The organism is Polynucleobacter sp. UB-Tiil-W10 (assembly GCF_018881605.1).
Classification (GTDB): Bacteria; Pseudomonadota; Gammaproteobacteria; order Burkholderiales; family Burkholderiaceae; genus Polynucleobacter.
On the sequence record NZ_JACVPZ010000001.1, the window covers coordinates 343578 to 457162 of the forward strand.

The window sequence follows — 113585 nt, forward strand, 5'->3', positions numbered from 1 at the left end:
AAAAAATCTTGGGCTCCAGCTCACCAAATAAAGATACGGTAGAGCGGAAAACCTCATATTCTAGACGAAAACCCCTACTTCTTCCACCTATTTAAGTAGCCAAGCCAGTAGAATAGAGCAGGTACTTTATTAAATATTACATTAAAATCAATAACTTAGGTAAATATGGCCCTTAAATTCTGCCTTTCAGACTCCATCAGATTGCCTCTAAATAGACTCTTTCTGACGTTTTCCTGCCTAGGTCTTGGATTTTTAGTCGGCTGTGCCAACGTGATTCCTCCTTGTGGCGCCAAAATCAGCCCCCCAAGCAGCGAACTCAAAAATACGAAATGGGAACTCACCCGCTGGAATTTACCTCCCAATAGCAATGGAGAGGTGCGCACACGCCAGATTCCTCAAGGCGATGCCAGCAACCCCATACAAATCATTTTTGACGCTAATGGCCAACGCCTCAGCGGCTCCACCGGATGCAATCGCTTTACGGCATCGCTGGATGAAGACTCTCGCGGCTTTTCTCTTAAGCAAATCGCTAGCACCAAGATGGCCTGCAGCCCACAGCGCATGGAATTAGAAAATGATTTCCTCTACGAATTAAATGACTATCGCAGTATTGTGCGCAATGGTGATCAATTACTGATGATTGGCACAGACCGTGAAGTATTGAGCTTTACCCAAAAGCCAATTACGAATAAATAAAAAATTAGCGTTTAATCATTCAATTGCAACACCACTGAAAGACTCATGAAAAAATCCAAATTTCTATTTTGCGCACTTGGACTAATCCTCCCCGGCAGCGGACTCAACTGCTTTTATCTGCAAGGACTTAAATCTTTTTGGGGATGGGTTCAGTTATTTGCCATCATTGGGGGCGCAGCGGGTTGGTTCATTCTCAAAGATGCTCACTTTCATTCAGCGCCAGGATGGGTACTCATCACCTTCGGCTTCATCGCTATTGAAGCAAGTTGGCTTACCACCATTGCCTTCGGTCTTCGCCTAGATGAGAAATGGGATGCGCAATTTAATCCTGGCATTGAAGAGCATCGACGCAGTCGCTCTGGATGGCCAGTTATCTTAACGGTGATTTTTTCCCTAGTCTTTGGTGCCGGCGTGATGATGACTTTTTTAGCCGTCTCTTTTGAGCAATTCTTTATTTCTCAAATTCATGAAGCAAAAAAGCTATCCCAGTAATTGCGGATAGCTTTGCTTTTGCTTGAACCGCTCTTTGAAGCGGTTTTTTATTGCCCTTAAAACTGCTCCACTTCAAGAGCGTTGGTAGAGTAGCCACTTTCCACAATCGAAGTAGCAAGGGCCTGAGTCTGAGGCATAAGATTCTCAGCAAAGAAACGCGCTGTCGCAATCTTTGCATCATAGAATTTTGGATCACCATCACGCAAACGTTCCGAAGCTAAAAGTGCTCTAGCCATTTGCCAGCCACCCAGCACTAAGCCAGATAAGCGTAAGTAGGCAAAGCTACCAGCATAGACAGCCTTGATGTCAGTCTTTGCATTCGCCACAATGTAAGCAACTGCTTGTTCAAATGCAGTACGTGCCAAAGTAAGTTGTTTAAGCACTGCTTTAGCATCATCACTTCCACTTGCGGCCAAGTCTTTTTCTGTAGCGGCGATTCTTTGGGAAAGCTCTTTTGCAATTGCTCCACCATCACGTACTGTTTTTCTGCCAACCAAGTCATTCGCCTGTATTGCGGTGGTACCTTCATAAATCGTCAAGATGCGGGCATCACGGTAGTGTTGTGCTGCGCCAGTTTCTTCAATAAAACCCATGCCGCCGTGAACTTGAACGCCTAAGCTAGCCACTTCAATCGACATTTCGGTAGAGAAGCCTTTGACGATGGGGACTAAAAATTCATATATCGCTTGATTCGTTTTGCGAACAGCTTCATCAGGAGCAGCATGCTGCGCGTCGTATGCAGAAGCGGCATAGTAAGCTAATGCGCGAGATGCTTCTGTGTAGGCGCGCATTGTCATGAGCATGCGCTTCACATCAGGTTGATGAATAATCGCTACTGGCCCAGGTGAACCCGCTAAGTCACGACTTTGTACGCGATCTTTAGCGTACTGAACCGCCTTTTGATAGGCACGTTCTGCTACAGCAATACCTTGCATGCCTACCGCAAAACGAGCGGCATTCATCATCACGAACATGTATTCAAGACCGCGGTTTTCTTCACCAACTAAGTAGCCAATTGCACCGCCATGATCACCAAATTGCAGAACGGCTGTTGGACTCGCTTTAATACCCAGCTTATGTTCAATCGAAACACAATGAACATCATTACGCTCACCCAATGAACCATCGGCATTCACCAAGAACTTAGGCACTACAAACAAGGAAATTCCTTTTACACCCTCTGGCGCATCAGGCGTTCTTGCCAGCACTAAATGGATAATATTCTTAGCCATATCGTGCTCACCATAGGTGATGTAAATTTTGGTGCCAAAGATCTTGTAGGTTCCATCGCCCTCAGGAACAGCACGTGAGCGAACCATCGATAAGTCGGAGCCAGCTTGTGGCTCAGTCAAACACATAGAGCCAGTCCACTCTCCTGAAATCATCTTCGGAACATATTGTGTCTGTAGTTCTGGGCTCGCAGCAGTGAGAAGTGCTTCGATAGCACCATCCGTTAGCATTGGGCATAAAGCAAATGACAGGCTAGCTGAGTGAACCATTTCAAAGCAAGCAGTAGCAATCAGCTTTGGTAGGCCTTGACCACCGAATTCAGAGGGATGTACGACGCCTTGCCAACCAGCTGCTGCAAATTGTTCAAACGCCTCCTTAAAACCTGGCGTAGTTGTAACTACCCCATCTTTTAAGGAGCTAGGTTTTTGATCGCCAACCCAGTTGAGAGGCGCAACTACATCTTGATTAAATTTAGCCGACTCTTCCAAAATTGCAGGCGCTAAATCTACATCTGCACCAGCTTCAGCGTATGAAGGATAGGCAACGACATCTGAGAGCCCAGCTAATTCATTCATTACAAACAGCATATCTTTCACTGGGGCTACGTATGGCATTCCAACTCCTCTTTATTCAGCTTGATACTTCATTAATCAACTAAGTGCTTTTGTTAATTCGGGTACGGCAGTATTCAGATCAGCCACAAGACCATAATCAGCAACACTAAAGATAGGCGCTTCCGGGTCTTTATTAATTGCAACAATGACTTTGGAATCTTTCATGCCTGCCAAATGCTGGATAGCACCAGAGATACCAACAGCAATGTAGAGTTGTGGGGCCACAATCTTGCCAGTTTGTCCTACTTGATAGTCGTTTGGCACGTAGCCTGCATCTACTGCAGCACGCGAGGCACCTAAAGCAGCGCCTAACTTATCAGCCAATGGCGCAATGAGCTCCTGATACTTTTCACCAGAGCCCAAGCCACGTCCACCAGAAACAATAATCTTGGCAGCAGTCAGCTCTGGACGATCAGATTTAGTGAGCTCACGACCAACAAAAGATGACTGTGCTTTGCTATCAGCGGCAGCTGCTTTTTCTACAGCAGCTGAACCACCAGTAGCAGCCACTGGATCAAAACCAGTGGTGCGTACGGTAATCACCTTGATTGGATCGCCACTTTGCACAGTCGCAATAGCATTACCCGCATAGATCGGACGCTCAAAAGTATCAGCAGAGATCACTTTGGTAATGTCAGATAACTGAGCCACATCTAACTTAGCAGCAACGCGTGGCAATACGTTCTTCCCATTAGCGGTTGCAGGGGCAAGGATATGGCTGTAGTTGCTTGCAATAGAGAGAATTTGCGCAGCCAAAGGTTCAGCCAATTGATCAGCTAGATTAGCCGCATCAATTTGAATCACCTTACGTACGCCTGCAATTTGAGCTGCTGCAGCTGCGGCAGCATCAGAACCGCTACCAGCAACGAACACATCCACCTCTGGAGAGCATTGCAAAGCAGCTGCTACAGCATTTAGTGTTGCTGCCTTTAAAGATTGATTGTCGTGTTCAGCAATAACAAGTGCGGCCATTTAGATCACCTTCGCTTCATTTTTGAGTTTTTCTACAAGGGCTGCTACATCAGCAACCATTACGCCAGCAGAGCGCTTAGGGGGCTCTTCGACTTTGAGTGTTTTGAGACGTGGGGCAATATCTACGCCCAAGTCCTCTGGTTTAACAATATCAATGGTTTTTTTCTTGGCCTTCATGATGTTAGGCAAAGTCACATAACGCGGCTCATTCAAACGCAAGTCAGTAGTAATCACCGCCGGCAAAGACAGGGCAATCGTTTCTAGACCACCGTCGACTTCGCGAGTAACGGTTGCCTTACCATCCGCAATAACAACCTTCGACGCAAACGTCGCCTGCGGAACATCCATTAGGCTTGCTAACATTTGACCAGTTTGGTTGCTATCGTCGTCAATCGCTTGCTTTCCTAGGATGATGATTTGCGCTTGCTCTTTATCAGAGAGCGCTTTGAGAATCTTCGCAACTGCTAAAGGCTGTAAGTCCGCATCGGATTCCACAAGGATTGCACGGTCTGCGCCAATTGCTAATGCAGTACGCAGAGTTTCTTGACACTGTGTTGCGCCAGCAGTCACTACAACTATCTCAGTTGCCACACCCGCCTCTTTTAAGCGCACCGCTTCTTCTACTGCAATCTCATCAAAAGGGTTCATGCTCATTTTGACATTTGCCAAATCAACGCCAGAGTTATCCGATTTCACCCGAATTTTGACGTTGTAATCGACTACGCGCTTTACAGCTACTAAGATTTTCATTTGCAATTCTCAATAATGGTTAACGATCTATTTTATCCGCCCTCAAGACCTAGCTCTAGACATCAATAGCGGTGGCAGATCCAGCCTGCTTACGCAACTCAAACTTCTGAATTTTGCCAGTCGAGGTCTTTGGTAGCTCACAGAACACAATGGCTTTGGGAACCTTAAAGCCAGCCAAATGCTGCTTGCAGTGGGCAATAATTTCCTCGGCCGTCACTTCTGAGCCCGGTTTAATTTCCAGGAAAGCGCAAGGCGTTTCACCCCACTTGGGATCGGGCTTGGCAACAACTGCAGCAGCATTAATTGCTGGGTGGCGATAGAGTACATCTTCAACTTCTACAGAGGAGATATTTTCCCCTCCAGAAATAATGATGTCTTTACTGCGATCCTTCATCTTCACATAACCATCTGGGTTCATCACAGCCAAGTCGCCCGAGTGGAACCAGCCACCCTCAAAAGACTCTTTGGTTGCTTTGTCATTCTTTAAGTAACCCTTCATGGCAATGTTGCCCTTGAACATAATTTCGCCCATGGTTTCACCATCAGCTGGAACTGGCTGCATTGTTTCTGGATCTAAAACGGCAATCGCTTGTTGCAGGTGATAACGCACACCTTGGCGAGCATTTAAACGAGCACGCTCACCGATATCTACATCATTCCATTCATCTTGTTTGACGCACACAGCTGCCGGACCATAGGTTTCAGTTAAACCATAGACATGAGTTAAATCAAATCCTAACTTTTCCATACCTTCAATAATGGAGGCGGGGGGAGCAGCGCCTGCAATCAAACCTTTGACGCCGGTGGGGACACCTAGCTTCATCTCATCTGGCGCATTGACCAATAAGTTATGCACAATAGGCGCTGCGCAGTAATGAGTCACGCCATGCTCTTTGATAGCAGCAAAAATATGTTGCGCATCTACCCGACGTAAACACACATTGACGCCAGCGCGAGCAGCGATCGTCCACGGGAAACACCAGCCATTGCAATGGAACATTGGCAGTGTCCAGAGATAGATGGGATGCTTATTAATATCCCAGTCCAGCACATTTGAAACGGCATTGATTGCAGCGCCTCGATGGTGATACACCACGCCCTTGGGGTTACCAGTAGTGCCAGAGGTGTAGTTCAAGCAAATTGCTTGCCACTCGTCCACAGGTACCTGCCATGCATAATTGGGATCGCCTTCAGAAAGCAATTTCTCATAAGTGAGAGTTCCCAACTTCTCACCCGGCACATCAAATTCTTTTTCCTCAACATCAATTACTACAAAATCACGGCCAGAATCTTTCTTAGCAATCTCGAGGGCTTTTTTCATCACCCCTGAAAACTCAGGATCAACAATGACTACTTTTGCTTCGCCATGATTCAGCATAAAAGCAACTGACTCTGCATCCAAACGCGTATTGAGTGCATTTAACACTGCGCCCGCCATGGGGATACCAAAGTGCGCCTCTACCATTGGAGGGGTATTGGGCAACATCACTGCAACCGTATCACCCAAACCAATGCCATGCTTTTGCAAAGCGCTGGCCAAGCGACGGCAACGCTCATAAGTTTGCCTCCAAGACTGACGCAACTTCCCATGAATAATGGCAGTTTTATTGGGATAGACTTCTGCCGAGCGCTCTAAAAATAAGAGCGGCGTAATTGGGGTGTAGTTGGCTGGATTACGATCCAAACCTTGTTCATAAATATTTGCCATCTTCAGCTTTCGATTTCAGTTTTACTAAACGTGATTTATTAAATATCTGCCAATGCCTTAATGTGGGCCACAACGCTGCGACCAAGCGCAGAAAGGTTATAACCCCCTTCCAAGCAACTCACAATGCGCCCTTGCGCATAATCATTAGCAATCACTTTTAGGCGATTGGTGATCCAAGCGTAGTCGTCCTCCACTAAACCCATCTGACCTAAATCGTCTTCTCGGTGAGCGTCAAAGCCCGCTGAAATAATAAGCAATTCAGGCTCAAAATTACGCAAGGCAGGCAACCATCGCTCTTCTACGATCGAGCGCACTACATCACCACGAGTAGCCGCAGGTAATGGCACATTCACCATATTGGTCGCGTGATCAAGTCCGCTATATGGGTAGAAAGGATGTTGAAAGAAGCTACACATCAAGACATTAGGGTCGTTGAAAAAAGCGGCTTCCGTACCGTTGCCATGATGTACATCAAAATCAATAATAGCGACGCGCTCAATGCCATAGGTTTCCATGGCATATCTTGCCGCAATAGCTACGTTATCAAATACGCAAAAACCCATAGAGCGAGTTGGCTCTGCATGATGTCCCGGGGGTCTTACTGCACAAAAAACATTCTCAACCTCGCCTTTCATGACGGCATCTACACCTGCAATTGCGGCACCAGCAGCCCTGAGTGAAGCTCTATAGGTATGGGGATTCATGATGGTGTCGCCATCGAGCATGAAATACCCGCTCTCAGGAGCACGATCCCGCACGAAAGAAACATGGTCAGGACTATGCACCAACTCAAGTTGATCCTCAGTTGCTAATGGCGCATCCAAATGATGTAAAAAACGATCGACGCCACTGCGTATCAGTTGGTCATTAATCGCCTGAATTCGTTCTGGACACTCTGGATGATGGCTTCCCATCTCATGTTTCAGAAAGTCTGGATGAGTTATGTATCCTGTTGTCATAAGCCAAAATCCTCAATAGCAAATTTATAATTTTTATAATCTGATAAAACGTGCTCAACATTCGAAAATCCAATACCCGCTGCATGAACTTTCGCATCTCCTTCCTACTCTTTGCTCTTGCTCTGGCAGGGTGCTCTAGCGCCCCAACACAACCAAGCCAATCGCAACAGCCCATCGTAAACCAGACTGATGATGCACTCACAGAGGCTCGCTTTAGCCAAAATCTCAATGACCTACTAGGGCAAGTCTCCCAGACCCAAGAAATCCCGCTCCCAGCGCTAGAAATGGGCTTCCTAGATGCTAAAACGGTTCCTTCAATTCGCAAATTGGTATTACCCCCATCGGGGACTTTTAAGAAAAATTGGCTGGTTTATCGTAAACGCTTTATAGAGCCCGTCCGCCTGAAGGCTGGCAAGGCCTTTTGGGATCAAAACCAGGCCTTTTTAAGCCAAGTTGAGCAGGAATCAGGGGTACCCGCTGAGATTATTGTGGCCATTATTGGCATCGAAACAATATATGGACGCCAAACCGGCAACTTCAGGGTTAAGGATGTTCTGTCTACCCTGGCCTTTAGCTACCCCGATACCCCCAATAAACCAGCTCGAGAGCAACTCTTCAAGGATCAACTCAAAGAACTGATTCTCATGTGCTGGACTGAAGCAGGCGGCAAATTGCCTTCTCAAAATAGTAGCCAAGGTGTTAATGGCGCACGCTTTAGTGCCTGCCTGAATCAGAACAGCTCATATGCGGGCGCTATAGGCCTGCCACAGTTTATGCCCAGCAGTATTCGAAGCTTTGCGGTTGATGGCGATGGGGACGGACGCATCGATCTCAAACAAAGCCCAAAAGACGCCATTGCCAGTGTTGCTAACTTCATGAAAAAACATGGTTGGCAACCCGGTATGCCGATTTCTTTTCCAGTGCAAGCTAACGCAATTAGTGAGGCAAAATTATTAGCAGATGGCGAGCCGCAACTGAAATACACAGTTCAGGAACTGATTGAAAAAGGCATCCTCACTAAGCAACAGGGCGACCTTCAAACTGGTGGTGTTGAACCTCAAAGCAAAGCTTTTATTGTTGACTTACCCTATCCCGATAAAGATGGCTCAGACCAAGTGCAATATTTTGTAGGCTTGAATAACTTTCTGACGATTGTGCAATACAACCGGAGTTACTTTTATGCCCAAAGTGTTGCTGAGTTTGCGGAGGCCTTGGGTTATAGGAACCAAAGCGTAGTGCCAGTAGAAACTTCGAACAAAATCAATAGACCTACAGCAACCACTGAAAAATCTAAATCTAAGAAATCAAGCCCAAAGAAAAAGGCAAAGACCTCTTAAGCCGGAAATACTCCAGTAGATAGGTAGCGGTCACCACGATCGCAAACAATAAAGACGATCGTAGCGTTTTCAACTTGACGTGCAATCCGAAGGGCCACCACCAAAGCACCGCCGGCGGAGATGCCGCAGAAGATACCCTCTTCAGCCGCCAAGCGACGAGCCATTTCTTCTGCATCCGCTTGTGAAACGTACTCGATTAAATCAACTTTATCGCCCTGATAAATCTTAGGCAGATACTCAGGCGCCCACTTCCGAATACCTGGTATCTGAGAGCCATCTTCTGGTTGTGCGCCAACAATCTGAATCGCGGGATTCATTGATTTGAGATAGGTAGACACCCCAGTGATGGTGCCGGTAGTACCCATAGCAGAAACGAAATGCGTAATCTGTCCATCGGTATCACGCCAAATCTCAGGGCCAGTCGTTTCAATATGTGCCCTGGGATTATCTGGATTAGCAAATTGATCAAGCAATCTGCCGCGACCTTCTCTTTGCAATTGCAATGCGTAATCTCGCGCAAATTCCATACCACCAGATGCTGCAGTCAAAATGAGTTCAGCGCCGTAAGCCGCCATACTTTGACGACGCTCAATGCTTTGATTTTCTGGCATCACCAAAATCATCTTATAGCCAAGCATAGCCGCAGTCATTGCTAAGGCAATGCCCGTATTACCGCTAGTCGCCTCGATTAAAGTGTCACCAGGTTTAATTTCACCGCGCTCTTGTGCGCGTGAGATCATCGACAGCGCAGGTCGGTCCTTTACCGACCCGGCTGGATTATTTCCTTCCAACTTACCTAAAATCACATTGTTACGATTCTCGTTTTCCAAACCAGGGATACGCTGTAAGCGCACCAAAGGCGTATTGCCCACTGTTTGCGAAATAGTAAGGTAGGAAGGTTTGCTCATGAAGCCATTTTAGCCATAAGCAAGCCTATACACGAAAGGGTCTAATTTCTGCGCCCTGCTCCCGCACGTTCCTGCTGATTGCGAGGACTAGCTTGATTACGCGAATGGCGTCGACCAGATGCCCCGCCCTCTTTCTTTGTACGGCCATTCGGCTCCCGAAAAGAGCTTGGAGCCTCGATCGTTAAACCGTTGTCCACCATTTTTTCTACTGATTTCATGCCAATACCACGTACTCTCTTTTGCAGATCATTAGCATCCTGAAAATGCCCACCATCTAAACGCTCAGCAATAATGGTTTTTGCTTTAGATGGGCCAATCCCTTTGATGCTCTCAAGCTCGGTTTGAGTGGCAGTATTGACGTTAATGGGTGAAGCATATGCCGCCCCAGCACTTGAAGCTAATACAGCGAATGTTAGAGCTGCAGCCCTAACTAGACTCCAGCATCTACCTAAATTTAAATTCCTCGTCATGCTCTCTCCTGTAGTGAATAAAAAATCCACGGGCACAAAGTGCGCGTGGATCGTTTACAACGAAGAGAGGCTAATTCTGTTGACTGGCTTACAAGGGGTTGGCCAAGAAACCAGCATTGACCTCCAGCCACTCAATATATCTTCCTACGCCTTGCTCAACATTGAGGAAGGGCTCTGTATAGCCTGCAGCCCTAAGCTTAGTGAGATCCGCCTGAGTAAAACATTGATACTTCCCTTTGAGGGCATCTGGAAACGGAATGTACTCAATGGCTTTTTCTTTGACTAATTCTTGCAGGCTTGCAGGTGCTGCTTTATCAAGCTTGCGCATCGCATTAGCCACCGCATGCGCCACATCATTGAAAGGTTGCGCACGACCACTACCTAAATTGAATATGCCGCTAATTTCTGGATGGTCTAAAAAGAATAGATTTACCTTGACTACATCCTCAACCGAAACAAAGTCACGACTTTGCTCACCAGGACCATAGCCACCGTACTCACCAAAGAGTTTTACGTGGCCATTGGCTTTGTATTGGTGATATTGGTGAAAGGCTACGGACGCCATGCGACCCTTATGAGACTCGCGAGGACCATACACATTAAAGTAGCGGAAACCAACCACTTGAGCTGTGTTTGCTTTTTCTGCAAAACGCTTACGCATGACTTGATCAAACAAGAACTTAGAGTAACCATAAATATTGAGCGGCTTCTCGTGTTCGCGGCTTTCTACAAAAACTTCTGATCCGCCATAAGTAGCGGCTGATGAAGCGTAAAGCAACTGAACCTTTTGCTCTGTACAGATATCCAACAGATCCATGGTGTAACGATAGTTATTGGCCATCATGAAAATACCATCAGTTTCCATGGTGTCGGAACAAGCCCCCTCATGGAAGACTGCCCGGACTTTACCAAAGCGACCACTTCTAAACGCCTCTAGAAACTCATCTTTATCAAGATAATCAATGATGTCTAAATCTGCGAGGTTCCGATACTTATCGGCAGGACGAAGATCATCTACAGCAATGATATTTTTTTCACCACGCGCATTGAGCGCCTGAACAATATTTGCGCCAATAAATCCTGCTGCGCCGGTTACGATAATAGTCACTGTAATTCCTCTGAAGTAACGGTTGCAGTTCCTAGCTTACCAACTACGATGCCACCCGCACGATTTGCAAGTGCCATGGCTTTTTCTAAAGGCCACTTCGCAGCCAAAGCCACAGCCAAAGTAGCGATAACGGTATCGCCAGCACCAGAGACATCAAATACCTCGCGTGCTTGCGCCTTTACATGACTCACACCTGCATCGGTATACAGACTCATTCCATCCTCAGAGCGCGTTAAGAGCAACGCCTGCAAATCAAGAGACTTTCTCAGATCTTGGGCCTTCTTCGTTAAATCTTCTTCGCTAGTCCACTTGCCAACTACTTGGAGTAGTTCGCTACGATTAGGCGTTAATACAGTAGCGCCACGATACTTCTCGTAATCTTCGCCCTTAGGGTCGACAAGAATCATTTTGTTTTGTGCTCTGGCTTGGGCAATCATATGGGCTACTTGCCCTAAAGCGCCCTTGCCATAATCCGAAAGAATCACCACATCAGCATCGCCAACCAGTTTTTCGAAACGCTCTAACTTGTGAGCAAGCGCTTTAGCACTTGGCGTTTCTTCAAAGTCCAAACGAATCAACTGTTGCTGGCGAGCAATAACGCGCAATTTAACAATAGTCGGAACGTCCGCATCAATTTCTAACTGGCTATCGACACCACCCGCTTTTAACAATTCAACCACACGTTTACCAGGCTCATCATTACCAACAATACCCAGAATGGTTGCATTAGCATCAAGTGCTGCAACGTTACGGGCTACGTTAGCAGCGCCACCAAGACGCTCATCAATCTTAGAAACCTGCACCACTGGTACAGGCGCTTCTGGAGAAATGCGATTGGTATCACCAAACCAATAGCGATCCAGCATGACATCACCCACCACTAGTAGGCGGGCCTTGGAGAACTGTTCGCGATTTGCTTTTTCCATATGAATCTTTATATTTTCTAATTATTCGCTTTGTCTTGGTACTGCTTAATTATGTCGCCCAATACCATGGTACTCAATACCTAATTCTTGCATAGAAGCTGGCTCATATAAATTGCGGCCATCAAAGATGATGGCGCGCTTGAGTTTTTGCATCACTTGCTCAAAATCCGGACTTCTAAAGGCTTTCCACTCAGTCACAATGATTAAGGCATCTGCATCATCCAATGCAGTCATAGGATCATCGGTCATTGATACTTGCTTACGGCCTTCAGGGCTATCTTTAAAGTCTAAATCTAGGCAGTGTTTAGCTTCTGGCATTGCGACTGGGTCATAAGCAACTACTTGAGCGCCGCGTTTAACAAGTTCTGCAATGATGACTCGGCTTGGAGCTTCGCGCATATCGTCGGTATTAGGCTTGAAGGCTAATCCCCAAAGCGCAAACTTCATTCCTTTGAGATCTTTACCAAAACGCTTCTCGATCTTTTCAACCAAGATGTACTTTTGCAACTCATTTACCGCCTCTACCGCATCAAGAATCTTCAAATCCCTGCCGTGCTCTTTAGCAGTTTTGGATAGGGCTGAGACATCCTTAGGAAAGCATGAACCACCATAACCCGTTCCTGGATATAAAAAGCCAAAACCAATTCGTGAGTCTGAACCAATGCCTTGTCGAACAGCCTCAATATCCGCACCTACTAAGTCAGCTAAGTTAGCCAGCTCATTCATGAAAGAGATACGGGTAGCTAGCATCGCATTAGCAGCATATTTTGTCAGCTCAGCACTTTTCACATCCATGTAATAGGTACGCTCATGGTGGCGATTAAAAGGAGCATAGAGCTTGCGCATTTGCTCTTTGGCTTTTTGGCCTGCTGGAGTACTTTGCGTTCCAATCACAATCCGGTCTGGGCGCATAAAGTCTTCTACTGCAGCACCCTCTTTTAGGAACTCAGGATTAGAGACCACAGAGCATAACTCTGGTGAGAGGCCTCGCTTTTCTAGCTCTTCTGTAATGGCTGCAGACACTTTATCTGCAGTACCTACTGGAACAGTTGATTTATCAACAATGACCTTAGCATTCGTCATATGGCGCCCAATATTACGAGCAGCAGCCACCACATATTGAAGATCTGCTGAACCATCTTCATCTGGTGGGGTGCCAACAGCAATAAATTGAATCTCGCCATGAGCTACAGACGCAGCAATATCGGTAGAGAATTGCAGACGGCCAGCAGCTCTATTACGCTCAATCATCTCTTTAAGGCCTGGCTCATAAATAGGTACGCCGCCAGAATTGAGTATCTCAATCTTTTTAGGATCTACGTCAACACAAAAGACATTGTTGCCCTGCTCAGCTAAGCAGGCGCCTGTAACGAGTCCTACGTAACCGCTTCCAATGATGGTGACTTTCAAATGAGCTCCAAAAATTTTATAGTGATATACATTATTACAACGTCAAATCATGACCATTTAATTAAACTGCTTACATCGAAGGGCCGCTAGGCGCGACTCCCTCACTTCGCCTTGGGGAGTATGCCTCCCAATGATTACAGCCGGGACATTGCCAATAAAATCTTCTCGCTCTAAAACCGCAATTGCCACAGGTATAGCGAGCTAAGCTAGTTGTACGTTGGCGCAACAAATTGAGAATCGATTGCAACTCCAGAAGTCTCTCTGGATTAGCGCTACCCTCCTCTAATGCAAGACGAGTTTCAGCCAGCTTAGATAAGGCAATCAAGGTTGGTGAATGCTGCATCACATCAGACAACATGACATTAGCCGCTTGAGGGCCGCGTATTTTCATGAGATGTTTATGCACAATGTCGAGCAACTCACCTGTGGCTTGGGTTTTCAGTAACTCGCAGAGACGATCTAAGCCCTCATCCGCTTTATTAATTGCGGTATGAGCCAGCATCCAACGGTCTGCCAATAAATGCATATATGCAGGATGAGCACTGGCAATCAAACTCCAAGCCTCAATCGCCTGAGAGGGACGATCCATTGCCATTAAATAATCACCCTGCAAAATCAGAGCGCGGGCATGATTGGGTTCTGCCTGCAAAGCGCGTTGTATCGATTGCTCTGCTTCTACTAAATCTTTACGGCGCAATGCTTCTTGACCAAGCTCGCAGTGAAATTGCGCGATTTCCGTATGATGCGATTTACCTTGTATACCCTCTAGCTCACTTGCGGCGATGATGGCTTTTTTCCAATCATGCTCAATTTGATACATCTCCAATAGACTCTCTTTTGCGGGCTCTGCATATTTGCCATTGCCCACACGATTTAATGAGGCCTCTGCTCTATCAAGCAAACCCGCACGCAGAAAGTCACGGCCCAATTCATAGGCTGCGTGATCTCGATCACGTGGTTTTAAGTCATCGCGATTTGCTAAGTGCTGATGCACCCGAATAGCCCGCTCAGTCTCGCCACGACGACGGAACAAGTTACCCAATGAAAAATGAAGCTCGATTGTCTCTGGATCTAACTGTGCAATTTTGACCAAAGTTTCAATAGCTTGATCGGGCTGCTCATTCAGCAAAAGACTTAAGCCCTTAAATGTTGAGCGCTGCTGACGCATACGCTCACGCTCATCCATGCGATTTTCAAGGCGCAAATCCCAGCGTGCCGCCAACCAACCGATGCCAAACATCACCGGCAGCAGCAATAACCAAGCGGTAGCTATCTGAATCATAGTATGCAGAATTTAAATAAAAAAATGGCCCGAATGGACCACTGAGGTTGAGCCTGAATCTTAGGCACCAGAACCCTCTTTGGGGCCCGCCTGTTTCAAAGGCTTGTAATCAACTCGCTCGCGTAACTCTTTGCCAGGCTTAAAGTGCGGAACGCGTTTTTCTGGAATCAATACTTTCTCACCAGACTTTGGATTGCGACCAGTACGAGCAGGACGATGGTGAAGCACGAAGCTACCTACGCCGCGCAGCTCAATGCGCTTACCCTCAGCCAAAGCATGAGTCATTGTGTCCAGCAAAGTCTTTACCGCCAACTCCACGTCTCTAGGCAAAAGCTGCGGAAACTGTTCCGCAAGGCTCTCCACTAGTTCGGAGCGGGTAATTGCTTGTTGCTCTTGATCTGTCATGATCTATCAATAAAAAATCGCCGCCTCCCCAATGGAAAGCGGCGATATTGATTTAGCCTTGATTATCCAATTTTGCTTTTAACAAAGCGCCCAAATTGGTTGTGCCGGACTGCGCATCACCTTGGAGCTTGCTCATAGCATCTTGTTGATCAGAGCTGTCTTTTGCTTTGATTGAAAGATTGATAACGCGTGACTTACGATCAATATTAATGATCATGGCAGTTACGCTGTCGCCTTCTTTCAATACATTACGTGCATCTTCAACGCGATCTGTTGAGATCTCAGAAGCACGCAAGTAAGCCTCAACTTCATCAGCCAAGTGAATCGTTGCACCCTTAGCATCAACAGCCTTCACAGTACCAGTAACGAGGCTACCCTTGTCGCTGACAGATGTGTAGTTATTGAATGGGTCACCAGACAATTGTTTGATACCAAGAGAGATACGCTCTTTCTCAACATCAATTGCCAAAACAGTGGCTTCAACTTCATCACCTTTTTTGTATTTCTTAACAGCCTCTTCTCCTGGCTCATTCCATGAGAGGTCTGAGAGGTGAACTAAACCGTCGATACCGCCAGGCAAGCCAATGAACACACCAAAGTCAGTAATAGACTTGATTGCGCCAGTTAACTTGTCGCCTTTTTGCTGTGCACGTGAGAACTCTTCCCATGGATTAGCTTTGCACTGCTTGATGCCCAAGCTAATACGACGCTTGTCTTCATCAATATCCAGAACCATTACTTCAACTTCGGTTCCCAATGCTGTAGCTTTGCTTGGAGCAACGTTCTTATTGGTCCAGTCCATTTCAGAAACGTGTACCAAACCTTCGATACCAGACTCAATTTCAACGAATGCACCGTAGTCAGTCAAGTTGGTTACTTTGCCGAATAAACGGGTGTTCGGTGGGTAACGACGAGCGATACCAACCCATGGATCATCACCAAGCTGCTTCACGCCGAGTGAAACACGGTTCTTCTCTTGATCGAACTTCAAAATCTTAGCGGTAACTTCTTGACCAACAGTCAACATCTCGCTTGGGTGACGCACACGACGCCATGCCAAGTCAGTGATGTGCAAGAGGCCATCAATACCACCGAGGTCAACGAATGCGCCGTAATCAGTGATGTTCTTAACGAGGCCAGTAACAACAGCGCCTTCTTTAAGGTTAGACATCAACTTAGCACGCTCTTCACCTTGGCTAGCTTCAACCACTGCACGACGTGACAACACTACGTTGTTACGCTTACGGTCAAGCTTGATAACCTTGAACTCCATCGTCTTACCTTCGTAAGGGCTGGTGTCTTTGATTGGGCGTGTATCAACAAGTGATCCAGGCAAGAATGCGCGGATACCGTTAACCATCACAGTCAAGCCGCCTTTAACCTTACCAGTAACAGTACCGGTAACAATCTCAGCTTGCTCGAGAGCTTTTTCCAAATTCATCCATGAAGCCAAGCGTTTCGCTTTGTCACGGGATAGGATTGTGTCGCCATAGCCGTTCTCAAGAGCGTCAATAGCAACAGAAACGAAATCACCAGGAGCAACTTCAATCTCGCCAGCGTCGTTATGGAATTCTTCAACAGGAATAAACGCTTCAGACTTTAAGCCAGCGTTAACAACGACGAAGTTATGGTCGATGCGAAGAACTTCAGCCGAAATAACTTGGCCGGTCTTCATATTCGATCGGGTTAATGATTCTTCAAATAATTCTGCAAATGATTCAGACATGTGTATTCACTTTGTGCCGCCAGAAGGCCTGACGGGTTAGGTTAAAAAAGCCTTAAAGAAACACGCTAATGAAAAGGTCGCGTTGTGGAGTTTCTTAAGACACCAAAACTACTGCATACAGCCAACTACTTAACTACTTACAAAACTAGGCAATTGCGGATTGATACCAATTCAAAACCGTCTTAACTGCTTGATCTATCGACAAATCTGATGTTTCAAGCACTTTTGCACCGTCTGCAACTAACAAGGGGGCGGCACCTCGACTACTGTCTCTGGCGTCGCGCTCTTGCAAATCTTGCAGCAAGTCATCAAGTTTAGCAGAAATTCCCTTAGCTATCAATTGCTTATAGCGACGTTCGGCTCTGGCGGCGGCCGTTGCAGTCAAAAAAACCTTCAAAACTGCATCCGGGAATATGACGCTAGCCATATCCCTGCCATCAGCCACCAAGCCTGGAAGTTGTCGAAAACTGTGCTGTAGACCCACTAAAGCAGCTCTGACCTCTTGGTGAACCGCCAAAGTTGAAGCCCTTAAACCAATACTTTCAGTCCGAATACTGTCAGTCACATCTTCATTATTAAGGAAAATTTGCCCATTTTTAAATGAAATCAGTAACTTAGGAACTAAAAGACCTAGTTCTGGCCCATTTTTGACATCAATTCCGTGTTTTTCGCTGGCTAAAGCGACTAAACGATAGAGGGCGCCACTATCCAAATAATGAAATCCGACCTTTTCTGCGACTAATGAAGCAACCGTCCCTTTGCCAGAGGCGGTAGGCCCATCAATAGCGATGACTGGTGGGAGACTCATCAAAAATAAATGTGGGTTAACTCACTACTTTCGCAAACTCAGCGAAATAAGTTGGAAAAGTTTTCGCTACGCAATGAGGATCATTGATCTTGAGTGCATTTGGACCAAATGCGGCGAGTGAGAAACACATCGCCATGCGATGGTCATCGTAGGTATCAATGCCTTCGCTTGGTGACTTCCAATCGTTTTCTGATGTAGGGGCCTGAACAACAATATAGTCAGCACCCTCTTCAACAACGGCGCCAATTTTCTTTAATTCTTTCGCCATCGCCGCAATTCGATCGGTTTCTTTAACGCGCCAGCTAGCGATATTATTTAAGCGGGTCGGGCCCTCTGCAAATAAGGCAACGACGGCAAGCGTCATTGCAGCATCCGGAATTTCTGTGCAATCAATCGTGATGCCATGAAGTTTGCCGTTGGCATTCTTGACTCCAGCAACTTCAATCCAATCTTCACCAGCAGTAATCTTGGCGCCCATGAGTGCAAGCGCATCAGCAAATGCAACATCACCCTGAATACTGTCTTTGCCAACACCTAAAACTTTCACGGGACCGCCACCAATAGCGCCTAGAGCCAGGAAGTAAGAAGCCGAAGAGGCATCACCCTCTACAGACAATTGGCCAGGACTCATATAAACAGCGTCAGATGTCTTTGCAGGAATGATGAATGACTGCTTGTCAGGACAAGCAACATTCACACCAAAGCGCGCCATGAGCTTTAAAGTAATGTCGATGTAAGGGCGTGAGATAAGCTCGCCAATCACCTCAATGCGCACAGGTTCGATTGCAACTAACGGTAAAGCCATTAGTAATGCCGTTAAGAATTGGCTAGATACATCACCGCGCACTTTAACGACATCTTTAATCTGAATATCTGCTGCTGAAATTTTGATTGGAGGATAGCCCTCTTGTAATTCGTAATCAATCTTGGCGCCCACTTGGCGTAAGCCATCTACTAAATCTCGAATCGGCCTCTCATGCATGCGAGCAACCCCAGATAAACGGTAATTTCCACCTTGCATTGCCAATGCTGCAGTCAGCGGACGAATCGCAGTACCTGCATTTCCCATAAAGAGATCTGCTTCACGCACCGGAAATTGACCACTACACCCTTCAACCACGCAAACATTATTTGCTTGATCGGTAACCGATAAACCCAATTGACGCAAAGCATTACGCATCACTTGGGTATCGTCGGCATCTAATAAATTCTTCAGGGTTGTTGTGCCTGACGAGAGGGCTGCAAGCAGCAGTGCCCGGTTAGAAATACTTTTAGACCCTGGCAAAACAATAGCGCCTTGCGCTTGTTTAAATGCCCCAATGGTAATGTCTGGCAAACCACTCATCAAAGCACATCCAAATCTTGACGCGCCTTGCTAGCCTTATTAAATAGCTTCTCCAAGCCAGCGCCATCATTTTCAGAAATGAGTTTGCGCATGTGATTGACGATCAACAAATATTGATCCAACTCTTTCAGAATTGCCGTGCGATTACCTAAGCAGATGTCACGCCACATTTCTGGGCTTGAAGCAGCAATGCGTGTGAAATCCTTAAAACCTGCGCCTACATGACTCAGCTTTTGATCAGCATCCTCAGAGTTCACTACGCTGGCCATCAAGGCATAAGACAAGATGTGTGGCAAATGTGAAACGGCTGCATAAATAGCATCATGCTGTACGACACCTATCTTTTTTACCTCAGAGCCAACGCTTTCCCAAAATCCCGTTATTAAAGCCGTATCTTCAGGAGAATTTTCTTGCAGAGGACAAATGATGGTTTGCTTGCCTTTGAATAAATCGGCTTTGGCTGCACTAGCTCCATGTTGTGCTCCGCCAGCTATAGGATGTGCTGGCACAAACTGACATGCCTTTTTACCCAATACTTCCTTTGCGGCCAAGATGACATCGCCTTTAGTGCTACCAGCATCGGTCATCATTGTTCTGGGCTCAAGATGTGGTTCAATTACCTCAAAGGCAGCGCGCATTTGCGCAACGGGCACACAAAGCACAATCACATCAGACTGCTTAGCAGCCTCAAGCAAATCTACCACTTCATCAATCGCACCCATCTTTTGTGCTTGATCCAAATTTTCCTTGCTTCGACCCACGCCCAACACTTTGGTAACTACGCCAGCTTGCTTAAGCGCCAACCCTAAAGATGCACCAATCAAACCAACACCAACAATAGTGACGGTGCCGTAATTGCTTGCAGGATTAATGATAGTCATTAGTATTGAATTTTTCTGAACTCTGACTACTATGCCAAGATCGCTTTTAAAGCTTCAATGAATGCTGCATTCTCTTCTGGCAAGCCAATCGAAATACGTAGCCACTGTGGCAAACCATAGTTACCCACTGGCCGAACAATAATGCCGCGCTTCAGTAAGGCCAAATTCATGCATACACCCGCCTGATCATCCTCACCCACTTTAACGAGAACAAAGTTGCCTGCGGATGGCAGGTAGCGCAACCCCAATTCGTCAAAGGCTTTGGTGAGTTGGGCATAACCTGCACGATTGAGCTCAAAGCCTTGCTGTAAAAATTCTTTATCTTGAAAAGCAGCAATGGCAGCAGCTTGTGCCAGGCTGTTTACGTTAAATGGTTGACGAATTCGATTCAGCAGATCGGTTAGATGCGGCTGCGCAATACCGTAACCAATGCGCAAACCTGCCAAGCCATAAGCCTTCGAGAAGCTACGCGACAAGATCATATTTGGGAAACGCCTTACCCAAGCAATTGCATCGTAGCGTTGCTCCGGCGCAAGGTATTCGTTGTAAGCCTCATCAAGCACAACAACCACACTCGATGGAACCGCCACTAAGAAATCTTCAATCTCTTTGGACGTTAAATAACTACCAGTAGGATTGTTTGGATTAGCCACAAAAACTAACTTCGCTTTATCACCAGAGGCTTTAATCGCCTCCAACATGGCAGCCAAATCGTGGCCGTAAATATCGGTAGCTGCCACTTCAATTGCTTTAGCACCAATAGCTTGGGTAGCTAAGGGATAAACAGCAAATGCATGTTTAGAAAAGATTACTTCATCGCCGGCTTGCGCCACTGCACGAGCCGCTAATTCTAAAATATCGTTACTGCCGTTACCCAAGGTAATCCAGTCTGTTGGCACACCTAAACGGCTAGCCAAGACATTCTTTAACTCAAAACCATTTGAATCTGGATAACGTCCTAAATCACTTGCAGCCTTGAGCATTGCATCCTGTGCGGACTTAGGCATGCCCAATGGATTTTCATTGGAAGCTAGCTTCACGATCTTGTTTTCATCTAAACCATACTCCCGCGCGACTTCACTAATAGGACGGCCACCAACATAGGGGGCAATCGCATGAATATGTTTTAGACCAATCTTAGAAGTCATTCTGAGTCTTACTATTGTTCGGTTAATTTATCTTGAAATTTACTGCTTAAGCTGAATGTGGATATGAGCCTAAATTCTTATAGAAAGCTGCGACTCCCTTAAGCTCATCAAGCGCCTTCACTACCTTGTCGTCATCTGCATGTCCGGCAATATCAATATAGAAGTGGTATTCCCAAGTCCCCTTGCGTGCTGGACGAGACTCAAAACGATTCATCGATACCCCATGCTTAGCCAGGGGTGCTAGCAGGCGATGGACGGCACCAGGTTGGTTATCAACAGAGAGCACCAAGGAGGTTTGATCTTTTCCAGTTGGCTGGCATGCATAGTTACCGACTACGACAAAGCGTGTGCGGTTATGCGGATCATCTTGTATCTGCGCAGCTACTGCCTGCAGACCATATGCTTCTTGCGCAGGATCGCCAGCAATTGCTGCCAAGCTTGGATCATTTGCCGCCATACGAGCAGCCTCTGCATTGCTACTGACCGCCTGACGCTTTAATTGCGGCGCATGTACGCTCAACCATTGTTGGCACTGCGCTAGCGCTTGGGCATGAGCGCAAACGGTTGTAACACCATCTAGACTGCCGCTCTTGGTTAATAAGTGATGACGAATTGGCAGAACTACTTCGCCGCTAATGCGCATAGAAGAGTCGAGTAATAAATCCAATGTGCGCGAGATAGCGCCTTCACTAGAGTTTTCAACCGGTACAACCCCAAATTGCGCTGCACCCTTTTCTACCGCTTTAAAGACTTCATCCAAACTCGCGCATGGTAAAACTGCAATCGAATGACCAAAATAGGTTTGTGCTGCTTGCTCAGAATATGTTCCTACTGGGCCAAGGTAAGCAATGGTTTGACGAGCTTCGAGGGCTCTGCATGCTGACATCACTTCACGCCAGATTGCAGCAATACCATCAGGAAGTAATGGGCCAGCATTGATTTCTTGGAGACGTGCAACTACTTGACGCTCGCGCTCAGGACGAAAGACTGGTGAGGCAAAACCGCCCTTCACATGACCTACTTCCTGCGCTGCTTTTGCACGCTGGGTTAGTAAATTTAAAATTTGCGCGTCTAATGCGTCAATTGTTTCCCGCAAGGGCGCTAAGCGCTGCTCTTCAGTACTCATTAAGCCCGCCTTTCAAAGTCGCGCATAAATTCAACTAAGGCTTTTACACCTTCAATAGGCATTGCGTTATAGATACTGGCACGCATGCCACCTGCGGCCTTATGACCACGCAATGCAACCAGACCGGCCGCATTCGATTGGGCTAAAAACTCAGCATTCAGGTTCTCATCCTTTAAGAAGAAGGTCACGTTCATGCGTGAGCGATATTCTTTAGTAACGCGATTCTCATACAAACTACTTTGATCTAAGAAGTTGTAGAGCAAATCTGCTTTTTCCTGGTTGCGCTTTTCAATCGCCTTGACACCACCCTGCTTGAGCAACCATTTAAAGCCTAGGCCAGCCATATAGATCGAGAATGTCGGGGGCGTATTAATCATGGACTGCGTATTCGTCTGCACAGCCCAGTCCCAAATCGTCGGGGTAATGCCCATGCTGTGGCCAATTAAATCCTTGCGCACAATAACAATCGTCACGCCTGATGGGCCAATGTTCTTTTGTGCACCACCAAACCAAACAGCACACTTATTTACATCCATTTCCTTAGAAAGGATGTTGCTAGAAATATCTGCAACTAGTGGGGTGGCACCAACATCAGGAACATCCGGAAATTCCACGCCACCAATCGTCTCATTGGCACAGTAGAGAACATAAGCAGCATCATCAGATAGTTTCCAAGTCGATCTTGCTGGAATGGTGTTGAATTTTTCTGCAGCTGATGATGCAGCTAGATTTACAGCACCGTACTTCTGTGCTTCTTTATAGGATTTTTCTGACCATACGCCAGTAACAATGTAATCTGCCTTAGGTCCATTTTTGGCCAAAGGCATGAGGTTCATCGGGATGGCTGCATTTTGTCCAAGGCCGCCGCCTTGCAAGAGCAAAATTTCGTAGCGATCAGGAATGCTCATGAGGGTGCGCAAATCCTGCACTACCTCCTCATAAACTTCCATGAACTCTTTGCTGCGATGACTTATTTCCATCACACTCGTACCGAGTCCACGCCAATTGAGCATTTCATCGGCAGCCTGCTTCAATACCTCTTCAGGCAAAGTAGCAGGCCCCGCAGCGAAATTAAAAATGCGGCGGTCAAAAGTCATGATGTTAGTTATTAGTGTGGTGACGCTTTACGCGTCACCTGCCGTATCAGAATTAGAGTCCGTTGCTGGATCAGCAGTTACATCGCCTTCTTCTGCATCATCAACATCACCTTCGTCATCAGAGTCGCTCTCAGCAATACGCTGTAAGCCAGACAAACGCGTACCTTCGTCTACGTTAATCAGAGTAACGCCTTGAGTAGCACGACCCATCTCACGAATTTCAGACACACGCGTGCGAACTAAAATGCCGCCAGTAGTAATCAACATGATTTGATCTTCAGGCGACACTAATGCGGCAGCGACTACTTTGCCGTTACGCTCAGTCGTCTGAATGGCAATCATGCCTTTTGTGCCACGGCCATGACGGGTGTACTCAGCGATTGGCGTACGTTTACCGAAACCATTTTCTGTTGCAGTTAACACGCTATTTGGAATACTTAATCCATTAGCATCAATCACAGCGGCTTCTGCTCCTTCGGCGGCTTCGGCTGGCGCAACCAACATAGCGATCACTTGATGACCTTCGCCTAAGTTCATACCACGTACACCACGAGCAGTACGACCCATTGGGCGAACATCATTCTCATCAAAGCGCACTGCTTTACCAGCATCAGAGAACAACATCACATCGTGCTTACCATCAGTAATTGCTGCGCCGACTAAGAAGTCGCTTTCGTTCAAATCAACTGCAATAATGCCAGCCTTACGTGGGTTAGAGAAGTCAGACAAACGTGTCTTCTTCACGGTACCCAAGCTAGTCGCCATAAAGACGTAATGATCGTCTTGATAGCCTTTAATCGGCAGAATCACAGTGATCTTCTCGCCTTCAATCAACGGGAACATATTGACGATTGGCTTGCCACGAGAAGTACGACTTCCTTGTGGTACTTCCCATACCTTGAGCCAATACATACGACCGCGATCAGAGAAGCACAAGATGATGTCATGCGTATTCGCTACGAATAAAGTATCAATCCAATCTTCATTCTTGGTAGCCGCCGCTTGCTTGCCACGACCACCGCGTTTTTGTGCGCGGTATTCGCTTAGCGGCTGACTCTTCATGTAACCAGTATTAGAAAGTGTGACTACCATATCTTGCGGTGTAATCAAATCTTCAGTGAAGAGTTCGGTGGCATTCATCTCAATAAATGAACGACGACCAGTATCGCCACCAGCAATACCAAACTCAGCTTGAACTTCCTTCAACTCAGTTTCAATCACTTGAGTCACACGTTCTGGCTTCGCCAACAAATCCAGTAAATCAGAAATTTCTGACATTACTTCTTTGTACTCATTGACGATCTTATCTTGCTCAAGACCAGTCAAGCGTTGTAAACGCATCTGCAAAATTTCTTGCGCTTGACTATCAGAGAGGCGGTACAGGCCGGTAGTTTGCATGCCGTACTCAGGCAACAAACCTTCTGGGCGATAAGCGTTGCGACCTCCTGGGGTATCGGTCTCGGCGCGCGCCAACATCTCGCGCACCATTGAAGAATCCCAAGGCTTGCCCATCAATTCTTGTTTAGCTATCACTGGATTTGCAGCAGCTTTAATCAATGCAATGAACTCATCGATGTTAGCTAATGCAACAGCTAAACCTTCTAAAACGTGACCACGATCACGTGCTTTGCGTAATTCAAAAATCGTACGACGTGTCACTACTTCGCGACGATGTTGCAAGAAGTACTCAAGCATTTGCTTCAGGTTCAACAAGCGTGGTTGGTTATCCACCAATGCCACCATGTTCATGCCGAAGTTATCTTGCAGTTGAGTACTCTTATACAAATTATTGAGAACAACTTCAGGCACTTCACCGCGCTTGAGTTCAATCACAACACGCATACCGGATTTATCTGACTCATCACGCAAATCAGAAATGCCCTCTACTTTTTTCTCATTTACCAACTCAGCGATGCGCTCGAGCAAATTCTTTTTATTAACTTGATAAGGCAACTCATCAACGATGATCGCTTGACGGGCGCCCTTGTCTAAATCTTCAAAGTGGGTCTTAGCGCGCATGACAACACGGCCACGACCAGTGCGATAGCCCTCACGGACACCTTGAACGCCATAAATAATGCCGGCGGTTGGGAAATCAGGGGCTGGAATGATCTCAATCAGCTCATCAATCGTGCATTCTGGGTTGTGAAGCACGTGTAAACAGGCAGTAATCACCTCATCCAGGTTATGGGGAGGGATATTGGTTGCCATACCTACAGCAATGCCAGAACTGCCGTTTATGAGCAAATTAGGCACTTTGGCAGGCAGAATCAGGGGTTCTTTCTCGCTACCGTCGTAATTTGGCCCGAAATCGACCGTTTCCTTGTCCAAATCAGCCAAAAGCTCGTGGGCAATCTTGCGGAGACGGATCTCGGTATACCGCATCGCAGCAGCGTTATCGCCGTCCACAGAGCCAAAGTTACCCTGTCCATCAACCAACATATAGCGCAGAGAGAAGTCCTGGGCCATCCGAACGATCGTGTCATACACCGCAGAATCACCGTGCGGGTGGTATTTACCGATTACATCGCCAACTATACGGGCAGATTTTTTGTAAGCTCGGTTCCAATCGTTGTTTAATTCATACATTGCAAATAAGACCCGGCGGTGAACCGGTTTGAGGCCATCACGCACGTCTGGCAGGGCTCTGCCGACGATGACGCTCATTGCGTAGTCCAAATAGGACCGCCGCATTTCGTCTTCGAGGGATATTGGTAGTGTTTCTTTAGCGGCTTGTTCCATCTAGAAATAATATCATTTTGATGACAGGTAGGCCCTATGCTAAGATTCTGTCAGTTTGTACGAAATTGAGATGTGTCGCTTTGCAGTTTTTGCATTAAGGTAGGGCGAATTACATTTAAGTTTGACTTTAATTAAAAAAGAGATTTTTGAGGACTAAAAATGAACAAAACCCTAAGAGTGTTGCTCGCTTCTGTTATTACTGTTTCTGCTTCTGCAGCAATGGCTTCTGATAACTGGCAAAACGGCGATGGCGCCCTAAACTGGAAAAACGGCGATGGCACATTGTGCTGGCGCGATAACAACTGGACACCTGCAACTGCAGCTCAAGGTTGTGACGGTGCGTTGACTGCTGCTGCTCCTGCTGCTGCTGGCGTTAGCCAAAGCAAAATCACTTTGCAAGCTGACACACTTTATGACTTCAACAAGTCTGACTTGAAACCAGAAGGTAAAGCTACTTTGGACAAGATCGCTGCTGACTTAAGCAAGATCAAGTTAGAAGTAATCATCGCTGTTGGTAACACTGACAGCGTTGGTACAGATGCATACAACATGGCCCTCGGTCAGCGTCGTGCGCAATCTGTAAAAGCATACTTGGTAAGCAAGGGTGTTGACGGTAGCCGTATCTACACAGAATCTAAAGGCAAGAGCAATCCAGTTGCATCAAATGCAACTGCTGAAGGCCGCGCTAAGAACCGCCGTACTGACATCGAAGTTGTTGGTACAGCAGCTAAGTAATTCACTTTACTTGTAAAAAAGCCCGCTTTTAGCGGGCTTTTTTATTTCCGCTATATTCATAACCTTCTTCTATAGCTTCACAATTAGCCAATTCATATGAACGTCGACCAGTCAGAAATCGCCAAATTTAGCGCCCTAGCCCATCGTTGGTGGGATCCCAATAGCGAATTTAAGCCTTTGCATGCCATCAATCCACTACGTCTTGGCTGGATCAAAACCTTTGTTAATTTAGAAGGCAAGAAAGTAGTAGATATTGGCTGCGGCGGCGGCATCTTGGCCGAATCCATTTCTCAATCAGGCGCAGATACTACCGGCATCGATTTGTCTGATAAAGCACTTAAAGTCGCTGAATTGCATGCATTAGAGGTCGGCGCAAACCTCACCTATCGCTCCATCTCAGCAGAAGCACTGGCTGAGGAGCAGCCCGAACAATATGACGTTGTAACCTGCATGGAAATGCTTGAACACGTTCCCGATCCCGCATCAGTAGTGCGTGCGTGCGCCAAACTCTGCAAACCAGGCGGAACTTTATTTTTTAGCACTCTCAATCGCAGCCCTAAGTCTTACTTATTTGCCATTATTGGAGCAGAGTACATCCTGAAACTGCTTCCCAAAGGCACTCACGAATACGCGAAGTTCATCAAACCTTCTGAGTTAGTAGCCTTTACCCGCCACGCAGGTTTAGAAATGCTTGGTATGAAAGGTCTGAACTACAACCCACTCACACAGGTATACAGCCTAAGCGATGATGTAGATGTTAATTACATGATTGCCGTTCGAAAGTAACTTACTCGTGAGCAATCTTTCAAGCCCATATGCAGGGATCTTTTTTGATTTAGATGGCACATTAGCCGATACCGCACCAGATTTGGTGGCGGCAACCAATAAATTGCTGATTGCGCGCAATCTTGCGCCCAAACCTTATGAATTCCTGCGCCCCTATGCATCAGCTGGAGCCCGAGGATTGCTCGAAGGGGCCTTTGGCATTAGCCCTGATCATGCCGACTTCATACCTTTGCGCGATGAGTTTTTCAGCAACTATGAAAAAGCATTGCTAGTAGAAAGTAAATTATTTGATGATATGCATCATTTACTCGATGCAATGGATCAAGCCAATCTCCCTTGGGGCATTGTGACCAACAAAAGCCATCGCTTTACCAATCCCCTGGTTGAGTTGATGAGTTTGAGTCATCGATCTGTTGCAACCGTTTCGGGTGACACAACGCCATACTCAAAGCCACACCCAGAGCCTATCTTGCATGCCGCTAGAGTAGCGAATATCGACCCCACAAAATCAATCTATGTGGGAGACGATATTAGAGATATTCTCGCAGGTAAGGCGGCTGGCATGAAGACTGTGGCTGCTGCATATGGTTACTGTGGCTGCAAAGAGCCTCCAGAGGCCTGGGGGGCTGATTTCGTGATCAATAACCCGCTCGACTTAATGCAAATCATCTTTCCCAACAGGGAATAACCCAAAAGATATTCAGCAATTTAAGGTCGGCGGCCTTAAAATAGAGTTTCCTATGCATGAACTCTGGGGTCGACATGGTTTCGACGTGGATTACAAAGCATCAAGGGCATACCGAGGACCCGTTATCTCGTAAATCAATGGGAATGTTTTAACTGCAAACGACGAACGTTTCGCACTAGCCGCTTAATTGCGGTTGCCCCTGAACTGATTCTCTCTTGGGTCAGCTAGCGAAAGCTAGGTCAGGGTCATTTACAAGAGATAAGATCATTTCATGTCACGAGGAATGATTCGAAAATTTAGTGAATCGTCAGCGAAGAACGTGTCAGTCCGTGCTTAACTGATTAAATCAAATGATATGACTAAGTATGTAGAACTTGTTGTGGAGGATTTGCGGACGCGGGTTCGATTCCCGCCGACTCCACCATTAAAAGCAAACCCCTCTGATTTTTGGAGGGGTTTGCTTTTTATTGAATACCTAAACGCCAAAGCGACGTGACCTCTTTAGATCGTGCCGCATGCAATGCATCTTCTTGATCAAATACTTTGCGATGCGTTGGTTTGGTATCAGCCCTCCCCAACACTTTGAGTCCAGCCTGCTCAATCCAATTGAGAAGCTCTTGTCTTGATCTCAAACCCAAATACTCAGCTAGGTCAGACAAAATTAACCAACCCTCACCATTTGGCAGTAGGTGGCCTTTTAATCCATTCAAGAAACCCTTAAGCATCAGACTATCGGGGTCATACACCGCATGCTCTAGCAAGGAGCTTGGTCTAGCAGGCAACCAAGGCGGATTGCAAACAATCAGCGCAGCCTTTGCCTCAGGGAACAGATTGGCTTTATGAATTTCAATCTGAGAGTGCAGGCCTAAGTGGTCAATGTTTTCATTCGCGCAAGCTATAGCTCGATCATTTAGATCGGTAGCGACAATTTTCTGAATACCTCGTAGAGCCAAAACAACTGCCAAGACTCCAGTCCCGGTACCAATATCAAAGGCTGTAGAGCTTTGTTTAATTGCGTCTGGAAACGGGGCTTTCAGGACCAAATTTATATATTCGCTACGTACTGGAGAGAAGACACCATAGTGTGGATGAATGCGAACCTCTTCATCATCTCTAGTGAGCACTTGAACACCTGTTTTACGCCACTCATGGGCGCTAATAACGCCGAGTAGTTCACGCAAAGAAATAATGTAAGCGTCCTCTTGTGGGCCGTATGCCTCAAGACAAGCCTGCGTAACATCTGGTGCGCGTCTTAAGGAAATACTGTGATCGGTATTTACCTGTATTAAAACCATTCCCAGAATACGCGCTCGTTGTGATTGGGCAAGGCGGTGGAGATTAAAGCTATCTATTGGGCTTTTGATTTTGTCTTTTTCAACTCGCTCAACCCGCTTGGATTTTTTGGAGGGCTTGTCTACCCTTCGCACCAAAGCCTGCAATAGTTGTCGCGCGTTTTGAAAGTCGCCTTTGTAAAGCATCGCCGTACCTTCACAAGCCATGCGATATGCGACATCTGCAGTCAGCGTGTCATCGGCGATCTGAATCTTTTTATGGGGTGCAATACCATTTTCAGAATGCCATTTAGCGCCATAGGTTTGCCCACCATCTTCCCATTGAAGGGTTATTGATTGAGTCACCTAGGAAACCACAAACCGATTGTTTTGATAATCATCAATTGCTTGCTCAATCTCCGCGCGGGTATTCATCACAAAGGGGCCATATTGAACGATGGGTTCATGTAAAGGCAACGCTGCAAGAACAATAAATTGCGCACCTGCAGCTCCTGATTTAGCTTTTAAACGATCACCATCTCCGAGCACAATGGCAGCCTGCCTTGGCACGTCGCGCATGGGTCCGCCTACCTCAAGAGCACCCTCATAAACATATACGAAAGCATTAAGCTCTTTTGGAATACGGTGCTCGAACTCACTATTTGGTGGTAGATGCACATCTAAAAATATAGGCGCAGTGGTAATTCCTTGAATGGGGCCTTGAACTTCTTTGCCGTCATAGTCGTACGTGCCTGCGATGACCTTTACTGAGCCACCGTTTGCCAAAGCAATCTTTGGAATATCCTCAATCTGAATATCCTTATATCCAGCCGGCTTCATTTTTTCTTTAGCGGGCAAGTTAATCCACAACTGAAAACCACGCATAGCACCACTGACCTGCTGAGGCATCTCAGAGTGAATAATCCCGCGCCCCGCCGTCATCCACTGCACACCACCTGTTTTCAGATGTCCTTGATTGCCTAAATGATCTTCATGCAACATGTGGCCTTCAAGCATGTATGTCACCGTCTCAAAACCTCGATGAGGATGCGCAGGAAAACCCGCTACATAATCATTTGGATCATTTGATGAAAATTCATCAAGCATCAAAAATGGATCTAGCCTGACTTGATTCTGACCACCAAGACTACGACGTAATTTCACACCCGCACCATCAGAAGTCGCAATGCCGGGAATGATGGTTTGAATATTACGAATCATGTGTATAGATGCTGCGTCTTTTAGGCTGGAGGGTGATCTTCAGGGTTTACGTCAAGCGCAATCAAGAAACGAGACACCATGTTGTAGGCAGCGATCACCGTCACCAACTCAACTGAATCAGTGCTTCCCAATGCCTTTTGCAAACGTTTCATCAAATCAGGATCCACTTTGATATTGCGTGTCATCTGAAAAGTGAGCTCAGCAGCATCGTTTTCTACTGGGGTGTACAAGTCTTTCGGGAAATTCGGTTGCCCAATTAACCTTAAGCCCTGAACCTGCTCTTCCGTACCACCCGCTTTCTTAAACGGAGGTGCATGGTGAAAGAATTCATACTCAGCACCATTGAGGACAGCCACCCCACACATTGCCAGTTCACGCAACTTAGAATCCAAAGAGAGGTTGTTACGAATCTCACCAATGAAATGATTCCAACCCTCTGCGATAGGAACGCTATGCAAGAGCATGCGGTCCAAATTAATAAATTGGCCCCCACGTCTCTTGCGAATAGCTGCGACTAGCTCAGCTGGCTCTGCCAAATCCATTGGTTGATACGGAATTAAACGTTCGGACATAAATATCTCTCTTAATTACTTCTTACTGAGCAGCTTCTTTAATGTTATTTTCAATAACAAACTTGCCCCAGATACCAATCTGTTTGCCAATAAACTCTTGAGCAGCCTCAGGAGTACCGCCAACAATTTGAATTCCTTGAGCCTTGAACTTTGCAGCAACTGCTGGAGTTTTCAGTGCCTTATTCAAGGCTTTATTCATCGCATCCAAAACTGCTGGGGGAGTTTTGCCTGGAGCCAATACTGCCCACCATGCTGGAGCACTAAATCCAGGGAAACCACTTTCAGAAATCGTGGGCACATTCGGCAGGGATGGTGATCTCTTGGCTGTAGTAATTACCAATGGAATGACGCCACCGCTATCAATATGGGGCTTCACCAAAAACTCAGAACCTACTGCTAACTCAACCTGACCACCCAATGCATCCTGCATCAAAGGACCGCCGCCACGATATGGAATATGATTCCAATCAAAGCCGGCTTGTTTTGCAAGGCGAGCCATCGCTAAGTGCCCTAGACTGCCAATGCCGATAGAGCCATAACTAAATTGCTTGCCGGTTTTAGAAAGATCCACTAACTGCTTAAAGCTGGTGATGCCGGACTTTTTGCTGGCTACCAAGACCATCGGTGATGTGCCCACCAGAATGACAGGAGCAATATCTTTAATGGAGTCGTAGGGAAGCTTATCTTTGAGGCTGGGATTAACGCCGTGGGTATCAAACACCACCGCAAAGGTATATCCATCGGGATCTGAGCGTGTCATCGCAGAGGTACCAATTACACCGGAGGCACCGCCAACGTTCTCCACAATCACGTTTTGCTTTAACTCTGACTGCAAGGCTGGTGCCAATACTCGGGCAACCTGATCAACAGAGCCACCTGGCGGAAAGACCGCAATTAAACGAATCGGCTTTTGGGTGGGCCATGTGCCAACACCCGCATTTTGAGCCAAAGCAAAACCACTTACTCCCAAGGCCATCAAAGTGGCTAATAGGCTGTTTTTAAAGGCTTTTTTAGCCATTTTTGCTAAACCCTGCATGGATTTGTCTCCTATAAATAAGAACTCAAGATTACCACTCCCACAGGCTAATTGCTCGATAATGTTGCACAAGCCCAGTGAGAGAAAAATGAAGTCGATTCTAAATATTGCCGCCTATTTATTTGTAAGCCTAGATGGCCTGCCAGAGCTGCGCGCCAAAATGCTTGATGAATGCAATGCTCGCCAACTGAAGGGCACTATCTTGTTGACTGGCGAAGGCATCAATCTATTTCTTGCTGGCAAAGCAGATGAGCTACGCGGATTCCTAGACTGGCTACGTACCGACCCCCGTTTCAAGCCACTTCAAGCCAAGGAAAGTTGGTCTGAGGATCAGCCTTTCAAAAAAATGTTGATCAAACTAAAAAATGAAATCATCCGCATGAATCACCCGGCGATTCGTCCAGAGGAGGGTCGCGCCAATTTTATTAGTCCAAAAAAATTGCAAGAATGGTTAGATCGAGGCACTGATGATCTTGGTCGCCCTGTGGTGATGGTGGACACACGTAATGCCTTTGAAGTCGACTACGGGACCTTTGAAAATGCTTTGCATTTCAATATAGAAAAGTTCACTGAGTTTCCTGAGGCGATATCTGCACACAAAGATGCCTTGGTAGATAAAACACTGGTGAGCTTTTGCACCGGTGGAATTCGTTGCGAAAAATCGGGTTTATATATGCGAGAGATTGGTATGGAGCACAGCTACCAATTAGAGGGTGGAATTTTGAAATACTTTGAAGAGGTTGGTTCTGCGCATTACCAAGGCAGCTGTTTTGTCTTTGATGAGCGCGAGGCTCTAGAGCCCAATCTAGATTCCATCCCCGTTGACCGCTCTATTCGAAAAAAGCTTAAAGCCAGCTCAGTCTGAAGAGGATTGAGGTCATAAATAGTAGAATTACCAAGTTGCACAAGAAGTACAAAATTAATAAAACAATAATTCGGAATCGAGACATGTCTAATGCGATCAATCGGCAAAAGCCGATTTTTTTATCATCCCTACTCTGTGCATTTCTAGGAATGGCCACCCACTTTAATGCGCAGGCGCAAAGTGCAGTGGCGGCCTACCCAGTGAAGCCCATCAAACTCATTGCGCCAGTTGCCGCTGGTGGTGGTCTTGATAATATTGCGCGCGCTGTTGCAGAAAAACTTTCTCGTTCAATTGGTCAAACGGTTGTTGTTGAAAATATGGGTGGTGGTGGTGGCTCCATCGCATCGCAAGCAACCGCCAAGGCACCAGCGGATGGTTATACCCTCATGATTGCTTATGTAGGAACACATGGCACTAATCCTGCGGTACGTAAATTGCCCTACGACGCCATCAAAGACTTCACGCCGATTGGCATGATTGGCGCAACGCCAAATGTGCTCATCATTAATCCTGATCTACCCATCAAGAGTTTTAAAGAGTTTGTCGATTACGCAAAAAAGAATCCTGCTAAATTAAGTTATGGGTCTGCCGGTCCAGGGACGCTAACCCATCTCGGTATGGAGCAACTAAAGTTAGCTGCTGGAATATTTATGGTGCATGTGCCTTATCGTGGCGTAGGCCCTGCCTATACCGATTTATTGGCAGGTCAAACTCAAGCAATGTTCCCCACTCTGTTTGCTGCATTACCGTATATCACCACTAACAGGGTTCGTGGTCTTGCCGTTACTGGAGCTAAACGTAGTTCAGCAGCACCCAATATTCCGACCTTTAAAGAGTTGGGCTATAACGGCTTTGATGGCCAACAATGGTACGGCCTAGTAGGACCAGCTAATCTGCCGCCAGCCATTGTTGCCAAGCTCAATGCAGAATTAAATAAAGTTCTTGCTTTGCCAGACTTCTCAGAAAAAATGACTAGTGAAGCAATGACATTAATGCCCATGACGCCTCCTCAATTTGCTAACTACATCAAAGAAGATATTGCACGCTGGGCTAAGGTTGCCAAAGATCGCAATATTGAAATTGACTAATCTTTCAGAACTTATTAATTAAAAAATACTCCACTCTTTTATAGGAACTTATATATGTCTCACGCTATTGCCGCAGCAGCTGATCTCAACGCACCGCCAGTAACTAAAATATTGGCAGAGTTTGTCAACGCCCACCCAAGTCAAGGTTGGACGCCTGAAGTAGAGCACGAGGCGCATCGCACATTTTTAAACTGGCTTGGTTGCGCCATCGGTGCAGCCAATCATGAGAGCGTGGAATCTTCACTAGCTGCTATTCGTGAATTTCAGCCAGCTCCACAAGCCAGTATTCTCGGCCGCAAAGATAAGGTAGATATGGGTGGGGCTGCACTCATTAACGGCATCAGCTCGCATACTTTTGACTTTGATGACACTCACCTAAAGACCGTGATTCATCCTGCGGGCCCCGTAGCATCGGCGATCCTAGCACTAGGAGAGCACATCAATGCAAATGGTCGTCAAATGATTGATTCTCTCGTCCTAGGCATTGATGTTGCTTGCCGAGTTGGCAATGCAATGTACCCAGACCACTACCATCGCGGTTGGCATATCACTGGTTCTACCGGTATGCTGGGATCTGCTGCTGCATGCTCTCGCTTGATGGGGCTTGATCTACAAAAAACAATAATGGCTCTAGGTATTGCAGCCTCACAACCAGTTGGTATGCGCGAGCAATTTGGCACGATGACCAAACCATTTCATCCGGGTGGTGCTGCACGTGCTGGCCAACTGTCCGCCCTACTGGCAAAGCATGGCTTTACTGCAAGCCCTAAAGCACTTGAAGCCGGTCGCGGCTATATGCAAACCGTATCCACTAAATGTGACTGGTCAGAAATTGATCGCGCCCTAGGAAAATCTTTTGAGATCTCCTTGAATACATACAAACCATTTGCTTGTGGCATTGTGATTCATCCCGCTATTGATGCTTGCGCACAATTACGTGCCCAAGGCGTTAATGCAGAAGACGTAGAGCGTATTGAGCTGCGCGTTCACCCACTTGTACTCGAACTCACGGGCAAGAAAACACCTAAGGATGGTTTGGAAGGTAAGTTCAGCGTGTATCACGGCTGTGCAGTTGGTTTGAAGTTTGGCCAAGCCGGCGAAGGTGAATATGCTGATGAGATCGTGAACCGTCCTGACGTTGTTGCCTTGCGTGCCAAGGTGAATGCCACGACCGACACCTCCATTAGCGAAGCATCAGTTGACGTAAAAGCCTTCCTCAAGAATGGCAAAGAAGTCCATATCTTCGTGAAGAATGCAATAGGCTCTGTAGAGAACCCAATGAGCGATGCGAACTTGGAACAAAAGTTCACCAGTTTGGCTGAACCTATTATTGGCAAAGAGAAAACTCGTCAACTGATTTCTGCACTTTGGAAGTTAGGACAAGCTCCAGACCTTAAGCAAATCCTAAGCCTTTGCACCCCAGACTAATTTTTACCTGAAAGCTTTTCATCCATGACTTCATTGCCTAATATCGTTGTTCTCGGGGACTATGAGCGTGCGCTACGCCGTTTTTCTAATTGGGAAAAATTAGAAAAACAAGCTAAGCTCACTATTCATCATGAGCCTCTGCGAGATGAGGCTTTATATGAAGCCGTAAAAGACGCCGATGCAATTGCGATCGTCAGAGACCGCTCCCCTTTTAATGAAGCGATGATTGCGCGCTTACCAAAGCTCAAGTTTTTAATGTTTACTGGTGAGCGCAATGGCACCCTTGAAGCATCGGCCCTAGTTTCTAGAAATATACCTATGGCCTGCACTCCTGGTGGACCCTCCAAGGAAACTACTGCAGAGCTAACTTGGGCTTTAATTTTGGGCGCCTCTAAGCGCCTGATTGAAGAAAATAAACTGATTGCTTCTGGTGGCTGGCGTGATGCCATGTCTCTACTGCCGATGCTCTCTGGCGAACGCTTGGGAATTATGGGTCTAGGTGCCATTGGTAGTCGTGTGGCACGTGTAGGCGCAGCCTTTGGTATGGAAGTTGTAGCCTGGAGTCCTCGCATGACGCCTGAACGCGCTGCCGCTGAAAATGCCAAAGCAGTTAGCCTTGAAGAACTTCTCAAAACCTCCAAAGTGGTATCCATGCACTTGGTAGCCGGCCCCGGTACTAAAGGTTTGATTAGTGCTGATCAATTAGGGTTGATGCGTCCAGACTCTATTTTGATTAATACTTCACGCGCTGCATTGATTAATATGCCAGATCTCCAAAAGGCCTTGGCTGCAGGTAGACCAGGTCAAGCAGCGGTAGACGTATTTGATGTAGAGCCTCTTCCAGAAAAAGATATTCTTCGTAACACTCCAAACTTACTAGTAACGCCACACCTTGGATTTATCGCTGAACCTATATTCGCAACCTTCTCTAAAGGCATCACCGAATCACTAGAGGCTTGGCTAGAAAATAAACCCGTGCCGCATCCTTTTAAGCCTCAATAATTTATTTACCAAAACGAATCTTATGAATAGCCTAACGCCTTCACAGCTATTTATTAGTTTTAGCAAAATTGGTATCTCTGGATTTGGTGGCGTTCTTCCTTGGGCAAGACGAACTTTAGTAGAGCGCGACAAAATTCTGACGTCCGAGGAATTTAGTGCCATCCTCGGTATTTGCCAAATTGTTCCAGGCCCCAATATTGTTAACCTAGCAGTTTGTGTTGGCTCCCGATTTGCGGGGGCGAGAGGAGCGGCCGCATCAGTTCTTGGCCTTACACTCGGACCCATTGCCATTGTGTTGTTACTAGCAATGCTCTATCAACATTACAGTTATTTAGATGCCGTAAAAGGGCTTTTGCGAGGAATATCTGCAGTAGGCGTAGGACTGATTGCTTCTACTGGTTTTAAGATGCTGCGCGATGAGTTTCGCTTTCCTCTCATGCTGCTCGTAGTTGCCATCACCATCTGTGCAGTAACTTACTTTCATCTCGGTCTAGGATGGGTAGTACTCGCGGTTTTGCCATTAGCACTCTTCTTAGCCCGCAAGAAAGCACTGAGTTCATGAGTATGCTTTTGAGCTTCTTTCTAAAGCTATCCGCCTTCTCATTAGTTGCTTTTGGTGGTGTTAATGCCTTACTACCCGAGCTGTTGAACTTAGCCGTCTATCAAGAGCATTGGATTGATCTGCAAACTTTTTCAGATTACTTTGCTATAGCCCAAGCAGCACCTGGTCCTAACTTTATGACAGTCACACTATTGGGCTGGCATCTATTTGGCGTCTTAGGCGCATTGCTTGGCACACTGGCAATTGCGTGGCCCTCATCCATTTTGATTTATTTTTTGCAGCGCTTTATCTTGAGAATTCAAGATCCCATTAAAAGGAAGTCTATTCAATATGCAGCAGCAGCGCTAGCTATTGGATTGGTTCTTTCTTCCGCGTGGCAAATTGCTATTCAAATTAACCATAGCGCGGCAGCCTACGCCTTGACCCTTGCGACTATTGGCTTTACATTGTTTACACGCTGGCACCCACTCTATCTGATTGCTATTGGTGGAGCATTGGGCGTTTTAGGATTCATTTAAACCGCTTAAGAGAAAGATATGCGACTCATCAAAAACTTTTCAATCGGCCTACTTTGTTTACTAGCTATATTTTCAGGCGCAGCTTCTGCTCAAAGCAACTACCCTAGTAAGTCAATTAACTTCATCGTCCCTTATGGTGCTGGTGGTAGCGCTGACTCTAGAAGTCGTCAAATTGCACAAAAGATGAGTGTCATACTCAAGCAACCAATTGTGGTTGATAACAAACCAGGAGCTGGCGGCAATATTGGTACGGAAGCTATTGTTCGGGCCGCACCAGATGGATACACTATCGGCATGGGTAATTTCGCTCCAATGGCGGTCAATAAAACGCTGTTTGGTAATTTGCGTTATGACCCAGAGACAGATTTAACGCCAATCATCTTGATTGAAAAGGGCCCTTTGGTATTGGTAGTCAATCCAAACTCCCCTTACAAATCTGTACAAGATATTGTTGCTGCTGCTAAAGCAAAACCTGGGGTGCTTACATTCTCCTCTGGCGGTATCGGAGGAAGCCACCAACTGTCCGCCGAACTCTTTGAACAAAATGCAGGCATTCAGATGATTCACGTGCCATACAAAAGTGGCTCTGCGGCACTAACCGACCTCATGGGCGGCAACGTTGACCTCATGTTCGATCAAATGTATTCCGCTGTTCCCAGCATTAAGGCAGACAAGATTCGGCCACTTGCTATTACTAGCAAAAAACGCTCCCCTTTATTACCCAATGTCCCTAGTTTTTCAGAGTTAGGCTACCCAAAAGTGGAGGTTCTGAATTGGCAAGGTCTCATCGCACCAAAGGGAACACCTAAAGCCATTATTGATAAATTGAATGTTGCTGCAAATGAAGCACTTAAAGATCCTCAGCTACGTGAACTCATGCTCTCGCAAGGGAATGAGATTGGTGGAGGGAGTCCAGCTGAATTTGCCAGCCTGATTAAAGCCGAGAGTGCCAAATGGAGTGCCGTTGTAAAAACAGCCAACATCAAGCCGGAGTAAGAATTCAATATTAAATGGCATTGGGGGCTTAGTGCCCCCAATTTTATTTAAAAGCCTGGTAGGTCAAGATACCCAAGAAGGTGAGCACAAGTGAGCCAACTAGATTAAGTAGCGCTGTGCCCAAGGCCCAGGTAAATTCCCCGCGCTGCATAAAGCCAACCACCTCAGCAGAAAAGCTTGAGAAGGTAGTCAAACCTCCTAAGAAACCAGTGACCACTAAAAGTTTCCACTCTGGAGAAAGGCTTGGATTGTTACCGAAGAAGGCAACTGCAATCCCAATTAAGTATCCGCCAACCATATTCGATATAAAAGTACCCAATGGCAGTGCCGAAGCCATCCCAACGGTAGCGAAATTAAAACCAGCTCTTAATAAAGCGCCAAAGCCTGCGCCAAAAAAGATTGCGGAGATAGGTAGCCACATAATCTACTCTTTATTGAATTGAAAAACCCAGCATGCTAATTGAACTCATCTCAATTCCATCCGTATAGACTTTTGCTTGTTCGCCCTCTTCTTGTAATGCTAGGGTATACAAAGCGGGCCAATAGTGCTCTGCAGTCGGAACGGAAAGATGCGCTGCATCACCATAGCGCTCCCAGTCAACCAATGCCTCATGATGATTGGCTCGGATTTCTGAAGCAAAAAAATCATTGAATTTTGTTGCCCAAGGATAGGGCTCAGCCCCTTCTTGCCAATGAATGGTGCGCAAGTTATGAACCACATTACCGCTTGACAAAATGAGGATATTTTCGTCGCGCAAAGGACGTAGCTGCTTGGCAAGCTCATAGTGTTCACGCGCTGACATTGATCCATCAAGACTCAATTGCACCACTGGTACATCTGCATTTGGATACATATATTTAAGTACTGACCAAGCACCATGATCAATACCCCACTCATTTTCCTCAAGCACTATCGGTACGTTTAATAATTCTTGCACGCGATCAGCCAAGGCTGGGCTACCTGGTGCTGGATATTGAATATCAAAGAGGGCTTGTGGAAAGCCGCCAAAATCGTGAATTGTTTTTGGTTTGGGCATTGCAGTAACCCAAGTACCTCGAGTTACCCAATGCGCTGAAATCACCAATATCGCGTCCGGGCGCATTAAAGATTTTCCAAGAGCTGACCAAGCCGCTGTATAGCGGTTGGGCTCTATGGCATACATTGGACTGCCATGGCCAGCAAATATTGCAGGTTGGCGATGGCTAGTCATTAATGCAGATTAACCGAATACGTAACCTGTGTGAGCCGCAACCAATGCAAACAAAATAGCCAAGCTTGTAGCTGCTGCCAACATCACAACCAATGTAATGATCTTTTTGTTGATTTCTTCTTTAGATTCGTTATGCCATTCGTTCATGCTAAATCCTCTGTAAACACATTATTGAATAAGGTAATTATCCACTATCGACCGCGACCGGCCTTGCGCATCATGCCTTTTCCACCGCCAAAGCCTGCTTGAGGCCTTCCAGCGGGGCCGGATGGGCCTTTTGGCACGGGTGGACGTGCTGGTGGCTTGGCAACAACTGCCTTAGCGGGGGTTTTTGAATCAGTTTTCTTTTCGTCAGTCACTTTGAGCTCCTATGGATATCATATTGCCATGATTACTGACTATTCTATCCAAGCTGTCGCCATTAATGCGATTCCCTTGATTTTCGCCATCACCATCCACGAAGCAGCCCATGGCTATGCTGCCCGCAAATTTGGTGATAACACCGCCTATATGCTGGGACGGGTGAGCTTGAACCCCGCCAAACATATAGACCCCGTAGGAACCATCCTCATTCCCTTGGTCTTAATTTTGACTGGATCCCCCTTTTTAGTTGGCTATGCAAAGCCAGTGCCAGTCAATTTTGGGCGCCTCCGAAATCCCAGAATTGACTCGATCTGGGTTGCTTTGGCCGGACCGGGCTCTAATTTCATTCAGGCACTTATCTGGCTCATTCTGCTCATAGTACTTTTGGGATTGGGAATCGACGAAAAATTTTTGATTTCTATGTCTCAAGCAGGAATCTCCTGGAATTTAGGTTTACTAGTTTTTAACCTATTTCCGCTGCCTCCATTGGATGGTGGTCGTATTCTCTCCAGTCTATTACCGGTGCGCCAGTCGATTGCCTTAGGCAGACTTGAGCCTTGGGGATTTTTCATTGTATTGGGCTTGGTATTTACAGGAATCATTGGTAGCCTTTGGATGGCACCCCTAATCAGCCTCTTCGAATGGCTCATTCTGTTAATCACAAGCCCCTTACGCATGATTTTCTAGTCGCGTGCAGATTATTTTTTTCTGGGGTATGCTGACTCTAAGATGTTCAACAAACTACTCGGGAGACTAGTGATGAAAGTGCATAGAATTGTTTTAGCTTTTAGCGCAGTTGCTTTATCGCTTAGTGCAAGCCTTGCTTTTGCACAATTTCAGAATGCTGAAAAAGCAATTGAATATCGTCAAAGCGTTATGACGATCATTAACACTCATTTCGGAAGAATTGGTGCTGTTGTTAAAGGTGCGGCACCGTATAACAAAGACGATGTTAGTAAAAATGCTGAGATCGTAGCAATGATGTCTACCCTACCTTGGCAGGCGTTTGGTCCCGGCACTGAAGGTGGCAAGGCCAAACCAGAGGTGTGGTCTGATAACACAAAGTTCAAAGCTGCCGCAGACAAAATGCAATTAGCTGTAGTCGATCTGAATAAAGCGGCTCAGTCTGGTGATCTAGAAAGTATTAAGAAAGCCTTTGGCGCAGCTGGATCAACCTGCAAAGGTTGTCACGACGATTTCAAAAAGAAATAAGTCTTCTGATTGATAGTTATTTCGTAATCAAATAGCCCACTACTACCGCGATCACGCTTAAAAGCAATAAAGCAAAACCGCGCTGTAGCACTCCATCCTTGGAGGTTCGACCCAATTCAGCAGGCAAGTATTTAACCTCTTCACTTGGGTTGATTTCTTTGTCGCCACTAATCATCGGCTTAATTAGATTTTCACCTTTGAATTTCTTGTAATACCAAATCGCTGCAATATGAATTGCAATCAGGGTGTAAATCACCACTTGATTACCTTCGTGAATCTCTGACAAAAATGAAGATATCGAGCTGGACACATACTTTGCTAAAGGGCCTTGAAAAGAGACCTCATCATCTACGAATAAGCCAGTGAGCACTTGAACGCATAAAACAAAAATGAGGGCAAATACAGAAATTGCTCCGATAGGGTTATGCCCGAGAACCCGAGGCGAGCTTCCACTTAAATAATCAAGAATAGCTTTTTTAGTTGGGAAGAAGGATGTGAATCTCGCATGGGTTGAGCCAACGAAACCCCAGACAATTCTAAAGACCAACAAAACCAAGATGCTGTACCCAAAATAGGCATGCCATTGAATGAATTCATCACCCAAATTAATGCTCACAAAGCTCCCAGTTATACAAACCACCAGAAACCAATGAAATAAACGGATTGGCAAGTCCCAGACGCGAATGATTTTCTTCATACCCTAAGGATAAAGCAGCTTCTCCCTTAAAATAGAGAGAATTCATGAATCCTGGCAAAGCCTTTAGAACCCTGCTGCTGTACCGTATCGGCGCAACCCTCAGTTACCAAATTACGATGGTAGCGGTTGGTTGGCACCTCTACGAAATCACCAATAGCGTGGTTTCTCTAGGTCTGATTGGCCTGGCAGAGCTTGTCCCCTATTTTGCGCTTGCGCTTTATTCCGGGCATGCAGTTGATCACTACTCCCGTAAATGGATTGCTGCGATAGCCTGCTTCATCCATATTGCAGTAGGTTTATTTTTAACAGCTGTTGCGCTGAGCTGGCTTTCCCCTCCCGTACCCTTGATATACACCGCAGTAGCGTTCATTGGCGTTGGCCGCGCTCTGTTAAGACCCTCCTATCAAGCACTGTTTGGACAAGTCATTCCGAGAGACCAGCTGCCACGTTACACAGCGTATGCCTCCTCTGCTTTTCAGATTTGCGTGGTAGCGGGTCCAGGATTGGGCGGACTCATGATTGGCTTTGCTGGTCTTGAATGGACTTACTTGCTCGCGGCCTTTTGTGGGGCAATCGGTTTATATGGAATTACCTTCATTAACGCTGTGCAGGAAAAATCGAGTAATTTATCCAGCCACTTTCTAAAGAGTTTTATGGAGGGCTTTCATTACGTCAGAAAGCATGATCTCATTTTGGGCATTATGGCGCTCGACATGTTTGCCGTTCTCTTCGGTGGCGCAGTCTCCATACTTCCTGCCTTTGTGAAGGAGGTGCTGAATGCTGGGCCTGAAACTCTTGGGATATTGCGAGCCGCACCTGCAGCTGGTGCGGTCATTACTGGCATCTACTTAGCCAGGCGCCCTATTCTGACTGATTCCGGAAAACACCTACTGATTTCGGTTGCGGGATTTGGCGCAACGATTATTGCCTTTGGCATCTCCAGTAATTTATGGATATGCGTCTTTTTCTTATTTGTCTCTGGATGCTTTGACTCTATATCCGTAGTAATTCGAGGCAGCATCATGCAACTGACGACACCAGATCATATGCGCGGCAGAATTAGCGCCATTAATGGCATCTTCATTGGCTCGTCAAATGAATTAGGCGCTCTTGAATCTGGCATCGCTGCCAGCATGATGGGTCTAGTGCCATCTATCGTATTTGGTGGGGCCGCGACGATTGCTGTCGTCCTGATTACTTATCGACTCGCCCCACACCTAGGCAAATTACATCTGAAAGATATCTCTTAGAAGCCAACTCAACAAATTCTGCTACTTAATTTCAGGCAGATCTTTTTGAATAATCTTCAAGCCAGCACGCAAAGCCTCTTGATAGCGCTCACGTTCTGCCTTAATAGTTTCAGCAGTCCACGTAAAAAATCCTTCGCCAGTTTTCATGCCGAACTTACCACTAGCAATGCGGTCGCTTAAGCACTTTGCGATCGTTGGTGAATTATTTAATGTTGGATAAATAGTTGCCCCTCCAGCACCATGCACTTCTAGGCCAGCATGATCTCGTTGCATCGCTGGGCCTGCTGCGATGTAACGAAAGCCAAAGCCAAAGCGAACAGCCTTATCAATATCTTCTGGCGTACAGATACCTTCATCAACCATTGAAAAAGCCTCACGTGATAAGGCATGTTGCAAGCGATTGGCTAAAAATCCTGGCAGGTCTTTTTTGACAGTAACAGGCACCATACCGCATGCAGTCATCAAACGCGAGAGGCTTTCGCCAACCATCGGCGAAGTCTTTGCACCATAAACCACCTCTACACAAGGCACTAAGTGCGCCGGCATAAAGAAATGCAAGCCAATCATTCGAGCAGCGGTTTTCAGGCCATTTGCGATTTCACTAATCGGGAAGCTCGTACTATTACTTGCCAAAACCGCCTCAGGCTTTGAATATTTTTCGAGCTTAGTAAATAACTCACGCTTAATATCCAAGCGCTCTGGCACACACTCAATTACCAAATCGATATCCGACCAATCCACTTCTTCAAGTGTGCCGGCAACAGAGAGTAAATGAATGCGATGCTCATAACCGAGCTCAGTCATAGTGTTTGCAAAATAATCGGGCAAGAGGGCTCGTCGCTCGGTTGTCGGCTCAACCACTTGAACAGCGCAACCACCGCGCGCGCAAACAGCAGCAACATCTGCGCCCATCGTGCCGCCACCGACAATCACTACCTTGGTTTCAGCTGGGGTAAATAACATGAATACTCTCCTAAATGGGGGCGGACTTTTTCTAAAAAATCCTCTTACAATGGGGTCATTATTTCAATAAAAAAGTTAGTGAGACATGATCCCCGTCAATTCGGTGCTACAGGTCGGCCATTTCCCTGAAATTATGCAGGCAGAGATCGATCGGCGCTTTACCCCTGCCCATCATCCCGATCCTAAAGCACCTGTTCCAGCCGGAAACTTTGAGGCTATCTTAATTCGCTCTAACACCAAACTTCCCGAAGATCTCCTTAAGCAAATCCCCACCATTCGTATGGTAGCCACTTGCGGGGTTGGCTACGATAACCTTCCTTTGGCTTATCTAAAAGAAAAAGGCATCAAGGCAACCAATACTCCCGGCGTCTTAAACGATGCAGTCTGTGAGCTTGCCATTGGCATGATGTTGGCACTGCTTCGCCAGCTACCTGAGGCTCAGGAATACGTCAAAAGTACTGCTTGGTCAAAGGAGCCCTTTAGACTCACCACCACCCTGGCTGGTAAGTGCGTAGGGATTGTTGGGATGGGCCGCATTGGGCAGGATCTCGCCAATAGATTAGAGCCCTTTAAAGTCAACATTGCGTATACAGGTCCCAATCAGAAATCATTGGCTTACGCCTACTATCCGAATGTTCAAGAATTGGCTAAGGCCTGTGAAGTCTTATTTTTAGCCTGCCCCGCTACATCCGATACCAATAAAATGATGAATGCCGAGGTGCTCGATGCTTTGGGGCCATCTGGATATTTGGTCAATATTGCCCGTGGAAGTGTGGTTGATGAGGACGCACTTTTATATGCACTGCAACATAGAAAGATTGCTGGAGCAGCCTTAGATGTTTTTGAGAACGAACCCAATCCCAGGGCTGCTTTTTTAACCCTTGATAATGTATTGTTAACACCTCATATTGGGAGCGCTACCTCGGAAACACGGATAGCCATGACCAACTTAGCTGTAGATAATTTAGAAGCCTTCTTTAAGCAACAAACACTTCCCTCGGAAGTAAATAACTAAAAAACGGAGCCAGTATGACGATTGCCTTGCACCCTTCCACCTTACCTGCGGTGTTATCCCCTGTACTTACACCATTTAAGGCAGACGGGAGCCCAGATGCTCCTAAGCTTTTAAAGCAATGCCAATGGCTAGAAGCCAATGGTGTTGGACAAGCAATTTTTGGCACCAATTCAGAAGCAAACTCAATGTCAGCACCACAGAAGATGGGCACATTAACTGCATTAATTGAAGGCGGGTTAAATCCAGAGCATTTGATGCCCGGCACTGGAGCCACATCTATCGATGCCACTGTCAATATGACACGCCATGCAGTCAACCATAAGTGCGCAGGCGTATTGATGTTGCCGCCCTTCTATTACAAAGATGTTTCTGATGATGGTTTGTTTGCTTATTTTTCTGAAGTCATTCAAAAAATTGGCAGCGCCGCTTTACAGATTTATATCTATAACATTCCGCCAGTCACCAAAGTGACCTTAAGCCTCTCCTTGCTTGAGCGCTTAGCAAAAGAATATCCAAAGACGGTTGTAGGTATGAAAGATAGCTCAGGTGATTGGTCATATACAGAGTCAGTTATTAAACTCCTAGCGCCATCAGGTTTCCGCGTGTATGCAGGCAGCGAAGTATTTTTAATGCGTGCCCTACGTGCTGGCGGTGTTGGTTGCATCTCAGCTACTGCCAACGTGAATCCCAAGGCTATTGCTGATTTGGCGAATCACTGGAGAGAATCTAATGCCGATGAACGTCAAGCCGGCTTAGATCAAGTGCGAGGAATTTTTGCAAAGTATCAAATGATTGCAGGCATGAAGACCGCCGTTGCACACTATAGCAAAGACCCTGAGTGGCTCAGAGTGCGCCCACCACTCATGCAGTTAAGTACTGACCAGCAAGCTCAACTACTCAGTGAGCTGCAAGCGATCAATTTCAGCATGCCAGGTTTGTAATTTAAAAAAATAAAAAATAGTTAGGAGACAGACATGAAACTACTTAAGGTTATTGCTTTATCGCTTAGTTTTCTTTGTGCAAGTGTCAGCGCTCAAAATATTTCTATCGCAACCGGTGGTACAGGTGGTGTTTACTACCCGATGGGTGGTGGCTTAGCTTCAGTTCTATCAAGCAAAGTTCCTGGAATGTCTGCTACCGCAGAAGTCACTGGCGGATCGGTAGATAATTTGAACCTCATTGGCACAGGCAAGCCATACGTAGGCTTTTCGATGGCTGACGCTGCAAAAGATGCTCAGATTGGCGAAGGTAAGTTTGTTGGCAAAAAAGTGGACCTACGCACCCTTGTGGTTCTTTATCCAAATTTGATGCACGTAGTAACAGTAGACTCTACTGGCATTAAATCCATGAAAGATTTAAAGGGTAAGCGTATTAGTACTGGTGCCCCTGGTAGCGCAACGGAAGTGATGGCCTTTCGCTTGCTAGAAGCTGCTGGTATCGATAAAGATAAAGATGTAAAGCGTGAGCGTTTAAGCGTAGCGGAGTCTGTTAACGCTGTGAAAGATCGCAAGATCGATGCTTTCTTCTGGGTTGGTGGTTTACCAACCGCTGCTGTTACTGATTTGGCTAACAGTCCCGGCATGAAAATTGTGATGGTGGATACCTCTGATGAGGTGCCTATCATGAACAAGAAATATGGCAATTTGTATTTCACGGCCATTATTCCTAAAGCCATGTATAGCGGTATGGCCAAGGACAACAAGGTTGCAGCCGTTGCTAATATCTTAGTAGTGAATGCCAATATGCCCGATGATCAAGCTTATAAGATTGTGAAAACAATGTTTGATAACAAGATTGATTTAGTACGTACCCATCAGGAATACATGAACGTCAGCCTGGAGAATCAAAAAGCAAAATCTACTCCAGTCGATTTTCATCCAGGTGCTTTAAAGTACTTTAAAGAAAAGAACATCAAAGTAAATTAAGTCTGTGTTTGTATTAAGGGGTGAGTCAAACTCACCCCTTTCGTTTTAAGGCAGCATCAAAATAAAGCACCACATAAATATAAAAAATAGGTTGAGACATGAATCAAAACGTTATTGATAACGAAACCCAAGAAAAATTAGATGCCTTTATCAAACAAGAGGAAGGTGACTCTAATGACTACAAGGGACTATTAGCGAAGTTCATCACCCTAGTGGCTGTAGGTATGTCACTCTTCCATTTATACGCCGCGTATTCGATTGTTCCAACACAAGAGTTGCGAGTCATTCACGTTGCTCTGGTTTTATTTTTAGTATTCCTTAGCTTTCCAATAGCCGATCGATTCAAAAATCGCTTAATGCCCTGGGATATCATTTTCGCGGTCGTATCCGTTGGAATTGCCTATTACATTCTGAGTGGTGGCGACGACTTTATGGACCGCAACACTGCACCCAACTCTACTGATGTCATGGTGGGTATCGCATTAATTCTTCTGATCTTAGAAAGTGTTCGCAGAACCAATGGCTTAATCTTGGTTACAGTAACCATCTTGTTTCTGCTCTATGCCTTGTTTGGCAACTACTTGCCAGCACCCTGGACTCACAAGGGTTACGGTCTTGATCGTTTAGTGGGTTATATGTACATGACTCTAGAGGGCATCTATGGCACTGCCGTGGACGTCTCAGCAACCCTCATTATTCTCTTCACTATTTTTGGCGCCTTCTTGCAGTTCACTGGTGCGGGTAAATTCTTTATTGATTTCTCCTTTGCAGCTATGGGCGGAAAATCTTCTGGCGTCGGCAGAACGATTGTGATGTCCTCCTTCCTACTAGGTGGACCATCTGGCTCAGGCGTTGCTACAACCGTTACCGTTGGCTCAGTCGCAGCTCCCATGCTGGATAAAGTGGGTTACGAAAAAAATGCGGCCGGCGGGCTTTTGGCGGCAGGTGGCCTTGGCGCCATCATCTCCCCACCTGTGCTTGGTGCAGCTGCCTTCTTGATTGCAGACTTCCTCAAGATTTCGTATTTGGATGTATTGCTGATGGCAACTATCCCGACCATTCTTTTCTACCTTGGCTTGTTCGTCATGGTAGAAATTGATGTACGCAAATATGGCATGAAGAGCATTCAATTTGCATCAACTGAGACAGCGTGGCAACTCACCAAGAAGTACTGGTTCCATTTCTTCTCACTAATCTCTATTGTGGTATTTATGATGATGGGCTTCTCACCCGTCATGTCGGTATTTTGGGCGACTGTAGTTTCCGCCTTATCGAGCATGTTGCGCGAAGACACCGCAATCATTCCTTGGGCATGGTTTAAAGGTAAGGAGCCTATCCTTTCTGGGTTGTATAACTCCAATTTAACTAAGGCACTTGCCTCTGGCTCCACTGGCGTCTTAGCGATTGCTGCTACCTGCGCTGGTGCTGGCTTGATTGTAGGTACCGTTACCCTTACCGGTCTTGGCCTGAAATTTAGCTCTATCGTTATTCAGTACGCTGGCGGCTCACTCTTGCTCACTACTATTTTTACTGCCTTAGTAGTATGGGTAGTGGGCTTAGCTGTGCCAGTTACCGCCTCTTATATTATTTGCGCGGTAATTGCGGCGCCTGCGCTGATTAATTTAGGGGTACCTGCTTTTGCTGCCCACATGTTCATCTTCTATTACGCCGTCCTTTCTGAAGTGTCACCTCCGACAGCACTCTCTCCCTTTGCAGCAGCAGCGATTTGCAAAGGAAATCCCTATAAGACCACTTTACAGACCTGGAAGTATGTGGCTCCAGCCATTCTGGTTCCCTTCATGTTTGTCCTTGATAAGTCTGGCGTGAGCTTGCTGTTGATGGGATCCACCAGCGCACTAGAGCAAGCCGACTGGATGCAAATTGCCTGGGTATCCTTTACAGCAGTGGTCGGAATTATTTGCTTGGCCGGAGGACTTCAAGGTTGGTTCATTGAGAAAACCAAGATCTTTGAACGCGTCATCATGGTGGTCTCCGGTGTTGCACTAGCCTATCCTTCTACAGAGGCTGACTTGATTGGCTTTATTGGCTTTGGTCTAGTTCTAGTGACGCAAACTATTACGCATTTCAAGCTCAACCCCAGATCCAGTTAAGAACCCCCTTCCCTCTTTAATAATTAAGCCCGCATTAGCGGGCTTAATTATTTGTGAAACGAGAACGTAAAACTTTTACTTAAGAGATCTTGCTCCAAGCAGCCTTACCCGCGTACTTCTTCACCGCAGCCTCATCAAACTCAAATCCCAACCCAGGGGTCTTATGCAAAATCAAATCCCCATTTTTAAAAGTAAGTTGTTTATTAATTAATCTGCGGAAATTTAGCACCTGATCATCCAAGAAAAACTCTACAAAACGCGCATTAGGCGTTGCCGCAACTAAAGGCGCATGTAAATCATGCATCCAATGTGGGCAGACTATGACACCCTTCAAATCCGCATATGCAGAAATTCTTCTCCATTCAGTAATGCCTCCACAGACAGCGGCATCGGATTGCAAGATAGCAACGCCACCCGCGTCAATTAATTCTCTAAAGCGCCAGCGCCCTGCTTCCATTTCACCGGTGGCAACGTTGATCTTCGTTTGGCGTGCTAATGCAGCATGTAAATCAATTGCATCCGGGGAGAATGGCTCTTCAATCCAATAAGGGTTGTAAGCCTCAAAGCGACGCACATACTCAAGGGCAGTCGGCAAATCACGCCAAGCATTATTAGCATCGAGAGTCAGCAGCACATCATCACCAACTGCTTTGCGAGCAGCCTTCACGCGCGCCTCTTCTTCGGATGGGGATAGTCGCCCCACTTTCATCTTGACCGCTTTAAAGCCCTGCTTTACGTAAGACTCCATTTCTTTACCTAGCTTGGCAGGAGTTTTGCCTTCTAAATAATAGCCACCACTAGCATAGGCTGGCACACGGTCATCCACCACTGAGCCAAGGTATTGATGCAAAGGTAGGCCGACTGAACGTGCATTTAAATCCCACAGGGCAGTGTCCAAAATAGAGATGCCGCGCATTACCGCACCTGTGCGACCTTGAAGGATGGATTCGTTATACATCTCCATCCAGAGGCCTTCACTACGATGGCTATTTTGACCAATTAATTTGGGGGCTAGTAATTGCTCTACAGCAATTTTTGCGATATCTCCACCAGCACTACCGACGTAACAGAAGCCAATGCCCTCATTACCGTCTTTGCCGCGAACTTTCACTAAGCAATAGTGGCGCTCAGATACAGTACGAGTAGAAAATGATGTCACTTTATCTAAGGGTACTGCTACTGAGGCTACTTGGATGGATTCGATAATCGGCATCTAAACTCCTTAATCAAAAAATGATTGTATCGAGAATTTAATTTACCGGCAGGAGCATGAATAAGGAATAATCCATTCATTCTTTTACGAATTCACAGGTCATCAATGAGCAAAGTTGTTGTCATCGGGACAGGCACAATGGGGGTTGGAATAGCCGCAGGATTCCTAGCCAGCGGCGCCGATACCATCATCCTAGGGCGCAGCACTGATAAGGCGCTAGCTTGCTTAGACTCCATTCGGACACTTGCACAGTCAATCAATGTAGACTGGTCTACGCTTAACCCTCTATTACAAAGCGAAAGCATTGATGGGTGGCAGGATTGGTCTGGGGTGGACTTAGTCATTGAGACGATTTCAGAACAACTTGCGCTAAAAAAGGAAATCTTTGCCTCGTTAGATCAGCGCGTCCCCCCTCATATTCCCATTGGCAGCAATAGCTCCGGCTTTCCAATTAGCGATATAGCAAAGGACTTATCTACAGCGCATCGCATGTTTAATACACACTACTTTATGCCGGCGCATATAGTGCCTCTTGTGGAAATTGTTGCTGGGCAACAATCTGATCTTGCTTTGGCCGAAAAGCTCTGTGAGTTTTATCGAGTTCACAATAAAAAACCTGTCCTAGTGAAGAAAGATATCCCTGGGTTTTTGGCAAACCGTATTCAACACGCCTTAATGCGGGAAGCACTCTCACTTGTGGAGGAAGGCATAGCTACACCAGACGATATAGATACTGCAGTTCGTTATAGCTTTGGCTTTCGTTATGCCGCTGTTGGTCCCATGACTCAAAAAGAGATCTCTGGTTGGGAGGGAATGACCTTGGCCGCTGAGTTGATATACCCCTCCCTCTCCAACATCACTAAACCGCCAAGCTGTGTGACGAATCTAGTTAAAAGTGGCAAAACTGGTATTGCAAAAGGTGCTGGATTTAAGGCTTGGCCCCCTGATGAGGCAGCCATCATGAAGCAGAATTACGAAGAAAGACTCAAGGCGGCTTTTGAAGTTCTGAAAATAGCCCCAGATCAAGACTGAATTCATTTTGCTGCGGCACAGCATATTTTTTTATGAGCGCGCCCACATTATTAGATAATTGGGGGGTGAATAAAAAAGTATCCCTTGGCTCCCTGTTCACTAAGGGAGTAATCATTTTGTCTGGCTGTGCCTTTCTTAGCTCAACCCCGGGGTTGGCTTATGCAGCCCAAACACAAAGTAACCAAAGCCAAAGCTCAAGCCAAACTCGTCAGAAAGTCATCGCTCAACCTTCTAAACAAGTTGGATTCAAAGACAAATCATCGGGCATAAGCTCAAAAACCAGCAGCATGAGCATGAACCCATCCCTATTTCAGCGAAAGGCTCCAGATGAGCTCATGCTTGATAGCGATGCCAACTTAGATTACCGAGTTTCCCAGGGCTGTTTACGACGCAGCTTTAATGAAGACAATCTCCCCGCCAGCATTGGAATTGATAACCGCCAGTTTGCTGAATTTTTCAAGAATCAGACTAAAACGTTTTTTGACCACATGCGTGGAGATTGCATCCCGTATGCAGTTGCTTTTGGTAGCCGCAATCGCTTTGACTCATTAAGCATCATGAACGGCCCCATCCAAGACAGCAAAACAGAGGTGTGGACATTTACGCCTTCAGCCGTTGGTGGCTTTCTCATTCAACAAGACTATCTTAAGGATGAGTCCAAACGCTTGACAGAGATTCGCATCCCCTTGAGAGATGTTTTGTATGATCCGCGTAAGGTAAGCGATCAGTTGCCCGTTGAACTTGTCTGGGAATTAAATTCTCTAATCAAACAAATTTATCCTGAAGAAAATAATTCGCTCGAAAATACAAACAGTGTTGTGCGCTTGATTGTGGACTTTGGCGATCGCGAAAAGTGGGCACAAATTTGGGCGGTAGAAATTATTGACCCCATTACCAAGGAGCTATTTGCTAATGCCTTTTGGATGGATCGCAACGATATCCCTGGAGGTTTCTTTACGGGAAGCGGAGAATCGCTTGAACGTTCTTTCTGGACCAACCCATTAAGCTATCGCCGAATTTCTAGAGGCGTTGGTATGGTAAGGGCCTCCTCCAGTAAGCGCAGTAAGAGCCCTTCGCCAGCAGCGCCAACCCAGGCACCAGCAACAAAGCAACGCTATCGCGCCCATATGGGGATTGACTATGCTGCCCCAATCGGCACCCCCATTTTTAGTGTTGCCAATGGCAAAGTCGTGCACATAGGCTTTAGCGGTGCATTCGGAAACTTAATTGTTTTAGAGCATCCAGGCAATTACAACACCTACTATGCCCACTTAAGTAATTACAACGTAGAACTTGAATTAGGCAATGAAGTACGGCGCGGATTTGAAATTGGCTATGTCGGTTCAACCGGCAGATCAACCGGGCCACACCTTCATTTTGAATTAAGAAAAAATGGGGTTTACGTAGACCCCTATGGCTCCAAGACTCAACTAGATTTGTGGTCTATGCGGGATAACGAAAGCGGACAACTCACCAGGGAAATACTCTTGTTGGGCAGCCCCATAAAATACAATTAATTCAGTTTTATAAGCTCTGCTGAAATAAAAAAGGGTCCAATTGGACCCTTTTTGTTTGGCGTTAAATCGGTTAGCCTAAAACCAACACTGGCAAAGTCGAATGGACGATGACTTCATGAGTCTCGCTGCCCAACAAAATGCCCTTAATGCCCGTGCGCTTGTGTGATGCCATCACGATCACATCTGCTTTTGCCTTTTTGGCGCCATCCAAGATTCCTTCAGATAGATTGCTATTAGCAATATGAAGACTTTTCACTTTCGCACCAGCACCCAAAGCTGTCACAGCCTTCTTGAATACATCATTTGCATAAGCCTCACAAACCTTGGAATGTTCTTTCTGAGAGATTCCATAGCCCATGGTGCTATCTGAATACACCATCGGAGGCAGGGGATCTGAAACATACACTAACGTAACTGCAGCGCCATCAGCCTTAGCAAGTGCAGCGACTTTCTTTAAGGATTTTTTGCTGACATCTGAACCATCTACCGGTACCAATAAATGCTTAAACATGTTGACTCCTCTTAAATTGAACTACTAATCTACTCTTTCCATCATAATGCTTATTATTAATTTATATAAGAATAAAGGTAACTTAATTGCTCAAGAATTTTGCTATCTACCTCTCATTTTTAGTCGCCTTAATCGCAATAGATTTGGTATGGCTCTTGGGTGTTGCAAAAAACCTATACCGTAACGAGATGGGTGATTTGATGGCCAGCGAACCCAAACTTCTTGCTGGACTCGCTTTCTATCTCCTTTATGCGCTGGGAGTCTGTATTTTTGTAATTGTTCCTGCGCTATCAAAACAGTCTTGGATATATGCACTGCAATATGGAGCTTTGTTTGGTCTATTTTGTTATATGACCTACGACCTCACTAATCTGGCAGTTGTTAGAAACTTTCCAACGCAATTGGCTTTCATTGATATTGCATGGGGTAGCCTTGTTACTGCTCTATGTGCTGTCTTTGCATATTGGGTTGGCAACCGCATCCCTTAAGTTAGCAACTCTTAAATTATTAAGACACAACAATAATGTTTTTCCGTCCTCGGATACTAGATTCATTTGCGAGCTATAACCGCACCCTTTTTACTAAGGATGTTTTTGCTGGCTTAACAGTTGGCATCGTTGCCCTTCCCTTGGCTATGGCCTTTGCAATTGCCAGCGGACTTAAGCCAGAAGCTGGCATCTTCACTGCCATTATTGCTGGCGGCCTGATTTCCCTGCTCGGTGGCAGTCGAGTTCAAATCGGTGGACCAGCAGGCGCTTTCATTGTGATTGTGTATGGCATTGTGGAGCGCTATGGCGTTGCTAATTTATTGCTAGCAACTGCGATGTCGGGAGTATTTTTATTTCTCATGGGAGTGTTTCGGCTTGGAACGCTAGTGCGCTTTATCCCCATCGCAGTAATTATTGGCTTTACCAACGGCATTGCCTTTCTGATTGGCCTATCTCAAATTAAAGATTTCTTTGGGCTCCAGATTGAAAAAATGCCTGCTCATTTTTTTCAGTCAGTTCACACGCTCTACTTGGCGGCCGATACCTTTAATCCAATTGCACTTGGAATAGCTTGCGGTAGCCTTACTTTATTAATTGCCTGGAAATTATTTCAAAATCGCCTAGGCTGGCTCTCACACCTACCTGGCACAGTAGTGGCCATGGTGGTAGCAACAATCGTTACTAGCGCCCTCAACTTGCCTGTAGATACTATTGGTAGTCGCTTTGGAGGCATCCCATCTGGACTTCCTGCATTTGAATGGATTCCAGTTAGCTGGGATAGTGCTCAGTACATGGTTGCTCCTGCATTAACGCTTGCTCTATTAGGTGCAATTGAATCCCTGCTCTGCGCACGCATTGCCGATGGGCTAATTCACGATCGCCATGAATCAAATCAAGAGCTCATGGCTCAGGGCATTGCCAATTTCACTATTCCATTTTTTGGCGGCATGCCAGCCACCGGTACGATTGCTCGCACTGTAACCAATGTAGAAAGTGGCGCTTCAACACCTATCGCTGGTCTTGTGCATGCAGCCACTTTATTAATCATCGTCTTGTTTGCAGCCCCACTTGCTAAAAATATTCCCTTAGCTAGTCTTGCCGCAATATTGATGTATGTAGCCTGGAATATGGGTGATTGGCAGAAGTTTATCGATCTCCAGCAGTTCCGCCTGCCATATCGCGTCACCATCTTGAGCGTCTTTACTCTCACAGTTGTTTTAGATCTCACCATTGCGGTTGAAGTAGGTTTATTGCTGGCCTTTATCACCTTCATTTATCGTATCTCTAGCCTATCGCGTTGCGAGACTGCTCTAGCTACCGATTTTCCAGGGCTCAGTAATCAGCAAGGAAAAATTGATGCCTACCGTATTCATGGTGCCATCTTTTTTGGAGCCGTAAAGCTTCTTGAAAAGATTGAGGCAAACCTGCCATCACAAACTCTTTTGCTTGATTTAAAGAATGTGATTTATATCGACACTTCTGGCATGGATACGATTATGGAACTAGCGCATCTGTGCAAGATTCGCAACATTCGATTAATGGTTTGTGGCTTAGCGCATCAACCACTAGAAATGGCAGAACGCAGTGCCTTTATTACTTCGCTGCCGCAAGACTCCTTCTATCCGGATCTTAGCTCTGGAATAGAAGCAGCAACCGCTTAAGAAATACAGAAGCCGCCTTTAAGCAAAGCCTCTGGCAAAACCCAGGCACGATATAAACCGAAGCCGCCCGTAATCACGAGTAGCGAGGCCGCCAAATACCGCACCCAAAGATATTGTCCAAACTGAGTTAGTGCTGCGGAAAATTTAGAGATCAGCAATAAGTTAGGTAAAGTGCCCAGGCCAAAAGCTAACATCAAGGCGGCGCCAGTCAATACGTCTCCGGATAAAAATGCGAGTGGCAAAACGCTATAAACCAATCCGCAGGGCACTAAGCCCCACAGCATGCCGCTGAACCAGCGAGAAGGGCCACTAGCCATACGACCCAAGTATTTAGCCCAATAAGCGGCAATTTTGGAGCTGAGCCATGCACCCCCAAGCAATCCCCCTGACTTACCAATCCTCAGTAGGCGGATACCCATCAGAATCAAGATCAGGGAGGTTAAGGCAAATAAGGGGCGCTGTATAGGAACCAGGTTTTGCTGCCAAACAACCACCCCCACGGCAGCAGCTAAAGCACCCAATAAGACATAAGTGGTTACCCGCCCTAAATGCATGATCAATTGCAGGTAAAAAAGTTCGGATTTAGCCCTCAAAGGGGTCTCCGGGGCTGTAGGACACTCAATGGCAGCCGCAATACCACCGCACATCAAAGCACAGTGCCAGCCACTAACAAGAGCACCCAAAAATACCGCAAGCAGCAGGCTGGTTGTTAACATGAAATCGGTAAAAAATAGGTAAAAGCGATGATTTTCATATTAATAGAATAAACTGCTCTTATAAATTTATTCAAATATGCATTACAAACCTACCGACACCCCAACTAGCAAATGCTCAGTCTGCGTTCTGGGTCAATTTTGTCTGCCGGTTGGACTAAACAGCAGTGAAGTCTCCCAAATAGACAGCTTAGTTAAAGAGCGCGTTCATCTGCAAAAAGGGGAAAACCTTTATCGCCATGGTGACCCATTGAGCTCGGTCTACAGCGTACGCTTCGGCACTCTCAAAACAGAATTTTGCCTGCAGGATGGTCGTCAGCAAGTAATAGGCTTTCATCTTCCTGGTGAAATCTTGGGTCTTGATGGAATTGGTGAAGGTCACTATCAATCCGATGCAATTGCTCTTGAAGAGAGTGAAGTTTGTATTATTCGATACGAAGCCTTTGAAGATTTAGCGCGACAGATTCCGGTTTTACAAAATCAGTTTCACAAAATCATGAGTCGTGAGCTTACCCAAGATCAGCGTCATCTACTTTCTCTTGGCACGATGCGCGCAGAAGAAAGATTGGCAGCATTTTTATTGAGCCTTTCACAACGCTTGGCTGCACGTGGCTACCTCAATAATGAATTTGATTTACGCATGAGCCGTAACGATATCGGCAGCTATCTTGGGATTCAAATTGAAACTGTAAGTCGCATGCTTTCACGCTTTGCGGAATCAGGTCTTATTCAAATTAAGCAGCGTCACATCAAACTCATTGATATGAATGGCTTATATGAACTTGCTGGAATTCCTAACCCAGATAGAGCAGCCTGCGTGAGCGCAGACATTCCTGTAAAACACGCTTAAAGTAAGCCGCGGTCGATTTCTTTACTATCGGGCGCCTCAATACCAGGCAGGATATAGGCAGTTAGCGCACTAGAAACTGCGCAAAACGTCCAAATCGCAAAGAATCCAATGGTGTATATACCCTCGTCAGAAATCTCGGGGTGATAACCAAAAAACAAAAGATCTTGCGGATGAATAACCGTAAACAACAAGCCTTCTGCCATGCTGGCCACCAAAAAGGAGGGCCACAAAATCCAGATCAGCAGGCGGAACTTCATTTTTTCGCCTGTGTATCTTTAAGTTGCTCCACCTTCAAACCCTGCTTAACTAGACCATCGCGCAAAGGTTTATCAGCGTACAAATTAACCGCCAGGTAAATGGTGATAATGCAACCAATCATTGCAACCGCTGGGCCGCTGATTAATAACCATGGCCATAACTGCTTAAACCAAGGTTTAATAATGTGCTCTTCTGTCATATGCATCCTCTCCATTGCTTTGGCTTAACGGGGAATAATAAAAGTTGATTTTTCATCGCGCGTTCTAGTAATCATCTCATTTCCAGACATTTCTTGAGCAATTACATCAAAATGAATCGGATGGTTACCGGGCTCGTTTACACCAATATCTGTGCTAACTTTAATCGGCATTAAGAGATTGCTGGCTGGACCAACTTCAATCTCGGTAACTACCTGACCCTGAGAATTGAGCACTTTTAAGCCATCCAATCCAAGCGCTTTTACCTGTACGTTCATATTATTTTCAGAGGCATTCATGATTTGAATGCGGTAAATATTCTCAATGCGGACGCCTTCTACCTCGCGTGCTAAAGCCCCACGATCACGCATTACATCAACTCTTAGCGGGTTGCGGGTTGCAAGAGAAACCAGGAAAGCAGCCGTAAGCACGGTAATAAAAGCCGTGTAAATCAATACACGAGGACGCAGAATATGTCGAATAGCACTTTGGTTGGACTCTCGATCTTCAATTGCTCGTTCAGTCGTGTAACGAATAAGGCCTTTTGGATAATCCACCTTTTCCATGACTTGATCACAGGCATCAATACAGGCGCCGCAACCAATGCACATATATTGCAAGCCATCACGAATATCGATGCCGGTTGGGCAAACCTGGACACAGATACTGCAATCAACACAATCACCTAAACCTAATGCAGTTTGATCTGCCGATTTGCTACGACTTCCTCTGGGTTCGCCACGAACCTTGTCATAAGTAACAAGGAATGTATCTTTATCGACCATGACGCTTTGAAAGCGTGCGTATGGACACATATATTTACAAACTTGCTCACGCATAAACCCTGCATTACCCCAAGTTGCAAAGCTATAGAAACATAACCAGAAAGTCTGCCAAGGGCCAAGAGATAAATGAATTAATGCGGAACCTAAGGTACTAATTGGGGTGAAATACCCAATAAAAGTAAAGCCCGTCCAGAAGGCGATTAATAACCACAGAAAATGTTTCGTAATCTTTAAACGCCACTTACGGAAACCCCAAGGCCACTCTTCACCATCTAGGCGAATCCGCGCAAAACGGTCACCCTCTACCTTGCGCTCGATCCACATGAAGATTTCGGTATATACCGTTTGCGGGCATGCATAGCCGCAAAATAAACGGCCAGCAACAGCTGTAAACAGAAATAGGGCTAATGCGGAAAGAATCAATAAGAGGGTGAGATAAATCACGTCTTGTGGCCATAACACGAGGCCAAAGATGTAGAACTTACGCTGAATTAAATCAAAGAGAACTGCTTGACGGCCATTCCAACTAACCCATGGCAAGCCATAAAACAGCAGTTGGGTTGCGAAGACGAGTATGAAGCGCCAGCGGGCAAAGAGCCCCGATACCGAACGCGGATAAATCTTTCGCCGAACCTCGTAAAGAGACTCCTCAATAACTTCTATCGGAACAGGTTTCCCACCCGGCGAAATATATGGCACTGATTGCTAATCTTACTTAGCTGTTGCTGGTTGTTTATTGTTAGATAAACCCCAGACATAAGCTGCTAACAAATGAATCTTCTCAGGACTCAATACCTTATCTTGAGCAGGCATCATTGCCATGCGACCCTTAGTTACCGTTTCAATAATTGTCGCTTCTGATCCACCATATAACCAAGTTTTATCAGTCAAGTTTGGAGCACCTAAAGCGATATTGCCTTTGCCGTCTGGTCCATGACAGGCAACACAGTTTGCTTGAAATACTTCCGCGCCACGGGCTGCTTTTTGGCTGTCAGTTGGTAAACCAGATAGACTGCGGACATAGTTAGCAACATCAATGATTTGATTGCTATCCAATTGTGGGAATGGAGGCATCACACCGCCACGGCCATTAACAATTGATGCTTTGATATTTTCTGGTGAACCGCCATAGAGCCAATCGCCATCAGTTAAATTTGGGAAGCCTTTAGCGCCACCAGCATCAGAGCCATGACACTGCGCACAAGAATTCAGGAAGAGGCGTTGACCCATTTCGCGGGCTTTAGGATCGGCCGCAACTTGCTCAATATCCATCTTGACGTATTTTGCATACACAGGCTTTAGCTCATCATTTGCCTCAGTCATAGAGCTCATCAAAGCACCATCAGTGGTGTAGCCCATAATCCCCGGAAATGATCCTAGGCCTGGAAACAACACTAAGTAGACCAATGCAAAGATGCAAGAAAGTAAGAACATCCACATCCACCAACGTGGCAATGGATTATTCAACTCACGCAGATCGCCATCCCATACATGACCCGTATCAGCAACTGCGCCATCGGCCGTATGCACAACCTTAGCCTTCCTTTGGGAGAACAAAAGCCAGATACACCAGAAAATTCCAACTAATGCAACTAAGGCGATGTAAGCACTCCAACCGCTGCTAAAAAAGTCACTCATGATTTGTCCTTACTAAATTCATCCGGAAGATCAAATGGAAGCTCTGCTGATTCCTGATTTGCTTTCTTGCGACCAGGAGACCAAGCCCACAAAACAATTCCTACAAAAAAGACAAGGCCTATTACTGTAGAAAATGCCGAGAGGTAGGGTGTAATCTGTTCCATTTGATTTAAGTAGTTTTAATTAATAAACCTTGTTAATTACTTCGCCACAACTTCTTCGACAGTGATATAGCGACGCGTAATACCTAAGCCTTGCAGGTAAGCAACTAATGCATCTAACTCTGTCTTGCCTTCTAACTCTGCAGGTGCATTTGCAATCATTTCATCAGTGTATGGAACACCTAAACGACGCATAGCAACCATATGTGACTGAATAGAGCTTGCATCAGCCGGATTTTTTGCGAGCCAAGGATAGGCAGGCATATTAGACTCAGGCACAACATCGCGCGGGTTATTTAAGTGGATCTGATGCCAAGCATCTGAATAGCGTCCACCTACACGAGCTAAATCCGGACCTGTGCGCTTACTACCCCATAGGAATGGATGGTCATATACAGACTCGCCAGCCAATGAATAGGGGCCATAGCGCTCTACTTCGGAACGCAATGTCCTTATCTGCTGTGAATGGCAACCAACACAACCCTCACGTTGATAGATATCGCGACCAGCCAAACGTAAAGCTGTGTATGGAACAACACCAGGACTAGGTTCAGTCGTAGTGTGCTGGAAAAAGAGTGGAACAATTTGCACCAACCCTGCAATCGATACAACCACGATCGTTGCAATAATTAACCAACCAACGTTTTTTTCAAGCGTTCCGTGGGAAAAGAATTTATTTTCGCTAGACATTTTCTTCTCCTTTTAGTGTTCAGCAACGGCCATGGGAATGGGCGCATTTACAAAAGTTTTACCCTGCACTGTTTTGAAGACGTTGTACGCCATCAAGAACATGCCGCTCAAGTAGCATAGACCACCCATCAAACGAATGACATAGAAAGGGAAAGTCGCTTTAACAGACTCGACAAAGCTGTATGTCAAAGTGCCATCTGGTTCAAACGCTCTCCACATCAAACCTTGCATAACGCCGGCAATCCACATTGCAGCGATATAGAGAACAACACCAATAGTAGCGATCCAGAAATGTAGCTCGATCCACTTAGTGCTGTACATCTCTTTTTGCCCAACCAAACGTGGGATGAGATAGTACAAGGAGCCAATAGTAATCATGGCAACCCAACCTAGAGCGCCAGAGTGAACGTGGCCAATAGTCCAGTCCGTGTAGTGAGATAAGCTATTCACCGTTTTAATAGACATCATCGAACCTTCGAAGGTAGACATGCCATAGAAGGACAATGCCACTACCAAGAATTTCAAGATAGGGTCACGACGCAATTTATACCAAGCGCCAGACAATGTCATGATGCCGTTGATCATGCCACCCCAAGATGGAGCTAGCAAGATTAAAGAGAACACAGTACCGAGCGACTGAGTCCAGTCTGGCAAAGAAGTGTGTTGCAAGTGGTGAGGGCCCGCCCACATATACGTAAAGTTCAAAGCCCAAAAGTGAACAATGGACAAACGATATGAGTAAATTGGGCGCTCAGCCTGCTTTGGAATGAAGTAGTACATCATGCCTAAGAAGCTGGTCGTCAAGAAGAAGCCTACAGCGTTATGGCCATACCACCACTGCACCATTGCATCTTGTACGCCAGCGTATGCAGAGTATGACTTCCACAATGTTGCAGGCATTTCTAAGTTATTGAAAATATGCAGTATGGCAATCGTCAGGATGTATGCGCCGAAGAACCAGTTAGAAACATAAATATGTTTCGTTTTGCGCTTCATGATGGTACCGAAGAACACTACTGCGTAAGCCACCCAAACAACAGTGATCAACAAATCAATTGGCCACTCTAATTCTGCGTACTCTTTTGATGTTGAGATACCTAGAGGCAATGTTACAGCGGCTAAAACAATCACAGCTTGCCAACCCCAGAAGGTAAAGGCCGCCAGCTTGTCACAAAACAAACGTGCCTGACATGTGCGTTGAACAATGTAATAGGACGTTGCGAATAAAGCCGAACCACCAAAAGCAAAAATCACCGCATTGGTGTGCAAAGGACGCAAGCGACCATAGCTTAACCAAGGAATATTAAAAGTGATTTCAGGCCAGATGAGCTGCGCTGCGAGGATAACCCCCACGAGCATGCCAACAATCCCCCAAAGCACAGTAACGATGGCAAATTGGCTGACAACCTTGTAATTGAAGGTATCTTGATTACTCCCCACGGTAAGTCCCATGGTTTCTCCTTTTTTGTGACCAAACAGCGACATAATCCAAATAGACTGGATTGATTATCAAAGTAAGGTCCTGGGAGGGGTTTGATCTATATCAAAAAGGGTGGGGCAAATTCAGTCTGCACCTCTAAGGGAAACCCTAGATTTCTTGGGCTATTTAAATATATAGCTATTATTGAGAGTGTTTACTAACTTATTTAGATTTTGGAGTGTCATCATCCATCAAAATCGCCTCACCGGGACCGTCTAAATCGTCAAATTGACCACTTTTGATGGACCAACGCAAAATCCAAACCAAGACACCAACCAGAACAAGCGATAACGGGATGAGCAAAAATAGACTTTCCATCCCTCTAGTCTAAGCTTTTCGTAAACGCCAAGCATTTAATGTCACAGCAAGCGAAGAAAGTGACATCCCTATTCCGGCAACCCAGGGGTTGACTAAACCCATCATTGCGGCAGGAATGGCTATCAAGTTATATGCCAAGGCCCACCATAAATTTTCTTTAATGATGGTTTGAGTCTTATCAGCTAACTGCAAAGTTTTTGCTAGAGGCTCTAGTGAGATGGGCGTCAGAATTGCGTCAGCTCCTGCCGCTGCCAGTGGCGCTCCCGAGCCTACTGCGATTGAGATATCGGCACGAGCAAGTAAGGGTGCATCATTTACGCCATCACCAATAGCCCAGATGAAACGACCTTCTTTTTGGATCCGCTCAATGTAATCATATTTATCTTCGGGAGTACATCCCCCCTGATAGTGATCGATACCGACATGATTAGCCCACCATGCAACGGTGGCGCGATCATCTCCAGAAACTAAATGTACTGTGATGTTTCTAGACTTCACTACTTTTATGAACTGCTCTAGTCCTGGTCTCGGTGTATCCAAGAATACAAAGCTGGCAATTAAACCTTGTGCGTCTGCCAAATGCACTTGGCCGTATTGCCCTAATTGAGCACCCTGCTCTACGCCTATCCATAAAGCGCTTCCTAAGCGATAAGCTCCCGAGCTCAAGCCCTTACCTAACTGATTAATGACTGGCTCACCCAACAAAGGCAAAGATAGATTTTCAGCTTCTGCGGCACGCATCAAAGAAAGTGCAAGGGGGTGTCTTTGTCCAGCCTCTATAGCTGTAGCTAAAGCTAAAGCATCTTCACCACGGTAGCCTGCTCGCAAATTGATAATCTCTTGTAGCTCTGGTTGACCCATCGTCAAGGTGCCTGTTTTATCCAATACCAAATCTGTTGCCTTTACTAAACCTTCCATCACATGACCGCGGACGATCAGTAAACCCAATTTAGTGACGGCGCCTTGCGCAGCTGCCATTGCAGTGGGAACCGCTAGCGATAGAGCACAAGGGCAACTTGCAACCAGAACTGAAACCAAAACAGTCCATGCACGACTTGGGTCAAAGTACAACCAAATAGCTGAGGAAGCAAATGCACCCAACAATAAGAAGGCTACAAAATAAGCCGTCCACTTTTCTGCAAGACTCACCATGACTGGCTTAGCAAGCAATGCCTGATCCAATAAAGAGGCAATGCCCGCGATACGCGTTGACTGCCCCACCGCCTCGATTCTCATCAATAATGGATTGAGAATGTTATGGGTTCCAGCGTAGATGCGATCTCCAATTTTTTTCTCAACAGGTTTGGATTCGCCAGTCAATAAAGATTCATCTAAAGCACTGGGATTCTCAATCAAGATGCCATCCGCTGGGACCACCTCACCAGGAGAAACACGTAGCACTTCACCCAGATTGCAATTGACGACAGGGACAACTTCAATTTCTTGTGAAGTTGGATAATTCAACGCACGCTCACACGTTGCAGGCAATTGCTTTGCCAAAGCTTCGGCTCCGCCTTGTGCGTCTTGTCTAGCCAATAGCTCCACATATCTTGCTGCCAAAATGAATGCAACAAACATGGTGATGGAATCAAAATAGCTATGACCTGCGCCAGTGATTAAATTGATTGTGCCTGCGGTAAATGCCAGAGCAAGAGCTAAAGCAATTGGCACATCCATACCCAGCATATGTGTTTGCTTAAACGACTGAACACTTCGCCAAGCGGCTTGAAATATTGGTCCTGCTGAATACACCATTACCGGCACAGTCAAGACCCAACTAGTCCAACCTAAAAGGATCTCAAACTCAGGAGTGATGTCAGCCCCAACATAGGTAGGCCACGCATACATCATGACTTGCATCATGCCCAGCATCGCCACCCCAAGACGCAGAAGAAGGCTACGCCTTTCTTTTTTTGCTCTGTCTAAGGATTGAGAAGGCTCAAAGGGCCAAGCCTCATAACCAATTCGCTCAATCTCAAACAACAATCTAGCTAGACTTGTTTTATCTGGAGAAAAACGCACCATCACTTTTTGTGTGACGTAATTAATTTGCACATCTTTCACGCCTGTATTACGACGCAAATGTTGCTCACACAACCAAACGCAAGCTGCACAACGAATTTTCTCTAAGCGTAGTGTTGTCTCAAGATCACCCACCTCTGCAGAAGGACGAGTAAAGCGACTTCGCAACGATGGGTCATCATAGGGCTTCAGTTTTTCTGGAATCTCATTACTAGCAAGATAAGCCGCTGGCTTATCGCCAGACTGAGATCGTCTAGCATAAAAAACTTCCAGCCCTTCGCCATGAATGGTTTGCGCAATCGCCATACAACCCGGACAACAAAATACTCGGGGCTCACCACCTAGTTCGGCCTCGATTAACTCGCTGGGGAGAATCTGGCTCGAGCAGTGATAGCAAATCAAAGATTTTTTCTTTTCCATCTTATTACTCATACACGCACTGAACTACCCCAACCCCTACGACGCTCATAAATGACAAACAGAACGCCCCACATCACAACAGCAACGTATGCCCATACCCAAGCAACCTGTGACGCACGAGAACCAGAGATATCTAAAACGAAACCAAAAATAGCTGGACCCAATAAGCCACCACCAAAGCCCATCAAGGAGTGCAGACCCATAGCAGCACCCTTGATATTTTCTTGTGCACTCATCACCAAGCCCGCAGTAAGCGTCGAGGAATCTGCCATGATGAAAATAGCATGCCCAATCGCTAGGGCAACTATTAACCACCAGGAATGGCCTGTTGAGCAAGCGAATGCAATACCCAATACAGCGCTCGTGAGCATCACAATACACACCCACTTTTGACGACCGACTTTCAAGGCAATTTCATTCCCTAGTATGGAAGAAGGCACGCCAAAAAAGTTAATTACTCCCGCTAAGGTGGTAGCCGTCAAAAAGAATTCCTCTCCAGAGGCGACTGCACAAAATGCAAAGAAGGCAACAATCCAACTTCGAGAAGCAAAGAGCTCTAGGGTGTGTGCGGTATAACCAAAAATATAGCCTGATGCATTCTTGTCCTGCAAAACTAATTTCCATTTATCTACAGGAAAAATATCGTGTAAACGAATATGAATAGGACCTTTCCACTTCTCATGCTGAAGCGCTGGAATCAGCAATAGAACAATCAGAAACGCACCAAATGGACCTAAGGCAATCAGACCAAATACATAGTGCCAACCAAGTGCACTCAAAATCCAACCTGAACATAAATAAGAAAAACCCGTGCCAATACCAAAGAAGGCGGTATAGAAAGCAATATGGCGCGTTAACTCTCCGGACTGAATCCGGTCAGACAAAATTTTGAGTCCCGGCATATAGGTACCAGCAAGACCAGCACCATTGAAAGCCATAAAAAATAGTGCCGTCCAAAAGTTGTAAGCCAATAGGCCCATACCCAGAAGTCCAGCAGTAGCGGTGAGGCCGCCTATTAGATAGACCTTACGAGCATCAACACGATCAGTTAACGCAGTAGCCAAAGGAACCGCAAGCATGTAACCAAAGAAGAAGGCGCTGGCAATTAAACCTGACTGCAAATTAGTTAAATGCCACTCTTCTTGCAAAGCAGTAAGAACAACAGCGTAGCAAGCAAAGCCCAATAAAGCACAGGTTTGTGCCATGAGCATAAGAGGGGTATAACCGGCTGAACGAAAGCGCATAAATAGTCAGTAGAAACGTGAACTCATTCTACTCGCCCAGAACAAAAGAGACCCGTTACACTATTAAAAACAAGATGGAGACAGCATGAAAAGCAAATCATTTACTGGTAGCCTAATGCACATCGGCATTAGCCTCTTTATTGGCTTTGCGAGTCCACTAGCAATTGCAGATAACTATCCCTCAAAACCTATTAAAGCAATTGTTCCTTTTGCCCCTGGAAGTACCACAGACCAAATTGGGCGTGCATTTGCAGCAAAAATGTCTGAGACATTAGGTCAGCCGGTGGTTATTGAAAATCGACCCGGAGCAAATGGACTTATTGGCGCAGACTTTGTGGCTAAAGCCCCTGCAGATGGATACACGATTTTATTTGGCACTAACAGCACTAATGCCGCCCTTAAAAGCTTGGTAAAGAGTCTTCCCTATAACCAAGATACCGCCTTTACTCCTATTGGATATTTTGGGTCAGCCCCACTCATCATTGCCGTTAACAATGATGTGCCTGTAAAGTCTCTTAACGGATTTGTATCGCTTGCTAAAGCAAACCCAGGAAAAGTAACCTTTGCTTACGCAAGTACATCACAGCGCGTTTCTTCAGAAATGCTGGCGAGCTTTGCTGATATCAAAATGACTGGGGTATCGTATAAAAGCGGTCCTAATGCAATGACTGATTTAATAGGTGGTCAGGTCAATATGTTCACCTCTGACTTTGGAGTTTCTTTACCCCAGGTGCAAGCAGGAAAGATTCGTGGTTTAGCCGTAACATCATTGAAGCGTTCACCGGTAATTCCAGAATTGCCTACGGTGAATGAGGCTCTGGGTACCAAAGGCTATGAGTTGATTGCCTTCTTCGCAGCATTTGGTCCAGCAGGCATGCCAAAAGATGCCATTCTCAAGCTCAATCAAGCCATCAACAATGCCGCTAAATCAAAAGATCTTGTTGAAAGACTTTCCGCGAATGGCTTTGAGACTCAGCCTGGCACACCCGAGGCACTCGGACAAAAAATTAAACTAGAAACTGCGAAGTGGGCGAAGGCTATTAAAGAAGCTGGCATGGAGCCAGAGTAAACCTGAAGTGTTTATTGCTGGCTACGATTTGGGGAGTCTTGGAAACCATTAGAGCGGTAAGTTAGCACTAAGGTATCTCGATAGCCATAATTTGCTAAAGGCTGAATGGGTGTAGATTCATGAATCATGCGTTGATCATTCATCAGCAATAAGGACCAGGGTTGTGTAAGAGTAAAACGCAGGCCCGCAGAACCAGACGTATCAAATATTCTGGTCTCCCCACCCTTAATGCCCGAACGATTCAATAAGAAGACCGCTACAAAATCAACGCCATCACGATGAGCGCCTTCCGGTGTTGGACGCCCAATTCCATCAGTGGTATCAATCCGAAATTGATGTGCTTCAACAAACCAGGTATTCACCGGTTTTAAGCCATTTAAGAGATGGGCGAGCCCGAGCAATACTGATTGCCAAGCAGGATTATTTAATAACTCACCTTGAATGGGCTCAAACCAACGCTCAATACCACCATGCAATGCGTTGTAATCAAGTGACTGCCAATGCGCGCGATGCGGTACCAAAGCAAGATCATCACCCTTAATCTGATAGCTTGCATGACGTCGGAAGCGATAACGGCCGCCATCTTTTAGATAAGGGTCACGCGGCAAATTTTCCCAAAACTGCGTGAGACTTAGAAGGCTGGGTAATGCAACATGGCTAAATTCGGCAACAGTCTCTGCAGTAACAACCGCAAAACCGTCATTGCGCAAAGCCTGATCAATCTGCTTGAGAGGGGTCAGTGGAGGCGCAAGGCCAGCAATCGTCATCTGTCTATTTTAGGTCAAGTAGCAGAAATTCGTTAATCCAACTGAGCGCCAGATGCTTTCACAATTTTTGCCCACTTTGCCAGCTCATCTTTTAGCAAGGCGCTCAACTTGGTGGTGGGCACAGGAGCAAGATCCAATCCCTGTGCAGATAACTTCTCACGCACCTCTGATTTAGCCATGGTCTTATCCATTGCTGTCTGCACTTTCTTCACAATATCCGCACTAACGCCGATTGGTGCAAAGATCGCAACCCAAACCTCGCCTACGCAATCAGGGTAAGTTTCTGCAATCGTCGGAATTTCTGGGGCTGCGCTCGATCGCTTTGCGGAGCTAATGGCAATTGCTTGTAGCTTTCCTGCTTTAATGTAATTTAATGCAGATGGCAAACTGGCGAACGCTAAAGGCACCTGTCCACCCAGTACATCATTGATGGCTGGCGCTACCCCTTTATAAGGAATATGTTGCATGTCAATGCCAGCACTGGCATTGAGCATAGCGCCCAATAAATGACTAATCGTGCCATTGCCAGCAGAGGCGTAGGAAAGCTCGCCAGGCTTTTTCTTGGCAGCAGCAATAACATCGGCTAATGTTTTATATGGCGAGCCTGGCGGCGATACCAATACATAGGGTGTGGCGCCAATGTAATACAGCGGTACAAAATCGTTTACAGGGTCAAAGCCAGGATTTTTGTAAAGGGAGGGATTGATAGCTTGAGCACTATTGATAGTGAGCAATAAGGTATAGCCATCCTTGGCTGAGCGCGCAACACTTTGGGTGCCAATATTGCCGCCAGCGCCGGGTCTATTTTCAACCACAATGGAGGCACCAATAGACTCACCAAATGCAGGCGCAATCAAACGCGCAACAATATCGTTAGTGCCACCTGCTGCCTGAGGAACAACCATTGATATAGGCTTATTAGGATAGCCTTGCGCCTGAACCCCAAAAGACGTAACAACACCCAGCACCAATAATATTTTTTGAAATTTTTTATTCATTCAGCTTCCTCAGGTATTAGTTTCTGTACGCGCAATTCATTTTCAGGGATGCCGCTAAAGTGTTGTGTTCGTTACCGATGAAGATGCTTTTGCACGTTAGCTGACTCAATATTTTTAGTTGACCACCCTGCGCCATCGAAAAATCAACTCCAGATTAGGTTTTTTCATTATGCCCCGAGCATGGTGCTAGGAAAAGGTTTCAAATCTGATAGCCTAAATCAAGATAAGATGAGGCTTTTTAAATGCCCCCAAAAATCATGATGAATTCACCAAAAACGAAGGTAGCCCTAGTCACCGGCGCAGGAACTGGGATTGGAAAGGCGGCGGCCAAGGCCCTCCTTAAAGGGGGCTTTCAAGTGGTTTTAACTGGGCGCAACCTAGACAAACTAGAAAACGCCATTGCCGATATTGGTGGCGATCAGAACAATTGCCTTGCCGTTGCTTGTGACGTTGGCAAACCTGAAGAAGTCAAAAAGCTATTTGCAGCACTTAGCAATCAGTTTGGGCGTATTGATGTCCTATTTAATAACGCCGGCATGGGCGCCCCAGCAATCCCCATGGAAGAACTGAGCTACGAACAATGGATGAATGTGGTGAACGCCAATCTCTGTGGAGCATTCTTATGCTCGCAAGAGGCGATTCGCATGATGAAAGCCCAGTCTCCTCAAGGCGGCAGAATTATCAATAACGGCTCGATCTCTGCGCATGCGCCGCGCCCAATGTCAGCGCCCTATACCGCCACAAAACATGCTATCAGCGGCTTGACTAAATCCATTGCATTAGATGGCCGCCCATTCAAGATTGCTTGCGGACAAATTGATATCGGCAATGCCGCTACAGAGATGACTGAACGCATGGCCGCCGGAATTATGCAAGCCGACCAATCCATTAAAGTAGAGCCGCGCATGGACGTTGACCACGTCGGAGAAGCGGTACTACACATGGCTCAGCTCCCACTAGAAAGCAATATTCTCTCGATGACTATTATGGCAACCAATATGCCATTTGTCGGCAGAGGCTAAGTCTTACTGACGGACTTGATTTACAAGTAGGCGAACATTCTTTTCGCCAACTTTGATTGTTTGCGCCGAGGAAATGAGATCCCCTGCTTCTGGTTTAGCCATTCCTGATTTTGAGATTCGTACCTCGATACTAGCCTCTGACAGTTGCGAAAGAGGTGCGCTAGGGTTCATAGCCAAGGCATCGTTCAAAGTAAAGCGCATCGGAAAATCCGTTGCAGGCGCCTTTAAGACGGCAACTGGCATACGCTCACCCGGCTTACGAGCAATCACCATCACAATATCGCCAGGCTTAATGTTGGATTTGAGTTCGGTAGATATTTCAATCTTGCCGCTGATTTCTTTTCCAGAAGATGCAACAGGCATTGGAGCAGGAGCAGATAAACCACCTTTAGAGCGCGCTTCAGTAATCGAGCCTTTAATAGCGCGAGCCTCATCCGTATCCGGGGGCAGTTGCTGCGCCAGCCTTTCCCAACTTTGCACCGCTAGCTTGTAATTACCGGCGTTGTATGAGGCTGTTCCAGAAAGCCAAAGCGCCATTAAATTATTAGGGTCTAGTTTTAGAGCTTGATTAATTAGCTGTAAGGGCTTTCCAGCAAAATTACCATTAGCATTACTAGCCAATACATCTGCGTAGTCAGCCAATAACTGCGGATCAGAGTTTACAAAACTACCAGCGCGCTCATAAGCTTTAGCGGCGTCTTCGTTGCGACCCAAGATTCGATAAGAACGAGCCAACATCGCCCACCCTTTTAAGTTCGTTGGGTCTTTTTCCATTTTGGCGGCAAACTCAGCCACCATTTTTTCAACACCCTCTTGAGTGATGGGTTTTTCAGAATTTCTTTGGGCTATACGAACAACGTCACCTAAAGAAAAATAGAGCGCAGAAGATATTAAGATAATGAAGACGCATAAACCAATAGCCGTTTTCTTCGCAGAGCCAGCAACCTCCCTATCATCCTCCTCAAGCGTATCTTGAAAAAGTCTTTGACGCATTTCTGCATGGGCAATTTCATAATCAACAGAATTAATTACGCTAGATTGATGTTCAGCCTCCAATTTATCAAGCTCTTCTCGATAAATAGTGGCATTCATCTGACGACGTGATGTTGCCTTGCTGTGCGCAGGAAATATAAAAGGTCGCAGCAGTAACACCAAGACCAATATCAGGAGCAGGAAAGCAGGAATTAAAAAGCTGGTCACCGAATTCATCCTTCTTTGTTATCGGCCGCGTTTAGCATGGCATCGATTTTCTGATTATCGGAATCCGTCAGAGTGACAGTAGGAATAATGCTGTTTCTGCGCCTTAGATACATCAATAAGCCAGCAATACCAATGCCTAAAATGACAAATGGCCCAATCCATAGCAGCCAGGTCACCGGTTTGACTGGTGGACGATAGAGCACAAAGTCGCCATAGCGCTCAACCATAAAGGAACGAATTTGATCATCGCTTTTACCCTCTTTGATCAGAATACGAATTTCACGACGCAAATCATTTGCTAAATCAGAGCGTGAGCCAGCCAAAGATTCGTTCTGGCATACCAAGCAACGCATTTCTTCGGAAATGCTGATGAGGCGTTGCTCTGTTACAGGGTCATCTGCTAAAGGAGCCGCTTCATTCGCAATAGCACTACTCAAGCTCAATACACAAACAACAATTAAGAAAATATTTCTCATGATTTCTTAAGCTCAGTCAACATGGGATAAATTTTCTGATTTAACAAATCCATCGTTAGTGGGCCAATATGCTTAAAGCGAATCACGCCTGCTTTATCAATGACGTAGGTCTCAGGCACACCGTAGACACCATAATCAATTCCAACGCGGCCATTTCCATCAAAAGCAGAGAGAACATAGGGATTGCCTTGTTTTGCCAGCATTGCCAAGGCATCTTCACGTTTATCTTTATAGTCCAGGCCAATAACTGGCGCCATTTGAGATTTTGCTAGCTCGACTAAAACAGGATGCTCTTCACGGCAAGCTACACACCAGGAAGCCCATACATTCAATATCCACACCTGATCCTTCATGCTAGCTGGTGAAAATGTTTTATTTGCATCAGCTACTTGAGAAACTTCAAATGCAGGCGCCACCTTATTGATTAATGGCGATGGCACTTCGTGCGGATCACGATTTAATCCGATAGCCAAAAAGACTACCAAACCTAAAAACAATATCAGCGGAATTAAAAACTTTGCTTTCATGCAAATTTGCTCTTCAATTTCAGTCGATAACGCTTATCTGACATAGCCAACACGCCACCTAAAGCCATTAGCAAGCAACCACCCCAAATCCAGTCAACAAATGGCTTGTAATAAACGCGTACAGCCCAGGACTGATCTCCGAGCTCTTCACCTAAGGACACATAAATGTCACGAGTTAGTCCCGCATTAATCGCCGCCTCAGTCATGGGCATTGTTGATGAAAAATAACTTCTCTTCTCTGGATAAAGGCTAATCTGGCCGCTGCCATTCTTTGACAATAGGAATGTGCCACGCATCGCTTGATAATTTGGGCCAGGAGCGGCATTTACGCCCTGCAGCAAAATTTGATAACCGCCAACACTGACGGTATCGCCAGCGGACATACGCACATCTTTTTCTTCTTGATAAGCGCCCACCATCGTGACGCCGATGACAAAAACTGCAATCCCCAAATGCGCTATTTGCATACCAATAAAAGAGCGTGTGGGCTTGCCAGCCTTAGCTTGGCGAACGATTTGCATGCAGCCCGAAGCAATTACCCAAAAAGCCAGCATGAAACCCATGCCTGCAAGCCAAGTAAATTGACCCATGATCAACGGGATTGCTATACCCGCGAACAAAGCAACTACGCCCGCTAACCATAAACGCTTAATGATGGTAAGTAAGTTACTTTGCTTCCAGCTCGTCCAAGGCCCAATGCCCATCAATACCAATAAAGGAACCATGATGGGTACAAATACGCTATTGAAATAAGGAGGGCCGACAGAAATCTTACCGAGATGTAGCGCATCAATCAACAATGGATATAGTGTGCCCAGCAAAACAGATCCAGCGGACACCACCAAAAATACATTGCCGAGCAAGATAAATGTTTCTCTAGAGCTCAGGCTAAATTTACCGCCCATCGAGCTCTTAGGCGCACGCCATGCGTACAGCAATAGAGATGAACCAACCACCAGTGACAAAAAGATCAGGATAAAAATGCCGCGTCTTGGGTCAGTTGCGAATGCGTGCACCGAGGTCAATACACCTGAGCGAACTAAAAAGGTGCCGAGCAGCGATAAGGAGAATGCTGTAATCGCTAGGAGCACGGTCCAACTCTTAAAGCCGCCGCGCTTTTCGGTAACCGCTAATGAATGCAATAAGGCGGTGCCAACTAGCCAGGGTATGAATGAGGCATTCTCAACAGGGTCCCAGAACCACCATCCACCCCAACCCAATTCGTAATAAGCCCACCAGGAACCAAGAGCGATTCCCAGGGTCAAGAAAACCCAAGCAGCGGTAGTCCAAGGGCGTGACCAACGCGCCCAAGCAGCATCTAATCTACCTGACAGTAAAGAGGCAATCGCAAACGCAAAGGCTACTGAGAAACCGACATAACCCATGTACAACATGGGTGGATGAAATACCAAGCCTGGATCTTGTAGAAGCGGATTCAAGGAGCGGCCATCTTGAGCGGCAGGCAATAAACGTTCAAATGGATTTGAGGTTGTTAAAACGAATAACAGCAAACCGCTAGTGACCAAGCCCAATACACCAATGACACGCGCTACCATAAAGTCATCCAATGCTTTAGAGAGTTGCGCTACCAAGATAGTCCAAGTGGCCAGCAAGAAGATCCATAACAAGAGCGAGCCTTCATGGCCACCCCATACCGCACCCAATCGATAAATCACCGGTAATTGCGAATTGGAGTGCTCAGCAACATAGAGCACGGAAAAGTCATTGACGTAAAAACTCCAAGCCAATATTCCGAAGGCAATCGCTAGCAATAGAAAAACCGTTTGCGCTGCAGGCCTTGCTAACACCAGCCAGTCACGGCGGCCGAAGTGCGCGCCCAGCAAAGGCAAAACCCCTTGGATCAAGGCAATGCAAAGTGCCAGAACTAATGCGTAATGCCCAAACTCAGGAATCATTTATTGCTTCCGTTTTTTTGCGCTTGTTCTAAGGCGTGTTTGGCTTCAGGAGGCATGTAGTTCTCATCATGCTTAGCCAATACCTCACTAGCCACAAATTCCCCGTTCGCATTCATGCGACCTTGGATCACCGCACCTTTACCTTCTTTAAATAAATCGGGAAGGATGCCTGTATATGCAACTGGAATATCTTTCACGAGATCAGTGATCACAAAGTGAACTGTTAGACCGTCACGTTTCAATGAGCCATCCTTAACCATGCCACCAATGCGGAAGGCTTGGCCCTGTGGGGCTTTACCAGCTGCAACCTCACTTGGGGTGACATACAAGGCGATATTACTATTGAGTGCATTCAAGATTAAAAGCGCGGCAACTCCAATAACAATGAGTGCAGCAACAATAATGAATGCGCGTTTATATCTAGGCTTCACTTACTAATCTCTTTATCAAACTGCTCTGCTATTTGCTCTTGCCTCAATCTGCGCACGACTGCCCTAAAACGAGCACGCACAAATAGAGGCTCCAATATCAACACTAGCGCACAAACGCCAAAGCTGCACCATACATACAGAGCATAGCCGCCCATGGCGAAAAACTCGGAAGGGCTATTCCACATCAGCTTTTCACCTCAATTGATTGTCTCACCCAATCGGCATGGGCTTCACGCTCCAAAATGATTGCCCTCACTCTCATTAAGGTAACTGCAATGCTGTACATCCAAAGGCACAAAGCCATCAAGAGCATTCCCCACAGCATGGTTTGAGCCATCGCCGGTGCTTTGGTTAAGGAAACGGATGCGCCTTGATGCAAGGTATTCCACCATTTCACGGAAAAATAAATAATGGGCACGTTTACCACCCCCACCAATGCCAAGATGGCGCTGGCCTTATCAGCGCGACGTGGATCATCGATGGATGCTCGTAAGGCAATAAAGCCCAAGTAAAGAAACAAGAGAATCAATTCTGAGGTGAGGCGCGCATCCCAAACCCACCAAGTGCCCCACATGGGCTTACCCCAAAAGGCGCCTGTCCATAAAGATAAAAATGCCATCCATGCACCTATGGGAGCAAGTGCTTGCGCCATCATTGCTGACAAGCGAGTATTAAATACCAACCCCAACCCAGCCCATGCAGCCATCACTAAATAAATGACCATCGACATCCAAGAGGCGGGCACATGGATAAAAATAATGCGATAGCCTTGGCCTTGAACAGCATCGACCGGCGCAACAAAAAAACTAACCCACAAACCAGCGGCGCCAAACAAAAAAGTTAAAACCCAAAAGAATGGGATGAGCTTACCCGCCACTGGATAAAAAGTGCTGGGGCTAGATAACTTAAACCAGTTAACCAAGCGGTGATTAGAAAAATTATTTACTTGACTCATTCAATCGCAATCTTTACTGCTGCGCTACTTACCCAAGGAACAAATGCTAAAGCCAAAATCAATAAAGCGCCTAGTAATGAAAAATGGCCAGATGTATCTAAGCCCACACTATTGGCATATACAGCGCCAGCTCCAAAAATAAGTACTGGGACAAATAAGGGCAGTATCAATAAGCTTAGCAAGACGCTGCCACCTCTTACCCCCAAGGTCAGTGCGGCGCCTATAGAGCCTAGCAAGGATAGCACTGGAGTACCCAATAATAGAGTACCCATCAACACATATAAAGAGCTAGCTTCCAGATCAAACTGAATGCCAATAATCGGGGCCAAAAGCACGAGTGGCAAACCGCACACAACCCAATGGGCAATGATTTTTCCAGTCACCAGTAGCACCATTGGCTGGGGCGATAGAGCGAGTTGCTCTAATGAGCCATCCTGATAGTCTGCCGCAAACATGCGATGCAACCCCAATAAGGTCGACAACAGAGCTGCAACCCAAAGAACACCTGGTGCAATTTTTCGCAGCAAGCCAGTGTCTGCCCCAATACCCAACGGAAACAGGCTAGTAACCACAACAAAGAAAAATAGGGCTGTGAGCACCTCACTCTTGCGGCGCATCACTAGGAGTAAATCACGATGAATGATGGCTAACAAAGCATTCATAAATCAAGCACCTTCATCTGTGGAAGGCTTACCTCTTGATGGCTAGTGAATACCACTAGCCCACCCTGCTCTAAATGCTCACTAATAAGACCTTGCAAAGCTTGCATCGCATGAATATCCAGCGCATTAAAAGGCTCATCTAAGATCCACAACTTAGCTTGACGCGTCAGCATGCGAGCCATCAAGACGCGACGCTTCTGCCCAGCCGATAAACAATTCACCGGCAAATACTCACGCCCGCGCAAACCAAAACGCCAAAGAGCAGACAAAGCTTTTTCATCAGAGAGCTCGACACCATCAAGGGCGGCATATAGCTGCAGATTTTCGAGAGCAGTAAGGTCTTCTTTCAAGGCATCACGATGCCCAAGAAATAAAAGTGCACTATGATAGGCTGAGGTGTCTATAGCGATCGACTGGCCACCCCACGCAATCTCTCCCGCCTCTGGCTTAGATAAACCCGTCAACAGTCTTAATAGACTCGTTTTGCCGACACCATTTTCACCACGGACATGGAGGCATTCTCCGGCTGAGACCGTTAAATTGAGATCCTGGAATAAGCGCCTTTCACCACGAACACAACAAAGCGCATGAGCTTCGAGCTTTAAATGCGGCTTGCTGGAGGAGAAGAAGGTATTGGCTGTCATGTAAGGCAATGGCTTGATTCAAACCACCCCAGGCATTGTCCAAGAGCCTATGGAAGCTGTCAAACCAGCAAAAGTGGAATTAAGGGAATATTCCCTTTCAATTCAATTACTTATGAAATTATAAACTGAGTTGGCTGAGAAAGAAAAAACCACCCAAAGGTGGTTTTTCCATGAAAAGAGCCCAACCGAAGGATTTATTCCTTTTTAGCCGCCTCAATAGCAATCATGATCGTAACGTCATCACCTACGTTCGGTGCATATTTACCCATATTGAATTCAGTACGCTTCACTTTGGTTTCCGCATTAGCACCGCAATACTCCACACCCGTCATTGGATGCTTCTTGCAATCAAAGTTTGTAATTTTTAAGGTCACTGGTTTACTTACACCCTTCAAAGTCAAAACGCCTTTTAAAGCCACTGGCTTATCGCCTTTAAAAATCATATCGTTTGACTGAAAGGTAGCAGTAGGAAATTGAGTAGTAGACAAAAAATCTTCGCTTTGAATGTGGCTATTAAATATGGTGGATCCTGTATCAATAGATTTGGTATCGATCGTAATATCAGCGCTTCCTTTTTTAGCTGCAGGATCAAGCGTTACGGTTCCATTAACAGTATTGAAGCGACTAGTCTGATTTGAGAAGCCCAAATGGTTGTACTCAAACTGAGCAAAGGTATGGTTTGCATCAGTCGTGTAGGTGGTTGGGGCTGCAAATACAGCTCCGGTCAATCCAAAGGTTGTAAATAAGGCAATCAGTAACTTTGATTTCATGTGTTTCTCCGTAATAAAAAATAAAACTAAATAAAAATGTTTATGGGTTTAAAACTAAATGCACTTTGACAGGCACTTCATTTGCCACTGCCGAGGTATCTGCCCAATTACCCACGCCCAAACCAAAATCTAACCTTAATAACTGGAAGGTGGCATCAAAAACCATTTGCTTGCCTTGGGGCTGGTACTTGGCAGCTATTAGCACTGGCACTGTTTTACCCTTCATCGTGAGTGCTCCGTGAATTTCAAGACCATCGCTACCAACAACCTTAACTGAGTCACTCACAAAACTCGCATTTGGAAAAGTCTTGGTATTGAACCAATCCTTACCTTTTGCCTCCTCCTGCAACTCATCACCACCGGCATTAAAGCTAGCGATATCAATAGTGAGATTCGCTTTTGCTTTTTCGGGTTGATCAGGATTAAACGATACCTTGCCTGAAAATTTTCCAAAGCCGCCAGAGAGTTTTGAGCCCATCAACTTACTAGTAAAGGTAATCTTGCTTTTACTAGGATCTATAGAAGAGTATTCAACTGCATAAGTTGTGCTTGCAAAAGCAATTGTCATCATTACAGCAAACCATTTAATACTCATCAAATAATTTTTACTCATCACTTCTCCAGTTGAGAATCTTTAGACTTGCAAAAAGACATGCGACTTAAGAGACCATCTTTATCAATCCATTGATGTTTAAATGCTGCTAATACATGAAGCACAACCAAGATCATTAATCCATTTGCCAGAAGTTCATGAATCTCTTTCAAAAGATGTCCGAGCGCCTTGTCTTTATCGACTAAATCGGGCAATTCAAATAAACCAAAGTAATTGACGGTATAGCCTTTAGCTGAACTCATTAACCAACCCACCAGAGGGATTGCTAGCATTAATAAATACAAGGCAAGATGCGTCAATTTCATCACCCATTCTTGCCATGCTGGCATTACCAAATTCAGCGGTGGAGCTGGATGAGTAGCACGCCACATCAACCGAAATAGAACCATGAAAAAGATCGTAGTGCCGAGCCATTTGTGCCAGCTGAGCCAAGAAATTCTGGCCGGACTTAAGGGCATATCATCTATGGCGATAGCAATGGACCAAGTCATGATGATCAGCAGCGCCATCACCCAATGCAACAGGATAGCAATGTTGGAGTAACGTGCTTGATTCATTATCCGCGCAACTGCTCTGTAATTTTTGTAATGCGCTCACCATACAGACGGGCAGTTTCTAGATCACCTGCATTCACTTCATCCACACTTGCATCTGAAGGGGTTTGCATCATTGCTCCGGCAAATGAACCCACATAGTTCACATCATCTCGTTTCGCAGACTTTGCATTTGAAGGCATCAATCCAGTTCCTACCCACACACCGGAATGCTGCATAGCCAAGGTGAAGAAATAATGTAAGGTTGAGTGCTTATCGCCATTCATGGTTGCAGAATTCGTAAAACCACCGAATACTTTATCCTTCCACTGCTGAGAAAACCATTGCTTAGAGCTGGCGTCTGCAAACTTCTTAAACTGCCAACTCACTGTCCCCATATAGGTTGGCGAACCAAATACGATGGCATCAGCCTCATTTAATGTCGCCCACTGTGCATCGGTAATATTACCTTCGGCATCAATTGCTACCAATTCACCATTGGCGCCCTTGGCCACTGCTTCGGCCTGCTTTACGGTGTGGCCATAACCACTATGAAATACCACGGCTACTTTAGTCATTATTTTTTCTCCTGCTAATTACGTTCATTAAAAGATATCTTTCAGCAGCTTCAGTGATTCTTCAAGCTGCTTTAATTGCTCAGGCGTTAACTTTTTAAAAGCTTGATTCAAATACTCCAAATGGACTGGAAATACTTTTTCAAATAAGGCCTGACCTTCTTGAGTTAATCCAATCAATTGACTACGGGCATCCTTAGCATTTAACTGTCGTTGAATTAAGCCCTTTACCTCTAATCGCTCTAATACTCCAGTGAGCGTTCCCTTAGTTACCAGGGTTTTCTCCCCCAACTGCTTACAACTCATTGGCGGCTGATTACCCAAGGTAGCAATTACATCAAATTGAGTCAACGTTAGCCCCAGCCCCTTGATGTGAGGAGCTGAATAGCGCTCAAATGCTTGGTAGCTTGATACCAAGTTTCTCAGGGAGGGTAAAAAGTTCATTGTTGACCTATAAAGTACTATCTAGGACTATATTAGTACTAATGCAAACTAATTGCAAGATAAAGCTAATCCTCTTCAATGAATGAGATTAACCCTTCTTATAAAGCTTGAAAAGCGGTAAGCGCACAGAGGGAAAGGATTTTTCCCTCTATTTAAGGCATTACTCCGGCTTGATGCCGGCGCTTTTAATGATCTTGCCCCAGCGAACAGATTCCTTCTTTTGAAACACCCCAAATGCCTCCGGACTCATGGCGTAATACTTTGCTCCTTCTGACTCAAGCTTTTTCTGCACCACCGGTTGTTGCATGATTTTGCTCACTTCATCATGTAACTTTTTCACAATTGCGGGCGGTGTACCAACTGGCGCAAAAAGACCAATCCAATTCTTCACATCAAATCCTGGCAAAGTTTCACTAATGCTGGGTAAATCCGGCATAGATGGATCTCTGCTTGCGCCAGTGACAGCAAGACCTCGTAACTTATCGCTTTTTACATAAGGAAGAATAGTTGGCATGGTTGCAAACATCACCTGAGTTTGGCCACCAATTAAATCAGTAATAGCAAGGGCGTTTCCTTTATAGGGAATGTGCGTCATATCGACCTTCGCAGTCATTACAAAAAGCTCTCCCGCCAAATGACTGGCAGTACCGATACCCCCAGAACCATAGGACACCTTTCCGGGATTTGCTTTGAGGTAGGCAATTAATTCCGCCACATTTTTAACTGGCAAATTCGGGTTGACTGCTAATAAACCTTCGGCATCAAGTACAAAAACTACGGGCACAAAATCTTTTAGTGGGTCATAAGGCATGCTTTTAACCAAATATGGATTAACAGCATGTGTACCAATACTGCCCATGATTAAGGTGTAGCCGTCTGCTGGTGACTTGGCTACAAAGTCTGCGCCAATATTTCCACCGCCACCAGTCTTGTTTTCAACAATCACTGGCTGCCCAAATGCCTCGCTTAATCCCTGCGCAATAATTCTGGAGAATCCATCTGCAATGCCACCTGTTGCAAATGGAGAGATGATTTTAATTTGGTGATTGGGGTAGCTACCAGTTTGAGCGTTTGCAATATGGCAAGTTAAAAAGGCAAAGCTTAGGCCCAAGGCAAATACAATTTTTTTCATATTATTTTTAATTCACTTTTTGATGAATAGATGCAGCAGATAGGCCTTGCACTTCATACTGCCGAATCAAATCAGTCACCAAACCACTGCGAATGAAGTCTTCTACGCATGCGCTTAAAAATTCAACTGCTTCTATATTAGCTTTCTTAGTGGCAATCGCTTGCTGAATACCAGTGAACTGACCATCTAAGATACGCAAGCCAGGAACCTTTTCAGCAAAAGTCACTAGGCCAGTTTTAAGGCCAGCCAATGCATCAAGATGCTCGCTGATAAAAAGCATATTGCTCGCATCTAGGCTATCAGCATGAACCAAGGTGGCATGTTTTAAATTACGCTGCAACCATAGATCGTATGCGCTCTTGAAAAAAGAGGCGATGCGCACTCCAGGCTGATCCACCTGAGAAATATCTTGGATTGGTGAATTCGCAGGCACTAAGTAAGTTGCCTCTAACTCTACATAAGCGGGAGTAAATGTTACTTTTTGAGCGCGTGCTGGGTCAGAGCCCACCAAAACAATGCCGCACTTGCCAGAAGCTGCAGCTTCTACTACCTCGATTTGGGTTTCATAGCCCGTTAATTCCAAGCTTACATTCAAGCGCTTTGCTATTGCACGACAAATATCTGGCGCTATACCAGTAGGCTCACCCAAAACCGTGCGACCCGTAACCAATAAGAAATTACCAAGATATACGGCGGCTGAGAGGACGCCGTGAGGGGCAAGCTGCGCCCTCACTTCGGCAGAAATTGAATTCAAAAAAATCCTTAAACTTGATGAATTAGAAACCAATTAGAACTGAACAGTTTCGCCTTCTGTCATCGGAATGATTTTGATATTGCTGCCCTGCATGGCTGCCTGAAACTCCGCTAAGGTGCCTTTAGTCATCGGATTAGAGTTGTAGTGCATTGGGATAACCATCTTTGGTTTAATCCAAGTACGCAAGGCAAATGCAGCGTCATCCGGCGCCATGGTGAAATTACCACCAATTGGAATCATGACTAAATCAGGCTTGTAGTGTTCACTAATAAATTTCATATCACTAAATAAGCCGGTATCACCCATATGCCAAATCTTGAATCCATTTTCCAACTCAATGATGTAACCCATAGGCTCGCCAGCAGGATGAGACTCCATCTTGTCTGTTGCGGGATTTTTCCAAACCAACAATGAGGAGTGCTCAGCCTGCACTGCAGTCACCTTAACCCCAGGCAATGGAGTCACACGGCCAGTTTTATTAAAACGATGACCTAAGTCTGCTGGAAGTATTCCTAGGGTGGTTAAAGGTGTAACCATATCCGCAGGGCCATACAGCTTGATATTGTTCATCTTAGCCACAGCGGGAGCATCGCCAATATGATCGACGTGTGCATGCGTTACAAGTAGTAGATCAATCGGACCAATCGCCGCTAAATCATTCTTGTACATTGGCGGCGTCTTAGGCCCACCAGTAATCCAGGGATCAATCAAAATCATTTTTCCCTGGGGTGTTTTAATACGAAAACCTGCTTGTCCAAGCCATAGTGCTTCGGTCTTGCCTTGAGCACCTGCAGGGGCAGCATTCTGCGCGCCGCTGATTGACGATGCGCAAGCCAAAACTGCTGCGAGCAATAAGCCTAAACTACCTTTAGATAAAAAGTTCTTCATTGACGCGTCTCCTAATTTTTCTAGCAATCAGGAAACTATAGTCGAAATTGAATCTTCAGGCTTATGACGCAATGCGTCATTTAGCGAGACGTTATTTCCAGAATAGAGAGATCTTTTGCGGGGAGTTGGCTTTGATAGAAAGCACTCTCCTTTGGACTACCCCTTGGTATGTTGCCTCAATCGAGTATTCGCCTTGCAGTAGATTAATCAGCATATAAGGGCCGTCTGCTTGAGCATCAAAAATCGTCTGCTTTGCATTGTTTAGAATTTTGATAGAGGCCCCAAAAATCCAAACCCCTCTACCATTTTCAATTTGAGACATTTCCAGCAACAGGGGCCACTGCTTTGCATCAGCAAGAACTGCAACGGTCTCCCCCTCGCCCACGCCACCAGTGATATAAGAAATCCCCTGTGAGTATTGTGTCTCTGGAATTTGCGCCAAAGCCCAAGAACTCATCAAAACCAGATGGGCAGAAATAATCAATTTAAGAAGTGTTTTCATTCTTCCATAGTACGACTGATTCAACAATAAAAAAAGCCCCGTTGTTATAGCAACGGGGCTTGTGTACGCTAGAACACTTAAGCTTAAGGTGTCATCACAATAGCACCCGAAACTGTTCGGCCTTCAGCGGCACGATGAGCATCAGCAGCTTGCTCTAAAGAAAACTTAGCGCCGATTTGCACTTTGACCTGCCCTTTAGCAATTGCATCAAATACTGCTTTGGCATTTTCTTTTAATAAGGCTGAAGTTGCGTTATGCGGAAATACAGAAGGTCTTGTTAAAAATAGACAGCCCTTCTTATTTAGGATTTCTGGCTGAATTTCTGGAGCTGGGCCAGATGCAGCACCAAACAAAGCAACCGTGCCAAAAGGTGCGGCGCAATCCAAAGAACCCAAGAATGTAGTTTTAGCTACAGAGTCATAAACCACATTGGCTTTCTTGCCACCAGTTGCTTTAAGAACTTCTTCAACCCAATTCGGTTGAGAGTAATCGACCACCGCATCACAACCCGCTTCTTTAGCTGCAGCAAATTTTGCGGGCGATCCAACGGTCCCAACAACAAATGCACCCAATGCTTTTGCCCAACCAGCCAGAATTTGACCTACACCACCCGCAGCTGCATGAACCAGCACGATATCGCCAGCTTTTACTTTGTAAGTCTTTTGCACCAGATATTGCGCAGTCATCGCCTTAAAGAAGACGGCAGCAGCTACCTCATCAGAAATATTGCTAGGTATCTGCACTAATTTATCAGCCGGCACATTGCGCGCGCTTGCATAAGCCCCAATACCAGCGTTCATATAAACAACGTGATCGCCAACTTTAAAATCTGTAACACCCTCGCCCACAAGCTCAACAATACCCGCGGCTTCATGGCCCAGTCCAGTAGGCATTTCTAATGGGTAAACGCCAGAGCGCTGGTATACGTCAATGAAATTAAATCCAATAGCAGTTTGACGAATCTGTACTTCACCTTTTGCTGGTGATGGCAACTCTTTATCAATTACCTTAATTACGTCCGCACTACCAAGTTCAGTAAGACTAACCACTCGAGCTTTTGTCACATGTCACCTATATATTTTTTAGAGAAAATCATAATACAGTAAGGGCGCCAGAAGAGTCGTCTTCAATCACCGCCCAAGTACTATCGCCTAATTTCTTTACAGCCATTGAATATGTCCAACCGTCAGGGATGCCGCAACTCCAACCACTGGGTCCATTCTGAATTAAGACATTCACACTATTTCTAGTGTCGTAGTACAAGTGGTAAATTTTTCCATGAATGGGATTAAAACCAAACTTAGCGCTGTGTACCATTTCAGTAGCATCTAGCCTTGCTTGCAAAGCTTTCGCCTGCTTCATTAACACTTCGGCTTGCTCCATAATGCGGTCATACTCAAGCTTCGCATTCTGACGCGCTACATTGACGGCCTTGTCTTTTTCTTCTGTGACTTTGATCGGCGCAAATACAGGAGCACCCACTTCCATTGGATATTCAATCCCTGCGTGACGCGCTGGATCGGTATCTTCGATTCTCATGAAATGCCCTGTATCTTTTAATGTATTTAATTGAATCTCAATTACTTAATCAAGCCACAAGCAATACGTGGCCCAGAATTTCCAGCAGGTTGAGATTTGTAATCATCCGGATCGCGATGCACTACCACTGAGCGACCGACAATACCAGTTGGCCCAGTGTTTACTGCAAACCCATGAAGCTTAGCGGTGTAAGTGGCATTCCCACTTGCATCCGATTTAATATTAGGCAAATCCCCTGCGTGATTCATGCCGCTGTTAGGCATACCATGGGCTTGAGTCTCAGGATTAAAGTGACCGCCTGCACTAGTTGCGTCAGGGGCTGAGCAATCACCCTTTTCGTGAACATGAAATCCTTGCTCTGCATTCGGCTTTAGTCCAAAGAACTTACCATTGATCAGAACATCATTTCCTTGCCAAGTAAATGTCACATCACCCTTAGCCTGCGATCCTGATCTTGAGTCTAGAATTGCACTGGCTTTTTGCCCTGTGCCTTGCTCCATCGATTGACAAGCCACTAATGACAAGATGCCCATAGCGGATAGAACAATCGAAGCTTGCTTAAATTTGTTATTCATCTTGATCTCCTTGGTTTAGACGCTCAATGGCGACTTCCAAGAAAGTGTGACACAAAACTACAGCTTTTGCTTAGCGCTTATAGAAGCTCAAAGTAACCTCACCCAACTCAATCCCAAACTTGCTCATCTTGGCCTTATTAAGCATTACCTTGGGGGTGATTAGGTACATCCAATCGTTAAATTGCACGTTATAAATAGTGCCGTCTACTGGCAAGGCAAGGGTATAAGTCCAATTTAAGGCATTTCCAGCCAATTGGCCCTGGGCGTCACCCACCACGTCATCTGCCCTGCCAATAAAATTGCCTGGAGACTGCTCAGTTAAGGTCCAGATGCGTTTTTGCTTTGTACCATCAGAATACTCAAAGCTTTCATCCAGAGTACCCACCTTCTTACCATCAACTATTGTCCAATTTGCTTTGATTAATACGGTAAAACGCTTCTTCACTTCACCACTGCGGTCGGTAAAGATGCCATAAGCATCGATCGTTCCTGAAAAATATTCACTTAAATCTAGAGCGGGCTTCTCTGAGGCATATTGAGATATTTGTGGCGTTGAACATGACACCACAAATAGTCCGCAAAACACTAATAATACGAATCGATTAAAAAATGATTTCATGGATTAGCAAGCCTCATTAAAAAGTGGTGGCGGACAAGATTGTCCTAGCAGTTCTGTTCGAAGCTTTGGGGCGCTGGTTTTTGGATCAAGCCAAATACCAAAAAACGCTTTTGAGAATTCTGATCCCGGTATTTGCGCTATCTGTTTGCCATCGTGGTAGAAAATCGTACCTTGTTTAGGCGAGTAGATAGCAGTCAAAGTTTGTCCCGACTCTACATTAGGCAAGAAAGCAGTCAACTCTCTCCCCCAAAGCGCAGCTTGGGCCTCTGGAACGCCGATTCGCTTCATCTCTTCAACACTACGATTAGCAATGGAGATTCCAGAAAATGATTTTTGATAGCGCATGTCCAGTGCAAATTCAGGAGAAGCTAATGAACCGACTCGATAAAAGGAGGCATCATAAATGTTCAGACCCCACCAAGTGAGCCTCCCACTACCCTGAAGTTTTGCAGAGCTTAAATGCTGAGGCAATTCCAGCGGATCACGAGCAAAACCGACTGGTGACAAAATACCCAATAGGGCAATCATCAGAAAAAGTCGAAAACTCTTCATTGCGAACTTGAGGCTGAATTTGATTTCACTAAACGCAAGGCTGCGGGCCCTAAAAGACTGGAAATGGCATGTCTATTCTTGGCAAAAAAGAGATATGCTAATTTGAAGAATGGCTGCAATGGCTTTCTTGAAAAGAGCCATGCGAGGCGAGGTAAATCCGCCCGACGATAGGCTTCAGGAAAAACTGAAACACCTTGAATTAATGTGCCATCTGCAAACTGCCCATACATAGCGGCCAACGCTGCCTCGCATGAAACACCCACTTTTTGAGGGTCAAAAAGTTCCGAATTAATATCCACAAAGCCTAAAAGATTGGCTTGATTTCGCCCCGACAAAAAAAGAATCTCTGCCTGGCACAAAGGGCATGCGCCATCGTAAAACAAAGTAAGCTTTTCTAACTGGGTCATTGTTCAGCAAGTTTACGGCTTATTCAATAAACTGGCTGACACATCAATTTTAAGGTTGTCATGCAAAAAGAGATTGCGTTAAATGTATTTGGGGAGCCGCTAATACCTTGCTCTTTTGATCCTCTGACAGGGTTTTTCAGAGATGGGTGCTGTAAAACCAATGAAGAGGATGTAGGCAGCCATCTAGTGTGCGCCATTGTCACGAATGCGTTTTTGCAATTTAGCCTTCAAAAGGGTAACGACCTGATTACCCCGAGACCAGAGTATCAGTTTCCGGGATTGGTTGCGGGTGACCAATGGTGTTTATGCATTAATCGCTGGGTTGAAGCCGTCAATGCACATTGCGCGCCATTTATCAAACTTGAGAGTACTCATATCAAGGCACTAGAGACGGTCCCCTTAAATATCCTGAAGGAATACGCGAGAGAGGTGTGAGAGAAGCGTGAAGGCCTTTTATACAGACCATTTTGTATTACCCCTTCCAGCGGGTCACCGTTTCCCCATGGAGAAATATTCTCGCTTACGTGATTTAGTGAGCACACAAGAAAACATTGAGCTTATAGAAGCACCGCCAGCAACTGACACCCAAATTCTGTACGCTCACGATCCAAGCTACCTGATTAAAGTCATAGAAGGCAAACTTTCTCCCCAAGAGCAAAGAGAAATTGGATTTCCTTGGAGCAAGCAAATGGTGGAGCGCTCTCGTCGTTCGGCAGGCGCAACGGTGGCAGCGATGAAGACTGCCTTACGAGAAGGCATTGCCGCAAATCTAGCTGGAGGTACCCATCACGCTTATCGAGATACTGGCAGCGGGTTTTGCGTCTTTAATGATTCGGCTATTGCTGCGCGCACTCTCCAAAAAGAAGTAAACCCATCCCTCAAAATTGCCGTAATTGATTTAGATGTTCATCAAGGCAATGGCACGGCATCGATTCTGAAAAATGATGATTCTATTTTCACCCTCTCGATTCATGGAGAAAATAATTTCCCATTTAAGAAAGAGCAAAGTGATCTTGATATAGGTCTCATTGATGGCTGCAATGATGAAACTTATTTGCACTCCTTAGGGGAAAGCCTTGACCAACTCGACGCGCGGTTCAAGGCAAACTGCCTCATCTTCTTAGCTGGCGCCGACCCCCATGAGGGCGATAGGCTGGGAAGACTGCAAGTTAGCAAGGAAGGCATGCGCTTACGGGATGAAATGGTATTTCAATACGCCCTGAACCGACAGCTACCCATAGCATTTTCAATGGCGGGCGGCTATGGCAAGGAAATTGAATCTACTGTAGATATTCATTTGCAGACCATCACAACCGCCCTGCAATTTCAAAAACAGTATTAATACTTGTAAATCTTTAACTTTTCTTTTTTGAGGTGCTCTTCGGGCTGGCGAGGTTGCTGACATTCTCTACGCTCTTCTCAAAATTGGTAAACGAGTCTGCCATTGCAGCACGAATCAATTCAAAATTCTGTAGAGCATTATTAAATGAAGTTTTAAATACAGATACATAAGCTTCACTACCTAGTGGCGCGTTATCGGTAGCATCATTCACAAAGTGAATTAAATCCGCCTTAGATTCCTGAATCATGGTCTCGGCTATATCTGCCAACTCTTGATTGCCACTCTTCAGAACCTGAAGTAATTGGTTGTGATATTGAGAGATCTCTTTTGCGGCATCCTGCAAGACCTCAGCATGCACATACTCAAAAGCAGAGCGAGGATCTTGGGTTTTCATCAACTCAGATACTCGCTTCTGGATCATGGTAGCCAATTCTTGCGTAGCCTGCTGATTAATTTGCGCAATTGCCTGAGCGCTTTCGATCGCCACACGTCCAGCAGCCTTGGTCGCATCAATCGCTCTTTGTTGTCCTGGCATCGCATTCATATCCAACGGTTTCTTACTCATATCAGCCTTTCAGATGGGTGAAGTTATTCACCAATCTACTCTCGTTAAGAAGGGTTGCCATAGAGAAATACCAGTAGATGCGTCAGCCCTCTAAAAGAAAAACCCCAGCTATTGCTAGCAGGGGCTTATAAGCACCATGAATCAACGTGGTTTTGATCCATCTTCTTGCCTTACTTCACTTGGTTTATTTGGTATCTGGCTTCTTCTTTGGCAGGCTATCTAGGATTGCAGCACTGTTCAGTTGCTGATCGACCAAGTAGAGGGTGCCACCATAATTGGCTTGTAAGTCATATCCCGATAGTCCAACGGTATAAAAAGTGATTTCAGGATTAAACGAACGAATGGTTCCGCCAGACCCAGCTGAGAAATTAGCATCAACGTCGATACCGCCACGCCTACCATCAATTGAAGTCAATAAAAACTGATCGATTGCGCCAGGAGTCTTAAAGATCGCAACTTGGTATTGATCTTGGTAACCAGCCCCTAGACCCTCGCCCGTTTTAAGTGCCTGCATAAAAATAGGATCTTTACGTCGCTTATCAAACAACACACCTTCACCACGAGCCACCACAATCAAAACAATATTGACATTGGTGGTTGTAAAGACTGCATAGCCAGCAGCTTGATCAATCTCCTTTTGAACGGCGGGATTCTGCTTGATCAGAGCATCAAGACCAGTCTTAGACATCTTTAAGGTGGCGTCACGCTTTTGAGTAATCTCTGTCGGGGTAAGCGGTTTACCGTCTTGCCCCGTAGATTGGCAGCCAGCTAAAAATGCGGTAACCAGCAAAGCTAAGGCAACATGTCTTGAAAAAGTTTTATGGGCAATAGTCATCATTAAATTTATTTATACAGTTTGAATAGCAATGGGAACTAATAGAGTCGATACATCAGCCTCAGCAGGCTTAGTCAAGACATAAGAAATAACACAGGCAGCCAAAATAATGAGTGCTCCAGCTACTAAGCTCCAACTTCTGATATTTGACCGCACTTTAAGACCCTCTTATTTTTTAACGTTATCCGCATTGTCCACCACAAACCTATCTAGGTGAACGATGATTCGGCGAGTAACGCCCTCTATTTTAAGTGCATACTAGAGCCAATATGAAAGTATCTCCCTGGACACAATACTGGCATCAAATAGGCGCTATTCACAGACTAGCCATTGTGTTGATTACTGGGTTTGGATCCTATTTTTTGATTCCGACAGCCATAAGCCCAATTGTCCGCTTGGCCCTATCTTGGCTACTGGCAGGCGGTCTTTACCTTACTCTGACTTACATCATGATGTATTTCTCTACCAAAGAAAACATTCTTGGTCTGTCAAAGAAGGAGGATGATGGCGCGGCGATGATCCTCATGATTATTGTGCTCGCAGCGATAGCTAGCTTAGTAACAATCGTCATTATTCTTTCGGGTATTAAAGCGCTCCCTACTAATCTTGCCATTCGCCATGTTGGATTGGTTTTAGCAACCTACATTATTTCTTGGTTATATGTGCACACTGCATTTGCCCTGCACTACGCACACGTCTACTATCAAGAACTTGAAAAAACCAAAGAAGCACCGCTGCTCTTTGCCTTGAAGTTAAAGCCTACGTATGTAGATTTTCTGTACTTTTCCATGGTGATTGGCATGACTTGCCAAACCGCTGATGTGAATATTGCCAGCTCCAGAATCCGGTTCTTGGTCATGCTTCAAGGAATGACTGCTTTCATCTTTAACGCCACCTTACTTACTTTGGCTATTAATTTGATTTCAGGGGTAATTGCACTTTCCTAAAAGAAAAGCCAACCCGAAGGTTGGCTTTTTAATGCCGCCTTACTTAAGAACATTACTCCAAAGGTCTAGGCTTCTTCGTTTCTGATACCGGAATAACCTTGCCACCCAACACCGTTGCGAATACCCCAACATCTTTAATCTTATTTGCAGACACCGTTTGTGGATCAGCATCTAACACTGCAAAGTCTGCAAACTTACCGGCTTCAATGCTACCCACCTTATCTTCAACGCCCAATGTATAGGCTGCATTAATAGTAATCATCTTCATCGCATCAGAAGCGGTTACTGCCTCAGCTGGAGCCCATACCTTGCCATCCTTATAAACGTCTTTACGAGTCACTGCGGTCCACGCTTCTTTTAGCGGCACTGGTGCGGATACAGGAGCATCTGAATGAATTGAAGTAACAATGCCGCTACGAACCAAAGTTCCGAGACGAGTTGCATAGGACACGCGATCCATGCCTAGTGCCGGGTACTCTAATTTAGCGCGCTCTGATATATAAGAAATATTGGCGCTGACTACTGCACCGAGAGCCTTAATTTTCATGACCATTGCAGTTGATGGAATGCCAAAGTGATTAATTGTGTAACGATGATCAAAACGCGGCTTAGCATCCAGCATTAGCTGCAAAGCATTGATGGAATTTTGATTTCCGATATCGCCATTGCTGTGAATGTGGATATGGTATCCCGCATCCCACCACGGCTTCATAGCAGCCGCAAAGTCTTGCGCTGACTGATAGTTTGATGAACCTAGACTTCCGTCGGTATAACCTGGGTGTTCCATGCGCATCGTTTCTGGCAAGTAACCACCATCGCTATAGAACTTCACGCCCTGGAAAATCAAACGGTCATTATCTTGCTGCTTCAAAGCTTGAGCTTCAGCAATCGCTTTATCGCCATACTTCTGAATAAATGGGTCTGAGTAAACAACTGGGACGATCCGCAAAGAACCTGATGCTGATTGACTAAATGCCTTTGCAATTTTTAACTCTGTCTCAATATTCAAGGTGCCAAATGCTAAATCACCGGAAGTAGTAATCCCGCCCTGCTGCATCAGATCACTCATGTATAAATAATCAGTGGGAATCTCAGTTGGCTGGAGTACATCTTTTCCGGCAACACTTAAAATATACGTCACGGCGGGTATTTCTAAAAATTGACCGTTTAATTGGCCATCCTTATCAAGACCCACACCCTTCACATTCTTCACCTTCTCAGATGTGATGCCGTAGGACTTGATGAAAGCACTGTTGACATACATATCATGACCAGAAGCATCCCAAACAATAATTGGTCTGGTGCTAGAGGCTTGATCTAAAAGCTGACGATCAGGCATCTTTCCCATGGCCACTACATCAAAACCCCATGCCAACAAAGTCTGATTCGGATCCTTGATGTCATCAGAGTATTTTTTGAGCTGCGTCATGGCCGCCTGTAAATTAGCCACCCCTGGAAATGCTGGCCCCCATGGATTAGGCATTGGGGATGGTGTTAACAATGGTTTGTTAAATAAAATGCCGCCCAATAAAGGATGAGCATGTGGCTCTATAAAGCCTGGGTACATGACTTTATTAGCAAAATCTTTATTAATGACCGTTGGGTACTTGCTTGTCCAAGGCTTCATATCCTCTAAAGAGCCTACAGACAAAATACGGCCATCTGCAACAGCGACTGCAGTTGCATTCGGAATGGCTGGATCCATTGTGACAATCTTCTTAGCCACAAAGACCGTAATGTTGGTGACCTTAGGGGTTGATGGTGGATCAAGTAATTGAACTGCCGATGCAAGGCCAGAGAAAAGACCCAATACACCTGCATAAATAATTTTAGATTTTAGATTCACAAAGACTCCTTAGATTCATCTCTTTAAAACATGACTTCAATTGAATAACATCCATCAGAATAAAAACACCCGTCAATGCGGGTGTTTTTAATACATCTTTTGAAGATTGGAGCTACTTTTAGTTAGCGTTAACCTGCTTGCCATCGACCCAAGTACTCTTCACTTTAATATTGCGGATATCTGCCGGGGGAGTCTGACGTGGATTCTTTTCCAAGATCACTAAGTCAGCTTGCTTGCCTACCTCAAGGCTGCCTACAATATTGTCGGCAAATAATTGATAAGCCGCATCAATAGTAATGGCACGGATAGCATCATCCACACTAACCGCCTGATCAGGGCCTAATACTTTTTGCGGCGGCAACTGCCATTGGCGTGTTACTTCTTCGCTAATGTAATTCAAAGGACCCACGTTTGAAACAGGTGAATCGCTATGCAATGTAAATTTTCCGCCTGCACGCTTAAAATCTCCGGCTGGATCAATTCGTTTAGCGCGATCTGGCCCAATAATATGGTTATTAAATGCAGCGCCCCAGTAATCAACATGACCAATAGTGAAGCTTGGAACTACTCCAAGTTTTACTGCCTGCTTCACTTGAGACTCATTATTGACAGTGAAATGCTCCATACGTAAACGACGATCTTGTGGTTTAGCATTACCTGCCAATAACTTTGTGTAACTAGCTAAAGTTTGATCAATTGCTTTATCGCCATTAGCGTGGGTAGAAAGTTGCCAACCCTGATCAAAAAATGATTTCATAGAAGCATAAATTTCTACATCTTTAAAATTGAGGGCCCCACTCCATGTAGAGTTTTTTGGATAGGTGTAAGGTGCATTTAGAGCGGCCGTTAAACCCTGGGTAGAGCCGTCAGAAATATATTTAATACCAATAAAGCGCAATTGATCATCGCCTTCGTTCGGCTTAATAGTAGTTTTTCCAGTTGGCATGGACTCACTAAACAAATATCCGCGTACTCGAATGGGTGATGCATTTTTTGCAAAAATTGACCTATAGATCGCAACTTCTTTATCCACGCCGAAATTGCCACCAACACTCATCTCGGACGCAGTTGTGACACCAGTGGAAGACATTTTCTTCATCGTGCCCTGAATAGCGCCCATTAATTGGGCTTCAGTTGGGGCTGGCATTTTCGCCATAAATGGCAAATAAGAAGGTGGCTCCACTAACTTTCCAGTGAGCTTACCTTTTGCATCTTTTACAAAAACACCGCCGCCTGCTGGATTAGGCGTTTGATCCGTAACGCCAGCAAGCTCTATAGCCTTGTGATTGACATACCCAATGTGACCAGATTGATTGACGATAAAGATTGGAACCTCTTTAGATACCTTATCTAAATCATCAGCAGTGAGCTCAGCCATAAAAGGAGTGGTACGAGATGGATCGACACCAAAACCAAAAAGCCAACCGCCAGCAGGAACATCTTTAAGGGCAGCCTTCATTTTCTGGGCCAATGTTTCTTTGGTGTCATAAGGCAAAGTGAAGTTGCTCAAGTTCAAGCCCAAACCCTCGAAAACTGAAGTAACCATAATATGCACGTGAGGCTCAACAAAACCTGGCATCAAAGTTTGACCTTTGAGATCAACTACCTTTGTACTATCTGCTTGCCACTCTTTAATGACAGCGTCTTTAGTGCCCACAGCAACAATCTTGCCGTTTTGTACTGCAAGCGCCTGAACTTCTTCATTTTTGGCGTTAACCGTAACAATCGGACCGCCAAAAAAAATTGTATCGGCATTACCCTTGGCAAAAGTGACTGCGCATTGCGCCATCAGTAATGCTGAAAGGAGTTTTGGAGAAATTTTCATATTAGGGTCCTATTATTTAAAATGTTGAGGTTGCTTGACCGCTACCAATGGTATTACTGATGCCAAGGTATTTATTTGAAAAAAAGAAGCTCGACAAGCGAGCCCCTTTCAATAATGAATAAGCAAGCTTAATTCAATTAATTCATTGGAACCAAAACTTTTGGCTGAGCTAATTTAATGTACTTTATTTCTTTAGCATTCACATCCATTTTTTTCAGATCGAATGTATAGATATTATTATTTTCAAACATCTTGACGTTGTAGAACATGGTTTTATTGTTCGCCACAATAGTCCATTCAGTTACCTCATAGCCACCAGTGCCGCCACCGTAAGGATTGCTAGCCGGCAATGTGACTGATCCAGGAGGAATATCAAAGCTTCCTAGAATATGCCATGCAGCACCATCCATCTGAGCATTTGTAAGGTTCGCTGGCACTGAGTTGGATAAAAATAGTGCGCGAATGAAACGGCTTGGGCTCAAGAAATCTCCAGGTAGACCATGCAATCCATTGCCAGAACTTGGAGCTGCATAGGTGGCGCCATTAATTACCAGCGGCGGCTTCTCTACCTTAGAAAGATTTGAGTAGTTACCAATGCTATTGAGGTGATCCTGAAATGGAGGATCATTAGTCAACACAGTAGTCGGATTATCGTAAATGGATAATCCACTTTTGGAGTACTCAACCACAATACTTTTTCCATTACTGTCATGGAATGTATAGTGGACTGGGGGAGTCCGATTACCATAGACAGCCAACTTGGCGCCGTTCACTTGAATCTTCGGTAAGCCAGCCTTCACCTCATCAATAGTGGCAAAATTTGTGAGTACATAAGTGAGTACCTGTACTGAGTTGATGCTATTTGCTGAATCTGCTTGAGTAACTGCCGGATATGCTGCACTGTTTGGAAAGTTCAATAAGCCTCCAATGAGGCCCTTCTCATTCATTCCATCTACGAACTCAGGCAAGCCAAGTGCATTCATGCCAGTTACCGCATATTTTGAATTCCAATTCAGGCCAGAACCATATTTACCATCAACACCAATTCCTTTGAGGGCATAAGCTCTTGGAATAGTAGTTAATTGCGAATTCAAGGGCAAGCCAAACTCCATCGTGCGGCCATATACATAACCGCCGTCGCTGCCTTTAAGCAAGAAACTAGTGCAGGCCTCGCCGGCTAATGGTGCAAATGCTAAGGTAACTGAGACCGAAGCAGCCAGTACTTTTTTAAAAATTTTTTGTTTCATGATGAACTTCCTATCTATTTATAAGTTAGTACTAGAGCAATAAATTACTTCAAAATTACCAAGGTTGCCGTCGCACGAGCACCCCAACCGGATGGGCCGCCAGGCGTGTTGCTAACGTAATAAATTGGGCCTGCGCCAAATGAAACTGGAACACCATCAAACACCATTAACTTCGAGACGCCAACGTAAAGTGGATTGGTAGTACGGTGTGCGTCATAGTTATATAAGGCTTCCATATTGGCCGTGTAGGTCCAAGCATCTTTATTAGTGTAAGCAACGAATGGCTGACCATACAAATTATTTTGAGTACCAAAAGCCGGATTACCACCCATGTTCCATGATTGGTAACCAAGCAATCCGTAAGTCCAAGGGCCTTGGCGATTTAGCACCACTCCAGTAACGCCGGCGCCAGTTTGCTGTGAACCGAACTTACCACTGTTGCCTGATGGTGATTGTGCATAAGGGCCAACACCCCAGATCCAAGAAGAGTTGGTATTAGGAGCATAGAAAGACTCAAGAGTTACGCTTGCAATTCCGTATCCGGAAAATGATTGGCCAGGCGCAGTTTGCACACTAGTCTCTCTAACGCCCGCAATAATAGGGCGCACGATAAAGACGTCACCACCACCAAGATTAAATGGGGCCACCGGCTGGAACAAGAGAGTCTGCTCGGAGCCGCCCTGATTTCTGCCCACACCACGACTGAATTCGTACTGAAGCGGTACCGAAATCATATTGGCAATTGGATTTGCTAATTTCTTTGCAATATCCACACTATTAACTGCTGGCTTAGCAGAAACAGTGACGGCGCCTGAGTTCTCAGCAGCCACTGTGCCTGCACGCGCAGGAATTTCTTGAGCAAATGATGAGCTCATAAATGCGGCAAACAATATTGAAGCCGAGGTAATTTTGAGAGTGAATTTCATAACGATTTTTAAAAAGCGAAATTAGAAGTGGAATGTTGCCGATAATTGCGGGCCTTGAAAGGTCGTCTTTTGCAGAAGACCTGCACCATTCGTTTTTGAGCTGCTCATATCGTAGTAAAGGCTACGATAAACCAAAGCAACATCAACCCATTTCTCGAACGTCTTACCAACGCCTGCCATAGCCTGCCATGTTAGGTTAGTTGTACCGCCACCGCTGCCAATATCGGCATAGAAAGGAACGTACCAAGTTGAATCCGCAATGCGGTAGCGCCCTTTGAAACCTACAATTGGATCAACAGTACTGACAGTCTTGGAGTCGCTCAATGAATAATTTGTTCCGTCAAGCGCCAGGTTCAGGGTAGCTGTAATGCTAATCCAGCGAACTCCCAATAAGCCATCAACATTAGCATTTTGATTATTTAATAAATTATAAGTAGCGGCACCAGTCAAAATTGTTTGCTGAACGGTAGGCTTCATTGCTAACCTAAAGTTATAACCTGATGCTGGAGTTACTGATGTAGTACCAGTTTTTTGCAAAGTAGCGCTAACCAGATCGGCCATCACGCCCCAACTACCGTAGTGAGCCTCTCCAGCAATCATTCCACCAGACTTGAGATTGCTAATCACATCATTCATGCTTACATCGGCAGTATTAAGGTATTGACCTTTGTAATTGAGTGTCGAACTAATATTGGGAGCCCAAACATAAGGCGTTACGTCAATAGTCCACTCATTAGAAATCTTGGGAATCGGAGACAGGCTCTCATCTGCGCGAGCAACACCTACAGACATCAAGATGGAAGATGTTGCTATTAAAGAAGCGAGGAGGATTTTCTTATTCATAATTGAGCTAATTAGATATTGGGTGGACAAAGAATTTTTAATGCCAAATTTTAGGGCGATTATATAGACTTCAACGATGTTAAATAACGTAATTGAGGGTTAAACCTAGAGCGCACAACCCCCAAATAGGGCCAAACAACCATGCAGTCAAAAACACCCTTTACTACCTCTTAAGCACCCAAAATCACCCTAGCAGTCAATTATCTAAAAATTCGATCATAACTATCAAATTAATTCATTAGACAAATAAACAACTGAGGTTCAAAATTCATCCAGTTGCAGTAGTTACTAACGAAATTGATTAACCAAAACTAGGAGCACAGTATGTCCATTATTAATACAGCAGTTCAACCCTTCAAAACCGAAGCTTTCCACAATGGCAAGTTCGTAACTGTTACTGACGAAACCCTCAAGGGCCATTGGTCAGTTTTGATTTTCATGCCAGCAGCATTTACTTTTAACTGCCCTACAGAAATTGAAGATGCAGCAGAGAACTATCCTGAGTTCCAGAAGTTAGGCGCTGAAGTGTATATCGTGACAACTGATACCCATTTCTCACACAAAGTTTGGCATGAGACATCTCCTGCTGTTGGTAAAGCAAAGTTCCCCCTCGTTGGCGACCCAACACACACTTTGACAAATGCATTCGGTGTTCACATTCCTGAAGCAGGATTAGCATTGCGCGGCACATTCATCATCAACCCAGAAGGCATCATTAAGACAGCAGAGATTCATTCAAATGAAATCGCTCGTGACGTTTCTGAAACTTTGCGCAAGTTGAAGGCTGCTCAGTACACAGCAGCACACCCAGGCGAAGTTTGCCCAGCTAAGTGGAAAGAAGGCGCTGCAACCTTGACTCCATCATTGGATCTCGTAGGCAAGATCTAAGTAGAACCAGTAATCCATAGACTCTCTTTAAGAGAGTCTATTGGAGAGGACATGATCCTGCCCAATAGACTCACCTAAAAAATACCCAAGGAAATCATCATGCTTGATACCAATATCAAATCCCAGTTAAAGGTCTACTTTGAAAAGATCGTTAGCCCAATCGTTTTGGTGGCTAGCATCGATGGCAGCGATAGCTCTCAGCAGATGCTTGAACTCTTAAATGAAGTAGCCGAGCAATCTGACAAGATCACTGTAAAAACTGACGGCAAAAGTGAGCACATTCCAAGTTTTACCGTTAGCAAAACTGATCAAGTAGCTCGAATTACCTTTGCAGGTCTGCCGATGGGCCATGAGATGACCTCCTTCATCTTAGCCATTCTGCAAGCCAGTGGCTACCCAGCCAAAGTAGAACAAGAGGTAATTGACCGCATTATCAAGCTTGATGCAAAGCTCAGTTTTCAGACATTTATCTCTTTGTCTTGCCATAACTGTCCTGATGTTGTGCAGGCTTTGAACTTGATGGCAGCCCTCAATCCCAATGTCACTCATGAAATGATTGATGGCGCTCTTTACCAAGGCTTGGTGGATCAATACCAAATCATGGCAGTGCCAACTGTGATCTTGAATGGTGAAGCATTTGGCCAAGGTCGCATGAGCGTTGAAGAGATTGTTGCCAAACTCGATACCTCAACACCTAAGGAAGAGGCTGCAAAACTCTCTGCTAAAGATCCATTTGATGTATTGGTCATTGGTGGCGGCCCTGCTGGTGCATCCGCAGCAATCTACGCTGCGCGCAAAGGTATTCGCACTGGTATTGTTGCTGAGAAATTTGGCGGTCAAGTAATGGACACCATGGGTATTGAAAACTTTATCTCCGTTAAGGAGACTGAGGGGCCTAAATTAGTTCAAGCACTTGAACAGCACGTGAAAAGCTATGAAGTGGACATCATGAACTTGCAGCGTGCCAATGCATTACGTAAAACTGCCAATGGGATTGAAGTGGAATTAGCAAATGGTGCAGTCCTTACTAGCAAGTCGGTAATAGTAAGCACTGGTGCGCGCTGGCGAGAGATGAATGTTCCTGGCGAACAAGAATATCGCGGCAAAGGCGTTGCCTATTGCCCTCACTGCGACGGCCCCTTATTCAAAGGTAAGCGTGTTGCCGTGATTGGTGGCGGTAACTCCGGGGTTGAGGCTGCCATAGATTTAGCAGGCATCGTTAGCCACGTGACCTTAATTGAATTTGATAGCAAATTGCGTGCAGATGCGATATTGCAAAAGAAGATGGCTAGCATGCCAAACGTCACGGTCATTATGAGCGCACTCACCAAGGAAGTATTGGGCGCAGATGGCAAGGTCAGCGGCTTACGCTATCAAGACCGCACCAATAATGCTGAGCATACGATTGATCTTGAAGGCATCTTCGTGCAAATTGGATTGTTGCCAAATACTGACTGGCTTAAAGGCAGTGTTGATCTCTCAAAGCATGGCGAAGTGATTGTTGATACAAAAGGTGAAACTTCTTTACCGGGTGTCTTTGCAGCTGGTGACTGCACCACCGTTCCATATAAGCAAATCATTATTGCTATGGGTGAAGGTGCTAAAGCTTCACTCGGGGCATTTGATTACTTAATACGTTCATCCGTTACTGAACCGCAAGAAGCCGTAGCTGCATAAGCAGTCGTTTGATTACCAAATAAAAAGGGGGTCTTGCGGACTCCCTTTTTTGCGCAGAAAAATACTAATTATTCTGATTCACCCGATCTCGGCGCTTGCCAAGGCCAACGGCCGTCAATCTCAAGGGTGAGCGACCAACTCAAGAAACAGCGGATTAAAACGATAGCACCCAATACAGCAACACTGGTCAACGTTGGACTAATTGCTACAGTACGAATCACATCCCCCGCAACCAAGACTTCGAGCCCCAGAATAAGGGAGCGCACGATTTGGATGCGAAAGAATTTATAGGCAACATCGGCCGTCTGAGTAATCAAGCCCCTTGCAAAACAAAAGAGTCCCCATAAAACGCCAATAGATACAACGGCCACCCCTAAGGCATCCATGACATCGCTTACTTCTCGAATAATTTCAATTTGATTCATGTTGAAGGTTGTTGAGTTTAAATAAGCTCATATTAACTCCTTTAGAAGAATGAAAGCCGAGAGCACCTTTAGCGCTGTATCTCAATATAAATTACACTGAATCATTACTTTATTAAATCCCAAGGAAGATGAATGAGCTTGATTGACAAACTGCAATGGCGCTACGCTACCAAAAAAATGGATTCCACAAAATCTGTCCCCCAGGAAAAAGTAGAGCAAATTTTGGAGGCTATTCGTTTGACTGCCAGCTCTAGTGGACTGCAGCCATATGAAGTACTGGTGATCACTAATAAATCTATTCGCGAAAAGATTAAAGCAATTTCCTGGAACCAAACACAAGTGGTGGATTCTTCTCACTTGCTCGTGTTCGCCGCCTGGGATACCTATACTGCAGACCGCATCAACCAATCATTTGATATGACTGAGAAGTTGCGCAACTTTAAAAGTGAGGCGGGCGACATCTATCGTCAAAATTTACTAAGCAACTACACAGCAAGAGACGCCGAAACTAACTTCACTCATGCCGCAAAGCAAGCTTACATTGGACTTGGTACAGCTCTTATTGCTGCCGCATACGAAGAGGTGGACTCCACCCCCATGGAGGGATTTGATGCAGCGGCGCTAGATGAAATCCTGAATCTCAAGGGAAAAGGGTTGCGGAGCGTTGTCATGCTACCCCTGGGATATAGAAAAGCAGATGAGGATTGGTTGGTAAACCTCAAAAAAATCAGAAGGCCTGTAGAAAGCTTTATTACTTGGATTGAGTAATTTTTTAAGACCTGAAAAAGTAAAAGCCACCCGAGGGTGGCTTTTTAACAGCAAAACTAGCTTAACTAATTAAGCAGCTTTACGGCTTTTTGTAGCTGGCTTAGCAACAGCGTATTGACCTTGAATATTTGCCAAAGCAGCATCAACACTCTTCTCAAAGTTAGCAAATGCGTCAGTTGCAGTTGCGCGAACTTGATCAAACTGTTGGAGTGAAGATTCAAATGCAGTTTTGAATGCAGAAACAAAAGCTTCAGAACCAGCAGGAGCTGTCTTAGTAGCTTCTTTAACAAACTTAACCAAATCAGCACGTGCGTCATCAATAGAAGCGTCAACTACTTGAGCTACTTCCTTGTTGCCGTTACGAACTACTTTGTTTACTTTAGCTTGGTAAGCAGCAGCATATTTAGCGGCTTCTTGAGCAGCTTCTGGCTGAGCTAATTTAGCCAATTCTTGTGGATCCTTGATCGCCAACAATTGTGTGCTTGTATCTTGAGCGGCAACTAAAGCATCTTTAGCAGCGGCTTGATTGATTTCAGCTAATTCTTGAGCGCTTTCAACAGCAACTTGTGCCAAATGTTTAGCGCTTTCGATTGCTTTAGCTTGTGCAGCAGCGAACTGATCGTTTAATTGGTTTTGGAACATGATTTATCCTATCTTTAAGTAAATGTGGGGTTTTTATTGCAATGCACCATTCTAAAATCGCTATTTTAGAAATGCAAGATATTTTTGTTGCAAAGCAACAAATATTTCCTAAAACCCTATTTAAAGCCTTTAAATGCGGTTTATTGCGAAATAAAAGCGAGCTTTAACCCATAAAATTTATAAAGGAATGAGCAGAAGATTCTAAAAATCATTAGAAATAGCAGGTTGGACGCTATCACTTTACCCAAGTAGTAAATTCTTCAGCACTCACTCTAGGGGTATGAAAGCTGTTTACTATCTCGCGTTTGTCGGCATATCCCAGTGCCATACCGCACACAAGCATCTCATGCTCTTTGGCACCAATTGATGGCAGGATGATCTTTGCATAATCATTCCAGGCCGCTTGTGGGCAAGTATCTAAGCCCTCACCTCTAGCTGCAACCATCATATTCTGCAGGAACATCCCATAGTCCAGCATGGAGCCCCTACCAAGCTCTTTGTCGATTGTGAAAAATATAGACACTGGCGCACCAAAGGCTTCGAAGTTTTTTCGATGCTGTGCATGCATCCTGTCTTTATCGCCTTTCGTAATTCCCAATAATCCATACAAGCCCCACCCATTTTCACGGCGTCTATCTATATAGGGGCTAAACCATTTGGACGGGTAATAGTCGTAGGCTGGTTGATATTCTTTTGCTAACTCAGGATTGAGTGCAATGCTGTCATATGCAGCACACACTTTTTCGCATAATTCCTTAAGCGCATTGCCCTCTACAACATATGCTTTCCAGGGTTGAGTATTCGTGCCCGAAGGGGCTCGCGCAGATATATTAAGCAACTTGAGGATGGTCTCTTTTGAGACGGCTTCTTTTGTAAATGCTCTTACCGACATACGCGAAGTAATTGCCTCAACCGCAGTTAATGTCTTCATTCAAATTCCTTTTACATTCTTTAGCTTTACTTAATTATTGCGCTACTGGCTCGTGCTTTATGTAATTTACGATAGCTATCCATTAAGCGATGATGCCTATCTAAGCCCTCAAGATTCATATTGGTTGGCGTTAAACCATAGAAACGAACGCTCCCATCGATGGATCCTAAAACGGCATCCATCCTAGGATCGCCGAACATGCGACGGAAGTTGACAACATAGTCCGCCATCTCTAATTCATCATCTAGGAGCACTTCGAGGGAGGCGTCTAGAGCCTGATAAAACAATTTACGCTCGACAGTATTGTCGTTGTACTGAAGAAAAGCACCTATTAGCTCATGCGCCTCTTCAAATTGCTTTAACGCTAACTGAATCAGCAGTTTCAACTCGAGCACGGTGAGCTGACCCCAGACTGTATTTTCATCAAACTCAATACCAATCAGCGTGGCGATGTCGCCATACTCATCTAGTTCGTTATTCTCTAAGCGATCCAAGAGTGCAGCTAGGCCAATATCATCTAGTTGAGACAAATTGAGAATGTCTTTGCGGAACAGTAGAGACTTATTGGTGTTATCCCAGACGAGATCTTCAATCGGATAAACCTCTGAATACCCAGGCACCAAGATTCGACAGGCAATGGCACCCAACTCGTCATATACCGCCACATACGATTCTTTGCCAATATCTTTCAGAATGCCAAACAAAGCTTCAGCCTCCTGGACATTAGAATTTTCACCGTCACCAGAGAAATCCCACTCTACAAATTCATAATTTGATTTAGCACTGAAAAAGCGCCAAGATACGATGCCACTAGAATCGATGAAGTGCTCTACAAAATTATTGGGCTCAGTCACTGCTTCGCTAGCAAAAGTTGGCGGAGGCAAATCATTTAAACCTTCCAAGCTACGGCCTTGCAATAACTCAGTCAAACTTCTTTCTAGCGCAACCTCAAGACTTGGATGCGCACCAAAGGAAGCAAATACACCGCCAGTTCGGGGATTCATCAAAGTTACGCACATCACTGGATAAACACCACCCAAAGAGGCATCCTTTACCAGTACGGGGAAGCCCTGTTCCTCCAGACTTTGAATGCCAGCCAAAATACCGGGGTACTTAACGAGCACACTCTGCGGTACATCTGGCAATGCAATTTCACCTTCCAGAATTTCACGCTTTACTGCTCGCTCAAAAATCTCCGATAAACACTGAACCTGAGCCTCGGCTAAGGTATTGCCAGCACTCATTCCATTGCTTACGAATAAATTTTCAATGAGGTTTGATGGGAAATACACCGTCTTACCATCTGATTGCCGTACATAGGGCAGCGAACAAATGCCGCGCTCAGAATTTCCAGAATTGGTATCTACCAGATGCGAAGCGTATAACTCCCCATCTGGGTTATAAATATTTAGGCAGTACTCATCTAAAATTTCTGTCGGCAATGCATCTTTCTTGCCAGGCTTGAACCACCGCTCATTTGGGTAATGTACAAACGCTGCGTTCGCAATGTCTTCACCCCAGAACGCGCCGGCATAAAAATGGTTATTGCTCAGTCGCTCAATGTACTCGCCCAGAGCAGAAGCTAAAGCACTTTCCTTTGTAGCACCCTTCCCGTTGGTAAAGCACATTGGGGAGTGCGCATCACGAATGTGCAATGACCAAACATTGGGAATCAGGTTGCGCCAAGAGGCAATCTCGATCTTTATGCCCAGATTGGCCAAGAGGCCCGACATATTGGCAATGGTTTGCTCTAGTGGCAGATCTTTGCCGACAATATAAGTACTCGCATCAGAAGCCGACCTTAAAGTCAGCAGAGTCTGTGCATCTGCATCTAAGTTTTTAACTTCCTCAATGACAAATTCTGGTCCAGCTTGCACTACTTTTTTGACTGTGCAACGTTCAATAGATCGTAAGATACCTTGTCGATCAGTTGCGGAAATGTCCGCTGGTAATTCGACTTGGATCTTAAAGATTTGTTGGTAACGATCTTCTGGATCAACAATATTATTTTGTGAAAGACGAATGTTCTCTGTAGATATATTGCGGGTGTCACAGTACAACTTTACAAAATAAGCTGCACATAAGGCAGATGAGGCCAAGAAATAATCAAATGGTCCTGGAGCAGATCCATCACCCTTATATCGGATTGGTTGGTCAGCAATGACAGTGAAGTCATCGAACTTTGCTTCTAGGCGAAGCTTATCGAGAAAGTTGACCTTAATTTCCATGGCGTTTATTCCAAAATAGCGCAAAAAATGATGTGGTCACCATTATCCATCGCAACGCCAATCTGCAGAATGCCTTTACAGCCTAAGTTAGCCACATTTTGCGATACACCTCATCAGGATCATGATCTAGGGTTTGTTTGGCCACATTAAAAGGTCTACCCCCTCTGGGGTCAGTACCTTTACCGGCAATATATAACCAGTTCCCTTGATTGCTATATACATCGTAGTCAATCAATTGAGATTCAAACCAAGCTGCACCCGCCTGCCAATCACCCTTCATGTCATAAATCCAATAACTTGCCACGATTTGACGCATACGATTGGATAGATAGCCAGTTTTTTTCAATTCACGCATACCGGCATCAATCAGAGACTCCCCGGTATTGCCAGACGACCATTTAAAGAAATGTTCACTATCAAACTCATTGCCAAGATGCTTACTCAAACCTTTGGGGGAATACAGTTTTTTGCCATACTTAAAGTGCAAAAACCGAAAGTAGTCTCTCCAAAGTAATTCAAACCACAACCAATAGGTTCCCTCATTTTCACCACAGCAAATTTCATACTCCGATAACTGCTTGGCAATAGTTCTCGCTGAACAACAACCCTGTGCTAGCCATGGAGAAAATTTACTGGAGTAATCCATGCCAATCAGCTGATTGCGTGTTTGTTTATAAGTATCGGGAAGACGGCGCTCAAAATATTGCTGAATATGAGTATGTGCGCTCTGCTCTCCACCCTGAAACTTGCCACCAGTAGATATAGTATTTCTGCCGAGCGATTGTGTAGAGGAAATATCAATAGCCGGTAATGGAGGAATACTCTTAAGATGATCCACAGGATAGGCAAACCGGAATTTATTTTTTTCAATCTGCTGACGAAATTGGGTAAATACATCCGGCATCTCCTGCATTTGAAATGGCAGAGACTGAGAATCCAACATACTAGATTGCCAGACTGGATTTATCTTGAAACCAGCGTTCCTTAATAGTGCTACTTGCTCCAACTCTTCAGGGGCTTGAATTTGCTCACAATAAATAACATCTGCATCAATCTGCGCTCTGAGTTTCTCAAACACATCTAAAACATCGCCAGGTACTTCAACTAAGTCGGATCCGAAGTCTCGGAGCTCGCTACGCAATTCTTGCAGAGATTGATCCAAAAATATCTTGCGATGCTGCCCCATTCTTTGAAATCCCCATGGCGTCTCTTGTTCTAGGTTGGGTAGATGAACATAGACCGGAAGAAGCTGGTCAGCCGCCATACACGCCTGCATTAGGGACGGGTTATCTTTTAGGCGGAGATCATTTCTAAACCAGTAGATTGCAGTCGTCATTTATTGCATGCCGATCGGAATCACTTGATTCTTATAGGGTCCAGAGAGCGCTTTTTTAACGATCTTATAAATATCAAGATCAAACTCAGCCTCTCCAGATTCAGCCAACTCATAGAGCTCATCTTGATTAATGGCAGTCCCTAAGTAACACCACTTATCCAGCACAATCATTTCGCCGCCCTCCTGAATAGCAATAGCACCAGAATAAGGCCACACTTGCACCCTAAAGAGCTCCAGCGCAGTCTTTAGCTGCAAATTATGTAAGGCTATAGGCGTCAGATTTAGACATGCACCACCACATTGTTTGACTTGGTAACCAAAGCAGGGCTTGCCTTCAATGCGCTTCTCCAGACCAAGCAATGCCTCACATAGATGAAATTTTTTAGCAATTGCTTTTAAGTAAGAGTGGGCTTCTCGCTTGCTGTAAAACAAACCATAAAGATTTTCTTGTAAACCAGGGGCGAGATGATGGTGAGTAACTAAAGTAGGTGTAAGCACACCACAAGAATCTTCGACCAAGCGCCATGCACATAGATCCTTAGATCTGCGCAGCTTGATATTCATAGAGGGCATGCGTTCTTTTATTAACTTTGACTCCAGAATTAAAGCGCCTAGCTCCCCACTAGTTTCGATCCAATCAATATCACGCACCTGCAAAGAAAGCTTCATTTCTTTGCGCTGGGTTAATGCACCCTGAAAATGTCCCATTACCCTACTTCTCAAGGAAATGCTTTTACCAATATAAAGAGGGATCTTGTTGTCACCATAAAAGATATAGCAACCCGGACCAACGGGTATGGAATCGATTAAATTCTGGTCTATGTTAGAGGGAAGACTGACGTTACCAATAAGCTGGTTTATGACTTCATTTAATTTTGCATGTCCAAACTTTAACTCACACACGCGCCAAAATTGAAGTAATAAGTCAGCGTCCCCTAATGCACGATGCCTAGCACTTACTTTTAGCCCATGTGCGCTGATGATGGTATCGAGATTATGGCGCGGCTGATCTGGAAATAACAATCGAGACAGCTTAACGGTGCATAAAACTTTCGGCTTAAAGTCAATGCCTATCCTCTTGAAGGATGCTTTGATAAAACCATAATCGAAGCGAGCGTTATGAGCGACAAATATTTTTCCCTCTAGCTCTTTTTTTAATTCTTCAGCAAGCTCAGAAAAACAAGGTTGCTCATTCACCATTGCTGGGGATATACCAGTTAGCCTCTGAATATTAAGAGGAATATAGGTTTGTGGGTCGATCAACCTTTCCCATACCTGAACATCATTGCCCGCTAGGGTTTTAATTCCAATCTCAGTAATGCGATCACGATCGAAATGAGAGCCGGTCGTTTCAATATCAACAAAAGCTAAATCTGGGTAATGGTTAAGCTTGTCATTCACGCTAGCAACATGATTTCTGGTTAGTTTGCGGACGAACCTCTATTTAAATAATCAGCAAAGCTGAAAATAGAGTTTGGGCCACGAGGCGTATCCTCAATTTTTTTAAATGTCGTTTTCACAACCTTCTGAGCTTCCCCTTTTTTCTTTCTGGCTTGCTTAATGGCATCTTGCTTTTCTACTGGTAAATAAGACTTTCGCTCAGGCGCTGTCTGTACATCACTAAAACGCGGAATGTAATCTTTGATTGCGGTGGACAAGGTCACATTAGAGATGCAGCTCATCATATAAGTCTCAAGCGATTGATATAACTCTTTAGCAATATCTGATACCTCAACTTTTTTCTTCTTAATTTGGTTCATTGCCAGAACAATATCCTTGATAGTGATAATTCCAGGATCTTTTGAAAGTTGATATCCACCGGTGCGCCCTTTAACGGCAACAACAAGACCTGACTCTCTGAGTGGACGCAATAACAGCTCGATACGACTGATCGATATACGCTGTCTTTTTGCTATCTCTGGAGCGGGGACGAGCTGCCCATTAGCTGAATGGCTCGCAATATCAACAAGGGTATTCAAGGCTACTCTGACTGCTTTGGTGACTTCCATGTGGGCTTTCGGCATAAAAGTTAGATTGGAGCTAGTATGAAACTGATTTCAAGAATGTGCTGCAGCGCATTAATTAACCCTATACAACTTATGGTTGAAGTAATTAGACCCAAGCACCCCTCTACCTATCGACTTCTGAGCTTTCTTGCCTCCATTCTGACCGGCGGAATGATTGCTCAAATTTGTTGCTGCTTGGCTGCTTATTTTTTAATGAATGATTCTCAAGCGGCAGGTATGGTAGCGCACATAGTGGTGCAGCATCTTTCATACTATTTTTTAGGGTGTGCATTCGCAATCTTAAGCATTGCTAACATCCTTATTAAAAGGGGTTCAGCCCCGCTTAAAAACGTCCGTCTGCCTACGCTAATGTTCATGATGGCAGTTGCCACAGTGAGCTTTCTTTTGATACCGCGTATGGATTACTTACGAGAAACCGCGCTGGTAGATGGTATGCCGGTCATGCTCTCACCTTTTGCAAACTACTTCCAAATCTTGAATACCCTAGTCATCTTATTGCTGGCTATCCAATTATTTTGTAGCACCTTAGTAGCATGGCGCTTAAGCGCTCGCCACTCATCCTAAGTGAACTCGAACAGAGGCAATTAAAGGTATTTGTTGCTCACGTCTCAAAAACTGACCGATCTCCACACGTAGGTTGGATTGGCTTATGTGAAATACCTTTGAAGAATCGATTGGCGGCTCTATTTTTGCCCATTGCGTATTAAATTCATACACACTCTCTTTATAGCCAATAAATTTTTTAACAACCAGGCGTTTACCATCGATTTCAATGGTTTCACAATCAAGCGCATGTCTACAGTAGATTAAAAATCCGAGCGTTACCGCACTTAGCTCTAAAGCTGTAAAAATGAGGATGACCCATACTCCCGCCAAAAAGAAGCCTGTTGCAACGGTCACCGAAAGGCAGACCAGCACAATATAGAACTTTAGAAGCTGTTTGGGAGTCAAGGCGCAATTTCTGCGCATTTGCCAACGTTTCATGCTTAAGAAAATAAGGGGCTAGCTAGAGCTGATTAATTTTTACTGCGCTCTTGGGCTTTGGCTAACTGATCAGCACTGCGCTGCTGAAAATCAACCATAGTGTGGTAGCCCATTTGATAGCAAGGGCAATGCTTCCCCAAAATCCAGCGGGCGAGCTTAATGCGAAGTTTTTGGACCATGTTTATCTCCTATTGGTGAACCTTGAATGTAATCGGAAACGCCTTTTATTGCTGAGCCTAGACAAAAGTGGAGGGTCATTTAGCGTGGGATGGACGTCAGCAGAAATAAATTAAATCCATTAAATTGAATGTATGACTAATTCAGACCCCTCTCCCCGAAAAATTCCGCTATTTCCACTAGGAACCGTACTCTTCCCCGATGGAGTCATTGCGCTCAAGATCTTTGAGGCGCGATATCTCGACATGATTAAGTCATGCTTACGTGAAAAAACAGAATTTGGCGTTATCAGCATTATGAAAAGCCTTGATGATGAAAATGATCCATCTTTAACCTTTTCTCAAATTGGAACTCTAGCCCAAATCGAAGATTTTGATCCTGTTCAGCCCGCCCTATACATGACCAAGTCGTTTGGTACGCAGCGTTTTAAGCTCCTCAATAGCAGACAAGAATCTAGCGGCCTATGGATTGGTGAAGTAGAGCTACTGGAAAACGATCCCATTACCCCAATTCCTGAAGAGCACCAGAAGGTAGCTCATTTATTAAATGAAATCATTTCAGTTATTCAAAGCGAAGATCTTTTGGGAGAGGCGCCCTTTAAGAAACCTTTTAAAGTCGATGACTGTGGCTGGGTTTCTAATCGCCTTGCAGAACTGCTACCAATCTCCTTAGCCCAAAAAAACCACTTGCTAGCGCAGACCAACCCCAGAATCAGGCTTGATCTGGTTACAGAAATTATCGAAGATGATGATCTAAGAAGTCTGAAGCTGCACTAAATCCATGCTGGATGAGCTTATTCGTAAAACGATTCGAGAAATGGTGTGGGGGATAGTGCCTTCCTAACGCCACCGGCTATGTAGAAAACCGCTTAAAGACTAAGCCTAAGATTCTGGCTTAACTTTGCTAGGATCTATTGCTTGAACACTCTCTAACTTGGTCGGCAAATTCAAACTAGGAGCAGCCATTTTTTCGCCATCCCAAACTTGTCCACACCAGCACTCGCCCGCATCATTAATAATGCATACGCCTGAACCACAGCAACGTTTATCTGGGGTTTTCATAAACCTGCCTTTTCAAGAAATTGAGATTAAGGCTATTCTAGGGTTTTTATGAAACCAGCGCTTGACCTTCTAATTAGCAAATGATGCAAAGTTTATTATTTGACACGCCTTTTAGTGACGATGCTTTCAATCTATTGCCAATGAATGGATCCGCTCATTACTATCCCAAGGTCTATACCGAGCAAAGCTCCGCTCAATTAATAGATCAACTTCAATCATCACTTACATGGGAGCCGGACCGACTCATGATGTTTGGGAAATTGCTCACTACACGCCGTAAGGTTGCTTGGGTTGGTGATCCAAAGTGCTCTTACACTTACTCTGGGGTAAAAAAGAAGCCGCAAGCCTGGACTCCTGAGCTTTTATCAATTAAAGCCCGAATAGAGGAACTATCAGGCACTCGCTTTAATTCTTGCCTACTAAATCTCTACCATGACGGAAATGATGGCATGGGATGGCATAGCGATGATGAAAAAGAGCTCAATCCTCACTCTCCTATCGCTTCACTGAGCCTAGGCGCACGGCGTAAGTTTGCCTTTCGCCACAAAAAAGATAAGAAAACCATATCGCTTTTTTTAGACAATGGAAGCGCCTTGATCATGCATGCACCCACTCAAGAATTTTGGCAGCATGCATTACTCAAAACAAAAACGATAGCGGAAGTACGGATTAATCTGACCTTTAGAAGTATGAATACTGGTGATGAGTAATCCCAAATCAAAATTCAATGTAGCCGTTGTCGGTGCGGGTATAGCAGGTCTTAGCTGTGCGACTAGATTGCAGGCTCTGGGCTTTCAAGTTCAGGTATATGAAAAGAGTCGTGGGCCAAGCGGCCGCATGAGTACTCGTAATGGTGATGGGTGGTCCGCAGATCATGGAGCTCAATATTTCACAGCAAGAGATCCATTATTTATTGAAGCGTTAAATACCTGGATTAAGGCGGGTGTAGCAGCTGCTTGGCATCCCCGCTTAAATGTATATGAAGCCAATCAATGGCATGAGAGCACCTCTAAAGACAGTCGTTATGTAGGCGTTCCCGCCATGAACTCACCCGGGAAATATTTAGCCGATAAGTTATCGATTGAATGCAATCAGACCATCGATAAAATTTATCAACAACATGGGAAATGGTTTCTCCACAGTTTAGAAAGTGGTGACATTACCCAATCCTTTGATTATTTAGTATTGGCAATCCCTGCGCCTCAGGCCAGCGCTCTTGCGAAATCAGTAGATCACTCCATGGAAGCCTTTTGCTCTAGCGTGCATATGCAAGGCTGTTGGACGCTGATAGCGCGTTTATCAGAGAAAGCCAATATCCCTTTTGATGCAGCCTTCATCAACAATGAAATCATCAGCTGGATCTCTAAAAATAATTCTAAGCCCGGACGTACAGGTCAAGAAACCTGGACTATACATGCCAACCCTCAATGGAGTCAGCAATGGATTGAGCTTGATAAAGAAGAGGCGAAACAACTTATTCTAGAGTCCGCAAAGAAACTCGGTCTAGATTGCGCGAAAGCTGAAATCGCTATCCATCGCTGGCGTTATGCAAGTGGCGCAATTCATGCAGAAATGGGATTTATTTTTAATGCAGATAGCAAACTCAGTCTATGTGGCGATTGGCTCAATGGCGGCAGAGTTGAGGGAGCTTGGTTAAGCGGCTATCAACTAGCAAGCGCAATCAATATTTCAGCAACAACATTAAACCCATAAGGCTCACATTATGTCTTGCAAAGCATCTATCGAATTACGGGACCTCAAAATTGAAACTCAGATTGGGACCTACAAGACTGGTGACATCATCCCCGATAGTCATTTACTGGATCTCACCCTTTGGGTTGACTCGAATCTAGTTCTGATTGCTGAGGATAAGATGAGTCATGTCTTTGACTATGATCCTCTGGTCTTAGATATTGCTAGGCTAGCTGGTGATTGTCATTATGAAACTCAGGAAAGATTGGTGAGCAGAATCGTTGCAGCCTGTGCTGGCTACTCTCAGATCCAAGCCCTAGAAATCAGCCTTAGAAAATCACCCGTCAACAAACACTCTGGTTCACTTGGCGTTAGACTAAGTCTTGACCAGGAAGCCTTATCAAAATTGAGAAGCTAGGCTTTATTCAATTTACAAGTCAGCGCAATATTAGTTATCAGCGATAGTAAGCGGCTTGCTGGCTATCACCACCCTCTAGCAAATGCCCAGTCTTTACAAAGATGGTGCAGCCCTCTTTGCTAAATGGCTGATGCAGGCTCATATGAGGACTTCTAATCCATGAGCCAGCTGGATAGCGCCCATGCTCATCCTCAAATACCCCATCAACCACAAAGATTTCTTCGCCACCATAATGTTTATGGGGATTGAAATACGTTTGCGGCGCCCAACGAACCAAAGTTGAACCACTACCCTGCTGCATTAGTGGCATTACATGAAGGCCTGGAACCATGCCTTGGAACCAAGAAGCAGCTTTGGTATCGATAACCTCTCGCTCCACTTGATCTGGACCAAGATGTCGTAACTTCACGAAAAGAGTGCAGCCAGACTTGCTAAATGGTGCATGGGACGATCCTGGCGGATTCATAAGATAGGTGCCGGCAGGGTAGTCACCCGTCTCATCACTAAAGACCCCCTCTAAAACCAAGATCTC

At 45.4% G+C, this 113585-nt stretch carries 125 protein-coding genes, 1 other RNA gene and 1 pseudogene (1 of these 127 only partly in view); 39 read left to right on the forward strand and 88 right to left on the reverse strand.

Features of this window, described 5'->3' with window-relative positions:
- Positions 1-165 precede the first annotated feature (165 nt).
- Entirely contained in the window at positions 166-696 is a 531-nt protein-coding gene (locus tag ICN33_RS01665) for an META domain-containing protein (protein ID WP_255530516.1), read from the forward strand.
- Between the two features lie 45 nt (positions 697-741).
- Entirely contained in the window at positions 742-1188 is a 447-nt protein-coding gene (locus ICN33_RS01670; RefSeq protein WP_216193949.1) for a hypothetical protein, read from the forward strand.
- A gap of 56 nt (positions 1189-1244) precedes the next feature.
- On the opposite strand, the gene ICN33_RS01675 is transcribed toward ICN33_RS01670, so the two are convergent.
- The 5 genes from ICN33_RS01675 to ICN33_RS01695 are packed head-to-tail and all read right to left on the reverse strand — an operon-like array spanning position 1245 to position 7421.
- Complete coding sequence (locus tag ICN33_RS01675) at positions 1245-3032, reverse strand: acyl-CoA dehydrogenase (RefSeq protein WP_216193951.1); 1788 nt, start codon at positions 3030-3032, stop codon at positions 1245-1247.
- Between the two features lie 36 nt (positions 3033-3068).
- A complete protein-coding gene (locus ICN33_RS01680; protein WP_216193953.1) occupies positions 3069-4004 on the reverse strand; it encodes an electron transfer flavoprotein subunit alpha/FixB family protein in 936 nt (311 codons plus the stop codon).
- A complete protein-coding gene (locus ICN33_RS01685) occupies positions 4005-4754 on the reverse strand; it encodes an electron transfer flavoprotein subunit beta/FixA family protein (RefSeq protein WP_216193955.1) in 750 nt (249 codons plus the stop codon).
- A 55-nt stretch (positions 4755-4809) separates the two neighbouring features.
- Positions 4810-6462: an acyl-CoA synthetase gene (locus tag ICN33_RS01690; protein ID WP_216193957.1), complete on the reverse strand. Its 1653-nt coding sequence runs from the start codon at positions 6460-6462 to the stop codon at positions 4810-4812.
- Positions 6463-6500: 38 nt separating this feature from the next.
- Positions 6501-7421, reverse strand: coding sequence for a histone deacetylase family protein (locus tag ICN33_RS01695; RefSeq protein ID WP_216193959.1), 921 nt, complete (start codon positions 7419-7421; stop codon positions 6501-6503).
- An 83-nt stretch (positions 7422-7504) separates the two neighbouring features.
- Here ICN33_RS01695 and ICN33_RS01700 point away from each other — a divergent pair, with 83 nt between their 5' ends.
- Positions 7505-8758, forward strand: coding sequence for a lytic transglycosylase domain-containing protein (locus ICN33_RS01700; RefSeq protein WP_216193961.1), 1254 nt, complete (start codon positions 7505-7507; stop codon positions 8756-8758).
- Here ICN33_RS01700 and cysM read toward each other — a convergent pair.
- The 15 genes and pseudogenes from cysM to gyrA form a co-directional block, all read right to left on the reverse strand.
- Entirely contained in the window at positions 8755-9666 is a 912-nt protein-coding gene (cysM, locus tag ICN33_RS01705; protein ID WP_216193963.1) for a cysteine synthase CysM, read from the reverse strand. The two genes, ICN33_RS01700 and cysM, sit on opposite strands and share 4 nt — an antisense overlap.
- A 41-nt stretch (positions 9667-9707) precedes the next feature.
- Complete coding sequence (locus tag ICN33_RS01710) at positions 9708-10136, reverse strand: helix-hairpin-helix domain-containing protein (RefSeq protein ID WP_255530517.1); 429 nt, start codon at positions 10134-10136, stop codon at positions 9708-9710.
- Between the two features lie 88 nt (positions 10137-10224).
- Positions 10225-11244: an ADP-glyceromanno-heptose 6-epimerase gene (gene rfaD / locus ICN33_RS01715; RefSeq protein WP_216193965.1), complete on the reverse strand. Its 1020-nt coding sequence runs from the start codon at positions 11242-11244 to the stop codon at positions 10225-10227.
- On the reverse strand, positions 11241-12170 hold the full coding sequence (rfaE1, locus tag ICN33_RS01720; RefSeq protein WP_216193967.1) for a D-glycero-beta-D-manno-heptose-7-phosphate kinase: 930 nt from the start codon (positions 12168-12170) through the stop codon (positions 11241-11243). The genes rfaD and rfaE1 overlap by 4 nt, the downstream gene beginning before the upstream one ends.
- A gap of 45 nt (positions 12171-12215) precedes the next feature.
- Positions 12216-13580 carry a UDP-glucose/GDP-mannose dehydrogenase family protein gene (locus ICN33_RS01725; protein ID WP_216193969.1) on the reverse strand — a complete coding sequence of 455 codons (1365 nt, stop codon included), beginning with the start codon at positions 13578-13580 and terminating at the stop codon, positions 12216-12218.
- A gap of 70 nt (positions 13581-13650) precedes the next feature.
- Positions 13651-14862, reverse strand: coding sequence for a lipopolysaccharide assembly protein LapB (gene lapB, locus ICN33_RS01730; protein WP_216193971.1), 1212 nt, complete (start codon positions 14860-14862; stop codon positions 13651-13653).
- A gap of 66 nt (positions 14863-14928) precedes the next feature.
- Positions 14929-15267: pseudogene (locus ICN33_RS01735) on the reverse strand (integration host factor subunit beta); the annotation flags it as partial.
- A 52-nt stretch (positions 15268-15319) separates the two neighbouring features.
- Positions 15320-16993, reverse strand: a complete 1674-nt coding sequence (gene rpsA / locus ICN33_RS01740; RefSeq protein WP_068324328.1) for a 30S ribosomal protein S1 — start codon at positions 16991-16993, stop codon at positions 15320-15322.
- Between the two features lie 145 nt (positions 16994-17138).
- Entirely contained in the window at positions 17139-17801 is a 663-nt protein-coding gene (gene cmk, locus ICN33_RS01745; protein WP_216193972.1) for a (d)CMP kinase, read from the reverse strand.
- A 16-nt stretch (positions 17802-17817) separates the two neighbouring features.
- Complete coding sequence (gene aroA / locus ICN33_RS01750) at positions 17818-19137, reverse strand: 3-phosphoshikimate 1-carboxyvinyltransferase (RefSeq protein ID WP_216196507.1); 1320 nt, start codon at positions 19135-19137, stop codon at positions 17818-17820.
- A gap of 8 nt (positions 19138-19145) precedes the next feature.
- Positions 19146-20027: a prephenate dehydrogenase/arogenate dehydrogenase family protein gene (locus ICN33_RS01755; RefSeq protein ID WP_216193974.1), complete on the reverse strand. Its 882-nt coding sequence runs from the start codon at positions 20025-20027 to the stop codon at positions 19146-19148.
- A gap of 29 nt (positions 20028-20056) precedes the next feature.
- On the reverse strand, positions 20057-21175 hold the full coding sequence (gene hisC, locus ICN33_RS01760; protein ID WP_216193976.1) for a histidinol-phosphate transaminase: 1119 nt from the start codon (positions 21173-21175) through the stop codon (positions 20057-20059).
- A 46-nt stretch (positions 21176-21221) separates the two neighbouring features.
- Complete coding sequence (gene pheA, locus ICN33_RS01765) at positions 21222-22301, reverse strand: prephenate dehydratase (protein ID WP_216193978.1); 1080 nt, start codon at positions 22299-22301, stop codon at positions 21222-21224.
- Positions 22301-23398: a 3-phosphoserine/phosphohydroxythreonine transaminase gene (serC, locus tag ICN33_RS01770; protein WP_216193980.1), complete on the reverse strand. Its 1098-nt coding sequence runs from the start codon at positions 23396-23398 to the stop codon at positions 22301-22303. The genes pheA and serC overlap by 1 nt, the downstream gene beginning before the upstream one ends.
- Positions 23399-23425: 27 nt before the next feature.
- Positions 23426-26140, reverse strand: a complete 2715-nt coding sequence (gene gyrA, locus ICN33_RS01775) for a DNA gyrase subunit A (protein WP_216193982.1) — start codon at positions 26138-26140, stop codon at positions 23426-23428.
- 159 nt (positions 26141-26299) lie between these two features.
- Here gyrA and ompA point away from each other — a divergent pair, with 159 nt between their 5' ends.
- The 4 genes from ompA to ssrA all read left to right on the forward strand — a co-directional run bounded on the left by ompA (position 26300) and on the right by ssrA (position 28773).
- Positions 26300-26875 carry an outer membrane protein OmpA gene (gene ompA, locus ICN33_RS01780; protein ID WP_216193984.1) on the forward strand — a complete coding sequence of 192 codons (576 nt, stop codon included), beginning with the start codon at positions 26300-26302 and terminating at the stop codon, positions 26873-26875.
- Between the two features lie 96 nt (positions 26876-26971).
- Positions 26972-27661 carry a bifunctional 2-polyprenyl-6-hydroxyphenol methylase/3-demethylubiquinol 3-O-methyltransferase UbiG gene (gene ubiG, locus ICN33_RS01785; protein WP_216193986.1) on the forward strand — a complete coding sequence of 230 codons (690 nt, stop codon included), beginning with the start codon at positions 26972-26974 and terminating at the stop codon, positions 27659-27661.
- Between the two features lie 7 nt (positions 27662-27668).
- Positions 27669-28349, forward strand: coding sequence for an HAD-IA family hydrolase (locus tag ICN33_RS01790; protein WP_216193988.1), 681 nt, complete (start codon positions 27669-27671; stop codon positions 28347-28349).
- Between the two features lie 65 nt (positions 28350-28414).
- Positions 28415-28773, forward strand: a transfer-messenger RNA (tmRNA) gene (ssrA, locus tag ICN33_RS01795).
- 40 nt (positions 28774-28813) lie between these two features.
- Here ssrA and ICN33_RS01800 read toward each other — a convergent pair.
- Genes ICN33_RS01800 through ICN33_RS01815 form a run of 4 tightly spaced genes read right to left on the reverse strand, consistent with a single transcriptional unit; the run spans position 28814 to position 32449 of the window.
- The gene (locus ICN33_RS01800; protein ID WP_370623210.1) at positions 28814-29986 is read right to left on the reverse strand and encodes a methyltransferase; all 1173 of its coding nucleotides are present in this window, start codon (positions 29984-29986) and stop codon (positions 28814-28816) included.
- A complete protein-coding gene (locus ICN33_RS01805; protein ID WP_216193990.1) occupies positions 29987-30841 on the reverse strand; it encodes a pirin family protein in 855 nt (284 codons plus the stop codon).
- A gap of 20 nt (positions 30842-30861) precedes the next feature.
- Entirely contained in the window at positions 30862-31413 is a 552-nt protein-coding gene (locus ICN33_RS01810; RefSeq protein ID WP_216193993.1) for a carboxymuconolactone decarboxylase family protein, read from the reverse strand.
- Between the two features lie 22 nt (positions 31414-31435).
- On the reverse strand, positions 31436-32449 hold the full coding sequence (locus tag ICN33_RS01815; protein WP_216193994.1) for a tripartite tricarboxylate transporter substrate binding protein: 1014 nt from the start codon (positions 32447-32449) through the stop codon (positions 31436-31438).
- Between the two features lie 88 nt (positions 32450-32537).
- Between ICN33_RS01815 and ICN33_RS01820 the strand changes: the two genes are divergently transcribed.
- The 7 genes from ICN33_RS01820 (at position 32538) to ICN33_RS01850 (ending at position 38908) form a co-directional block, all read left to right on the forward strand.
- A complete protein-coding gene (locus tag ICN33_RS01820; protein WP_216193996.1) occupies positions 32538-33314 on the forward strand; it encodes a sulfurtransferase in 777 nt (258 codons plus the stop codon).
- An 83-nt stretch (positions 33315-33397) separates the two neighbouring features.
- Entirely contained in the window at positions 33398-34402 is a 1005-nt protein-coding gene (locus ICN33_RS01825; protein ID WP_216193998.1) for a tripartite tricarboxylate transporter substrate binding protein, read from the forward strand.
- Between the two features lie 54 nt (positions 34403-34456).
- Positions 34457-35830: an MmgE/PrpD family protein gene (locus tag ICN33_RS01830; RefSeq protein WP_216194000.1), complete on the forward strand. Its 1374-nt coding sequence runs from the start codon at positions 34457-34459 to the stop codon at positions 35828-35830.
- A gap of 24 nt (positions 35831-35854) precedes the next feature.
- Positions 35855-36832: a D-2-hydroxyacid dehydrogenase family protein gene (locus ICN33_RS01835; RefSeq protein ID WP_216194002.1), complete on the forward strand. Its 978-nt coding sequence runs from the start codon at positions 35855-35857 to the stop codon at positions 36830-36832.
- A gap of 22 nt (positions 36833-36854) precedes the next feature.
- Positions 36855-37394: a chromate transporter gene (locus tag ICN33_RS01840; protein WP_216194004.1), complete on the forward strand. Its 540-nt coding sequence runs from the start codon at positions 36855-36857 to the stop codon at positions 37392-37394.
- Positions 37391-37912, forward strand: a complete 522-nt coding sequence (locus tag ICN33_RS01845) for a chromate transporter (protein WP_255530523.1) — start codon at positions 37391-37393, stop codon at positions 37910-37912. The genes ICN33_RS01840 and ICN33_RS01845 overlap by 4 nt, the downstream gene beginning before the upstream one ends.
- Before the next feature lie 18 nt (positions 37913-37930).
- Positions 37931-38908 carry a tripartite tricarboxylate transporter substrate binding protein gene (locus ICN33_RS01850; RefSeq protein WP_216194008.1) on the forward strand — a complete coding sequence of 326 codons (978 nt, stop codon included), beginning with the start codon at positions 37931-37933 and terminating at the stop codon, positions 38906-38908.
- Between the two features lie 43 nt (positions 38909-38951).
- On the opposite strand, the gene crcB is transcribed toward ICN33_RS01850, so the two are convergent.
- Genes crcB through ICN33_RS01870 form a run of 4 tightly spaced genes read right to left on the reverse strand, consistent with a single transcriptional unit; the run spans position 38952 to position 40478 of the window.
- Positions 38952-39329, reverse strand: a complete 378-nt coding sequence (crcB, locus tag ICN33_RS01855) for a fluoride efflux transporter CrcB (protein ID WP_216194010.1) — start codon at positions 39327-39329, stop codon at positions 38952-38954.
- A 10-nt stretch (positions 39330-39339) separates the two neighbouring features.
- A complete protein-coding gene (gene ygiD / locus ICN33_RS01860; protein WP_216194012.1) occupies positions 39340-40119 on the reverse strand; it encodes a 4,5-DOPA dioxygenase extradiol in 780 nt (259 codons plus the stop codon).
- A gap of 9 nt (positions 40120-40128) precedes the next feature.
- Positions 40129-40266 (reverse strand): hypothetical protein, encoded by a 138-nt coding sequence (locus ICN33_RS01865; protein WP_169709848.1) that lies wholly within the window; start codon positions 40264-40266, stop codon positions 40129-40131.
- Between the two features lie 44 nt (positions 40267-40310).
- A complete protein-coding gene (locus ICN33_RS01870; protein WP_216194015.1) occupies positions 40311-40478 on the reverse strand; it encodes a hypothetical protein in 168 nt (55 codons plus the stop codon).
- Between the two features lie 28 nt (positions 40479-40506).
- Here ICN33_RS01870 and ICN33_RS01875 point away from each other — a divergent pair, with 28 nt between their 5' ends.
- Positions 40507-41169, forward strand: coding sequence for a site-2 protease family protein (locus tag ICN33_RS01875; protein ID WP_216194017.1), 663 nt, complete (start codon positions 40507-40509; stop codon positions 41167-41169).
- 72 nt (positions 41170-41241) lie between these two features.
- Complete coding sequence (locus ICN33_RS01880) at positions 41242-41694, forward strand: cytochrome c (protein ID WP_216194019.1); 453 nt, start codon at positions 41242-41244, stop codon at positions 41692-41694.
- A gap of 16 nt (positions 41695-41710) precedes the next feature.
- Here the strand turns inward: ICN33_RS01880 and ICN33_RS01885 are convergent, their stop codons facing one another.
- Positions 41711-42391: a cytochrome b/b6 domain-containing protein gene (locus ICN33_RS01885; protein WP_216194021.1), complete on the reverse strand. Its 681-nt coding sequence runs from the start codon at positions 42389-42391 to the stop codon at positions 41711-41713.
- A gap of 44 nt (positions 42392-42435) precedes the next feature.
- Here ICN33_RS01885 and ICN33_RS01890 point away from each other — a divergent pair, with 44 nt between their 5' ends.
- The gene (locus tag ICN33_RS01890; RefSeq protein ID WP_216194023.1) at positions 42436-43641 is read left to right on the forward strand and encodes an MFS transporter; all 1206 of its coding nucleotides are present in this window, start codon (positions 42436-42438) and stop codon (positions 43639-43641) included.
- Between the two features lie 21 nt (positions 43642-43662).
- On the opposite strand, the gene ICN33_RS01895 is transcribed toward ICN33_RS01890, so the two are convergent.
- Positions 43663-44604 carry a 3-hydroxyacyl-CoA dehydrogenase family protein gene (locus ICN33_RS01895; protein WP_216194025.1) on the reverse strand — a complete coding sequence of 314 codons (942 nt, stop codon included), beginning with the start codon at positions 44602-44604 and terminating at the stop codon, positions 43663-43665.
- 85 nt (positions 44605-44689) lie between these two features.
- Here ICN33_RS01895 and ICN33_RS01900 point away from each other — a divergent pair, with 85 nt between their 5' ends.
- From ICN33_RS01900 to ICN33_RS01915, 4 genes are all read left to right on the forward strand, one after another.
- Positions 44690-45619 carry a 2-hydroxyacid dehydrogenase gene (locus ICN33_RS01900; RefSeq protein WP_216194027.1) on the forward strand — a complete coding sequence of 310 codons (930 nt, stop codon included), beginning with the start codon at positions 44690-44692 and terminating at the stop codon, positions 45617-45619.
- Between the two features lie 14 nt (positions 45620-45633).
- Positions 45634-46560 carry a dihydrodipicolinate synthase family protein gene (locus tag ICN33_RS01905; RefSeq protein WP_216194029.1) on the forward strand — a complete coding sequence of 309 codons (927 nt, stop codon included), beginning with the start codon at positions 45634-45636 and terminating at the stop codon, positions 46558-46560.
- Between the two features lie 33 nt (positions 46561-46593).
- Positions 46594-47544 (forward strand): TAXI family TRAP transporter solute-binding subunit, encoded by a 951-nt coding sequence (locus tag ICN33_RS01910; RefSeq protein ID WP_216194031.1) that lies wholly within the window; start codon positions 46594-46596, stop codon positions 47542-47544.
- A 98-nt stretch (positions 47545-47642) separates the two neighbouring features.
- A complete protein-coding gene (locus ICN33_RS01915; RefSeq protein WP_216194032.1) occupies positions 47643-49655 on the forward strand; it encodes a TRAP transporter fused permease subunit in 2013 nt (670 codons plus the stop codon).
- A gap of 79 nt (positions 49656-49734) precedes the next feature.
- Here ICN33_RS01915 and ICN33_RS01920 read toward each other — a convergent pair whose 3' ends face one another.
- Positions 49735-50868 carry a mandelate racemase/muconate lactonizing enzyme family protein gene (locus ICN33_RS01920; RefSeq protein WP_216194033.1) on the reverse strand — a complete coding sequence of 378 codons (1134 nt, stop codon included), beginning with the start codon at positions 50866-50868 and terminating at the stop codon, positions 49735-49737.
- A 105-nt stretch (positions 50869-50973) separates the two neighbouring features.
- Between ICN33_RS01920 and ICN33_RS01925 the strand changes: the two genes are divergently transcribed.
- On the forward strand, positions 50974-51900 hold the full coding sequence (locus tag ICN33_RS01925) for a 3-hydroxyacyl-CoA dehydrogenase NAD-binding domain-containing protein (protein ID WP_216194034.1): 927 nt from the start codon (positions 50974-50976) through the stop codon (positions 51898-51900).
- 65 nt (positions 51901-51965) lie between these two features.
- Complete coding sequence (locus tag ICN33_RS01930) at positions 51966-53417, forward strand: M23 family metallopeptidase (protein WP_370623212.1); 1452 nt, start codon at positions 51966-51968, stop codon at positions 53415-53417.
- A 70-nt stretch (positions 53418-53487) separates the two neighbouring features.
- Here ICN33_RS01930 and ICN33_RS01935 read toward each other — a convergent pair whose 3' ends face one another.
- On the reverse strand, positions 53488-53928 hold the full coding sequence (locus ICN33_RS01935) for a universal stress protein (protein ID WP_216194037.1): 441 nt from the start codon (positions 53926-53928) through the stop codon (positions 53488-53490).
- Positions 53929-54014: 86 nt separating this feature from the next.
- Here ICN33_RS01935 and ICN33_RS01940 point away from each other — a divergent pair, with 86 nt between their 5' ends.
- Both ICN33_RS01940 and ICN33_RS01945 read left to right on the forward strand, forming a co-directional pair.
- On the forward strand, positions 54015-54416 hold the full coding sequence (locus tag ICN33_RS01940) for a DUF2177 family protein (RefSeq protein ID WP_216194039.1): 402 nt from the start codon (positions 54015-54017) through the stop codon (positions 54414-54416).
- 35 nt (positions 54417-54451) lie between these two features.
- Positions 54452-56077: a SulP family inorganic anion transporter gene (locus ICN33_RS01945; protein WP_216194041.1), complete on the forward strand. Its 1626-nt coding sequence runs from the start codon at positions 54452-54454 to the stop codon at positions 56075-56077.
- On the opposite strand, the gene ICN33_RS01950 is transcribed toward ICN33_RS01945, so the two are convergent.
- Positions 56074-56793 (reverse strand): sulfite exporter TauE/SafE family protein, encoded by a 720-nt coding sequence (locus ICN33_RS01950; protein WP_216194044.1) that lies wholly within the window; start codon positions 56791-56793, stop codon positions 56074-56076. The two genes, ICN33_RS01945 and ICN33_RS01950, sit on opposite strands and share 4 nt — an antisense overlap.
- A gap of 76 nt (positions 56794-56869) precedes the next feature.
- Here ICN33_RS01950 and fnr point away from each other — a divergent pair, with 76 nt between their 5' ends.
- Positions 56870-57640, forward strand: coding sequence for a fumarate/nitrate reduction transcriptional regulator Fnr (fnr, locus tag ICN33_RS01955; RefSeq protein WP_216194054.1), 771 nt, complete (start codon positions 56870-56872; stop codon positions 57638-57640).
- Here the strand turns inward: fnr and ICN33_RS01960 are convergent.
- The 10 genes from ICN33_RS01960 to ICN33_RS02005 all read right to left on the reverse strand — a co-directional run bounded on the left by ICN33_RS01960 (position 57637) and on the right by ICN33_RS02005 (position 66853).
- Positions 57637-57897: a hypothetical protein gene (locus tag ICN33_RS01960; protein ID WP_216194056.1), complete on the reverse strand. Its 261-nt coding sequence runs from the start codon at positions 57895-57897 to the stop codon at positions 57637-57639. The genes fnr and ICN33_RS01960 overlap by 4 nt on opposite strands.
- Entirely contained in the window at positions 57894-58097 is a 204-nt protein-coding gene (locus tag ICN33_RS01965) for a FixH family protein (protein WP_216194058.1), read from the reverse strand. Before ICN33_RS01965 ends, ICN33_RS01960 begins: the two co-directional genes overlap by 4 nt.
- Positions 58098-58121: 24 nt before the next feature.
- Entirely contained in the window at positions 58122-59579 is a 1458-nt protein-coding gene (gene ccoG, locus ICN33_RS01970) for a cytochrome c oxidase accessory protein CcoG (RefSeq protein WP_216194060.1), read from the reverse strand.
- 12 nt (positions 59580-59591) lie between these two features.
- A complete protein-coding gene (gene ccoP, locus ICN33_RS01975; protein ID WP_216194062.1) occupies positions 59592-60518 on the reverse strand; it encodes a cytochrome-c oxidase, cbb3-type subunit III in 927 nt (308 codons plus the stop codon).
- Positions 60515-60682 (reverse strand): cbb3-type cytochrome c oxidase subunit 3, encoded by a 168-nt coding sequence (locus ICN33_RS01980; protein ID WP_215358288.1) that lies wholly within the window; start codon positions 60680-60682, stop codon positions 60515-60517. The genes ccoP and ICN33_RS01980 overlap by 4 nt, the downstream gene beginning before the upstream one ends.
- Positions 60683-60718: 36 nt before the next feature.
- Positions 60719-61369: a cytochrome-c oxidase, cbb3-type subunit II gene (gene ccoO / locus ICN33_RS01985; protein ID WP_216194064.1), complete on the reverse strand. Its 651-nt coding sequence runs from the start codon at positions 61367-61369 to the stop codon at positions 60719-60721.
- A 12-nt stretch (positions 61370-61381) separates the two neighbouring features.
- A complete protein-coding gene (gene ccoN / locus ICN33_RS01990; RefSeq protein ID WP_216194067.1) occupies positions 61382-62821 on the reverse strand; it encodes a cytochrome-c oxidase, cbb3-type subunit I in 1440 nt (479 codons plus the stop codon).
- A gap of 190 nt (positions 62822-63011) precedes the next feature.
- A complete protein-coding gene (gene ccoS / locus ICN33_RS01995; protein ID WP_216194075.1) occupies positions 63012-63167 on the reverse strand; it encodes a cbb3-type cytochrome oxidase assembly protein CcoS in 156 nt (51 codons plus the stop codon).
- A 9-nt stretch (positions 63168-63176) separates the two neighbouring features.
- The gene (locus tag ICN33_RS02000; protein ID WP_255530554.1) at positions 63177-65621 is read right to left on the reverse strand and encodes a heavy metal translocating P-type ATPase; all 2445 of its coding nucleotides are present in this window, start codon (positions 65619-65621) and stop codon (positions 63177-63179) included.
- Complete coding sequence (locus ICN33_RS02005; protein WP_216194076.1) at positions 65618-66853, reverse strand: MFS transporter; 1236 nt, start codon at positions 66851-66853, stop codon at positions 65618-65620. The genes ICN33_RS02000 and ICN33_RS02005 overlap by 4 nt, the downstream gene beginning before the upstream one ends.
- A gap of 85 nt (positions 66854-66938) precedes the next feature.
- Here ICN33_RS02005 and ICN33_RS02010 point away from each other — a divergent pair, with 85 nt between their 5' ends.
- Complete coding sequence (locus ICN33_RS02010) at positions 66939-67922, forward strand: tripartite tricarboxylate transporter substrate binding protein (RefSeq protein WP_255530555.1); 984 nt, start codon at positions 66939-66941, stop codon at positions 67920-67922.
- Positions 67923-67933: 11 nt separating this feature from the next.
- Here ICN33_RS02010 and ICN33_RS02015 read toward each other — a convergent pair whose 3' ends face one another.
- Together ICN33_RS02015 and ICN33_RS02020 are read right to left on the reverse strand one after the other, a co-directional pair.
- Positions 67934-68689, reverse strand: a complete 756-nt coding sequence (locus ICN33_RS02015) for a 2OG-Fe dioxygenase family protein (protein ID WP_216194079.1) — start codon at positions 68687-68689, stop codon at positions 67934-67936.
- Positions 68690-68721: 32 nt separating this feature from the next.
- Positions 68722-69687: a tripartite tricarboxylate transporter substrate binding protein gene (locus ICN33_RS02020; RefSeq protein ID WP_216194080.1), complete on the reverse strand. Its 966-nt coding sequence runs from the start codon at positions 69685-69687 to the stop codon at positions 68722-68724.
- Positions 69688-69947: 260 nt separating this feature from the next.
- Between ICN33_RS02020 and ICN33_RS02025 the strand changes: the two genes are divergently transcribed.
- Positions 69948-70709, forward strand: coding sequence for an SDR family oxidoreductase (locus ICN33_RS02025; RefSeq protein WP_216196512.1), 762 nt, complete (start codon positions 69948-69950; stop codon positions 70707-70709).
- Positions 70710-70712: 3 nt separating this feature from the next.
- Here ICN33_RS02025 and ccmI read toward each other — a convergent pair whose 3' ends face one another.
- The 24 genes from ccmI to ICN33_RS02145 all read right to left on the reverse strand — a co-directional run bounded on the left by ccmI (position 70713) and on the right by ICN33_RS02145 (position 87423).
- Entirely contained in the window at positions 70713-71918 is a 1206-nt protein-coding gene (gene ccmI / locus ICN33_RS02030; protein WP_216194082.1) for a c-type cytochrome biogenesis protein CcmI, read from the reverse strand.
- On the reverse strand, positions 71915-72385 hold the full coding sequence (locus tag ICN33_RS02035; RefSeq protein ID WP_216194084.1) for a cytochrome c-type biogenesis protein: 471 nt from the start codon (positions 72383-72385) through the stop codon (positions 71915-71917). Before ICN33_RS02035 ends, ccmI begins: the two co-directional genes overlap by 4 nt.
- Entirely contained in the window at positions 72382-72912 is a 531-nt protein-coding gene (locus ICN33_RS02040) for a DsbE family thiol:disulfide interchange protein (RefSeq protein WP_216194086.1), read from the reverse strand. The genes ICN33_RS02035 and ICN33_RS02040 overlap by 4 nt, the downstream gene beginning before the upstream one ends.
- Positions 72909-74828 (reverse strand): heme lyase CcmF/NrfE family subunit, encoded by a 1920-nt coding sequence (locus tag ICN33_RS02045; protein ID WP_216194088.1) that lies wholly within the window; start codon positions 74826-74828, stop codon positions 72909-72911. Before ICN33_RS02045 ends, ICN33_RS02040 begins: the two co-directional genes overlap by 4 nt.
- A complete protein-coding gene (gene ccmE, locus ICN33_RS02050) occupies positions 74825-75259 on the reverse strand; it encodes a cytochrome c maturation protein CcmE (RefSeq protein WP_216194090.1) in 435 nt (144 codons plus the stop codon). The genes ICN33_RS02045 and ccmE overlap by 4 nt, the downstream gene beginning before the upstream one ends.
- A complete protein-coding gene (gene ccmD, locus ICN33_RS02055; RefSeq protein ID WP_216194091.1) occupies positions 75256-75444 on the reverse strand; it encodes a heme exporter protein CcmD in 189 nt (62 codons plus the stop codon). Before ccmD ends, ccmE begins: the two co-directional genes overlap by 4 nt.
- Entirely contained in the window at positions 75444-76214 is a 771-nt protein-coding gene (gene ccmC, locus ICN33_RS02060) for a heme ABC transporter permease CcmC (RefSeq protein WP_216194093.1), read from the reverse strand. Before ccmC ends, ccmD begins: the two co-directional genes overlap by 1 nt.
- Positions 76211-76876, reverse strand: coding sequence for a heme exporter protein CcmB (ccmB, locus tag ICN33_RS02065; protein ID WP_216194095.1), 666 nt, complete (start codon positions 76874-76876; stop codon positions 76211-76213). Before ccmB ends, ccmC begins: the two co-directional genes overlap by 4 nt.
- Positions 76873-77520 (reverse strand): cytochrome c biogenesis heme-transporting ATPase CcmA, encoded by a 648-nt coding sequence (gene ccmA / locus ICN33_RS02070; protein WP_216194097.1) that lies wholly within the window; start codon positions 77518-77520, stop codon positions 76873-76875. The genes ccmB and ccmA overlap by 4 nt, the downstream gene beginning before the upstream one ends.
- Before the next feature lie 194 nt (positions 77521-77714).
- A complete protein-coding gene (locus ICN33_RS02075; protein WP_216194099.1) occupies positions 77715-78290 on the reverse strand; it encodes a YceI family protein in 576 nt (191 codons plus the stop codon).
- Between the two features lie 40 nt (positions 78291-78330).
- Positions 78331-78903: a YceI family protein gene (locus ICN33_RS02080; RefSeq protein WP_216194101.1), complete on the reverse strand. Its 573-nt coding sequence runs from the start codon at positions 78901-78903 to the stop codon at positions 78331-78333.
- Positions 78903-79460 (reverse strand): cytochrome b, encoded by a 558-nt coding sequence (locus ICN33_RS02085; protein ID WP_216194103.1) that lies wholly within the window; start codon positions 79458-79460, stop codon positions 78903-78905. Before ICN33_RS02085 ends, ICN33_RS02080 begins: the two co-directional genes overlap by 1 nt.
- Positions 79460-80014, reverse strand: coding sequence for a flavodoxin family protein (locus ICN33_RS02090; protein ID WP_216194105.1), 555 nt, complete (start codon positions 80012-80014; stop codon positions 79460-79462). Before ICN33_RS02090 ends, ICN33_RS02085 begins: the two co-directional genes overlap by 1 nt.
- A 27-nt stretch (positions 80015-80041) precedes the next feature.
- Complete coding sequence (locus ICN33_RS02095) at positions 80042-80455, reverse strand: MarR family winged helix-turn-helix transcriptional regulator (protein ID WP_216194107.1); 414 nt, start codon at positions 80453-80455, stop codon at positions 80042-80044.
- Between the two features lie 160 nt (positions 80456-80615).
- Complete coding sequence (locus tag ICN33_RS02100) at positions 80616-81587, reverse strand: tripartite tricarboxylate transporter substrate binding protein (RefSeq protein WP_216194109.1); 972 nt, start codon at positions 81585-81587, stop codon at positions 80616-80618.
- Positions 81588-81594: 7 nt separating this feature from the next.
- Complete coding sequence (locus ICN33_RS02105) at positions 81595-82341, reverse strand: transporter substrate-binding domain-containing protein (RefSeq protein WP_216194111.1); 747 nt, start codon at positions 82339-82341, stop codon at positions 81595-81597.
- A gap of 33 nt (positions 82342-82374) precedes the next feature.
- Positions 82375-83229: a metal-dependent hydrolase gene (locus tag ICN33_RS02110; protein WP_216194114.1), complete on the reverse strand. Its 855-nt coding sequence runs from the start codon at positions 83227-83229 to the stop codon at positions 82375-82377.
- A gap of 91 nt (positions 83230-83320) precedes the next feature.
- A complete protein-coding gene (locus ICN33_RS02115; protein ID WP_216194115.1) occupies positions 83321-83731 on the reverse strand; it encodes a carboxypeptidase-like regulatory domain-containing protein in 411 nt (136 codons plus the stop codon).
- A gap of 83 nt (positions 83732-83814) precedes the next feature.
- A complete protein-coding gene (locus ICN33_RS02120; protein WP_216194117.1) occupies positions 83815-84795 on the reverse strand; it encodes a zinc-binding dehydrogenase in 981 nt (326 codons plus the stop codon).
- A 28-nt stretch (positions 84796-84823) separates the two neighbouring features.
- Positions 84824-85270, reverse strand: coding sequence for a DUF2452 domain-containing protein (locus ICN33_RS02125; RefSeq protein WP_216194119.1), 447 nt, complete (start codon positions 85268-85270; stop codon positions 84824-84826).
- Between the two features lie 41 nt (positions 85271-85311).
- On the reverse strand, positions 85312-85845 hold the full coding sequence (locus ICN33_RS02130) for a superoxide dismutase family protein (protein WP_255530562.1): 534 nt from the start codon (positions 85843-85845) through the stop codon (positions 85312-85314).
- A gap of 70 nt (positions 85846-85915) precedes the next feature.
- Entirely contained in the window at positions 85916-86464 is a 549-nt protein-coding gene (locus tag ICN33_RS02135) for a DUF3833 domain-containing protein (protein ID WP_216194121.1), read from the reverse strand.
- A 3-nt stretch (positions 86465-86467) separates the two neighbouring features.
- Positions 86468-87016, reverse strand: a complete 549-nt coding sequence (locus ICN33_RS02140; protein ID WP_216194123.1) for a chalcone isomerase family protein — start codon at positions 87014-87016, stop codon at positions 86468-86470.
- The gene (locus ICN33_RS02145; protein ID WP_216194132.1) at positions 87013-87423 is read right to left on the reverse strand and encodes a thiol-disulfide oxidoreductase DCC family protein; all 411 of its coding nucleotides are present in this window, start codon (positions 87421-87423) and stop codon (positions 87013-87015) included. Before ICN33_RS02145 ends, ICN33_RS02140 begins: the two co-directional genes overlap by 4 nt.
- 60 nt (positions 87424-87483) lie before the next feature.
- Between ICN33_RS02145 and ICN33_RS02150 the strand changes: the two genes are divergently transcribed.
- Together ICN33_RS02150 and ICN33_RS02155 are read left to right on the forward strand one after the other, a co-directional pair.
- Positions 87484-87858 (forward strand): DUF2237 family protein, encoded by a 375-nt coding sequence (locus ICN33_RS02150; RefSeq protein WP_216194134.1) that lies wholly within the window; start codon positions 87484-87486, stop codon positions 87856-87858.
- A 7-nt stretch (positions 87859-87865) separates the two neighbouring features.
- Positions 87866-88765 (forward strand): histone deacetylase, encoded by a 900-nt coding sequence (locus ICN33_RS02155; RefSeq protein ID WP_216194136.1) that lies wholly within the window; start codon positions 87866-87868, stop codon positions 88763-88765.
- 13 nt (positions 88766-88778) lie between these two features.
- Here ICN33_RS02155 and ICN33_RS02160 read toward each other — a convergent pair whose 3' ends face one another.
- From ICN33_RS02160 to ICN33_RS02170, 3 genes are all read right to left on the reverse strand, one after another.
- Entirely contained in the window at positions 88779-89330 is a 552-nt protein-coding gene (locus ICN33_RS02160; protein ID WP_216859632.1) for a phasin family protein, read from the reverse strand.
- A gap of 184 nt (positions 89331-89514) precedes the next feature.
- Complete coding sequence (locus ICN33_RS02165; protein WP_255530563.1) at positions 89515-90168, reverse strand: hypothetical protein; 654 nt, start codon at positions 90166-90168, stop codon at positions 89515-89517.
- Between the two features lie 9 nt (positions 90169-90177).
- Positions 90178-90321 carry a hypothetical protein gene (locus tag ICN33_RS02170; protein ID WP_216194138.1) on the reverse strand — a complete coding sequence of 48 codons (144 nt, stop codon included), beginning with the start codon at positions 90319-90321 and terminating at the stop codon, positions 90178-90180.
- A 113-nt stretch (positions 90322-90434) separates the two neighbouring features.
- Between ICN33_RS02170 and ICN33_RS02175 the strand changes: the two genes are divergently transcribed.
- Positions 90435-91112 (forward strand): DUF1345 domain-containing protein, encoded by a 678-nt coding sequence (locus ICN33_RS02175; RefSeq protein ID WP_216194140.1) that lies wholly within the window; start codon positions 90435-90437, stop codon positions 91110-91112.
- Between the two features lie 52 nt (positions 91113-91164).
- Here ICN33_RS02175 and ICN33_RS02180 read toward each other — a convergent pair whose 3' ends face one another.
- The 5 genes from ICN33_RS02180 to ICN33_RS02200 all read right to left on the reverse strand — a co-directional run bounded on the left by ICN33_RS02180 (position 91165) and on the right by ICN33_RS02200 (position 97799).
- Positions 91165-92958, reverse strand: coding sequence for an amidohydrolase (locus ICN33_RS02180; RefSeq protein ID WP_216194142.1), 1794 nt, complete (start codon positions 92956-92958; stop codon positions 91165-91167).
- Between the two features lie 118 nt (positions 92959-93076).
- Complete coding sequence (locus tag ICN33_RS02185; protein WP_216194144.1) at positions 93077-94783, reverse strand: amidohydrolase; 1707 nt, start codon at positions 94781-94783, stop codon at positions 93077-93079.
- A gap of 137 nt (positions 94784-94920) precedes the next feature.
- Complete coding sequence (locus ICN33_RS02190; RefSeq protein WP_216194146.1) at positions 94921-96030, reverse strand: linear amide C-N hydrolase; 1110 nt, start codon at positions 96028-96030, stop codon at positions 94921-94923.
- 44 nt (positions 96031-96074) lie between these two features.
- Positions 96075-96956, reverse strand: coding sequence for a hypothetical protein (locus ICN33_RS02195; protein ID WP_216194148.1), 882 nt, complete (start codon positions 96954-96956; stop codon positions 96075-96077).
- Between the two features lie 21 nt (positions 96957-96977).
- Positions 96978-97799 (reverse strand): hypothetical protein, encoded by an 822-nt coding sequence (locus tag ICN33_RS02200; protein WP_216859633.1) that lies wholly within the window; start codon positions 97797-97799, stop codon positions 96978-96980.
- 324 nt (positions 97800-98123) lie between these two features.
- On the opposite strand from ICN33_RS02200, the gene ahpC reads away from it, so the two are divergent.
- Together ahpC and ahpF are read left to right on the forward strand one after the other, a co-directional pair.
- The gene (gene ahpC / locus ICN33_RS02205) at positions 98124-98687 is read left to right on the forward strand and encodes an alkyl hydroperoxide reductase subunit C (protein WP_216194150.1); all 564 of its coding nucleotides are present in this window, start codon (positions 98124-98126) and stop codon (positions 98685-98687) included.
- Positions 98688-98786: 99 nt separating this feature from the next.
- Complete coding sequence (gene ahpF, locus ICN33_RS02210) at positions 98787-100364, forward strand: alkyl hydroperoxide reductase subunit F (RefSeq protein WP_216194152.1); 1578 nt, start codon at positions 98787-98789, stop codon at positions 100362-100364.
- A 68-nt stretch (positions 100365-100432) separates the two neighbouring features.
- Here the strand turns inward: ahpF and ICN33_RS02215 are convergent, their stop codons facing one another.
- Positions 100433-100789 (reverse strand): DUF1622 domain-containing protein, encoded by a 357-nt coding sequence (locus ICN33_RS02215; protein WP_216194154.1) that lies wholly within the window; start codon positions 100787-100789, stop codon positions 100433-100435.
- 132 nt (positions 100790-100921) lie between these two features.
- Between ICN33_RS02215 and ICN33_RS02220 the strand changes: the two genes are divergently transcribed.
- A complete protein-coding gene (locus ICN33_RS02220) occupies positions 100922-101557 on the forward strand; it encodes an NAD(P)H-dependent oxidoreductase (protein WP_216194156.1) in 636 nt (211 codons plus the stop codon).
- 69 nt (positions 101558-101626) lie between these two features.
- Here the strand turns inward: ICN33_RS02220 and ICN33_RS02225 are convergent, their stop codons facing one another.
- From ICN33_RS02225 to ICN33_RS02250, 6 genes are all read right to left on the reverse strand, one after another.
- Entirely contained in the window at positions 101627-102199 is a 573-nt protein-coding gene (locus ICN33_RS02225; RefSeq protein WP_216194158.1) for a phasin family protein, read from the reverse strand.
- Positions 102200-102434: 235 nt separating this feature from the next.
- Positions 102435-103130 (reverse strand): nitroreductase, encoded by a 696-nt coding sequence (locus ICN33_RS02230; RefSeq protein WP_216194160.1) that lies wholly within the window; start codon positions 103128-103130, stop codon positions 102435-102437.
- A gap of 26 nt (positions 103131-103156) precedes the next feature.
- On the reverse strand, positions 103157-105358 hold the full coding sequence (locus ICN33_RS02235) for an OsmC domain/YcaO domain-containing protein (protein ID WP_216194162.1): 2202 nt from the start codon (positions 105356-105358) through the stop codon (positions 103157-103159).
- An 82-nt stretch (positions 105359-105440) separates the two neighbouring features.
- Positions 105441-106694, reverse strand: a complete 1254-nt coding sequence (locus ICN33_RS02240; protein ID WP_216194163.1) for a DASH family cryptochrome — start codon at positions 106692-106694, stop codon at positions 105441-105443.
- On the reverse strand, positions 106695-108095 hold the full coding sequence (locus ICN33_RS02245) for an exonuclease domain-containing protein (protein ID WP_216194165.1): 1401 nt from the start codon (positions 108093-108095) through the stop codon (positions 106695-106697).
- 20 nt (positions 108096-108115) lie between these two features.
- Entirely contained in the window at positions 108116-108718 is a 603-nt protein-coding gene (locus tag ICN33_RS02250; protein ID WP_255530565.1) for an Rrf2 family transcriptional regulator, read from the reverse strand.
- A 21-nt stretch (positions 108719-108739) separates the two neighbouring features.
- Here ICN33_RS02250 and ICN33_RS02255 point away from each other — a divergent pair, with 21 nt between their 5' ends.
- Complete coding sequence (locus ICN33_RS02255) at positions 108740-109285, forward strand: hypothetical protein (RefSeq protein WP_216194168.1); 546 nt, start codon at positions 108740-108742, stop codon at positions 109283-109285.
- Here ICN33_RS02255 and ICN33_RS02260 read toward each other — a convergent pair.
- Positions 109277-109705: a DUF2244 domain-containing protein gene (locus ICN33_RS02260; RefSeq protein ID WP_216194169.1), complete on the reverse strand. Its 429-nt coding sequence runs from the start codon at positions 109703-109705 to the stop codon at positions 109277-109279. The genes ICN33_RS02255 and ICN33_RS02260 overlap by 9 nt on opposite strands.
- Positions 109706-109737: 32 nt before the next feature.
- Positions 109738-109884, reverse strand: a complete 147-nt coding sequence (locus tag ICN33_RS02265) for a hypothetical protein (protein ID WP_216194171.1) — start codon at positions 109882-109884, stop codon at positions 109738-109740.
- Between the two features lie 132 nt (positions 109885-110016).
- Here ICN33_RS02265 and ICN33_RS02270 point away from each other — a divergent pair, with 132 nt between their 5' ends.
- A complete protein-coding gene (locus ICN33_RS02270; protein WP_216194173.1) occupies positions 110017-110658 on the forward strand; it encodes an LON peptidase substrate-binding domain-containing protein in 642 nt (213 codons plus the stop codon).
- A gap of 105 nt (positions 110659-110763) precedes the next feature.
- Here the strand turns inward: ICN33_RS02270 and ICN33_RS02275 are convergent, their stop codons facing one another.
- A complete protein-coding gene (locus ICN33_RS02275; protein WP_216194175.1) occupies positions 110764-110943 on the reverse strand; it encodes a hypothetical protein in 180 nt (59 codons plus the stop codon).
- 80 nt (positions 110944-111023) lie between these two features.
- On the opposite strand from ICN33_RS02275, the gene ICN33_RS02280 reads away from it, so the two are divergent.
- The 3 genes from ICN33_RS02280 to ICN33_RS02290 are packed head-to-tail and all read left to right on the forward strand — an operon-like array spanning position 111024 to position 113053.
- Positions 111024-111653: an alpha-ketoglutarate-dependent dioxygenase AlkB gene (locus tag ICN33_RS02280; protein WP_216194177.1), complete on the forward strand. Its 630-nt coding sequence runs from the start codon at positions 111024-111026 to the stop codon at positions 111651-111653.
- The gene (locus tag ICN33_RS02285) at positions 111646-112656 is read left to right on the forward strand and encodes an NAD(P)/FAD-dependent oxidoreductase (RefSeq protein ID WP_216194179.1); all 1011 of its coding nucleotides are present in this window, start codon (positions 111646-111648) and stop codon (positions 112654-112656) included. Before ICN33_RS02280 ends, ICN33_RS02285 begins: the two co-directional genes overlap by 8 nt.
- 10 nt (positions 112657-112666) lie before the next feature.
- Positions 112667-113053, forward strand: coding sequence for a dihydroneopterin aldolase (locus ICN33_RS02290; protein WP_216859634.1), 387 nt, complete (start codon positions 112667-112669; stop codon positions 113051-113053).
- A 37-nt stretch (positions 113054-113090) separates the two neighbouring features.
- Here the strand turns inward: ICN33_RS02290 and ICN33_RS02295 are convergent, their stop codons facing one another.
- A protein-coding gene (locus ICN33_RS02295) for a cupin domain-containing protein (protein WP_216194181.1) crosses the window boundary here: on the reverse strand, positions 113091-113585 show its 3' portion. It continues 192 nt past the right edge of the window; 495 of the gene's 687 nt are visible here — the last part of the coding sequence; its start codon lies beyond the right edge, outside the window — the gene reads right to left on this strand; it ends in the stop codon at positions 113091-113093.

Bases quoted from the DNA above. Each gene is read 5' to 3' on its own strand.
- ICN33_RS01665 (WP_255530516.1), top strand. From the start codon at position 166: ATGGCCCTTAAATTCTGCCTTTCAGACTCCATCAGATTGCCTCTAAAT.
- ICN33_RS01670 (WP_216193949.1), top strand. From the start codon at position 742: ATGAAAAAATCCAAATTTCTATTTTGCGCACTTGGACTAATCCTCCCC.
- ICN33_RS01675 (WP_216193951.1), bottom strand. From the start codon at position 3,032: ATGCCATACGTAGCCCCAGTGAAAGATATGCTGTTTGTAATGAATGAA.
- ICN33_RS01680 (WP_216193953.1), bottom strand. From the start codon at position 4,004: ATGGCCGCACTTGTTATTGCTGAACACGACAATCAATCTTTAAAGGCA.
- ICN33_RS01685 (WP_216193955.1), bottom strand. From the start codon at position 4,754: ATGAAAATCTTAGTAGCTGTAAAGCGCGTAGTCGATTACAACGTCAAA.
- ICN33_RS01690 (WP_216193957.1), bottom strand. From the start codon at position 6,462: ATGGCAAATATTTATGAACAAGGTTTGGATCGTAATCCAGCCAACTAC.
- ICN33_RS01695 (WP_216193959.1), bottom strand. From the start codon at position 7,421: ATGACAACAGGATACATAACTCATCCAGACTTTCTGAAACATGAGATG.
- ICN33_RS01700 (WP_216193961.1), top strand. From the start codon at position 7,505: ATGAACTTTCGCATCTCCTTCCTACTCTTTGCTCTTGCTCTGGCAGGG.
- cysM (WP_216193963.1), bottom strand. From the start codon at position 9,666: ATGAGCAAACCTTCCTACCTTACTATTTCGCAAACAGTGGGCAATACG.
- ICN33_RS01710 (WP_255530517.1), bottom strand. From the start codon at position 10,136: ATGACGAGGAATTTAAATTTAGGTAGATGCTGGAGTCTAGTTAGGGCT.
- rfaE1 (WP_216193967.1), bottom strand. From the start codon at position 12,170: ATGGAAAAAGCAAATCGCGAACAGTTCTCCAAGGCCCGCCTACTAGTG.
- lapB (WP_216193971.1), bottom strand. From the start codon at position 14,862: ATGATTCAGATAGCTACCGCTTGGTTATTGCTGCTGCCGGTGATGTTT.
- rpsA (WP_068324328.1), bottom strand. From the start codon at position 16,993: ATGTCTGAATCATTTGCAGAATTATTTGAAGAATCATTAACCCGATCG.
- cmk (WP_216193972.1), bottom strand. From the start codon at position 17,801: ATGAGTCTCCCACCAGTCATCGCTATTGATGGGCCTACCGCCTCTGGC.
- ICN33_RS01755 (WP_216193974.1), bottom strand. From the start codon at position 20,027: ATGACTATCATTAATCCTGCAAGCAATTACGGCACCGTCACTATTGTT.
- hisC (WP_216193976.1), bottom strand. From the start codon at position 21,175: ATGACTTCTAAGATTGGTCTAAAACATATTCATGCGATTGCCCCCTAT.
- pheA (WP_216193978.1), bottom strand. From the start codon at position 22,301: ATGAGTACTGAAGAGCAGCGCTTAGCGCCCTTGCGGGAAACAATTGAC.
- serC (WP_216193980.1), bottom strand. From the start codon at position 23,398: ATGACTTTTGACCGCCGCATTTTTAATTTCGCTGCGGGGCCTGCTACT.
- gyrA (WP_216193982.1), bottom strand. From the start codon at position 26,140: ATGGAACAAGCCGCTAAAGAAACACTACCAATATCCCTCGAAGACGAA.
- ompA (WP_216193984.1), top strand. From the start codon at position 26,300: ATGAACAAAACCCTAAGAGTGTTGCTCGCTTCTGTTATTACTGTTTCT.
- ubiG (WP_216193986.1), top strand. From the start codon at position 26,972: ATGAACGTCGACCAGTCAGAAATCGCCAAATTTAGCGCCCTAGCCCAT.
- ICN33_RS01805 (WP_216193990.1), bottom strand. From the start codon at position 30,841: ATGATTCGTAATATTCAAACCATCATTCCCGGCATTGCGACTTCTGAT.
- ICN33_RS01810 (WP_216193993.1), bottom strand. From the start codon at position 31,413: ATGTCCGAACGTTTAATTCCGTATCAACCAATGGATTTGGCAGAGCCA.
- ICN33_RS01815 (WP_216193994.1), bottom strand. From the start codon at position 32,449: ATGCAGGGTTTAGCAAAAATGGCTAAAAAAGCCTTTAAAAACAGCCTA.
- ICN33_RS01820 (WP_216193996.1), top strand. From the start codon at position 32,538: ATGAAGTCGATTCTAAATATTGCCGCCTATTTATTTGTAAGCCTAGAT.
- ICN33_RS01825 (WP_216193998.1), top strand. From the start codon at position 33,398: ATGTCTAATGCGATCAATCGGCAAAAGCCGATTTTTTTATCATCCCTA.
- ICN33_RS01830 (WP_216194000.1), top strand. From the start codon at position 34,457: ATGTCTCACGCTATTGCCGCAGCAGCTGATCTCAACGCACCGCCAGTA.
- ICN33_RS01835 (WP_216194002.1), top strand. From the start codon at position 35,855: ATGACTTCATTGCCTAATATCGTTGTTCTCGGGGACTATGAGCGTGCG.
- ICN33_RS01840 (WP_216194004.1), top strand. From the start codon at position 36,855: ATGAATAGCCTAACGCCTTCACAGCTATTTATTAGTTTTAGCAAAATT.
- ICN33_RS01845 (WP_255530523.1), top strand. From the start codon at position 37,391: ATGAGTATGCTTTTGAGCTTCTTTCTAAAGCTATCCGCCTTCTCATTA.
- ICN33_RS01850 (WP_216194008.1), top strand. From the start codon at position 37,931: ATGCGACTCATCAAAAACTTTTCAATCGGCCTACTTTGTTTACTAGCT.
- crcB (WP_216194010.1), bottom strand. From the start codon at position 39,329: ATGTGGCTACCTATCTCCGCAATCTTTTTTGGCGCAGGCTTTGGCGCT.
- ygiD (WP_216194012.1), bottom strand. From the start codon at position 40,119: ATGACTAGCCATCGCCAACCTGCAATATTTGCTGGCCATGGCAGTCCA.
- ICN33_RS01865 (WP_169709848.1), bottom strand. From the start codon at position 40,266: ATGAACGAATGGCATAACGAATCTAAAGAAGAAATCAACAAAAAGATC.
- ICN33_RS01875 (WP_216194017.1), top strand. From the start codon at position 40,507: ATGATTACTGACTATTCTATCCAAGCTGTCGCCATTAATGCGATTCCC.
- ICN33_RS01880 (WP_216194019.1), top strand. From the start codon at position 41,242: ATGAAAGTGCATAGAATTGTTTTAGCTTTTAGCGCAGTTGCTTTATCG.
- ICN33_RS01885 (WP_216194021.1), bottom strand. From the start codon at position 42,391: ATGAAGAAAATCATTCGCGTCTGGGACTTGCCAATCCGTTTATTTCAT.
- ICN33_RS01890 (WP_216194023.1), top strand. From the start codon at position 42,436: ATGAATCCTGGCAAAGCCTTTAGAACCCTGCTGCTGTACCGTATCGGC.
- ICN33_RS01895 (WP_216194025.1), bottom strand. From the start codon at position 44,604: ATGTTATTTACCCCAGCTGAAACCAAGGTAGTGATTGTCGGTGGCGGC.
- ICN33_RS01900 (WP_216194027.1), top strand. From the start codon at position 44,690: ATGATCCCCGTCAATTCGGTGCTACAGGTCGGCCATTTCCCTGAAATT.
- ICN33_RS01905 (WP_216194029.1), top strand. From the start codon at position 45,634: ATGACGATTGCCTTGCACCCTTCCACCTTACCTGCGGTGTTATCCCCT.
- ICN33_RS01910 (WP_216194031.1), top strand. From the start codon at position 46,594: ATGAAACTACTTAAGGTTATTGCTTTATCGCTTAGTTTTCTTTGTGCA.
- ICN33_RS01915 (WP_216194032.1), top strand. From the start codon at position 47,643: ATGAATCAAAACGTTATTGATAACGAAACCCAAGAAAAATTAGATGCC.
- ICN33_RS01920 (WP_216194033.1), bottom strand. From the start codon at position 50,868: ATGCCGATTATCGAATCCATCCAAGTAGCCTCAGTAGCAGTACCCTTA.
- ICN33_RS01925 (WP_216194034.1), top strand. From the start codon at position 50,974: ATGAGCAAAGTTGTTGTCATCGGGACAGGCACAATGGGGGTTGGAATA.
- ICN33_RS01935 (WP_216194037.1), bottom strand. From the start codon at position 53,928: ATGTTTAAGCATTTATTGGTACCGGTAGATGGTTCAGATGTCAGCAAA.
- ICN33_RS01945 (WP_216194041.1), top strand. From the start codon at position 54,452: ATGTTTTTCCGTCCTCGGATACTAGATTCATTTGCGAGCTATAACCGC.
- ICN33_RS01950 (WP_216194044.1), bottom strand. From the start codon at position 56,793: ATGTTAACAACCAGCCTGCTGCTTGCGGTATTTTTGGGTGCTCTTGTT.
- fnr (WP_216194054.1), top strand. From the start codon at position 56,870: ATGCATTACAAACCTACCGACACCCCAACTAGCAAATGCTCAGTCTGC.
- ICN33_RS01960 (WP_216194056.1), bottom strand. From the start codon at position 57,897: ATGAAGTTCCGCCTGCTGATCTGGATTTTGTGGCCCTCCTTTTTGGTG.
- ICN33_RS01965 (WP_216194058.1), bottom strand. From the start codon at position 58,097: ATGACAGAAGAGCACATTATTAAACCTTGGTTTAAGCAGTTATGGCCA.
- ccoP (WP_216194062.1), bottom strand. From the start codon at position 60,518: ATGAGTGACTTTTTTAGCAGCGGTTGGAGTGCTTACATCGCCTTAGTT.
- ICN33_RS01980 (WP_215358288.1), bottom strand. From the start codon at position 60,682: ATGGAACAGATTACACCCTACCTCTCGGCATTTTCTACAGTAATAGGC.
- ccoO (WP_216194064.1), bottom strand. From the start codon at position 61,369: ATGTCTAGCGAAAATAAATTCTTTTCCCACGGAACGCTTGAAAAAAAC.
- ccoN (WP_216194067.1), bottom strand. From the start codon at position 62,821: ATGGGACTTACCGTGGGGAGTAATCAAGATACCTTCAATTACAAGGTT.
- ccoS (WP_216194075.1), bottom strand. From the start codon at position 63,167: ATGGAAAGTCTATTTTTGCTCATCCCGTTATCGCTTGTTCTGGTTGGT.
- ICN33_RS02000 (WP_255530554.1), bottom strand. From the start codon at position 65,621: ATGAGTAATAAGATGGAAAAGAAAAAATCTTTGATTTGCTATCACTGC.
- ICN33_RS02005 (WP_216194076.1), bottom strand. From the start codon at position 66,853: ATGCGCTTTCGTTCAGCCGGTTATACCCCTCTTATGCTCATGGCACAA.
- ICN33_RS02010 (WP_255530555.1), top strand. From the start codon at position 66,939: ATGAAAAGCAAATCATTTACTGGTAGCCTAATGCACATCGGCATTAGC.
- ICN33_RS02015 (WP_216194079.1), bottom strand. From the start codon at position 68,689: ATGACGATTGCTGGCCTTGCGCCTCCACTGACCCCTCTCAAGCAGATT.
- ICN33_RS02020 (WP_216194080.1), bottom strand. From the start codon at position 69,687: ATGAATAAAAAATTTCAAAAAATATTATTGGTGCTGGGTGTTGTTACG.
- ICN33_RS02025 (WP_216196512.1), top strand. From the start codon at position 69,948: ATGAATTCACCAAAAACGAAGGTAGCCCTAGTCACCGGCGCAGGAACT.
- ccmI (WP_216194082.1), bottom strand. From the start codon at position 71,918: ATGAATTCGGTGACCAGCTTTTTAATTCCTGCTTTCCTGCTCCTGATA.
- ICN33_RS02035 (WP_216194084.1), bottom strand. From the start codon at position 72,385: ATGAGAAATATTTTCTTAATTGTTGTTTGTGTATTGAGCTTGAGTAGT.
- ICN33_RS02040 (WP_216194086.1), bottom strand. From the start codon at position 72,912: ATGAAAGCAAAGTTTTTAATTCCGCTGATATTGTTTTTAGGTTTGGTA.
- ICN33_RS02045 (WP_216194088.1), bottom strand. From the start codon at position 74,828: ATGATTCCTGAGTTTGGGCATTACGCATTAGTTCTGGCACTTTGCATT.
- ccmD (WP_216194091.1), bottom strand. From the start codon at position 75,444: ATGTGGAATAGCCCTTCCGAGTTTTTCGCCATGGGCGGCTATGCTCTG.
- ccmC (WP_216194093.1), bottom strand. From the start codon at position 76,214: ATGAGTCAAGTAAATAATTTTTCTAATCACCGCTTGGTTAACTGGTTT.
- ccmB (WP_216194095.1), bottom strand. From the start codon at position 76,876: ATGAATGCTTTGTTAGCCATCATTCATCGTGATTTACTCCTAGTGATG.
- ccmA (WP_216194097.1), bottom strand. From the start codon at position 77,520: ATGACAGCCAATACCTTCTTCTCCTCCAGCAAGCCGCATTTAAAGCTC.
- ICN33_RS02075 (WP_216194099.1), bottom strand. From the start codon at position 78,290: ATGAAATCAAAGTTACTGATTGCCTTATTTACAACCTTTGGATTGACC.
- ICN33_RS02080 (WP_216194101.1), bottom strand. From the start codon at position 78,903: ATGAGTAAAAATTATTTGATGAGTATTAAATGGTTTGCTGTAATGATG.
- ICN33_RS02085 (WP_216194103.1), bottom strand. From the start codon at position 79,460: ATGAATCAAGCACGTTACTCCAACATTGCTATCCTGTTGCATTGGGTG.
- ICN33_RS02090 (WP_216194105.1), bottom strand. From the start codon at position 80,014: ATGACTAAAGTAGCCGTGGTATTTCATAGTGGTTATGGCCACACCGTA.
- ICN33_RS02095 (WP_216194107.1), bottom strand. From the start codon at position 80,455: ATGAACTTTTTACCCTCCCTGAGAAACTTGGTATCAAGCTACCAAGCA.
- ICN33_RS02100 (WP_216194109.1), bottom strand. From the start codon at position 81,587: ATGAAAAAAATTGTATTTGCCTTGGGCCTAAGCTTTGCCTTTTTAACT.
- ICN33_RS02110 (WP_216194114.1), bottom strand. From the start codon at position 83,229: ATGAAGAACTTTTTATCTAAAGGTAGTTTAGGCTTATTGCTCGCAGCA.
- ICN33_RS02115 (WP_216194115.1), bottom strand. From the start codon at position 83,731: ATGAAAACACTTCTTAAATTGATTATTTCTGCCCATCTGGTTTTGATG.
- ICN33_RS02125 (WP_216194119.1), bottom strand. From the start codon at position 85,270: ATGAGAATCGAAGATACCGATCCAGCGCGTCACGCAGGGATTGAATAT.
- ICN33_RS02130 (WP_255530562.1), bottom strand. From the start codon at position 85,845: ATGAATAACAAATTTAAGCAAGCTTCGATTGTTCTATCCGCTATGGGC.
- ICN33_RS02135 (WP_216194121.1), bottom strand. From the start codon at position 86,464: ATGAAATCATTTTTTAATCGATTCGTATTATTAGTGTTTTGCGGACTA.
- ICN33_RS02140 (WP_216194123.1), bottom strand. From the start codon at position 87,016: ATGAAGAGTTTTCGACTTTTTCTGATGATTGCCCTATTGGGTATTTTG.
- ICN33_RS02145 (WP_216194132.1), bottom strand. From the start codon at position 87,423: ATGACCCAGTTAGAAAAGCTTACTTTGTTTTACGATGGCGCATGCCCT.
- ICN33_RS02150 (WP_216194134.1), top strand. From the start codon at position 87,484: ATGCAAAAAGAGATTGCGTTAAATGTATTTGGGGAGCCGCTAATACCT.
- ICN33_RS02160 (WP_216859632.1), bottom strand. From the start codon at position 89,330: ATGAGTAAGAAACCGTTGGATATGAATGCGATGCCAGGACAACAAAGA.
- ICN33_RS02165 (WP_255530563.1), bottom strand. From the start codon at position 90,168: ATGATGACTATTGCCCATAAAACTTTTTCAAGACATGTTGCCTTAGCT.
- ICN33_RS02175 (WP_216194140.1), top strand. From the start codon at position 90,435: ATGAAAGTATCTCCCTGGACACAATACTGGCATCAAATAGGCGCTATT.
- ICN33_RS02185 (WP_216194144.1), bottom strand. From the start codon at position 94,783: ATGAAAATTTCTCCAAAACTCCTTTCAGCATTACTGATGGCGCAATGC.
- ICN33_RS02190 (WP_216194146.1), bottom strand. From the start codon at position 96,030: ATGAAACAAAAAATTTTTAAAAAAGTACTGGCTGCTTCGGTCTCAGTT.
- ICN33_RS02195 (WP_216194148.1), bottom strand. From the start codon at position 96,956: ATGAAATTCACTCTCAAAATTACCTCGGCTTCAATATTGTTTGCCGCA.
- ICN33_RS02200 (WP_216859633.1), bottom strand. From the start codon at position 97,799: ATGAATAAGAAAATCCTCCTCGCTTCTTTAATAGCAACATCTTCCATC.
- ahpC (WP_216194150.1), top strand. From the start codon at position 98,124: ATGTCCATTATTAATACAGCAGTTCAACCCTTCAAAACCGAAGCTTTC.
- ahpF (WP_216194152.1), top strand. From the start codon at position 98,787: ATGCTTGATACCAATATCAAATCCCAGTTAAAGGTCTACTTTGAAAAG.
- ICN33_RS02215 (WP_216194154.1), bottom strand. From the start codon at position 100,789: ATGAATCAAATTGAAATTATTCGAGAAGTAAGCGATGTCATGGATGCC.
- ICN33_RS02220 (WP_216194156.1), top strand. From the start codon at position 100,922: ATGAGCTTGATTGACAAACTGCAATGGCGCTACGCTACCAAAAAAATG.
- ICN33_RS02225 (WP_216194158.1), bottom strand. From the start codon at position 102,199: ATGTTCCAAAACCAATTAAACGATCAGTTCGCTGCTGCACAAGCTAAA.
- ICN33_RS02230 (WP_216194160.1), bottom strand. From the start codon at position 103,130: ATGAAGACATTAACTGCGGTTGAGGCAATTACTTCGCGTATGTCGGTA.
- ICN33_RS02235 (WP_216194162.1), bottom strand. From the start codon at position 105,358: ATGGAAATTAAGGTCAACTTTCTCGATAAGCTTCGCCTAGAAGCAAAG.
- ICN33_RS02240 (WP_216194163.1), bottom strand. From the start codon at position 106,694: ATGACGACTGCAATCTACTGGTTTAGAAATGATCTCCGCCTAAAAGAT.
- ICN33_RS02250 (WP_255530565.1), bottom strand. From the start codon at position 108,718: ATGCCGAAAGCCCACATGGAAGTCACCAAAGCAGTCAGAGTAGCCTTG.
- ICN33_RS02255 (WP_216194168.1), top strand. From the start codon at position 108,740: ATGAAACTGATTTCAAGAATGTGCTGCAGCGCATTAATTAACCCTATA.
- ICN33_RS02260 (WP_216194169.1), bottom strand. From the start codon at position 109,705: ATGAAACGTTGGCAAATGCGCAGAAATTGCGCCTTGACTCCCAAACAG.
- ICN33_RS02265 (WP_216194171.1), bottom strand. From the start codon at position 109,884: ATGGTCCAAAAACTTCGCATTAAGCTCGCCCGCTGGATTTTGGGGAAG.
- ICN33_RS02270 (WP_216194173.1), top strand. From the start codon at position 110,017: ATGACTAATTCAGACCCCTCTCCCCGAAAAATTCCGCTATTTCCACTA.
- ICN33_RS02275 (WP_216194175.1), bottom strand. From the start codon at position 110,943: ATGAAAACCCCAGATAAACGTTGCTGTGGTTCAGGCGTATGCATTATT.
- ICN33_RS02280 (WP_216194177.1), top strand. From the start codon at position 111,024: ATGATGCAAAGTTTATTATTTGACACGCCTTTTAGTGACGATGCTTTC.
- ICN33_RS02285 (WP_216194179.1), top strand. From the start codon at position 111,646: ATGAGTAATCCCAAATCAAAATTCAATGTAGCCGTTGTCGGTGCGGGT.
- ICN33_RS02290 (WP_216859634.1), top strand. From the start codon at position 112,667: ATGTCTTGCAAAGCATCTATCGAATTACGGGACCTCAAAATTGAAACT.